Origin of the sequence: Pseudonocardia phyllosphaerae, assembly GCF_046546475.1 — a bacterium.
Taxonomy (GTDB): domain Bacteria; phylum Actinomycetota; class Actinomycetes; order Mycobacteriales; family Pseudonocardiaceae; genus Pseudonocardia; species Pseudonocardia phyllosphaerae.
Genome location: NZ_JBKGXS010000008.1, coordinates 1 through 114,065, shown reverse-complemented (window position 1 = coordinate 114,065; position 114,065 = coordinate 1). Strand labels below are relative to the sequence as shown.

General features: G+C 72.9%; 106 protein-coding genes, 3 tRNA genes and 2 pseudogenes (1 of these 111 running past the window's edge). 56 read left to right on the top strand and 55 right to left on the bottom strand.

Annotation, left to right across the window (positions count from 1 at the left end):
* The 7 genes from ACLE50_RS17130 to ACLE50_RS17100 all read right to left on the bottom strand — a co-directional run.
* Positions 1–359, bottom strand: the 5' portion of a protein-coding gene (locus ACLE50_RS17130) for a hypothetical protein (protein ID WP_410944568.1). It extends 1,147 nt beyond the left edge of the window; 359 of the gene's 1,506 nt are visible here — the first part of the coding sequence; the start codon lies at positions 357–359; its stop codon lies beyond the left edge, outside the window.
* Positions 360–942: 583 nt separating this feature from the next.
* On the bottom strand, positions 943–1,536 hold the full coding sequence (locus ACLE50_RS17125) for a mycothiol transferase (protein ID WP_410944567.1): 594 nt from the start codon (positions 1,534–1,536) through the stop codon (positions 943–945).
* 100 nt (positions 1,537–1,636) lie between these two features.
* Positions 1,637–2,848, bottom strand: coding sequence for a Fic family protein (locus ACLE50_RS17120; RefSeq protein ID WP_410944566.1), 1,212 nt, complete (start codon positions 2,846–2,848; stop codon positions 1,637–1,639).
* Between the two features lie 177 nt (positions 2,849–3,025).
* Positions 3,026–4,141 (bottom strand): tetratricopeptide repeat protein, encoded by a 1,116-nt coding sequence (locus tag ACLE50_RS17115; protein WP_410944565.1) that lies wholly within the window; start codon positions 4,139–4,141, stop codon positions 3,026–3,028.
* Positions 4,142–4,357: 216 nt separating this feature from the next.
* Positions 4,358–4,729, bottom strand: coding sequence for a hypothetical protein (locus ACLE50_RS17110; protein ID WP_410944564.1), 372 nt, complete (start codon positions 4,727–4,729; stop codon positions 4,358–4,360).
* A 164-nt stretch (positions 4,730–4,893) separates the two neighbouring features.
* Entirely contained in the window at positions 4,894–5,988 is a 1,095-nt protein-coding gene (locus ACLE50_RS17105; protein WP_410944563.1) for an SDR family oxidoreductase, read from the bottom strand.
* Positions 5,989–6,098: 110 nt separating this feature from the next.
* Positions 6,099–6,785: an SGNH/GDSL hydrolase family protein gene (locus ACLE50_RS17100; RefSeq protein ID WP_410944562.1), complete on the bottom strand. Its 687-nt coding sequence runs from the start codon at positions 6,783–6,785 to the stop codon at positions 6,099–6,101.
* Positions 6,786–6,918: 133 nt separating this feature from the next.
* Here ACLE50_RS17100 and ACLE50_RS17095 point away from each other — a divergent pair, with 133 nt between their 5' ends.
* The 4 genes from ACLE50_RS17095 (at position 6,919) to ACLE50_RS17080 (ending at position 11,225) form a co-directional block, all read left to right on the top strand.
* A complete protein-coding gene (locus ACLE50_RS17095) occupies positions 6,919–7,617 on the top strand; it encodes a response regulator transcription factor (protein ID WP_410944561.1) in 699 nt (232 codons plus the stop codon).
* Positions 7,614–9,071 carry a sensor histidine kinase gene (locus ACLE50_RS17090; RefSeq protein ID WP_410944560.1) on the top strand — a complete coding sequence of 486 codons (1,458 nt, stop codon included), beginning with the start codon at positions 7,614–7,616 and terminating at the stop codon, positions 9,069–9,071. Before ACLE50_RS17095 ends, ACLE50_RS17090 begins: the two co-directional genes overlap by 4 nt.
* Before the next feature lie 61 nt (positions 9,072–9,132).
* Positions 9,133–10,521: a S1C family serine protease gene (locus ACLE50_RS17085; RefSeq protein ID WP_410944559.1), complete on the top strand. Its 1,389-nt coding sequence runs from the start codon at positions 9,133–9,135 to the stop codon at positions 10,519–10,521.
* A gap of 212 nt (positions 10,522–10,733) precedes the next feature.
* Complete coding sequence (locus ACLE50_RS17080; protein WP_410944729.1) at positions 10,734–11,225, top strand: MogA/MoaB family molybdenum cofactor biosynthesis protein; 492 nt, start codon at positions 10,734–10,736, stop codon at positions 11,223–11,225.
* A gap of 75 nt (positions 11,226–11,300) precedes the next feature.
* On the opposite strand, the gene ACLE50_RS17075 is transcribed toward ACLE50_RS17080, so the two are convergent.
* Positions 11,301–11,717 carry an antitoxin gene (locus ACLE50_RS17075; protein WP_410944558.1) on the bottom strand — a complete coding sequence of 139 codons (417 nt, stop codon included), beginning with the start codon at positions 11,715–11,717 and terminating at the stop codon, positions 11,301–11,303.
* 158 nt (positions 11,718–11,875) lie between these two features.
* On the opposite strand from ACLE50_RS17075, the gene ACLE50_RS17070 reads away from it, so the two are divergent.
* Positions 11,876–12,067 (top strand): hypothetical protein, encoded by a 192-nt coding sequence (locus ACLE50_RS17070; RefSeq protein WP_410944557.1) that lies wholly within the window; start codon positions 11,876–11,878, stop codon positions 12,065–12,067.
* 28 nt (positions 12,068–12,095) lie between these two features.
* Here the strand turns inward: ACLE50_RS17070 and cpaB are convergent, their stop codons facing one another.
* From cpaB to ACLE50_RS17055, 3 genes are all read right to left on the bottom strand, one after another.
* Positions 12,096–12,788 carry a Flp pilus assembly protein CpaB gene (cpaB, locus tag ACLE50_RS17065; RefSeq protein WP_410944556.1) on the bottom strand — a complete coding sequence of 231 codons (693 nt, stop codon included), beginning with the start codon at positions 12,786–12,788 and terminating at the stop codon, positions 12,096–12,098.
* A gap of 125 nt (positions 12,789–12,913) precedes the next feature.
* On the bottom strand, positions 12,914–13,288 hold the full coding sequence (locus ACLE50_RS17060) for an FmdB family zinc ribbon protein (protein WP_410944555.1): 375 nt from the start codon (positions 13,286–13,288) through the stop codon (positions 12,914–12,916).
* An 87-nt stretch (positions 13,289–13,375) separates the two neighbouring features.
* Complete coding sequence (locus tag ACLE50_RS17055) at positions 13,376–14,035, bottom strand: 5-formyltetrahydrofolate cyclo-ligase (RefSeq protein ID WP_410944554.1); 660 nt, start codon at positions 14,033–14,035, stop codon at positions 13,376–13,378.
* Between the two features lie 36 nt (positions 14,036–14,071).
* Between ACLE50_RS17055 and ACLE50_RS17050 the strand changes: the two genes are divergently transcribed.
* From ACLE50_RS17050 to ACLE50_RS17030, 5 genes are all read left to right on the top strand, one after another.
* Positions 14,072–14,974, top strand: coding sequence for a UTP--glucose-1-phosphate uridylyltransferase (locus ACLE50_RS17050; RefSeq protein ID WP_410944553.1), 903 nt, complete (start codon positions 14,072–14,074; stop codon positions 14,972–14,974).
* Between the two features lie 3 nt (positions 14,975–14,977).
* Positions 14,978–16,198, top strand: a complete 1,221-nt coding sequence (glp, locus tag ACLE50_RS17045; protein ID WP_410944552.1) for a molybdotransferase-like divisome protein Glp — start codon at positions 14,978–14,980, stop codon at positions 16,196–16,198.
* A 19-nt stretch (positions 16,199–16,217) separates the two neighbouring features.
* Complete coding sequence (locus ACLE50_RS17040; RefSeq protein ID WP_410944551.1) at positions 16,218–16,883, top strand: GNAT family N-acetyltransferase; 666 nt, start codon at positions 16,218–16,220, stop codon at positions 16,881–16,883.
* Between the two features lie 160 nt (positions 16,884–17,043).
* The gene (sepX, locus tag ACLE50_RS17035; RefSeq protein WP_410944550.1) at positions 17,044–18,654 is read left to right on the top strand and encodes a divisome protein SepX/GlpR; all 1,611 of its coding nucleotides are present in this window, start codon (positions 17,044–17,046) and stop codon (positions 18,652–18,654) included.
* Positions 18,655–18,700: 46 nt separating this feature from the next.
* A tRNA-Ala gene (locus tag ACLE50_RS17030) sits at positions 18,701–18,773 on the top strand.
* Between the two features lie 105 nt (positions 18,774–18,878).
* On the opposite strand, the gene ACLE50_RS17025 is transcribed toward ACLE50_RS17030, so the two are convergent.
* Genes ACLE50_RS17025 through ACLE50_RS17000 form a run of 6 tightly spaced genes read right to left on the bottom strand, consistent with a single transcriptional unit; the run spans position 18,879 to position 26,463 of the window.
* Positions 18,879–20,669 carry an ABC transporter ATP-binding protein gene (locus ACLE50_RS17025; RefSeq protein WP_410944728.1) on the bottom strand — a complete coding sequence of 597 codons (1,791 nt, stop codon included), beginning with the start codon at positions 20,667–20,669 and terminating at the stop codon, positions 18,879–18,881.
* Between the two features lie 2 nt (positions 20,670–20,671).
* On the bottom strand, positions 20,672–22,408 hold the full coding sequence (locus ACLE50_RS17020) for an ABC transporter transmembrane domain-containing protein (RefSeq protein WP_410944549.1): 1,737 nt from the start codon (positions 22,406–22,408) through the stop codon (positions 20,672–20,674).
* 53 nt (positions 22,409–22,461) lie between these two features.
* Positions 22,462–23,319, bottom strand: a complete 858-nt coding sequence (locus tag ACLE50_RS17015) for an ABC transporter ATP-binding protein (RefSeq protein WP_410944548.1) — start codon at positions 23,317–23,319, stop codon at positions 22,462–22,464.
* 50 nt (positions 23,320–23,369) lie between these two features.
* Positions 23,370–24,458 carry a FecCD family ABC transporter permease gene (locus tag ACLE50_RS17010; RefSeq protein WP_410944547.1) on the bottom strand — a complete coding sequence of 363 codons (1,089 nt, stop codon included), beginning with the start codon at positions 24,456–24,458 and terminating at the stop codon, positions 23,370–23,372.
* Positions 24,455–25,462, bottom strand: a complete 1,008-nt coding sequence (locus ACLE50_RS17005; protein ID WP_410944546.1) for a FecCD family ABC transporter permease — start codon at positions 25,460–25,462, stop codon at positions 24,455–24,457. Before ACLE50_RS17005 ends, ACLE50_RS17010 begins: the two co-directional genes overlap by 4 nt.
* A 35-nt stretch (positions 25,463–25,497) precedes the next feature.
* On the bottom strand, positions 25,498–26,463 hold the full coding sequence (locus ACLE50_RS17000; RefSeq protein WP_410944545.1) for an ABC transporter substrate-binding protein: 966 nt from the start codon (positions 26,461–26,463) through the stop codon (positions 25,498–25,500).
* Between the two features lie 116 nt (positions 26,464–26,579).
* On the opposite strand from ACLE50_RS17000, the gene ACLE50_RS16995 reads away from it, so the two are divergent.
* The gene (locus tag ACLE50_RS16995; RefSeq protein WP_410944544.1) at positions 26,580–28,181 is read left to right on the top strand and encodes a helix-turn-helix transcriptional regulator; all 1,602 of its coding nucleotides are present in this window, start codon (positions 26,580–26,582) and stop codon (positions 28,179–28,181) included.
* Between the two features lie 115 nt (positions 28,182–28,296).
* Here the strand turns inward: ACLE50_RS16995 and ACLE50_RS16990 are convergent, their stop codons facing one another.
* The 4 genes from ACLE50_RS16990 to ACLE50_RS16975 are packed head-to-tail and all read right to left on the bottom strand — an operon-like array spanning position 28,297 to position 33,329.
* On the bottom strand, positions 28,297–29,373 hold the full coding sequence (locus ACLE50_RS16990; RefSeq protein WP_410944543.1) for a FecCD family ABC transporter permease: 1,077 nt from the start codon (positions 29,371–29,373) through the stop codon (positions 28,297–28,299).
* Positions 29,370–30,413, bottom strand: a complete 1,044-nt coding sequence (locus tag ACLE50_RS16985; RefSeq protein ID WP_410944542.1) for a FecCD family ABC transporter permease — start codon at positions 30,411–30,413, stop codon at positions 29,370–29,372. The genes ACLE50_RS16990 and ACLE50_RS16985 overlap by 4 nt, the downstream gene beginning before the upstream one ends.
* Positions 30,410–31,426 carry an ABC transporter substrate-binding protein gene (locus tag ACLE50_RS16980; RefSeq protein ID WP_410944541.1) on the bottom strand — a complete coding sequence of 339 codons (1,017 nt, stop codon included), beginning with the start codon at positions 31,424–31,426 and terminating at the stop codon, positions 30,410–30,412. The genes ACLE50_RS16985 and ACLE50_RS16980 overlap by 4 nt, the downstream gene beginning before the upstream one ends.
* 37 nt (positions 31,427–31,463) lie before the next feature.
* Positions 31,464–33,329 (bottom strand): SIP domain-containing protein, encoded by a 1,866-nt coding sequence (locus ACLE50_RS16975; RefSeq protein ID WP_410944540.1) that lies wholly within the window; start codon positions 33,327–33,329, stop codon positions 31,464–31,466.
* A gap of 209 nt (positions 33,330–33,538) precedes the next feature.
* Here ACLE50_RS16975 and ACLE50_RS16970 point away from each other — a divergent pair, with 209 nt between their 5' ends.
* Positions 33,539–35,050: a helix-turn-helix domain-containing protein gene (locus ACLE50_RS16970; protein WP_410944539.1), complete on the top strand. Its 1,512-nt coding sequence runs from the start codon at positions 33,539–33,541 to the stop codon at positions 35,048–35,050.
* 65 nt (positions 35,051–35,115) lie between these two features.
* Here ACLE50_RS16970 and ACLE50_RS16965 read toward each other — a convergent pair whose 3' ends face one another.
* A complete protein-coding gene (locus ACLE50_RS16965; protein ID WP_410944538.1) occupies positions 35,116–35,529 on the bottom strand; it encodes a PIN domain-containing protein in 414 nt (137 codons plus the stop codon).
* Positions 35,526–35,744: a type II toxin-antitoxin system VapB family antitoxin gene (locus tag ACLE50_RS16960; protein ID WP_410944537.1), complete on the bottom strand. Its 219-nt coding sequence runs from the start codon at positions 35,742–35,744 to the stop codon at positions 35,526–35,528. The genes ACLE50_RS16965 and ACLE50_RS16960 overlap by 4 nt, the downstream gene beginning before the upstream one ends.
* A 147-nt stretch (positions 35,745–35,891) precedes the next feature.
* Between ACLE50_RS16960 and ACLE50_RS16955 the strand changes: the two genes are divergently transcribed.
* From ACLE50_RS16955 to ACLE50_RS16945, 3 genes are all read left to right on the top strand, one after another.
* Entirely contained in the window at positions 35,892–36,941 is a 1,050-nt protein-coding gene (locus ACLE50_RS16955; protein ID WP_410944536.1) for a C40 family peptidase, read from the top strand.
* Positions 36,938–37,534 carry a GNAT family N-acetyltransferase gene (locus tag ACLE50_RS16950; protein ID WP_410944535.1) on the top strand — a complete coding sequence of 199 codons (597 nt, stop codon included), beginning with the start codon at positions 36,938–36,940 and terminating at the stop codon, positions 37,532–37,534. The genes ACLE50_RS16955 and ACLE50_RS16950 overlap by 4 nt, the downstream gene beginning before the upstream one ends.
* Positions 37,535–37,666: 132 nt before the next feature.
* On the top strand, positions 37,667–39,097 hold the full coding sequence (locus ACLE50_RS16945) for an acid phosphatase (RefSeq protein ID WP_410944534.1): 1,431 nt from the start codon (positions 37,667–37,669) through the stop codon (positions 39,095–39,097).
* A 116-nt stretch (positions 39,098–39,213) separates the two neighbouring features.
* Here ACLE50_RS16945 and ACLE50_RS16940 read toward each other — a convergent pair whose 3' ends face one another.
* Positions 39,214–40,809, bottom strand: a complete 1,596-nt coding sequence (locus ACLE50_RS16940) for a dolichyl-phosphate-mannose--protein mannosyltransferase (RefSeq protein ID WP_410944533.1) — start codon at positions 40,807–40,809, stop codon at positions 39,214–39,216.
* A gap of 24 nt (positions 40,810–40,833) precedes the next feature.
* Between ACLE50_RS16940 and rsmI the strand changes: the two genes are divergently transcribed.
* Positions 40,834–41,700, top strand: a complete 867-nt coding sequence (rsmI, locus tag ACLE50_RS16935; protein ID WP_410944532.1) for a 16S rRNA (cytidine(1402)-2'-O)-methyltransferase — start codon at positions 40,834–40,836, stop codon at positions 41,698–41,700.
* A 16-nt stretch (positions 41,701–41,716) separates the two neighbouring features.
* Here rsmI and ACLE50_RS16930 read toward each other — a convergent pair whose 3' ends face one another.
* From ACLE50_RS16930 to ACLE50_RS16920, 3 genes are read right to left on the bottom strand one after another with little or no spacing between them, the layout of a single operon-like run.
* Positions 41,717–42,901 carry a cation:proton antiporter gene (locus ACLE50_RS16930; protein WP_410944531.1) on the bottom strand — a complete coding sequence of 395 codons (1,185 nt, stop codon included), beginning with the start codon at positions 42,899–42,901 and terminating at the stop codon, positions 41,717–41,719.
* A 17-nt stretch (positions 42,902–42,918) separates the two neighbouring features.
* Positions 42,919–43,401 carry a cation:proton antiporter regulatory subunit gene (locus ACLE50_RS16925; protein WP_410944530.1) on the bottom strand — a complete coding sequence of 161 codons (483 nt, stop codon included), beginning with the start codon at positions 43,399–43,401 and terminating at the stop codon, positions 42,919–42,921.
* A 31-nt stretch (positions 43,402–43,432) separates the two neighbouring features.
* Positions 43,433–43,999, bottom strand: a complete 567-nt coding sequence (locus ACLE50_RS16920; protein ID WP_410944529.1) for a hypothetical protein — start codon at positions 43,997–43,999, stop codon at positions 43,433–43,435.
* A gap of 123 nt (positions 44,000–44,122) precedes the next feature.
* Here ACLE50_RS16920 and metG point away from each other — a divergent pair, with 123 nt between their 5' ends.
* The 9 genes and pseudogenes from metG to ACLE50_RS16875 all read left to right on the top strand — a co-directional run bounded on the left by metG (position 44,123) and on the right by ACLE50_RS16875 (position 54,223).
* Positions 44,123–45,913 (top strand): methionine--tRNA ligase, encoded by a 1,791-nt coding sequence (metG, locus tag ACLE50_RS16915; RefSeq protein ID WP_410944528.1) that lies wholly within the window; start codon positions 44,123–44,125, stop codon positions 45,911–45,913.
* Entirely contained in the window at positions 45,910–46,776 is an 867-nt protein-coding gene (locus ACLE50_RS16910) for a TatD family hydrolase (protein ID WP_410944527.1), read from the top strand. Before metG ends, ACLE50_RS16910 begins: the two co-directional genes overlap by 4 nt.
* A gap of 267 nt (positions 46,777–47,043) precedes the next feature.
* Positions 47,044–47,616: pseudogene (locus ACLE50_RS16905) on the top strand (G5 domain-containing protein); the annotation flags it as partial.
* A 156-nt stretch (positions 47,617–47,772) separates the two neighbouring features.
* Positions 47,773–48,036: pseudogene (locus ACLE50_RS16900) on the top strand (transglycosylase family protein); the annotation flags it as partial.
* A gap of 43 nt (positions 48,037–48,079) precedes the next feature.
* The gene (gene rsmA, locus ACLE50_RS16895; RefSeq protein WP_410944526.1) at positions 48,080–48,958 is read left to right on the top strand and encodes a 16S rRNA (adenine(1518)-N(6)/adenine(1519)-N(6))-dimethyltransferase RsmA; all 879 of its coding nucleotides are present in this window, start codon (positions 48,080–48,082) and stop codon (positions 48,956–48,958) included.
* A 231-nt stretch (positions 48,959–49,189) separates the two neighbouring features.
* Complete coding sequence (locus ACLE50_RS16890) at positions 49,190–50,167, top strand: 4-(cytidine 5'-diphospho)-2-C-methyl-D-erythritol kinase (RefSeq protein ID WP_410944525.1); 978 nt, start codon at positions 49,190–49,192, stop codon at positions 50,165–50,167.
* Between the two features lie 26 nt (positions 50,168–50,193).
* Positions 50,194–51,996: an ABC-F family ATP-binding cassette domain-containing protein gene (locus tag ACLE50_RS16885; protein WP_410944524.1), complete on the top strand. Its 1,803-nt coding sequence runs from the start codon at positions 50,194–50,196 to the stop codon at positions 51,994–51,996.
* A 398-nt stretch (positions 51,997–52,394) separates the two neighbouring features.
* Positions 52,395–53,393 (top strand): ATP-binding cassette domain-containing protein, encoded by a 999-nt coding sequence (locus ACLE50_RS16880; RefSeq protein WP_410944523.1) that lies wholly within the window; start codon positions 52,395–52,397, stop codon positions 53,391–53,393.
* On the top strand, positions 53,393–54,223 hold the full coding sequence (locus ACLE50_RS16875; protein ID WP_410944522.1) for an ABC transporter permease: 831 nt from the start codon (positions 53,393–53,395) through the stop codon (positions 54,221–54,223). The genes ACLE50_RS16880 and ACLE50_RS16875 overlap by 1 nt, the downstream gene beginning before the upstream one ends.
* Before the next feature lie 13 nt (positions 54,224–54,236).
* Here the strand turns inward: ACLE50_RS16875 and ACLE50_RS16870 are convergent, their stop codons facing one another.
* Together ACLE50_RS16870 and ACLE50_RS16865 are read right to left on the bottom strand one after the other, a co-directional pair.
* The gene (locus tag ACLE50_RS16870) at positions 54,237–57,338 is read right to left on the bottom strand and encodes a BTAD domain-containing putative transcriptional regulator (protein WP_410944521.1); all 3,102 of its coding nucleotides are present in this window, start codon (positions 57,336–57,338) and stop codon (positions 54,237–54,239) included.
* A gap of 58 nt (positions 57,339–57,396) precedes the next feature.
* Positions 57,397–58,230: an LLM class F420-dependent oxidoreductase gene (locus ACLE50_RS16865; protein WP_410944520.1), complete on the bottom strand. Its 834-nt coding sequence runs from the start codon at positions 58,228–58,230 to the stop codon at positions 57,397–57,399.
* 226 nt (positions 58,231–58,456) lie between these two features.
* Here ACLE50_RS16865 and ACLE50_RS16860 point away from each other — a divergent pair, with 226 nt between their 5' ends.
* A complete protein-coding gene (locus ACLE50_RS16860) occupies positions 58,457–59,155 on the top strand; it encodes a L,D-transpeptidase (RefSeq protein WP_410944519.1) in 699 nt (232 codons plus the stop codon).
* A gap of 92 nt (positions 59,156–59,247) precedes the next feature.
* Here the strand turns inward: ACLE50_RS16860 and ACLE50_RS16855 are convergent, their stop codons facing one another.
* Positions 59,248–60,600, bottom strand: coding sequence for a dipeptidase (locus ACLE50_RS16855; RefSeq protein WP_410944518.1), 1,353 nt, complete (start codon positions 60,598–60,600; stop codon positions 59,248–59,250).
* A gap of 90 nt (positions 60,601–60,690) precedes the next feature.
* Here ACLE50_RS16855 and ACLE50_RS16850 point away from each other — a divergent pair, with 90 nt between their 5' ends.
* Positions 60,691–62,367: a fatty acyl-AMP ligase gene (locus ACLE50_RS16850; RefSeq protein WP_410944517.1), complete on the top strand. Its 1,677-nt coding sequence runs from the start codon at positions 60,691–60,693 to the stop codon at positions 62,365–62,367.
* Positions 62,368–62,395: 28 nt separating this feature from the next.
* Here the strand turns inward: ACLE50_RS16850 and pth are convergent, their stop codons facing one another.
* The 4 genes from pth to glmU form a co-directional block, all read right to left on the bottom strand.
* Positions 62,396–63,016, bottom strand: a complete 621-nt coding sequence (gene pth / locus ACLE50_RS16845) for an aminoacyl-tRNA hydrolase (protein ID WP_410944516.1) — start codon at positions 63,014–63,016, stop codon at positions 62,396–62,398.
* A complete protein-coding gene (locus ACLE50_RS16840; protein WP_410944515.1) occupies positions 63,013–63,702 on the bottom strand; it encodes a 50S ribosomal protein L25/general stress protein Ctc in 690 nt (229 codons plus the stop codon). Before ACLE50_RS16840 ends, pth begins: the two co-directional genes overlap by 4 nt.
* Positions 63,703–63,921: 219 nt before the next feature.
* A complete protein-coding gene (locus ACLE50_RS16835; protein WP_410944514.1) occupies positions 63,922–64,902 on the bottom strand; it encodes a ribose-phosphate diphosphokinase in 981 nt (326 codons plus the stop codon).
* On the bottom strand, positions 64,899–66,536 hold the full coding sequence (gene glmU, locus ACLE50_RS16830; protein WP_410944513.1) for a bifunctional UDP-N-acetylglucosamine diphosphorylase/glucosamine-1-phosphate N-acetyltransferase GlmU: 1,638 nt from the start codon (positions 66,534–66,536) through the stop codon (positions 64,899–64,901). The genes ACLE50_RS16835 and glmU overlap by 4 nt, the downstream gene beginning before the upstream one ends.
* Positions 66,537–66,866: 330 nt before the next feature.
* On the opposite strand from glmU, the gene ACLE50_RS16825 reads away from it, so the two are divergent.
* Positions 66,867–67,310 carry an OsmC family peroxiredoxin gene (locus ACLE50_RS16825; RefSeq protein ID WP_410944512.1) on the top strand — a complete coding sequence of 148 codons (444 nt, stop codon included), beginning with the start codon at positions 66,867–66,869 and terminating at the stop codon, positions 67,308–67,310.
* A gap of 151 nt (positions 67,311–67,461) precedes the next feature.
* Here ACLE50_RS16825 and ACLE50_RS16820 read toward each other — a convergent pair whose 3' ends face one another.
* On the bottom strand, positions 67,462–68,433 hold the full coding sequence (locus ACLE50_RS16820) for a Dyp-type peroxidase (RefSeq protein ID WP_410944511.1): 972 nt from the start codon (positions 68,431–68,433) through the stop codon (positions 67,462–67,464).
* Between the two features lie 73 nt (positions 68,434–68,506).
* Here ACLE50_RS16820 and ACLE50_RS16815 point away from each other — a divergent pair, with 73 nt between their 5' ends.
* From ACLE50_RS16815 to ACLE50_RS16805, 3 genes are read left to right on the top strand one after another with little or no spacing between them, the layout of a single operon-like run.
* Complete coding sequence (locus ACLE50_RS16815; RefSeq protein WP_410944510.1) at positions 68,507–69,097, top strand: GNAT family N-acetyltransferase; 591 nt, start codon at positions 68,507–68,509, stop codon at positions 69,095–69,097.
* The gene (locus ACLE50_RS16810; RefSeq protein ID WP_410944509.1) at positions 69,091–69,498 is read left to right on the top strand and encodes a hypothetical protein; all 408 of its coding nucleotides are present in this window, start codon (positions 69,091–69,093) and stop codon (positions 69,496–69,498) included. Before ACLE50_RS16815 ends, ACLE50_RS16810 begins: the two co-directional genes overlap by 7 nt.
* Positions 69,495–69,884 (top strand): hypothetical protein, encoded by a 390-nt coding sequence (locus tag ACLE50_RS16805; protein WP_410944508.1) that lies wholly within the window; start codon positions 69,495–69,497, stop codon positions 69,882–69,884. Before ACLE50_RS16810 ends, ACLE50_RS16805 begins: the two co-directional genes overlap by 4 nt.
* A 187-nt stretch (positions 69,885–70,071) precedes the next feature.
* Here ACLE50_RS16805 and ACLE50_RS16800 read toward each other — a convergent pair whose 3' ends face one another.
* Positions 70,072–70,383, bottom strand: a complete 312-nt coding sequence (locus ACLE50_RS16800) for an ArsR/SmtB family transcription factor (protein WP_410944507.1) — start codon at positions 70,381–70,383, stop codon at positions 70,072–70,074.
* Between the two features lie 49 nt (positions 70,384–70,432).
* On the opposite strand from ACLE50_RS16800, the gene ACLE50_RS16795 reads away from it, so the two are divergent.
* Both ACLE50_RS16795 and ACLE50_RS16790 read left to right on the top strand, forming a co-directional pair.
* Positions 70,433–71,860 carry an MFS transporter gene (locus tag ACLE50_RS16795; protein WP_410944506.1) on the top strand — a complete coding sequence of 476 codons (1,428 nt, stop codon included), beginning with the start codon at positions 70,433–70,435 and terminating at the stop codon, positions 71,858–71,860.
* Positions 71,861–72,464: 604 nt separating this feature from the next.
* Entirely contained in the window at positions 72,465–73,304 is an 840-nt protein-coding gene (locus ACLE50_RS16790; protein WP_410944727.1) for a putative RNA methyltransferase, read from the top strand.
* Between the two features lie 79 nt (positions 73,305–73,383).
* Here the strand turns inward: ACLE50_RS16790 and ACLE50_RS16785 are convergent.
* Positions 73,384–73,454, bottom strand: a tRNA-Gln gene (locus ACLE50_RS16785).
* A gap of 257 nt (positions 73,455–73,711) precedes the next feature.
* On the opposite strand from ACLE50_RS16785, the gene ACLE50_RS16780 reads away from it, so the two are divergent.
* The 5 genes from ACLE50_RS16780 (at position 73,712) to ACLE50_RS16760 (ending at position 78,042) form a co-directional block, all read left to right on the top strand.
* Positions 73,712–74,932, top strand: coding sequence for a methyltransferase domain-containing protein (locus tag ACLE50_RS16780; RefSeq protein ID WP_410944726.1), 1,221 nt, complete (start codon positions 73,712–73,714; stop codon positions 74,930–74,932).
* A 2-nt stretch (positions 74,933–74,934) separates the two neighbouring features.
* Positions 74,935–75,771, top strand: coding sequence for a sugar phosphate nucleotidyltransferase (locus tag ACLE50_RS16775; protein WP_410944505.1), 837 nt, complete (start codon positions 74,935–74,937; stop codon positions 75,769–75,771).
* 66 nt (positions 75,772–75,837) lie between these two features.
* On the top strand, positions 75,838–76,530 hold the full coding sequence (locus ACLE50_RS16770) for a PIG-L deacetylase family protein (protein WP_410944504.1): 693 nt from the start codon (positions 75,838–75,840) through the stop codon (positions 76,528–76,530).
* A 79-nt stretch (positions 76,531–76,609) separates the two neighbouring features.
* The gene (locus ACLE50_RS16765) at positions 76,610–77,638 is read left to right on the top strand and encodes an NAD-dependent epimerase/dehydratase family protein (RefSeq protein WP_410944503.1); all 1,029 of its coding nucleotides are present in this window, start codon (positions 76,610–76,612) and stop codon (positions 77,636–77,638) included.
* A 134-nt stretch (positions 77,639–77,772) separates the two neighbouring features.
* Positions 77,773–78,042, top strand: a complete 270-nt coding sequence (locus ACLE50_RS16760) for a DUF2277 domain-containing protein (RefSeq protein ID WP_410944502.1) — start codon at positions 77,773–77,775, stop codon at positions 78,040–78,042.
* Between the two features lie 280 nt (positions 78,043–78,322).
* Here ACLE50_RS16760 and ACLE50_RS16755 read toward each other — a convergent pair whose 3' ends face one another.
* The 3 genes from ACLE50_RS16755 to ACLE50_RS16745 form a co-directional block, all read right to left on the bottom strand.
* Entirely contained in the window at positions 78,323–80,041 is a 1,719-nt protein-coding gene (locus tag ACLE50_RS16755) for an HNH endonuclease (protein WP_410944501.1), read from the bottom strand.
* A gap of 483 nt (positions 80,042–80,524) precedes the next feature.
* Entirely contained in the window at positions 80,525–81,082 is a 558-nt protein-coding gene (locus tag ACLE50_RS16750) for a DUF6578 domain-containing protein (protein WP_410944500.1), read from the bottom strand.
* Between the two features lie 77 nt (positions 81,083–81,159).
* The gene (locus ACLE50_RS16745; RefSeq protein ID WP_410944499.1) at positions 81,160–82,041 is read right to left on the bottom strand and encodes a phytanoyl-CoA dioxygenase family protein; all 882 of its coding nucleotides are present in this window, start codon (positions 82,039–82,041) and stop codon (positions 81,160–81,162) included.
* 230 nt (positions 82,042–82,271) lie between these two features.
* On the opposite strand from ACLE50_RS16745, the gene ACLE50_RS16740 reads away from it, so the two are divergent.
* From ACLE50_RS16740 to ACLE50_RS16720, 5 genes are all read left to right on the top strand, one after another.
* Positions 82,272–83,078 carry a siderophore-interacting protein gene (locus ACLE50_RS16740; RefSeq protein WP_410944498.1) on the top strand — a complete coding sequence of 269 codons (807 nt, stop codon included), beginning with the start codon at positions 82,272–82,274 and terminating at the stop codon, positions 83,076–83,078.
* Positions 83,079–83,231: 153 nt separating this feature from the next.
* On the top strand, positions 83,232–86,870 hold the full coding sequence (gene mfd, locus ACLE50_RS16735; protein ID WP_410944725.1) for a transcription-repair coupling factor: 3,639 nt from the start codon (positions 83,232–83,234) through the stop codon (positions 86,868–86,870).
* 84 nt (positions 86,871–86,954) lie between these two features.
* Positions 86,955–87,875: a peptidyl-prolyl cis-trans isomerase gene (locus tag ACLE50_RS16730; RefSeq protein ID WP_410944497.1), complete on the top strand. Its 921-nt coding sequence runs from the start codon at positions 86,955–86,957 to the stop codon at positions 87,873–87,875.
* A gap of 3 nt (positions 87,876–87,878) precedes the next feature.
* Positions 87,879–88,865: a MazG family protein gene (locus ACLE50_RS16725; protein ID WP_410944496.1), complete on the top strand. Its 987-nt coding sequence runs from the start codon at positions 87,879–87,881 to the stop codon at positions 88,863–88,865.
* Positions 88,866–88,910: 45 nt separating this feature from the next.
* Positions 88,911–89,654, top strand: a complete 744-nt coding sequence (locus ACLE50_RS16720) for a lytic transglycosylase domain-containing protein (protein WP_410944495.1) — start codon at positions 88,911–88,913, stop codon at positions 89,652–89,654.
* 48 nt (positions 89,655–89,702) lie between these two features.
* Here the strand turns inward: ACLE50_RS16720 and ACLE50_RS16715 are convergent, their stop codons facing one another.
* The 4 genes from ACLE50_RS16715 to ACLE50_RS16700 form a co-directional block, all read right to left on the bottom strand.
* Positions 89,703–90,995 carry a Dyp-type peroxidase gene (locus tag ACLE50_RS16715; protein WP_410944494.1) on the bottom strand — a complete coding sequence of 431 codons (1,293 nt, stop codon included), beginning with the start codon at positions 90,993–90,995 and terminating at the stop codon, positions 89,703–89,705.
* Between the two features lie 9 nt (positions 90,996–91,004).
* Positions 91,005–92,237 carry an iron uptake system protein EfeO gene (gene efeO, locus ACLE50_RS16710; protein ID WP_410944493.1) on the bottom strand — a complete coding sequence of 411 codons (1,233 nt, stop codon included), beginning with the start codon at positions 92,235–92,237 and terminating at the stop codon, positions 91,005–91,007.
* Positions 92,228–93,796, bottom strand: coding sequence for an iron uptake transporter permease EfeU (gene efeU / locus ACLE50_RS16705; protein WP_410944492.1), 1,569 nt, complete (start codon positions 93,794–93,796; stop codon positions 92,228–92,230). Before efeU ends, efeO begins: the two co-directional genes overlap by 10 nt.
* Positions 93,797–94,057: 261 nt before the next feature.
* Entirely contained in the window at positions 94,058–94,459 is a 402-nt protein-coding gene (locus tag ACLE50_RS16700; RefSeq protein WP_410944491.1) for a tetratricopeptide repeat protein, read from the bottom strand.
* A 122-nt stretch (positions 94,460–94,581) separates the two neighbouring features.
* Here ACLE50_RS16700 and eno point away from each other — a divergent pair, with 122 nt between their 5' ends.
* From eno to ACLE50_RS16675, 5 genes are all read left to right on the top strand, one after another.
* The gene (gene eno / locus ACLE50_RS16695) at positions 94,582–95,877 is read left to right on the top strand and encodes a phosphopyruvate hydratase (RefSeq protein ID WP_410944490.1); all 1,296 of its coding nucleotides are present in this window, start codon (positions 94,582–94,584) and stop codon (positions 95,875–95,877) included.
* A 182-nt stretch (positions 95,878–96,059) separates the two neighbouring features.
* Entirely contained in the window at positions 96,060–96,647 is a 588-nt protein-coding gene (locus ACLE50_RS16690; protein ID WP_410944489.1) for an FtsB family cell division protein, read from the top strand.
* Positions 96,648–96,651: 4 nt separating this feature from the next.
* The gene (locus ACLE50_RS16685; RefSeq protein ID WP_410944488.1) at positions 96,652–97,206 is read left to right on the top strand and encodes a DUF501 domain-containing protein; all 555 of its coding nucleotides are present in this window, start codon (positions 96,652–96,654) and stop codon (positions 97,204–97,206) included.
* Positions 97,207–97,324: 118 nt separating this feature from the next.
* Positions 97,325–98,278: a Ppx/GppA phosphatase family protein gene (locus ACLE50_RS16680; RefSeq protein ID WP_410944487.1), complete on the top strand. Its 954-nt coding sequence runs from the start codon at positions 97,325–97,327 to the stop codon at positions 98,276–98,278.
* A complete protein-coding gene (locus tag ACLE50_RS16675; protein ID WP_410944486.1) occupies positions 98,275–99,033 on the top strand; it encodes a uracil-DNA glycosylase in 759 nt (252 codons plus the stop codon). The genes ACLE50_RS16680 and ACLE50_RS16675 overlap by 4 nt, the downstream gene beginning before the upstream one ends.
* A 101-nt stretch (positions 99,034–99,134) precedes the next feature.
* On the opposite strand, the gene ACLE50_RS16670 is transcribed toward ACLE50_RS16675, so the two are convergent.
* Positions 99,135–99,953 carry a class I SAM-dependent methyltransferase gene (locus tag ACLE50_RS16670; RefSeq protein ID WP_410944485.1) on the bottom strand — a complete coding sequence of 273 codons (819 nt, stop codon included), beginning with the start codon at positions 99,951–99,953 and terminating at the stop codon, positions 99,135–99,137.
* Positions 99,954–99,988: 35 nt separating this feature from the next.
* Here ACLE50_RS16670 and ACLE50_RS16665 point away from each other — a divergent pair.
* Positions 99,989–100,062, top strand: a tRNA-Leu gene (locus ACLE50_RS16665).
* 93 nt (positions 100,063–100,155) lie between these two features.
* On the opposite strand, the gene arsB is transcribed toward ACLE50_RS16665, so the two are convergent.
* Together arsB and ACLE50_RS16655 are read right to left on the bottom strand one after the other, a co-directional pair.
* Complete coding sequence (gene arsB, locus ACLE50_RS16660; protein ID WP_410944484.1) at positions 100,156–101,220, bottom strand: ACR3 family arsenite efflux transporter; 1,065 nt, start codon at positions 101,218–101,220, stop codon at positions 100,156–100,158.
* Positions 101,217–101,582, bottom strand: coding sequence for an ArsR/SmtB family transcription factor (locus ACLE50_RS16655; protein ID WP_410944483.1), 366 nt, complete (start codon positions 101,580–101,582; stop codon positions 101,217–101,219). Before ACLE50_RS16655 ends, arsB begins: the two co-directional genes overlap by 4 nt.
* Positions 101,583–101,656: 74 nt before the next feature.
* Between ACLE50_RS16655 and ACLE50_RS16650 the strand changes: the two genes are divergently transcribed.
* From ACLE50_RS16650 to ACLE50_RS16635, 4 genes are all read left to right on the top strand, one after another.
* Positions 101,657–102,127, top strand: a complete 471-nt coding sequence (locus ACLE50_RS16650; protein WP_410944482.1) for an ArsI/CadI family heavy metal resistance metalloenzyme — start codon at positions 101,657–101,659, stop codon at positions 102,125–102,127.
* 56 nt (positions 102,128–102,183) lie between these two features.
* Entirely contained in the window at positions 102,184–102,789 is a 606-nt protein-coding gene (locus ACLE50_RS16645) for a YdcF family protein (RefSeq protein WP_410944481.1), read from the top strand.
* Positions 102,790–102,957: 168 nt separating this feature from the next.
* A complete protein-coding gene (locus ACLE50_RS16640) occupies positions 102,958–103,488 on the top strand; it encodes an AAA family ATPase (RefSeq protein ID WP_410944480.1) in 531 nt (176 codons plus the stop codon).
* A 74-nt stretch (positions 103,489–103,562) separates the two neighbouring features.
* Positions 103,563–103,979: a pyridoxamine 5'-phosphate oxidase family protein gene (locus tag ACLE50_RS16635; RefSeq protein ID WP_410944479.1), complete on the top strand. Its 417-nt coding sequence runs from the start codon at positions 103,563–103,565 to the stop codon at positions 103,977–103,979.
* A gap of 8 nt (positions 103,980–103,987) precedes the next feature.
* Here the strand turns inward: ACLE50_RS16635 and ACLE50_RS16630 are convergent, their stop codons facing one another.
* Positions 103,988–104,896, bottom strand: a complete 909-nt coding sequence (locus ACLE50_RS16630; protein WP_410944478.1) for an aminoglycoside phosphotransferase/kinase family protein — start codon at positions 104,894–104,896, stop codon at positions 103,988–103,990.
* On the opposite strand from ACLE50_RS16630, the gene ACLE50_RS16625 reads away from it, so the two are divergent.
* Positions 104,895–105,461, top strand: a complete 567-nt coding sequence (locus tag ACLE50_RS16625; protein WP_410944477.1) for an orotate phosphoribosyltransferase — start codon at positions 104,895–104,897, stop codon at positions 105,459–105,461. The two genes, ACLE50_RS16630 and ACLE50_RS16625, sit on opposite strands and share 2 nt — an antisense overlap.
* Here the strand turns inward: ACLE50_RS16625 and bioD are convergent.
* The 4 genes from bioD to bioB are packed head-to-tail and all read right to left on the bottom strand — an operon-like array spanning position 105,448 to position 109,731.
* Positions 105,448–106,134 (bottom strand): dethiobiotin synthase, encoded by a 687-nt coding sequence (gene bioD, locus ACLE50_RS16620; protein ID WP_410944476.1) that lies wholly within the window; start codon positions 106,132–106,134, stop codon positions 105,448–105,450. The two genes, ACLE50_RS16625 and bioD, sit on opposite strands and share 14 nt — an antisense overlap.
* Positions 106,131–107,270: an aminotransferase class I/II-fold pyridoxal phosphate-dependent enzyme gene (locus tag ACLE50_RS16615; RefSeq protein ID WP_410944724.1), complete on the bottom strand. Its 1,140-nt coding sequence runs from the start codon at positions 107,268–107,270 to the stop codon at positions 106,131–106,133. The genes bioD and ACLE50_RS16615 overlap by 4 nt, the downstream gene beginning before the upstream one ends.
* 23 nt (positions 107,271–107,293) lie before the next feature.
* A complete protein-coding gene (gene bioA / locus ACLE50_RS16610) occupies positions 107,294–108,676 on the bottom strand; it encodes an adenosylmethionine--8-amino-7-oxononanoate transaminase (RefSeq protein WP_410944475.1) in 1,383 nt (460 codons plus the stop codon).
* Positions 108,673–109,731 (bottom strand): biotin synthase BioB, encoded by a 1,059-nt coding sequence (gene bioB / locus ACLE50_RS16605; RefSeq protein WP_410944474.1) that lies wholly within the window; start codon positions 109,729–109,731, stop codon positions 108,673–108,675. Before bioB ends, bioA begins: the two co-directional genes overlap by 4 nt.
* A gap of 100 nt (positions 109,732–109,831) precedes the next feature.
* On the opposite strand from bioB, the gene ACLE50_RS16600 reads away from it, so the two are divergent.
* Positions 109,832–110,371, top strand: a complete 540-nt coding sequence (locus tag ACLE50_RS16600; RefSeq protein WP_410944473.1) for a TetR/AcrR family transcriptional regulator — start codon at positions 109,832–109,834, stop codon at positions 110,369–110,371.
* A gap of 4 nt (positions 110,372–110,375) precedes the next feature.
* Here ACLE50_RS16600 and rox read toward each other — a convergent pair whose 3' ends face one another.
* Together rox and ACLE50_RS16590 are read right to left on the bottom strand one after the other, a co-directional pair.
* Positions 110,376–111,803, bottom strand: coding sequence for a rifampin monooxygenase (gene rox / locus ACLE50_RS16595; protein WP_410944472.1), 1,428 nt, complete (start codon positions 111,801–111,803; stop codon positions 110,376–110,378).
* Between the two features lie 153 nt (positions 111,804–111,956).
* Positions 111,957–113,039, bottom strand: coding sequence for a permease (locus ACLE50_RS16590; protein WP_410944471.1), 1,083 nt, complete (start codon positions 113,037–113,039; stop codon positions 111,957–111,959).
* A 172-nt stretch (positions 113,040–113,211) separates the two neighbouring features.
* Between ACLE50_RS16590 and ACLE50_RS16585 the strand changes: the two genes are divergently transcribed.
* Positions 113,212–113,826: a GyrI-like domain-containing protein gene (locus ACLE50_RS16585; RefSeq protein ID WP_410944470.1), complete on the top strand. Its 615-nt coding sequence runs from the start codon at positions 113,212–113,214 to the stop codon at positions 113,824–113,826.
* 8 nt (positions 113,827–113,834) lie between these two features.
* On the opposite strand, the gene ACLE50_RS16580 is transcribed toward ACLE50_RS16585, so the two are convergent.
* On the bottom strand, positions 113,835–114,065 hold a 231-nt coding region (locus ACLE50_RS16580), incomplete at its 5' end, for an HNH endonuclease signature motif containing protein (RefSeq protein ID WP_410944469.1).

Genomic DNA, 114,065 nt, shown 5'->3' with positions numbered 1-114,065 from the left:
GCTTCGGCCGGCTCGACTGATTTATCAATTCCGGTTCGGATTCGACTCATGGCAGTGAACTCCGCAATGGCTACGGACAGACGTTCTTTTCCGTCCCGAAAATAGTAGTCAACTACATCAGGAAACTCTGAGGCTAGACTGTCAAGAAAATCCTGTCCCAGCCAGGAGCATGAAAACACGCCTTGGTCGGTTAGTTCACGAAACCACTTGAGTGAGGGTGGGGTTGGGTCGACTGGCATGACCAGATTCCACGCCTTTAGTGTGACATTCTCCCTGGATGTATAAGCCAAAGCTCGCTCGTAAGATTTCTTGATCTTGTCTTTTTGGTCACTGCTTGGTTGGGCGCTGTACTTCTTCACTTGCCAGATAGTCCAGCCGTCGGGCTCGCGAAGGATGACATCCAATCCGCTATCGCCCTGGCTTGGCTTGACTCGTTCCACTCTGAGGAAGCGTCGGCATAGCAAGATGCCGACAACCGTCTCAACCTCGTCGCCGGTGCGTCTACCCCAGTCGATTCGCGACACCTTGAGAAGTATGCGCCCTCGCCGGGCGGGCAGATCTCCGGGATGGTGGGCGTGCCATCCCGCCGACCTCCCTCCGGTCTACCACACGGACAACCGTGGGCGGAGCTTGACGGGATCGGCCAGTGGTTACGTCGAGGGCCGCCCACGGCCGCACGCGCGGTCGGCTTACAGCAGGTCGACGGGATGGCACTCAGCAAGCGAGGTGCGGACCGCGCTGGGGCACATCTGGGGCACATCCGGACCGGGACGGCCCGGCACCCGCTGACACGGCATAGCAGCGGGCGGCCTGGTCAGCGTCGGTGCCGGAGTGAGCGCGCAGGCCGTCGACGTGCCTGACTCGCGTTAGGAGAGCGGTGCTCTATCCCCTGAGCTACGAGGGCGCGGGGCCAGCCTACCCGGGACCTCCGCCCGGCTCGCGTCACGTCAGCAGCGTGCCCGGCACCGGCTCGTAGGGCTGGAAGAACGGGTTCGCGGGCGCCCCGGCGAGGGTCAGGACCAGCGTCGGCACCGCGACGCCGTCGATCTGCTCGCGGATGATGTCGGCGTGGCCGGCGTGCCGGGCGAACTCCTCGACCAGGTGCACGAGGTAGTAGCGGGCGAGGATCGGGCGGGCGTCGGTGATGCCGTGCCATGGCGCGGGCGGCGCGACGGTCTCGGCCGCGGGGTCGGTCGCGGTGACGGCGGTGCGCAGGTCGGCCCAGGCGTCGTCGAAGTGCTTGATCGTCTCGGCGGTGGACTCGTCGTCGCGCACGGCGAAGCTGTCGGTGAAGGCGGCGACCGCGGCGGCGTCGAGGGGCTGCTCGGTCACCTCGGTGTGCAGCCGGACCAGGGCGCCGCGCATGCAGTAGGTGGCGTGCTTGATCAGGCCGCCGATGGAGAGCGCGCTGCGGCACGGGGTCTCGCGGGCCTGCTGCTCGGTGAGGCCGAGCGCGGCGGAGCGCAGGGCGGTGAGCTGCTCGTCGATGTAGGCGACGAGGCCGGTGATCTCGTCGTGGCGGGCCGGTGCGTACATGGTGCGTCCTCCGGGAGTCGGGGCGGTGCGCCACCGACTGTCCCGGGGTACGCGGTCAGGTCCTGTCCGCGACGGCGGTTTGTTTGATGCGGCCTCCGGGTCACGTTTCCTCGGCCAGCAGGACGTCGTAGACCTGCGGTGCGTAGAACCGCCGGGCCGGCCCGCGGGCGTCGTCGAGCGGGGCGAGGAGGCCGAGCTGAACGAGCTGGTTGACGAGCGTATTGGCCCGGCCGTACGTCACCCCCAGCCCGCCCTCGACGGCGCGGACGGTGAAGGAGATGTTCGCGACGGCGAAGTCCACCAGCGCGTGCGCGGTGTCGGCGCGGAGGGGCGAACGCCGCACCGCCTCCTTCATGTCGGTCTGCACGTCGACGAGGGCCAGCATGCGGGCACGCGTCCGCTTCGCCGACTCCTCGAGGCCCCGGGCGAAGAAGCCGACGTAGGAGTCCCAGTCGGCTTCGGTGCTGACCCGCAGCAGGGAGTCGTAGTACTCGGTCCTACGTGCCTCGAACCACGGCGAGACAGTCAGGGTCGGCTCGAACAGGACGCGTTGCTGGAGGAGATGCACGACGATGAGCAGGCGTCCGATGCGACCGTTGCCGTCGTGGAACGGATGCAGTGACTCGAACTGGTAGTGCGCCATTGCCGCGGCGACGACCGGGTCGATCTTCTCGTTCGCCACCCCTCTGCTCATCCAGTCGAGCAGCTCCTGCAGGTTCGCGTGCAGGTCGATGCCCGGGGGCGGGGGAATGAAGCGTGCTGCCCGAACGGGTAGCTCAGCAGGCTCCGCATCGGCCCGCTGTCCGACGACGACCCGGTGACCACGAACTCTGCCTGATGACGGGTGTTCGTTGCTGGTTCCCGTCACGAGGACGGCCTGCAGCTCGCCCAGGAAGCCAACCGTGAGCGGGTGCCCGGCCGTCGTCCGGTCGAACGCCGCGTCGGCCGCCTCCACATAGTTGAAGATCTCTCGGAGGTCGACGTTCGGCGGTCGTTCGGTGTCCGCGGTCAGGACTTCCGCCAGCGGGGCGTATGTCCCCTCCAGCGCCGATGTGCTCTGGGCTTCCGCCTGCAGGGAGGGGCGTCGGAACAGACGCGGGTTCGGCAGTTGACGGGACGTGCTGTCCAGGGCGGCGAGTGCGGCGCGGGCATTGGCCACGATCCGGTATGTCGCGCCGGTCAGGGCAGGGGACTCGGAGCTCAGCGGGTCGGGCACGAATGCGGCGTGCCTCCACTGCCCGTGGTGGGCGTCCGTCCCGCTGATCGCGACGAGTGCACCGGGCGAGTCCTCGGTGAAAGCCTGCAGGTCCACGGCATGAGCATAGCGGCAGATGACTCACAACAGCTAGATGTCAGCAATTCTGCCTTTGTGTGACATCGAAGCGATGTCACACACGACCGACCTGCTTGCTGTCGATGTCAGTCATCGTGCCGTTCACTGACATCCGACCGGCTCGCATGTCGGTGAACGGCATCGGCCCGGCCCGGGTCACTCCCGGGTCTGCTGCGCGAGCGCGCCGAGCGTCTCCCGGGCGGCCCCGGTGACCGGGTGCTCCGGGCCGAGCTCCTTCTCGCTGTCGGCGACGACGGCCTCGGCGACCGGGAACGCCTCGTCTGTGCGGCCCGCGGCACCGAGCGCGCGGGCGAGGTCGTTGCGCGCGATCAGGGTGTTCGGGTGGCCCGGCTCCAGGATCCGCTCGCACCCGGCGACGGTGGCCTCGTAGGCGGTGACGGCGTCGTCGAACCGGCCGGCCGCGGCGTAGGCCGAAGCCAGGGCGTAGCGGAAGGCGAGGGTGTCCGGGTGGTCGGCGCCGAACACGCGCTCGGCGCCGGCGACGGTGCCCTCGTGCAGCGGGATGGCGTCGTCGAGCCGGTCGGCGGCCTCGTAGGCGGCCGCCAGGTTGTTGCGCGAGCTCAGCGTGTTCGGGTGGTCGTTGCCCAGCACCCGCTCGCACCCGGCGAGCACCGCCTCGTAGAGCGGGATCGCGTCCTCGGCGCGGCCGGCCGAGCGGTAGGCGTAGGCGAGGTTGTTGCGCGAGGTCAGGACGTCGAGGTGGTCCTCGGGGTGCACCTTCTCGCGCTCGGCGACGACGGCCTCGAGCAGCGGGATCGCGTCGTCCGGGCGCCCGGTCTGCTGGTAGGCGCCTGCGAGGTTGCCGCGCAGGATCTGGGTGTCGGCGTGGTCGGCGCCGAGCACACGCTCGTAGTCGGCCAGGGCGGCCTCGTAGAGCGGGACCGCGGCCTCGGGGTCTCCGGCGGCCTCGTGCGCACCGGCGACGTTGTTGCGCGCGGTCAGCGTGGCGACGTGGTCCGGGCCCAGGACGCGCTCGGACAGCGTCAGGGCCCGTCCGACCAGGTCGATCGACTCCTGCGCGTCGCCGGCGCGGCTGAGCCGCATGGCTGTCCGGCTGAGCAGGTCGAGGACGCCCTCGCAGACCCCGGCATCGGCGTCGTCGCCGAGCCGGTCGGGCAGCGCCGCGACCTCGGTGGCCAGCTCGGTGAGCCGGCCGTCGCCGTCCGCGGCGTCCGGCAGGGCCGTGAGCCGCTCGGTCAGGGCGGTCGTGGTGTCACCGATCTCGGCGTCGTGCTGCGCGCTGTTCGACATCGGCCCCGAGCCTACGGGCACCGCGTCAGCGGCGAGACGAACGGTTGCCCGCCACGGATTCGAATTCGAGTCCCGGCGACGAGTGAATTCCACTCATGGGATTCACCCGCATTTCGCCGACCGGCGACCTCGAATTGACCCGGAAACGGGAGAACGACGGCGGCGCCACCCCCCGTGGTCGGCGCCGCCGTCGTCCTCAGTGGTTCGTCAGTCCTGTCAGCAGGGCTTGACGAACCGGACCGGGGCGTTGACGTCCGAGCGGGCGTCGACGGCCTTGGAGCTGTACTGCGGGACGTTCTGGTCGTTCGCGAAGGTCGCGACGGCCTCGCCGCTCTGGTTGTTCACGAACGAGCGGACGCCCGCCAGGCCGGCGGCGTTGACGTCGTAGTTCTTGCACTCGAACATGTCGAGCCGGTGTCCGGTGAACTGCGGGCCGTCGAAGACGCAGAGCTTCCCGACCTCACAGGCGGGACCGGCCATCGGTCCCGGCTGCGGCGCCGGGTCCGCGGCCGCGATGCCGGCGACCGACACCATCGCGGTGGCCGCGGTCGCGACACCCAGACCCAGACGCATCATCGTGGACTTCATGGTTCCCCCATTGCTCGAAATCCCCGGCCCCGTGTGAGCCGGACACAGGAGTAGACGCTCCGAATGGGAACCCGTTCACCCGTAGTGATCTGTATCACGACAACGCAACGCCGATCACATGCATGCGTCGCGATTCGAATTCACACGATCGGCGGTACACGAATTCAGACCATCGCTGCGCTGCCGACGTCCGGGTGGTCGAGATAGAACTTGACCATCGCGTCGACGTGGTCGGCGAACGCCGGGCACGTCACCCCGACCTCGGCGAGCAGTGCCGTCGTCGCCTCGGTGTCGTAGTCCGTCGGGTGCGTCATGTAGTCCAGCGTGCTCGAGGGCAGCTTGAACAGCCGCCCCACGCCGGGCAGGTGGTCGATCGCGAACGCGGCCAGCTTCGGGCTGGTCGGCACGATGCGCACGGTCTTGCCGAGCCGCTGGGCGAACGCCTCGCAGAGCTCGGGGATCGTCGGCGGGTCCGGCTGGGCGAGCGCGACGGTGCGCCCGACCGCGTTCTCGTGGCCGGCCAGGGCGGCGATCGCGTCGACCACGAAGTCCGACGGCACGACGTTGAGCGAGGTCCGCGCGGCACGGCGGGGGAGCGGCACGAACGCGGTGTCGCCCTGCCGGGCGATGAGCTGGAGCATGTAGTACGGCCCGTCGTACTTCTGCGTCGCGCCGGTCACCGAGTCCCCGACGACGACCGCGGGCCGGTAGATCGTCACCGGCATCCCCGCATCACGGGCCTTCGCGACGAGCCGCTCGGCCTCGTGCTTGGTGTGGTCGTAGTGGTTGGCGAACGGCTGGCCGAGCTCCAGGTCGGACTCGCCGAAGATCCCGTCGTAGCGGCCCGAGACGTAGCAGGTCGACACGTACTGCAGCCGGACGAGGTCACGGGCGTCGCGGGCGAACCGCAGCACGTTGCGGGTGCCCTCGACGTTCACCCGCCAGGCGATCCCGGCCGGCACCGACAGGTCGTAGACCGCAGCCAGGTGGAAGATCTCCAGCGGGCCGTCGAGCAGCCGGGTGCGGTCGGCGTCGTCCAGTCCCAGGCCCGGCTCGGTGATGTCACCGACGACGATCTCGGTCCGCCCGGCGATCTCCGGCGTCTCGGTCTCGATGCGGCGCAGCGCCTCCCGCGCCTGGTCCAGGAACTTGGCCTGCACCAGCGCGGTCGCCCGCAGGTCCGGGTCGCGCCGCAGTGTCCGGGGCAGCAGCGCCGATCCGAGGAAACCGGGGAACCCGGTGAACAGCACGTCGCCCATGTCCGCCACCACCTCTCGGCGCGGCTCCCGCCGCCGCGCCCTCGCGTGGGCCGGACGCTATGCCGTACCGCCGGTAACGCCATGGCTCTGTGGCTCACAACACCGGATGTTCACCTCCCGGCGCGGTCCAGCGCCTCGGCGAACACCGCGGCGATCGCGGCGTAGCCGGCGTCGTTGGGGTGGAAGTGGTCCGAGGCGAGCTTGTGCCGCCAGTGCCGGGTGCGGGGGTCGCGCAGCTCGGCCAGGACCAGGCCGCGCCGGCGGACCGCCTCGTCGATCAGGCCGTTGACCTGCAACGCCGCCGCGAACGTGCCGGGCTGGTTGCCGACGACGGTCCCCGGCGGCAGGCGGTCGAGCAGCGCCGCGTACCGCTCGGCGACGCCGCCCTGGTGCTTGGGCTGCATCAGGTCGTTGGACCCGATCAGGCACACCAGCAGGTCCGGCTCCAGTCGCAGCGCGGCCGGGAGCTGGGTGTCGACGACGTCGTCGACCCGGGCGCCGTACTGCGACAGGTTCACCAGCCGCCACTGCGGACGCGACGCCATCAGCTGCCCGGCCCAGCCGCCCTCGGGGCGCGCCGCGCCGACGCCCTGGGCCATCGAGTCGCCCAGCGCCACGCACAACGGCCCGGTCCGTGCGAGCTCGGCGCGGTTGCGCTGCTCCCAGTGCTGCGCGTACGGCTCGATCTGATGCTGCACCCGCCGGATGGCCGGGACGAACCGGGACACCGCGGTGATCACGCGGCCCGGCGGGCGGCCGGTCCGGTTGGAGAACCCCGGCTCACCTGCGTCGCTCACGCCGCCAGTGAACCAGGCGCGGGCACGGCGGCGACGATCCGGCCGCGGTCCACGAGGCGTCCTGAGCAGGGCCGTGCCCCGGTGCGGGACCCGCACTCAGATCGTTCTCAGGACGGCGGTACAGACTGTCGGCATGCGCATTCTGGTCGTCGACGACGACAAGGCGGTCCGTGACTCGCTGCGCCGCTCGCTGGCCTTCAACGGTTACCAGGTCGATCTCGCCGAGGACGGCCAGGCGGCGCTGGACGCGATGCTCACCGACCGGCCGGACGCGCTCGTCCTCGACGTGATGATGCCCCGGCTCGACGGCCTGGAGGTGTGCCGGCGGCTGCGCAGTGCCGGTGACGACCTGCCGATCCTGGTGCTGACCGCGCGCGACGCCGTCTCCGACCGGGTCGCCGGTCTCGACGCGGGCGCCGACGACTACCTGCCGAAGCCGTTCGCGCTGGAGGAGCTGCTGGCCCGGCTGCGTGCGCTGCTGCGCCGCCGGACCGTCGAGCCCGAGGAGCGCGACGCGATCGGCAGCGCGGCACTGACCTTCGCCGACCTGTCGCTGGATCCCGACACCCGCGAGGTCGCCCGCGGCGGCCGCCCGATCAGCCTGACCCGCACCGAGTTCTCGCTGCTGGAGCTGCTGCTCGCGCACCCGCGCCGGGTGCTGACCCGCGGCCAGATCCTCGAGCAGGTCTGGGGCTACGACTTCCCGACCAGCGGCAACGCGCTCGAGGTCTACGTCGGCTACCTGCGCCGCAAGACCGAGGCCGACGGCGAGCCGCGACTGATCCACACCGTGCGCGGCGTCGGGTACGTGCTGCGGGAGTCGCCGCCGTGAGCCTGCTCCGCAAGGCCCACCGGGTCGGTGCGACGACCGCGCAGTGGCGCCGCGCCGAGCTGCCCCCCGACCGGGAGCGGTTCACCCTGCGCGCCCGGATCGGGGTGCTCGCCGCGCTCGTCGCCGCCGCCATGGTCTGCCTGGTGTCGGCGGCGGCGTTCCTGGTCGTGCAGCAGAACCTGACCAGCTCGCTCGACGAGACGCTGCTGCAGCGCGCCGAGGCCGCCGCGCAGACCGACCTGGGCAACCCCGAGCTGCTCGCGACGATCTCCCCGGCCGTGCTCGGCGCCGCCGACCTGCGGATCGCGCTGCTGTACCAGACCGGGCTCGCGGTCTCCTCCGACGACTCGTCGATGCCGCCCTACGGCGACCCGGAGATCGCCGTCGCCCGCGGGAAGGGCTCCCAGACGGGCCGCACCGAGGTGCTCAACGGCGTGCCCTACCGCGTCGTCGCGGTGCAGGCCGGGCCCGGGCGCGCGCTGGTGATCGCTCAGCAGCTCGACACCGTGCGACGCGTCGTGACCCGGATGGGCACCGCGTTGCCGCTGGTCGGACTGGGCGGGGTGATCCTCGCGGCGCTCGCCGGGGTCGCCGTCGCCCGGACCGGGCTGCGGCCGGTGCAGCGGCTCAACGCCGCCACCGAGCGGGTCGCGACCACCGGTGACCTGCGCCCGATCCCGGTGTCCGGGTCCGACGAGCTGGCCCGGCTGACCGTCAGCTTCAACGCGATGCTCGGCGGGCTGGCCGCGTCGAGGGAACAGCAGCGCCGCCTGGTCGCCGACGCGGGACACGAGCTGCGCACCCCGCTGACCTCGTTGCGCACCAACCTGGAGCTGCTCGCCGCCGCCGACCGGCCGGACGCCCCGGACCTGCCGCCGGAGGACCGCACCGAGCTGCTCGCCGACGTCCGTGCGCAGGTCGAGGAGCTGACCCACCTGGTCGGTGACCTCGTCGAGCTGGCCCGCGACGACGCCCCGACCATGACCACCGAGGCCCTGGAGCTGGGGGAGGTCGTCGAGCGCGCGCTGGCCCGGGTGAAGCGCCGGGCCGGGGACGTCACGTTCGACGTCCACCTCACCCGCTGGATCCTCGACGGCGACGCCAGCGCGCTGGAACGCGCGGTGCTGAACCTCCTGGACAACGCGGTGAAGTGGAGCCCGCCGGGCGGCACCGTGCGGCTGTCGATGATCCCGATCTCGCCGGAGTGGGTGGTCGTCGAGGTCGCCGACTCCGGTGCGGGGATCGCGGCCGAGGACCTGCCGCACGTGTTCGACCGCTTCTACCGGGCCGACACCTCGCGGACGATGCCCGGCTCCGGGCTCGGGCTGTCGATCGTCGCGCAGGCCGCGGCGCGGCACGGCGGCGAGGTCCGCGCGGGCCGGGCGCCCGAGGGCGGGGCCCTGCTGTCGCTGGCGCTGCCGGGCCGTCACGTGGACGCCACGGGCAGCCCATAGCCTGTGGACGCGGGCCGCCGCGACGGCGCCTCGTGCTCGCGCGACGACGGACGGTGGATGCATGGCCCAGGACAACCCGCCCGACGAGGGGACCGGCACCGGTTCGGACCCCGCGGCGGGAACGCCGGGCCCGGAGACGGGGCAGGTCAACCCCTGGGCGCGCCCGGGGTCCACGTCGGCGGAGCTGCCGCCCTACCCGCAGCAGACCCCTGGGGATCCGCAGCAGGCCCCCGGCGCGCAGCCGGGCTCCCCGGACCCGCACGGTTCCGGCGGCGCCCCGCACGACGCCGATCCCGGAGCCATGGCGCCCACCGCCGCGCACGGCGCGGCCGGTGCGCCCCCGCCGTGGGCCGGCCCGCCCACGACACCGGCTGCGGCCGACGCCCCGCGCTCCGGAGGTCGCAGGCTCGGCCCGCTGCTCGCCGGGGCGCTCGCGCTCGCCCTGGTTGCCGGCGCGATCGGCGGTGTCGTCGGCGCCGCCGTCGCGCGGTCGTCCTACTCCACCTCCGGCGGCTCGCTGGCCGAGCCGATCCCGGCCGCCGGACAGGGCGAGCCGACGACGCCGGTCGAGGCCGTCGCGACCCGGGTGCTGCCCAGCGTCGTGCAGCTGCGCGTGGAGGGCGGCTCGCTCCGCGGCGGTGAGCAGGGCGAGGGCTCCGGCATGGTGATCAGCTCCGACGGGCTGGTCCTCACCAACAACCACGTCGTCGCCCCGGCCGCGACCGGCGGGACGCTGCGCGTGGTGCTGACCGACGGCCGCAGCGCCGTCGGCAAGGTCATCGGCCGGGACCCGCAGTCCGACATCGCGCTCGCCCGCGTCGACCTCACCGGGCTGACCCCCGTCGAGCTCGGCAACTCCGACGCCATGCGCCCCGGCCAGCAGGTCACCGCGATCGGCGCACCGCTGGGGCTCGGTGGATCGGTGACCACCGGGATCATCTCCGCGCTGGACCGCGCGGTCAGCGTCGGCGGCGAGGCCGGGAACCCGTCGACGGTGCTCAACGCGCTGCAGACCGACGCCGCGATCAACCCCGGCAACTCCGGCGGACCGCTGGTGGACATGCAGGGCCGCGTCGTCGGGATCAACTCCGCGATCGCCACGGCCGGGCCCGGCGGTGGCTCGATCGGCGTCGGCTTCTCGATCCCGATCAACCAGGCCCGCCGGATCGCCGACCAGCTGCGGGCCGGGCAGAAGGCGACCCACGCCGTGCTCGGCGTCGAGGTGACCGACGACCCGCAGCAGGGCGGCGCCGTGGTGCGCACGGTGACCCCGGGCGGGGCGGCCGAACGCGCCGGGCTCAAGCCACAGGACCTGGTGACGAAGCTGGGGGAGCAGCAGATCGCCACCGGCCAGGACCTGCAGGCCGCGGTGCGCTCGCAGCCACCGGGGTCGACCGTCCGGCTCCAGCTGCGCGACCGGACCGCCGACGTCACGCTCGGCGAGGACTGACGCGCAACCGGGCGAAACCGGTGCGCCGCACCGCCGGTTGCGGGCAACTCGTTGACGGGTGAACAAGGTCGTGATGAGCTGACGCCGACCGGCCCGCTGATGCCTCATCGGGCCCGTCAGGAGCGCCGTGCCGGCGTGGGTCCCCCTCCCCGCGCCGGCACGGCCTCCCCCGGGGAGTCCCGCGGGCCCGGCGCTAGGGTGACGGCATGGAGATGGCGGGAGCGCAGATCGGCCGGGCCCTCGTGGTGATCGTCGACGATCGCGTCAGCACCGGTGAGCGCAACGACTCCACCGGTCCGCTGGTGACCGAGCTGCTCGAGGAGGCCCAGCTCGTCGTCGACGGCGTGGTCTCCGCGCCGGGTGACGTCGTCGCCATCCGCAGCGCGCTGAACACCGCCGTCATCGGTGGTGTGGACCTCGTGGTGACCGTCGGCGGGACCGGGGTCTCACCGCGCGACGTCACCCCGGACGCGACGACCGGTGTGCTCGACCGCCCGGTGCCCGGCATCGCCGAGGCGATCCGGGCGTCCGGGCTGGCCGCAGGCGCGGTCGACGCGGGGGTGTCCCGCGGCGTCGTCGGCGTCTCGGGCAGCACCCTGGTGGTCAACCTGGCCGCGTCGCGCGCGGCCGTGCGTGACGGCATGGCGACGCTGACGCCGCTGGTCCCGCACGTCATCTCGGAGCTCTCCGGCCTCGACGGCTGACAGCCCCACGAGCAACACCGGCCGCCGTTCCCCGGGAGGAACGGCGGCCGGTGTCGTGCGGTAACGGGTGCCGGGTCAGGACGCGGTGTCGCCCGGGCTCGCGTGCTTGCCCTGCGACCCGGTCGACGGGTTGCCCTTCGGCTTGAGCGCGTCGCCACCGGGCGGGGCCGGCGGCACCGGCGGGACGTCCGAGCCGGAGCGCGGGTCCCCGGCCTGCGTGCCGGTCGCCGAGTGGGTGCCCGAGCCGGGCGCGGCCGGGCCGTCCTTCTTCAGGGCGCCCTCGACCTTGGACTTCACACCGTCGATCTGGTCGCTGTACTTGCCACCGGTGGCCTTGTCGGCCTGCGCGGCGGCCTTCTCCACCAGCGGCCCGGCCTTCTCCTTGGCGGTCTCCAGGTGGGGACCGGCCTTCTCCATGGCCTTCTCGATCGTCGGGCCGGCCTTCTTCAGAGCGTTCTCCGCGGCCTCGCGGGCCTTGTCCACGAACCCCATCAGGCGGTCCTCCCTCGTCGTGTCGCCCGCAGCATCTGCGTGCGGCCGTTCCCCATGGTGGCACCGCGAGCACGTCCTGTGTGGTCACGCACCACGGACGGGCCACAGCCGTTACCGCCGGGTGATCTGCACCGGCGCCCACCGGGCACCATGGAGCGGTGAGCGACTCCGCCGAGACCCCCGGCCCCCGCGAGGACGCCGAGCGCCGCCGTCGTATCGCCGAGATCTTCGGCGACGACCCGGCCACCACCTCCGACGAACGTTCCGACGGCGGCTCGGCCGACGAACGCGAGCGGTCCTCGGCCGAGAGCTGGTACCGGGAGAACCGGCCGCCGCACCACGGCGGCTGAGCAGGCCCTCGCCCGGTCCGCACCCGCTTCACCGCAGGGTCACCGTCACCTCGCCGGCCAGGGTCGCGGCCGCGACGGCGGTCGCCTCCGCCTCCGGCAGCGCGACGAGCACCAGCGGGCCCGAGCCGTCGGCCCGGGCCGCGGCACCCCCGGCCGCCGCGACGACGGCCAGCACCCGGGCCCGTGTGGCCAGCACCCGCGGCCCGGCACGGTCGCCGGTCACGACGTCGACGGCCGACCCCGGGGACAGCAGCGCCGCGACCCCGGGGTCGGCAGGCCGCAGCGGTACCGCCGACGCACCGGGCCCGGCCGTGCGCACCGCCAGCTCCGGGCCGATCAGCCGCAGGTCGGTGACGGGTTCGCCCGGCCGCATCGGCCCGGCCGGGACGCGGCCCAGCGCGTCGGGCGGCCGGCGCAGCGCCCCAGCCGGGACGAGCGACGGCGGCCACTGCGCCACGGTGAGGTCGGCGGCGGCGATCGGGCCGCCGGGGGACAGGTCACGCGCCGCGACCAGGACGGGGACACGGTCGTCGGCGGGATCGGGCAGCAGCGCGACGACCGCCGCCGCGAGGACCAGCAGGGCCGCCGCGACCCGGCGCAGCAGCAGCCCGCGCGCCCAGCCGGGCCCGCGCAGAGCGCGGGGAAGGGGTACGGCGGCGAACCCACGGGATCCCCGTGGTGCCGCGGCTGAGTCCGCGTCCGAGCTCGTCCGTGCGCGCACCGCAACCGCCTCCCGTTAGTGACCTGTCGTCACGACGAGCATGGCGGGGCCGGAGCGCCCCGGGCCCGCGGATCAGCGGACTGTGGACAACTTCCGGAGGTGTGGACGGACGGCCTGCGGGCCGGTCAGGAGTTCGCGGCGGCTTTCGAGCCCGACGAGGAGCCGGACTTCGCCGAGCCCGACGACTCGGACTTCTTCTCCGACGACCCCGACTTCTCCGACGACCCGGACGACGACTTCTCCGAGGACGTGTCCGACGAGGACGACGAGTCCGAGGACGAGCCCGAGTCGGACTTCGACTCCGAGGACCCGGCGACCGGCCCGGACCGGGAGTCGTTGCGGTAGAAGCCGCTGCCCTTGAACACGATCCCGACCGAGGAGAAGACCTTGCGCAGCTTGCCGCCGCACTCCGGGCAGGTGGTCAGCGCGTCGTCCGAGAACGACTGCACCGCATCGAAGTGGTGGTCGCACTCGGTGCAGGCGTACTGGTAGGTGGGCACGGCATCTCCCCGGGGAACGGCTGGCACTCGTCAGCTTCGAGTGCCAGCATACCCGCTCACGATTGCGTCGCGTAGCCGTCCGCAGGGTCAGGGGGAGACCTGCACCACGCCGCGCCCGGGCAGGACGACCTGCGGCACCGGCGTGTCGTGGGGCTCGGCGGGGACCTCGTCGAGCAGCTCGTCGTCGTACAGCAGCACCGCGACCAGGGCGTCCGGGCCGATCAGCGGCAGCGTGCGGTCGTAGTAGCCGCCGCCGCGGCCCAGCCGCATGCCGCGCCGGTCCACCGCCAGCGCGGGCACCAGTACCAGCGCGGCCGTCCCGACCGCCTCGACGCCGAGTCGCGGACCAGCCGGTTCGCGCACACCGAGTGGCCCCGTCGTCATCCCGTCGGGGCCGGTGTAGGTCGTCCAGTCCAGTGCGCCCGGCTCGGCCGGGACCACGGGCGCGAGCACCGTGTGCCCGTCGGCGAGCAGCGCGTCGGCGACGGTCCCGGTGCCCGACCCGCGAGCGCCGGGCTCACCGCCGACCGGTAGGTAGCAGGCCACGGGCCCGGTCAGGCCGGTCGCGAGGTCGCGCACGTGGGCGGAGAGCGCGGCCGTCGCCGCGGCCCGGTCGTCGGCGGACCGGGCCGCGCGGGCGTCGAGCAGGCGCCGGCGCAGGACACGCTTGGCGTCACGCTGCGTCGCCGCGCCCTCCCCGGACGCGTCCGGGGACATCAGGTCGGGTGCCTCCCTGCGAGCCGTCACCGCCTCAGGCTAGTGCGATGGCTAGGCTCGCGAACCATGAGCGTCCAGACGTCCGACGCGGCCGGAGCCTTCCGCACGGCCGTCGTTCCCGCCGCCGGCCTCGGGACACGATTCCTGCCGACCACCAAGGCGGTTCCCAAGGAACTTCTCCCCGTCGTGGACACCCCGGGGATCGAGCTCGTCGCCGCCGAGGCGGCCGAGGCCGGCGCCGACCGGCTACTCGTCGTGACCTCGCCCGGCAAGGAAGCGGTCGCCGAGTACTTCCGCCGCGACGAGGACCTCGAGCTGACCCTGGCCGAGCGCGGCAAGGGAGCGCTGCTGGAGAAGGTGAAGCGGGCGCCCGAGCTGCTCGACGTCGCCACCGTCTACCAGTACGAGCCGAAGGGCCTCGGCCACGCCGTCGCCCAGGCCGGCCCGGAGCTGGCCGACGACGAGGGCGCCGTCGCCGTCCTGCTGCCCGACGACCTGGTCCTCCCGACCGGCGTGCTGAGCCGGATGGCCGAGGTGCGTGCACAGTTCGGCGGATCCGTGCTGTGCGCGATCGACGTCCCGCGCGAGCAGATCTCGGCCTACGGCGTCTTCGACGTGACCGACACCGACGCCGACGACGTCAAGCAGGTCCACGGCATGGTCGAGAAGCCCTCGGCCGACGACGCGCCGTCGACCTTCGCCGCGGCCGGGCGCTACCTGCTCGACCGCGCGATCTTCGACGCGCTGGACCGGATCACCCCGGGCGCCGGTGGCGAGCTGCAGCTGACCGACGCGGTCGCCCTGCTGATCTCCGAGGGGCACCCGGTGCACGTCGTCGTGCACGACGGCGGGCGGCACGACCTGGGCAACCCCGGTGGCTACGCCCGCGCGTTCGTGGACTTCGCGCTGCAGGACCCCGACTACGGCGACGGCCTGCGTGACTGGCTGACCGAGCGACTGAAGGACTGATACGTGCGCACGGTCTCCGAGCACCTCGCCCGGATCCTGGACGTGGCCGTGCGGCCCGCCCCGGTCCGGGTCGCCATCGCGGACGCCCACGGGCTGCGCAGCGCCGAGGAGGTCGTCGCCGCGCGCCCGCTGCCGGTCTTCGACCAGGCCGCGATCGACGGCTACGCCGTGCGCAGCGTCGACGTCGCCGGGGCAGGCGACACCCACCCGATCACCGTCCCGGTGGTCGGGGAGATCGCTGCGGGCTCGCGCCAGCCGCTCCGGCTGCAGCCCGGCCAGGCCGTGCGGGTCGCGGCCGGGGCGCCGCTGCCCACGCTGGCCGACGCCGTCGCACCCCTCGGCTGGACCGACGGCGGCAACGCCCGCCTGGCGGTGTACCGGGGTGTGCCCTCGGCCGGGTTCGTCCGCCGGGTCGGCGAGGACGTGCAGTCCGGTGACGTGGCCGTGCGCGAGGGCGACATCGTCGGGTCCGCGCAGGTCGCGATGCTCGCCGCCGCCGGACGCGACAAGCTGCTGGTGCACCCGCGCCCGCGGGTCTCGGTGATCTCGGTCGGCGACGAGCTGGTCGAGGTGAGCCGGTCGGCGTCGTCGGGGCAGGTCGCGGACGTGTGCTCGCACGCCGTCGTCGCCGCCGCCCGCGAGGCCGGCGCGGAGACCAACCGGTCGCGCACCGTCGGCAGCAGCGCCGCGGAGATCCGCAGCGCGGTCGAGGACCTGCTGCCCGCCAGCGAGATCGTCGTCATCTGCGGGGCCGGTGGCGGTGCCGTCGCGGCCGAGGCCAAGAGCGGTCTGGCCGACCTCGGCGGCATCGACGACACCCGCATCGCGATGCGGCCCGGCTCTGCGCAGGGCTACGGCCGGCTCGGCGCCGAGGCGGTGCCGGCGTTCCTGTTCCCCTCGCACCCGGCGACCGCGCTGGTGCTGTTCGAGGTGTTCGTCCGGCCGCTGATCCGGCTCGCGCTCGGCCAGGAGCCGCAGCGCCGCACCTGGACGGCGCGGCTGACCTCGCCGGTCGTCTCCCCGCCAGGGCGCCGCTCGTTCATCCCGTCCCGGCTCCTGCGTTCCGACGACGACGGCGAGCTCCTCGCCCAGCCGCTCGGCATGTCCGGCACCCACCTGCTGGCGGTGCTGGCCGAGGTGAACGCGCTGGCCGTCGTGCCCGAGGACGTCACCGAGCTGACCGTCGGTGAGCAGATCGACCTCGTGCCGCGCGGGCGCGGCTGAGGCGCCGCGCCCTCCTGCCGTGCCGCCCCCGTATCCCCCCGACTCCGCAGGCAGCCACCCGGGCTGGCCGGCCCGCCTCGGCACGCTGCGCGTCGGCGGCCGGACCGTGCGGCTGCGCCCGGTGCGGCTGCGCGACGGCCCCGACTGGGCCCGGATCCGGATCCGCGACGAGGAGTACCTGCGGCCCTGGGAGCCCACGACACCGGGCGTCTGGTCGCGCCGGAACTCCAGCATCGAGTGGCCGGGCCGCTGGTACCTGTTGCGCGCCGCGGCCCGGCGCGGGCTGACCCTGCCGTTCGCGCTCGTCGTCGACGGGAACTTCGCCGGGCACGTCACGATCGGCAACGTCGTCCGCGAGCCCGTGCTGTCTGCCTACGTCGGCTACTGGGTGGACGCCACCCTCACCGGCAACGGCCTGGCCGGCGCCGCCGTCGCCCTCGTGCTGGACCACTGCTTCGGCCCGGTCGGGCTGCACCGGGTGGAGGCGACCGTCCGCCCGGAGAACGTGCGGAGCATCGCGCTGCTGGACCGGCTCGGCTTCCGCCGCGAGGGTCTGCTGCGCCGCTACCTCGACATCGACGGCGCCTGGCGCGACCACTACTGCTACGCGCTGACCGCCGAGGAGATCCCGTCCGGTGGCTTCACCGGGCGGCTGATCCGTGAGGGCCGCGCCGAGCGGGCGTGACTCGCTGCGTCCGTCCGGGGGACATCCGCAGGACCGGGCACGGCCCCCGGCGCGTCGCGACCCGGAACCCCGCCACCCGCCGTTTACCGTGAGTCGCGGGTGAGCGGGGTCGGGGCCGTCTCACCGGGTGGACTGCGCCGGTCGGGGAGGAGGCAGCCCGTTGCCCAGCTCTGTGTTCTTCGTCGGTCTGGTCGTGCTGTGGCTGCTGTTCCTGGTGCCGACGGTGGCCCGCCGCCAGCAGGAGGTGGCCCGGCTGAGCCCGGCGCTGCTGTCCGGGCGCGTGCTGGAGCGTCCGATGCGGCACAGATACCCGGAGGTGGGTGTGATGGATCGATCCGGTCCGACAACGGTGGGTGAGCTGGTCGAGGCCCGGGACGACGTCCCCGGCGACGACCGCTTCGAGGCGGAGGCCGCGCACGGCGCCGTCCCGGCCGAGCGTGAGCCCGGTGGCTCCGCGGGCGGGGACCGGCTCGCGCGTGAGCACCGTGAGCACGCAGACCTCGACGCGGAGCTGGACGCCGAGCTCGACGCGTCCCACCACGACGAGCACGACGAGTACGAGCACGAGTACGCGCGCCCGGTGCGCATCGCCCGGGACGGCTCGGCGTCCTCCGGGATCGCCTCGTCCGGCGCCGTGCCGCTCACCCGTGACCACGGGGACGCCGCGACGGGCTCCGAACCGGCTGATCACGAGCCGGTCGAGCACGAGCGCGCCGGCCACGACATGCACGAGCCGGACCACGACACGTTCGAGCCGGCCGAGGCCCACGAGCCCCACCGCGAGCTCGACGACGCCTCGGGCAGCGCGGACGACGCGGACGACGGGGACCGCGCTCCGGTGGCGCACGACGAGTTCGGCGACGTCCCCGAGACCGACCTCCACGACGAGGATCTTCACGGAGACGGTCTCGGCCGCGAGACCGCCGACCACGGAGACCTCGACGACGTGGACCGTGAAGACGTGGACCACGAGGACCTGGACCACGAGAGTCCGGACCACGAGGCCCTGGACCACGACGCCGAGCACGGCGCCGTCCCCGTCGACCCGGCCGAGCCCCCGGCGGCCCGCTACCGCCCCGGCCGCGGCGGTTTCGACCCGCAGGCCGCGGCCGAGACGGCGCACGCCAAGTACGCGTTCCGCCAGCGCGTCGTCCTCGCCCTGCTGGTCCTGCTGCTCGCCGGTGTCCTGACCGCGCTGCTGGTCTCGACGGTGTTCTGGTGGGTCGCGGCCGCCGTCGGCCTCGGCCTCGCCGGGTACCTCACCTACCTGCGCCGCCAGGTGCGGATCGAGGAGACGATCCGGGCCCGACGCACCGCGCGGCTGGCCGGCCCGCCCCGCGACCACGACGCCGACGACACCGCCGCCGTGCGTGCAGACCTCGCCGAGCACGACGCGCACCACGACCTCGCCGACGACGAGATCGACGCCGAGCACGACGAGCCCGCCGGCGACCGGATGGACAAGGCGGACGCGCACGACCCGCACGACCCGCACGACACAGCCGCCGACGACGACTGGACCGCCGACGACGCCGACGGCCGCGTCCGGGGGACGGGGGAGCCCCTCGGCGTCCTCCCGGCCCGCCGCCGCACCGTCGACGGCCCGGCCTCCACCGAGCACGAGTCGTCGCTCCCGCGCCTCGCCGCGGCCCCGCCGCCCCCGGTCCCGGCCGGGACCTCGATGGTCGACCTCGAGTCCGAGGAGAGCGTCGAGGAGGGCATGGACCAGCTCGAACCGGTTCACGCCCACCGCCCCGCAGTGGGCGAGTAGCGGTCTGTTAGTGTTCTCCAGGTCGGCCTCGCAAGAGGCCGGTCGCGGGGCTGTAGCGCAGTTGGTAGCGCGTCTCGTTCGCATCGAGAAGGTCAGGGGTTCGATTCCCCTCAGCTCCACACTCCAGCTCTGACAGCGCCCCCGGGACTCGGCCGAGTCCCGGGGGCGCTGTTCGTTTCAGGGGCGCTGTCCGCCTCGGCCTGCTCGACGACCTCGGGCGGCTCTCATACGTGATCACCATGAGCCCCCGGTGACGACCCGGCGGAGCCCTGCGCGTGGCACCAGGCCGACCAGAGCCGCCCGTACACGCCGTCGGCGGCCGCGAGCTCGGCGTGGGTCCCCGCCTCGATGATCCTTCCGTGTTCCATCACCACGATCCGGTCGCACCGCGCGGCCTGCGCGAGCCGGTGCGCGATGACCAGCCCTGCGCGGTCGGCGAGGACCGCGTCGGCGGCCAGGTCCAGCTGCCCGGCCTGCGCGGAGCCGGCCTCGGCGGTGGCTTCGTCGAGGATCACCAGCTCCGCGTCGGTGAGCAGCAGCCGGGCGAGCGCGAGCTGCTGCGCCTGTGCATCGGTGACCGGGTGTCCGCCGGCGCCCACCACGGTGTCCAGCCCCTCGGGAGCGAGATCGAGGATCCGGGCGGCCCCGGTCGCCCGCAGCGCGGCCCGGATGTCGTCGTCGGTGGCCTCCGGCGCGGCGAGCGTGAGGTTGTCCCGCAACGTGCCGGCGAACACGTGGAACTGCTGGGTGATCATCGAGGTGCGCGCAGGACGGGTGACGGTTCCGGAGCCGGCGGGGTGGACGCCCGCGATCACTGCGGCCAGCGTGGACTTGCCCGCCCCGGACGCTCCGACGACGGCGACGCAACGGCCGGCCGGCACGTCCAGCGCGACGTCGTCCAGCACGAGCGGCCCGTCGCCGTAGCGGAAGCCGACGCCCCGGAGACGCACGGCGACCCCGGCCGCAGCCGGGACGTCCTCCACCTGCTCCGCGGCGGCGACCGGCATCGTCGCGACGCCGACCATGCGGTTGAGCGAGGCGGTGGCCGACTGGAGGGTGTCGATGACGAACATCAGCTGGTTCACCGGACCCAGCAGGCGCAGCACGAGAAGCATCGCGGTGATGGCGCCGCCGACACTCGAATGTCCGTTGTCGATGAGGACGAAGCCCACGACGAGCACGGCGGCGAGACTCACGCACTCGCCACAGTTCAGGCGGGCGCTGAACATGCTCTGCACCGTGCGGGCCCGCAGCATCTGCACGGCGACACCCCACGAGGCCGCCAGCACCGTGCGGTGGCGCTGCTCGCCGAGCCCGAAACCCAGCACGGTGGCGTAGCCGCGCTGGGACTCGACGATCTGCTGGGCTCGCCCGCTCATCGCGGCGCGTTGATCGCGATAGACGGCGGGTCCGGTGGACAGGAACCAGCGCAGAGCCAGCGCATGGACGGGCAGCACGACGACCAACGCGACGGCGTACGGCCATTCCAGCGCCGCGAGGCCGCTCAGCGACATGACGATGCTGAACGCGGTCACCGTCAGCACCGGGATCACTGCCGGCGCGGCATCGGCCACGGCCGTCACGTCGTCGCTGGACCGTGAGATCAGGTCGCCGGTGCCGGCGCGTTCCACCCGGTGCTGCGGCAGCGTCAGAGCCCGGGTGACGAGCTTCTCGCGTAGTTCGGCGAGGATCGCGTGGTAGGCCCGGGTCGCGAGAACGATCGTCGCCGCCGTACCGGCGGAGCCGAGGACCGCGGAGACGACCATGATCGCCCCGACCGTGAGAACGGTGCCCGGGCCCGCGGTTCCGGCCTGCACACGATCGACCAGGAATCCGGTCGCCACCGGCACGACGAGGTCGGCAGCGGTTCCGGCCGTCCCCAGGGCCACGACGACGGCGATCCGCAGCCGATGCCCACGGCTGAGCCGCCACACCTCCCGGGCGGTCCGGCGGCCGGTCGCGACCGGCAACGCATCGTCGGCCGCCGCGGGCGTCCTGGTCGCCGCGGACGTCATGGTCACGGTGCCACCGGCTCGTCGAACAGGTCACCGTCGGCCGCCCGACCCTGTTCGAGGAGGTCGACGACACGGTCGCAGTGCTGGAGCAGGGTGGGGGAGGAGGCGATCACCAGGTTCGACCGTCCGGCCCGGATACCCGCGAGTCGCTCGGCGACGGCCTGTTCGGTCACCGGGTCGACCGCCGTGGTCGGATCGTGCAGCACCAGCACCGGCGCATCGGTGGACAGGGCCCGCGCCAGCGCGACGCGTTGCCGCTGCCCGCCGGAGAGACGGTTCCCGTCCTCACCGACCGGGAGGTCGAGATCGCCGGCGAAGTCCGTGCACGCGGCCGCCTCCACCGCGGCGTCCACGAGCTCCGGTCCGCGGCCGTCGGCACGCGCAGGCGGACCGAGGTTGTCGCGGATCGTGCCGGTGAACAGGGTGGTCCGGTGCGGGGCGACGGTCACCCACGACCGGTAGTCGGCCGGGCTCAGCCCCTGCGCCGGTCGTCCGCCGAGCCGGACCTCGATCCCGTTGTCGCTGTCGCTCCCGGCATGTGGGTCGAGCAGTGCCTCGGCGAGGCGCGCGGCGGTCCGGTCGTCGGCTCGCACCCCGACCAGCTCGCCGGGTTCCACCCGCACCGTCGAGCCGAGCAGCTCGATGTCCAGCGCGGGCACCTGCGTCGCGTCGATCCTGGTGCGGCCGGCCGGGGCGCCCCGGAGCCCGGCTGTCCCGGGGTCGTCGCCGCGGAGCACGCCGAGCACGCGGGCCGAGGAGGCGCGTGCGGCGGCGAGCGATGGCGCAGCGCCCTGCGCGAGGGCCTGGATCTGGGGCAGCAGCGCCTGGGTGAGCCCGACGACGGCGATCAGCTGCCCGATGCTGAGCCGTCCGTCCACCGCGAACCAGCCCGCGAGCCCGGTCACCGTCGCGACGAAGACGCCGGTGAGTGCACCGGTGCCGAACAGGAACCCGCCCAGCAACCCGGCGTTGCGCCGGGCGCCGACGAGCGCCTCCTGGCTCGCCAGCCGGTACCGCCTGGCCGCCTCGGCCTCGGCGCGGATGCCCTTGACCACCCGGTAGCCCGCGACGATGTCCGAGGCCCGCGCGACGGTGGAGGCGAGCAGCCCCTGGTACCCGCGGGTGTCCCGCGAGAACCGCGTGCCGAGCACTCCCATCAGCCACACCACGACCGAGGCCCCCACGAGGACGACGAGCCCGACGAGCCAGTGGATCAGCAGCAACGAGACCGCGATGAAGCCGATCGCGGCGACCTGGGCGACCGGCTGGACGACCAGTCCCGCCGCGCCCAGACGGGCGGTATCGCTGGTCATCACCGAGACGACGGCTCCGTCCGGCGTCCGGGCGGCCCCCTCCCGACCGGCACGGTCGCCGGGATGCAGCACGCGGGCCGAGAGAGTCGCCCGCAACCGGTGCTGCACCAGCTGCTCCGCGTACACGGTCAGCCGCCAGCCGAGCCGGGCCGCCGCAGTCAGCGCGACGTACACCGACACCAGCACGCCGAGCCACACGACCAGCTGTCCGGCGTCGCCGGTCGACAGGCTCCGGTCGATCGCGACCCCCATCACCAGCGGAACGGCCGACTCGCCGACCTGCCACACGACGGCCAGCAGCAGAGCCGGGACCGTGACCCGCGGCAGGGAGAAGAGCACCCGTCCCAGGAACCGGCCCGGGGTGTCCCCGGCCCCGACCGCGAACGGCTCGACATCGGGAGGTTCGGCGGGTGCCTGTCCCAGCACCGGCAGGCGCCTCGTCAGCGGTCCGCGCCCGAGACCGGCGGGATCGGTACGCCTCACCGGCTCGCCCGCGAGCGTCCGGCCCGGCGGTCGCGGCCGAGCGGCACGACCTGTGGCGTGCCGGCGACCGGGTCGGGCACGACGAGGCAGGGCAGGCCGAACACCTCCTCGACCAGCTCGGCGGTGACGATCCGGCCGGGGGGCCCTTCGGCGACGACCTGACCGTCCTTCATGGCGATCAGGTGGGTGCCGTAGCGGGCGGCGTGGTTGAGGTCGTGCAGGACGGCGACCAGGGTGTGGCCGGCGTGGTGCAGGTCGGTGAACAGCTCCAGGAGCTCGATCTGGTGGGTGATGTCGAGGAACGTGGTCGGTTCGTCGAGCAGCAGGATGTCGGTGTGCTGCGCGAGCACCATGGCCACCCACACCCGCTGGCGCTGGCCGCCCGAGAGCTCGTCCACCAGCCGGCCGGACAGGTCGGTGACCGACGCGGCGTCCATCGCGCTCAGCACGGCCCGTTCGTCGTCGTCGGTCCACTGCCGGAGGAGTCCCTGGTGCGGGTACCGGCCGCGGGCGACGAGGTCGGCGACCGTGATCCCGTCGGGGGCGATCGAGGCCTGGGGCAGCAGCCCGATCCGCCGTGCGACCTCCTTGGCCTTGTAGGAGTGGACGTCGGCACCGTCGAGGATCACCTCGCCCTCGGACGGCTTGAGCAGCCGGGACAGGCCGCGTAACAGGGTGGACTTGCCACAGGCGTTCGGTCCCACGATCACGGTGAACGACTCGTCCGGGATGGACACCGACAGGCGCTCGCTGATGATCCGCTTGTCGTAGCCGATGGTCGCGGTGTCCGCCCGCAGTCGGGACGACTCCCGCGCATCGGAGGCGGCTGCGGCCGGAGCCTGGCGATCGAGCATGGCTGACGGGCCTTCCGAGGTCGCGAACGGGACGGTGTCGGCACAGGAGCTCACAGTCGTCTCCTGGCCTCGAGGAACAGCAGGTAGCCGAGATAGCAACCGCCGATCATCACGGTGACGATGCCGACCGGTAGCGGGGTGGGCACGACGTGCTGGGCGGAGAAGTCCGCGACGCCGAGCAGGAGTGCGCCGACGAAGGCCGCGGGCGCGAGGGGGATCCCCGCGGCGCGGGCGAGCCGGCGGGCGATCTGCGGGGCCGCGAGGGCGACGAACGCGATCGGGCCGGACGCCGCAGTCACCGTCGCGGTCAGCGCCACACCCACCACGATCAGGCCGAGGCGCGCTGCCGTCACCTGCACGCCTTGAGCGGCGGCGGCATCGTCGCCGAGCTCCATCTGCCGCATCGGCCTGCCGAGCATCCCGGCCGGCACGAGCAGCACGGCGATGCCCGCGCCGCCGACGAGGACCTGGTCCCACGACACGCCGTTGAGCGAACCCGCGCCCCACGCCGCCGCCGACATCGCTGCGTCCAGGTCTGCCGTGAGCATGAGCCAGGTGTTCACCGAGCCGAGCATCGCCGTGACCCCGATACCGATGATGATCAGGCGAAATCCCCGCACGCCGCGCCGGTAGGCGAGCAGGTACACGAGCACGGCGGTGGCCATTCCGGACAGCAGCGCACCGGCTGCCACCTGCAGGTAGGAGCCGCGGACGGCGAGGATCACGATCAGTGCACCGGTGTACGAGCCGGAGGAGAAGCCGATCACGTCCGGGCTTGCGAGCGGGTTGCGCATCAGCGACTGGAACATCGCCCCGCTCACCCCGAGCGCGGCACCGAACACCACGGTCGCGGCGACGCGGGGCAGCCGCCACTCGACCACGATCTCGTGCACCAACCCGGTCTCTCCGCCGGTCAGCGCCGAGAGCACCTGCGTGACACCGAGACGGTAGGAGCCGGTCATCAACGCCAGCAGCGCGACGGCGGCGACCGCGGCGACGAGCGCCGCGCAGACGACGAGTGTGCGCCACTCCAGGCGTGCTGCGAGCCGGCCGCGGCGAAGGGTGAGTACCGGCCTGCCGAAGTCCACCTTCCGGGCCGGCGTCCTCTGGGGCGGCATCGTCTTGTGGGGCGTCGTCACAGTCCGCTCGCCCTCCTCCGGCGCACCAGAGCGATCAGGACCGGGGCGCCGACGAATGCAGTGACGATGCCGACCGGGACCTCGCTGGGCCGCATCAGGATCCGGCCGAGGACGTCCGAGACCAGCAGCAGGCTCGGCGCCAGCAGAATGCTGAAGGCGAGGATCCAGCGCTGGTGCGGGCCGACGAACCAGCGGGCCAGGTGCGGCACCATGAGCCCGACGAAACCGATCGGTCCGGCGATCGCGGTCGCTCCACCGGCGAGCAGGGTGAGCGCGATGATCGCCAGGATGCGCGTGCGTGCCAGGCGCACCCCCTGGGCCGCCGCCAGATCGTCGCCCAGGGACATGGCATCGAGAGGGCCCGACACCGCGAACGCCAGTACGAGCGCGACCGCGAAGAACGGCAGGATCGGCCATACGACGTCGAGCGGACGGCCCAGGATCGACCCGGCGTTCCAGGAGCGCATCGCATCGAATGCCTGCGGATCGGTCAGCTGGACAGCTGATCCGGCGCCGCCGAGCACCGCTCCGACGCACACTCCGGCCAACACCATGACAACCGGGGACCGACCCTGCCGCGTGGATCCGAGTGCGAGTACGACGAGCGTGACGATCAGTGCACCGGCGAACGCGAACCACATGTAGCCCCGGATGTCGCGGATTCCCAGCACGCCCACGGCGACCGCGACCGCGAAGGACGCGCCCGCGTTCACGCCGAGGATTCCCGGGTCTGCCAGCGGGTTGCGGGTGAGCGCCTGGATCAGCGCCCCCGCGGTCCCGAGTGCCATGCCCACGACCAAGCCGAGGACCGTGCGCGGCAGCCTGAAATCGCGGATCGCGAACCGGTCGAATGATCCCGACTGGCGGAACAGCGCATCCCAGACCACCATCGGTGACGAGGTCGCGGTCGCGCCCGTCATCATGCTGAGCATCAGCAGTGTCACGAGCAGCACGAGCGCCACGAGCACGCCGACGGTTCGCCGGCGAACCCGGGGTGCGGTCACCGCATCCCGGGTCCCGATCCCGCTGCCCGATGCCGTCACCGGCCCGTCGACAGCGTCGCCAGAGCCCGGTCGAGCTGATCCAGGAAGTGTGACAGGGACGCGTAGGAGCCGTGGCTGGTGCAGGTGACCCCCAGAGTGTGACCCGACCTGACGGCGGGAAGCGCTCGCCATGCGTTGGTCTGGGTCACGGGGACGAACGAGTCGAGCACGGCGCCGTTGAAGTCCACGGGGTAGAGGATCGCGTCGTAGCCGGCCAGCTCGCCGATCTGTTCGAACGAGCGCTTGTAGTCGGTGGTCGGTTTCGGTATGTCGAGCCCGATCTCATCTCGGGCGATCGTGGTGCAGAGGTCGCTGACCAGGCCGAACTTGTAGATTCCCGGGGCGTTCCAGGAACCACGGGTGGCGCCGACGAAGGAGGTTTCCTTGATGGTCTTCGAGTAGGTCTCCTTGATGTGGGTGATGCGCTTCTCGTAGTCCGACTTCTGTGCTTTCAGCTGGTCGGTCCGATTGGCGGCATCGGCGAGCACCTGCATGACCGAGAATCGGTCCCTGTCGAAGCCTACGAACACGGTCGGGGCGATCGACTGCAGCTCGTCACCGATCCGGTTCCAGTCGTCCTTGGGCATCCAGACCAGAATGACGTCCGGCTTCAGTCCGGCCACCTTCTCGAGGTCCGCTTCCCCACCCGACGGGCCGAGGTCCTCTGCGCGACCGAGGAGGTCGTGCTGGGCCTGCGTGATGGGATCGAACTTGTACTCCGTCGTGCCGACCGGTTCGCCGCCGAGTTCGGTGTACACCACACCCGCGTTGCCAAGGGTCACGATCCGTTTCGGGTCATCGGGAACGGTGACCGTGCCGTTGTCGGCCTCGACGGCGTGGGTCCTGCCCGTCGGGGGAGCCGGGGCGTCGCTCGTGCTGCTGCACCCGGTCAGGGCGAGGGTCGCGCTCAGGAGTGCGGTCGCGACAGCGACGCTGCGGCGTCTCAGCCGGGTCGTGGTCATGGTGTGCTTCCTTCCCTTCTCGGTCGACCGCACGCCGTCGTCGGCGGGACGGTCACCGGGCAGGTTAGGTAGCCCTCACTTCCCGAGGTGAAGAGAATTCGCCATATTATTAGGATGTGACGAGCCCGTTCCCCTGTGCTGCCGGAGACGGCGGCCCGCCGGCGATCCCGGGAGCGCGACTGGACTGGACCGGAGCCCAGATCCACCCATTGCTCATCTGGGTCCGTACCGGCACGGCGCACGCCTACGTCGACGGCGCTCCGGCATTCCGCATCACCGCAGGGCAGGGGGCCTTGCTCCCCACGGACGGGTGCGAGCACCGGGGAGTCGTCACCGAGCCCGGCACCGTCGCCTTCCCGCTCTGGCTCGATCCCGGTTCCGGAGCACCGCCCGAACCGACGCGATTCGAGGTCCCCGACAGCTGGCAGGACTGGCTGATCCAGGACTTCAACCTCAACGTCACCCCGTTCAGCGGTCGCGGATACTCCCGCGAGGCGATCACCGGCCTGCTGCGCCGGTCCCGCACGCAGCTGCCGGCACCGGCACGGAGCGGGGACGCCGTCCCCGCGGGAGCGCCCGCTGCGCCTGCGATGCCGAGTGCCCGCGGGGCCAGAGCGGTGGCCGAGGAGCTGATCCGCGATCCCGCGCTCGCCCTGACGATCCAGGAATGGGCGACCCGCGTGCTCGCCAGTCCACGGACCCTGCTGCGCGACTTCCTCGCCGATACCGGGGCGACGTTCGAGCAGTGGCGACTGGCGTGCCGGCTCGGCGCGGCCGTCGAGCTCCTGACCGCGGGGTACGAGGTCGACCAGGTCGCCGCCCGGGTCGGCTTCACCAGTCGCGGCGGTTTCACGCACGCCTTCAAACGGCAGTTCGGCTCGACTCCCCACCGGTTCCGCCGAGAACTCGCCGCCGGACCTCCTGACGCGGACCTCGCGGCGCGCACCACGGAGGCTCGTCGGAGGAGCGATCTGGTGCGTCTGGCGCGGGGGGACGACATCACCGCCGCCGCGCCCCAGATGCTGCCTCCGGCGCGTACGCCGTCGCACACCAACGACGTCCACGTGCTGAGCTGGATGTACCGCGGCAGCGGCTACCTGGACATCGGCGATCAGCGCTACGAACGGGAACGCGGCGTCGCGACCTGGATCCCCGCAGGCACCGAGCACGTCACCGGGCTGCGCGAGAACTCCATCTCGCTGCCGCTCGGGAATGCCGGCAATGCCGACCTGTCGCTGGCCGAGCCGCTCCAGGTCCATTTCTCGCCGTCCTGGGACGACTACCTGATGCACTGCTCGATCAGCGCCCGGTCCCGTCTCCGTCCGGACGGCTACGACCCACGCCGGATCCTCGATCTGTTCGCCGAGCAGCTCGCGGCGCGACGAGCCCTCTCGGTGCCGATGCCCACGGACCGGCGTGCGCACGCAGCGGCGATGGACTACCTGCGCGGACTCGGCGCAGCGGGTGGTTCCACGACGTCCGATGTTCCTGCCGAGGTCCACAGGTCCTTCCGTGAGCAGACCGGCATGTCGTTCGCCCGCTGGCGCTACGCCACCCGGATGCGTCTCGCCCGCGATCTGCTCGTCGGCGGGGCCAAGCCCAGCGCCGTGGCGCGCCGCGTCGGCTACGCCCACCTGCCGACGTTCAGTGCCGCCTTCTCCCGCTTCCACGGTGTCTCCCCACGCGACTACCAGCAGCGCGAGACCGACGGCGCCTGATCCGGCTTCCGAGGGTCGGCGAGCGGCCGTCCACCGCGCGAGGCAGGGCCGAGCTTCCCGCTCGTCGTCGCCGATCGTTGCCTTCTCGGCGCGCCGGGGCCTCGACCTGGTGGTGTCAGGCACGGCGGCGCACCTCCCGGACGATCAGCCACACCAGGTATCCGCCTCCCGCGACGACCGTGACCACACCGACGGGCACGGCGACCGGCAGCAGACGCTGCGCGGTCACGTCGGCGCCGGCGAGCAGGAGGGCTCCGGTGAGAGCGGCCGGCAGGATCGTGACTCCGGGCGCGCGGGTGAGGCGCCGGCCGATCTGCGGGGCCGCCAGCGCGACGAAGGCGATCGGCCCGGCGGCTGCCGTGACCGTCGCGGTCAGGGCCACGCCGAGCACGACGACAGCCAGCCGGACGGGTTCTGTCCGCACGCCGGTGGCCCGGGCGGCATCGTCACCGAGCTCGAGCTGCCGTGACGCGGGCATCAGCCCCAGCAGCCCCACCAGCAGCACGACGACGACGCCGCTGCCGACCGCGGCCTGCTCCCATGTGGTGCCGTTCAGCGAGCCGGCACCCCAGACGGCCGCCGACAGGGCGACCTCGAGCTTCGCGGTGAACATCAGCCAGGTGTTGAACGACCCCAGCACGGCACTGACCCCGATGCCGATGACGATGAGCCGGAATCCCTGGACCCCGCCGCGCCACGCCAGCACGTACACGGCCGCGGCCGTCGCGATCCCGCCGAGCAGGGCCCCGCCCGCGACCTGGAGGAAGGAGCCGCCGACGAGGATGATGACCACCAGCGCGCCGGTGAACGAGCCGGCGGAGAAGCCGATGATGTCCGGGCTGGCGAGCGGATTGCGGGTCAGCGACTGGAACACCGCACCCGATGCGCCCAGTGCCGCACCGAACACGGCGGCGGCGAGTACTCGTGGCAACCGCCACTCGACCACGACCTGGCGCGCGAAGCCGACCGCGGGGTCGTCGATCAGCGCACCCCACACCTCGGCCACGGTGACCGGGTACTTCCCGAGCGTCACCGCCCACACCGACACCGCCACCGTGAGCACGACGAGGACGGCGCAGACGATCATCGATCGCAGCGGCCACCGCAGCGCGAACCAGCGACGACGCCGTATCACCACGGTCCCGTGACCGAAGTCCACCCGACGCGGAGCCTGCTCGACCGTCCCGCTCACAGCCCGCTCGCCTTCTTCCTCCGCACGAGCAGGATCAGGACGGGGGCGCCGACGAACGCGGTGACGACCCCGACGGGGAACTCGCCGTCACCGGGACCGAGGACGCGACCGAGGACGTCGGCGGTGAGCACCAGCGACGGCGCCAGGACGAGCGCGTAGGCGAGGATCCACCGCTGGTCAGGGCCGACGATCCAGCGGGCGACGTGCGGAACCATCAGCCCGACGAACCCGATGGGCCCGGCGATCGCCGTCGCGCCGCCGGCGAGCAACGTCACCGCGAGGACGACGACGATCCGGGTACGGGTGATGTTCGCGCCGAGCGACCGGGCGAGGTCGTCGCCGAGGGCCACCGCGTTCAACGCGGAGGCCGCGACGACCGCCAGCAGCAGCCCGAGGACGAGGAAGGGCAGCACCGGCAGCAGCGCGTCCCAGCCCCGGCCGGCCACGCTGCCGGCGTTCCAGTTCCGCATCCGGTCGAACGCCCGCACGTCGATCAGCACCATCGCGGTGACGAGGCCGCCGAGCACCGCACCGAACGCGACACCGGCGAGGACGAGCTGCACGGGGTCGGCCCCGCCGCGCCCGGCCGAGCCGATCAGATACACCGCCACCGTCACCACGAGGGCGCCGGCGAAGGCGAACCACACGTATCCGCTGATGGAGGTGATCCCGAACACCGTGATGCCGACGGCCACGAAGAACGCCGCCCCGGCGTTCACGCCGAGAACGCCCGGGTCGGCAAGAGGGTTGCGGGTCAGGGCCTGGACCAGCACGCCCGCCACTCCGAGTGCGACACCGACCGCCGACGTGACGGCGGTACGGGGGATGCGCAGGTCCCAGATCACGTAGGCGTCCGCGCGCCCGGTGTCGTCGCCGAGGGCGTCGAGCACCGTGGCCGGCGGGATGTTCTTCGACCCGACCGCGATGCTCAGGAGCAGCAGGAGACCGAGACAGCCGAGGCAGGCGAGGACCCCGGTGAGCCGGCGGGGATGCGTCGCGGCGACCGGCGTGCGCGCGAACTGGTTCGGCAGACGTGTCATCTTCCGGTGTTCAGCGTGGACTTCTCCAGGTCCGGGACGACCTTGCCCAGCAGCCACGGAATGCTCGCCGGCCCGATCGCGGTCGTCGCCGAGGGCGAGATCCCCAGCGGTTCGAGGAAGAGCATCGTCCGGTTCCTGACCGCAGGCAGATCGGCGTAGCGCGGGTCGCTCTGGAGCTTCTTGTAGTCGCCGTCGACGCTGCCGGCGAGGACGACGTCGGCCCGGATCTTGTCGCGGTTCTCCGCGGAGATGGACTTCCCCCGGTCGGGAAGCACCGGCATGTTGGACGCGGGCTTCAGACCGAGCTTCGTGGCGAAGAGGCCCATCTCGGGGAAGGGTGCGACGCTGCCGTCGGGGCTGACGAATCCGGCGAAGAACGTCTTTCCCTGCAGTTTGGCGAGGCGCTTGCGGGCGTCGGCGAACTCGGCCTCGCCCTTGGCGATCAGCTGCTGCGCCTCCTGAGGCTTGCCCGTGATCGCGCCCATGTCGGTCACGGCCTTCGTCCACGTCTCGGGGTTGTCGTCCGCGTAGAGCGGGGCGATCTGCGAGAGCTGCTGGCGGGTGCCGTCCTTGAGGTCGCCGAGCGTCGAGAGGATGATCAGGTCCGGCTTGAGGGCGCCGATGGCCTCCACGTCGGGATCGGAGGAACCCTCGCCGGACGACGTCGCGAGGCCGGGCTCGAACTTCCCGTACTGCCCCTTGAGCCACGGGTAGTACTGGAGGCTCGTCTTCTCGTCCTGGTACGAGCCGAAGAACGCGGGTGGCTCGCCCAGGGAGGCCAGTACGTCGACGAAGCGCGCGTCTCCCATGACGACGACCTTCTCGGGCTTCTTCTGCAGCGTGATCTCACCGAGGTCACTGGTCACGGTGACGGGGAAGCCCGGTGCCGAGCCGCCCGGTGCGGCGGCGGAGTCACGGTCGCCGTTGCCACCGCAGCCGGCGAGGACGAGTGCGGCGCTCAGGAGCGCGGCGGTGAGGATCGCGGTGCGCCGTCTCGGGCGTGTCGTGAGCATGTGCGTTCGTTCTTCTCTCATCTGTCGTACGACGGGGTCAGCGGATGTCGGCCGGTGCGAGTTCGTGGACGCTGGTGTCCCAGCCGACGGTGTGTGCGGCCTTCCGGGTGAGGCCCGCGGCGGTGATGACGGCGTGGAGCTCGGCGTCGGTCCGGACGCCGGAGCCGTGGACGGTGAGGGCGAGCAGGTCCTCCTCGCCGTCGTGCTCGTCGAGGTCGTCGAGGTCGAAGGTCTCCTCGATCAGCAGCACCCGGCCGTGGGGGAGGAGGTTCTCGGTGGCTCGGCGCAGGGCGTGTGCGGCGTCGGCGTCGGGCAGGGACGCGAAGGCCCGGCTGATCAACACGGCGTCCGCGGCGGGACCGGGCTCGAAGACGGACTGTTCGGCCACCGACACCCGGGCACGCTGTGCCTCGTCGGGGATGGTGGCGGGCAGATCGCGGCGCAGCCAGTCCGCCTGCGCCGGCAGGGCGCAGATCGTGATCCGCAGGTCCGGACGGGTGCCGACGAACTCGCCGGCCAGCGCACCCGCACCGTCGGAGTGGATCACCAGGTGCTCGACGTCGTTGAGGATCCCGGATTCGGCGATCGGCACGGCCAGCGCGGGCGCGAACTCGGCCCGGCGCTCCAGGTTGCGGTCCTCGTAGTCCTGCTCGGCGCGCACCTCGCCGTACGTCCGGCCCGTGACGGCGGCGTAGGCGGCCCGGCCGGTGCGGATCGACGCGGTGAGCCCGTGGATGCCGAGCATCTCCCGTCCCACCACCCCGGCGGGGTGCAGGGAGTCGGCCATGTGATCGAGGGTCAGGACCTCGCCCACCGGCGCCAGGCGGTAGTGGCCCGGCTCGGTCATGGTCAGCACGTCCAGGCTGTGCAGGTAGCGCAGCAGCTTCCCCAGCGCCCGCTCGTCGGCACCCGCTCCGGCCGCGAGGTCGGCTACACCGGTGACGCCGCGGGAGATCAGTTCCGGGATGCCCAGCTCGACCGCGGTGCGGATCGCGGTCGGCGCGACCAGCTCGGTCAGTTCATGGAGCCTCTCGAACGGTGTGGTCGACCTCTCCGGGTCGGGCACCGCCCCGTCGGACTCCAGGGCCACGACCTCGCTGCGGCGCCAGTACCCGGTGAAATCGATGTCCTCCTTGGGCATCCCGCGGACCTCGACCAGGTGCCGGCGCAGGTCCCGGACGGCGGTGCGCTCGCCGGCGACCCAGGCGAACGGGCGACCGTCCCACCAGCGGGCGTCCCGGACCGCGTCGACCAGGTGGGTGGTCGTTCCCGCCTCGGCGCCGTCACGGATCAGCCAGGTCACCTCGACGCCGGGCAGTTCCCGCAGCGCCGGCCGGTGGGCGTCCTCGGCGATCTCGATGAACACCTGCGCCCGCGCCTCCTCGTGCAGCTCGTCGAGCAGGCGGCCGATCGCGGGGATCGTCGTGTCGTCGCCGGCCACGAGCAACCAGCCCGCGCCGGCCGGGAACGACTTCGAGCTGCCGGGGCCGGTGATGTGGATGCGGTCACCCGGCCGGGCCCGGTGAGCCCAGGTGGTGCCGACACCGATGCCGTGCTCGACGAAGTCGACGTCCAGCTCGCCGATCTCGGCGTTCCACCGGCGGACCGTGTACTCCCGCGACAGCGGGCGCGGATTCCTCGGCGTGCTCAGGCCCTTCTCCTGCTGCACCGGCAGCACCGGAGCGTCCTGGCCCGGGTAACAGAACAGCAGGCTGATGTCGTCGTCGAAGCCCGGCGAGTCGAACGCCGGCTGTGGGAAGCCGTTCGCCGAGGTGAACGCCTGCAGCTGCCTGCCGGACAGGGTGACGCGCCGCATCCCCGGCGTCAGATCCGTGACCCGGACGACCTCGACCTCGCGCAGGGTCAGCGGGTGCACGGTGAGCCGGCGCGAGGTCTTCGGCATGCAGGGGAGCCCTTCTCGGTCGTCTCGGGGATCGCGTCTCGGGGGTCGGCAGGGAGCCGACGCTAAGATTAGGCGGCCCTTACCCCGGGTGGGTACGTAGATCGTCATATGGTTAGGAGATGGACCGCGCGTCTCCGCTACCGGCGTCGACGGGCGGCCCGCCGCCGATCCCCGCGGCACACCGGGGACGACTGGGGTACCCCGGTCAGGTGCTCGTCTGGGTCCGCACCGGGCGGGCGCGAGTGCTCATCGACGACGCGGAGTTCCGGCTCGCCGCAGGGGAAGGTGTCTGGGTTCCGGAGGGGGACCCGTACCGCTACGAGATCTTCACCGATCCGGGCACCGTCGCGTTCCCGCTCTACCCGCACGCCGGCGTCGCCGCCGGGATCCTCGCCGAGCCGACCCGCTTCGAGGTTCCCGACGACTGGCAGGACTGGCTGATCCAGCACTTCAACCTGCAGTCCACTCCGTTCAGTGCTCGCGGGTACCCCGACGACGGGATCTCGGACCTGCTTCGCCGCTCCGGCCCACCGGCGCCCCGGATCGCAGCAGGCCGCGAGGCCGACCCGTCCGAACTACGGGGTCCGCCCAGGACCCCGAAGTCGTCCGGGGCGAGGGCGGTGGCCCAGGAGCTCCTCCGCAATCCCGCACTCGACTTCACCGTGCGGGACTGGGCAGCCCGGGTCTCCTCCAGCCCGAGCAGCCTGCTGCGCGACTTCGTCTCCGACACCGGGCTCACCTTCGAGCAGTGGAGGCTGCACTGCCGGCTGGCTGTGGCGGTGGAGCTGCTGGCCGCGGGACATGAGGTCGATCAGGCCGCCGCACGGGTCGGCTTCGGCAGCCGCGGTGGCTTCCGGCGCGCGTTCCAGCAGCAGTTCGGAGTGACTCCGTACCAACTCGCCAGGGAGCTCGCTGCCCGCTCGGCCTCCGGCGGCCCCGCCCGGTCCGCGAGCGCAGCACGCCAGACCAGCAGCTTCTCCCGCCTGGCACGGGGAGGCGGCGGCACGGGTGCCGCACCGGATCTTCTGCCCGCGACCCACACGCCGCCACATGCCAACGACTTCCATGTGCTCAGCTGGATCTGTCGCGGAAGCGGATACCTGGACATCGGCGACCGGCGCTACGAGCGACGACGCGGGGTCGCGACCTGGATCCCGGCCGGCGTCGAGCACGTCACCGGTCTGCGGGAGAACTCCGTCTCGTTGCCGCTGAGCGACGCCGGCGTCGTCGACCTCACCCTCACCGAGCCGTTGCAGGTGCAGTTCTCACCGGCCTGGGACGACTACCTGATGTTCTGCTCGGTCAGCGCCCGATCCCACCTCCGCCCGGACGGCTACGACTCCCGGCGCATCCTCGACCTGTTCGTCGAGCAGGTGGCGGCACGGCGTGCCCTGTCGGTGCCGATGCCCACCGACGCGGGGGCGCGGGAGGCGGCGATGGACTACCTGCGCCGCATCGGAACCGGCTCGGAGCCGACGACCTTCGACGTACCACCCGGTGTCCACCGGGCCTTCCGTGAGCAGACCGGCATGTCGTTCGCCCGGTGGCGCTATGCCACCCGGATGCGTATCGCCCGCGACCTGCTCGCCGGTGGGGCCAAGCCCAGCGCCGTGGCGCGCCGCGTCGGCTACGCCCACCTGCCGACGTTCAGCGCCGCCTTCTCCCGCTTCCACGGCCTCTCGCCCCGCGAGTACCAGGAACGCGAGACCGAGAGCGGTTGACCATCGACATGGAGCGTTGCCGTCCTGCCGCGACGCCGGCCGGGGGGCGCCCGCGCGCCCGGGCATCACGACGACGGCGCGACGTACTCGTGTCTCAGGTCCGTGACCCGCGCGATGTGGCCGAAGTCGTGATCCGCGGCGAGGACGGTGGCGTCGTTGACGATGGCGTAACCGGCGATCAGGATGTCGGTCGCTCCGGCAGCTCTCACCAGGCCGGCGTTCCACAGTGCGCTCTGGATGTCGAGCACGAGGGACTCGTCGGGAGCGCGCTCCAGCGGGAACCCGAGCGACATCTGCTCGTAGAGGTGCGCGTGTTCCTCAGGGGATCGCGCACTGTGACAGAACTCCAGCACCTGGGGCGGACACGTGACGAACAGATCGGCCGGCGCACGTTCGATGCGTCGCAGGCGTGCGCCGACGACCGGATCGCCGGACGCCAGCCGTGCCCACACCGAGTTGTCGACCAGGTAGTCGGTCACGCCTGAGGCGGCTCGTCCGGGGAGATGACGGGGGCGCCGAGCTCGGCCTCCAGGCCGCTCAGCCCGGCGATCCCGTCGATCATGGCCCCCTTCTGCTTCGCCGCGATGAGCCGGCGCAGTGCGAGATCGAGAACTGCTCGGTTCGACCGCTCGCCCGTGAGTTCTCGCGCCCGTTCGATCAGCTTCGGGTCCAGGTCGACGCTGGTGACCGCCACGCTTCCTCCTCGGATCCTTATATCGACAACTATATAGACGCCGGGGAGGCGTGGCCAGGCGCATCGTCGAGCGGGCAGCGAACAGTCTCGTACCGGACATCCGCGACATGCCCCCCGATGCGGGCCTTCCTCGCCTACTGTGATCCCGTGCTGCGCACCGTGATCCGTAGATCAGCTGTGTCCATCGGCGTCCTCGCACTCCTGGGAACGCTCAGCCCCGCGGCCTCGGCCGCCCCGACCGCACCCACGGCCGGACCGCCGACGGAGTACGTCTCCGTCGCGGTGGCCACCGTCTGGACCGAACCCACCAGCCCGCGCCCGGTCGACAAGCCGGCCCTGGAGAACCCCGTCCGGTCCGACGACTGGCTGCGGGACATGACCCTGGCCGACGAGGAGAACCTCACCAACGACGGCCTCACCCAGACCCAGGCCGTCTACGGCGCCCCCGTGCGGGTGCTGGAGAAGAAGGGTGACTGGAGCCGCGTCGCCGTCGAGAACCAGCCCAACGCCGACGAGCCGCTCGGCTACCCGGGCTGGATCCCCAGCCGCCAGCTCACCACCGACGCGCCGTTCCAGGCGAACCTGCACCGCGGGCCGCTCGCCGTGGTCACCGCCGCTCCCCGGGCCTGGCTCTACGCCGACCCCGACCTGACGAAGCGCAGGATCCAGATCCCCTACAACACGAAACTCCCGGTGCTCGGGCAGCGCGGCAAGACCGTGCAGGTCCTGACGCCGGGCGACCGGCCGGCCTGGCTGCGCGCCGCCGACGTCGACGTCCGCAAGCCGGACCAGAAGCTCCCGACCCCGACCGGGGCCCAGCTCGTCGCCGAGGGCAAGAAGTTCCTCGGCGTGGACTACGTCTGGGCCGGGCGGTCCGGATTCGCGTTCGACTGCTCCGGCTACACCGGCACCCTCTACGAGGCCGCGGGCATCCTGCTGCCGCGTGACTCCGGCCCGCAGGCGAACAGCCCGCTCGCCCGCCCGGTCGACAAGAAGGACCTGAAGCCCGGTGACCTGATCTTCTACGCCCACGACGGCGGCAAGGGGAAGATCCACCACGTCGGCATGTACGCCGGCGACGGCAAGATGCTCGAGGCCAAGAACGCGGGCATCCCGGTCCGCCTGACCCCGGCGCGGCTCGACCCCGCCCGCGACGGCTACTGGGGCGCCCGCCGCTACCTGCCCGGAAACGGATGACGGTCGAGATCCGCAGGTCGCGGGCTGCAGACGTCGGCGGCATCGCCGACGTCTGCACCCGCGGCTACCGGGCCACCTACCGCGGCCTGCTGCCCGACGAGCACATCGAGCGCACCATCCGTGACTTCTACGGCGAGGACCGCATCGCCGGGGAGATCGACCCGGCTCCGCCGCACTGGCTCGGCTACGTCGTCGCGGTGGAGCCCGGGGCCGGGGTGCCGGGGGAGCGGGTCGTCGGGGCGGCCGGTGGTGCCGTCACCGGGGACGCCACCGGCGAGCTGTACGTGCTCTACCTCGACCCCGACCGGCGCGGCGAGGGCATCGGCACCCGGCTGCTCGACCACGTCACCGGGCAGCTGCTGGAGCACGGCGCCACCGGGATGTGGGTCAGTGTGACCGAGGGCAACGAGCTGGGGCTGCCGTTCTACCGGGCCCGCGGGTTCATCGAGGCCGGCCGCCGTCCCGCCTACACCGAACCGGACACCGAACCGGACATGCAGTCGCACAACGGATCCGATGTTCCCCACTCCGTCCGCATGTATCGCCCGATCGGACGATCAAGATCGTCGATGATTCCGGAGTGCAACGACTGATGGCCGCACTCCGGTCGCGTCGACGTCATCTCGTGTTGGGTGCGCCGACGAACGACGTTCCTACGGTGATCGCGTTTCTCCCCGACCTCCAGAGAGGAGCGCCGTCCCCCTGACGGAGGACGGCGAGTACCCATGCGTCCTTCACGTTTCCGCACCGCGGGGCTCGCGGTTCTCGCAGGCACCCTGCTGCTCGGCACCCCCGCGGTGGGCATGGCCGCCACCGCCGACTACCCCTCCGACGAGGCCAAGCCCGACATCGTCCGCGTGGACGAGGGCTACGAGCGCTTCTGGGTCTCCGACGGCAAGAACGACCTGCACGGCACGGTCAAGGACCCGAAGACGCTCGCCCGGGACGACTCGCTGATCGTGTGGATCAACAACCACGCCACGCCGGAGCAGCAGCGCCGCGCGATGCAGGACTCGGAGTACCAGAACAAGACCAACACGAGCTACGACCAGTCGATCACCATCGGCGAGGCGCTCGGCTCGAAGCTCGGCCCGCTCTACGTCCAGGGCCGCCAGGACGGATCGCTCCCGCTCACCACCGCCCTGATCAACTCCTCGGACGGCACCACCGGCGCCTACGTCGACACCGGGGACGCCAAGAAGCGCTACTCCCACCCGCGTCCGTTCCTGCCGGCCGACCCGAAGGCCGCGCCGAAGCCGGGTGACGAGCCCGCGTGCGCGCCGGAGAAGGTCAACGCGTCGTCGCTGGCCTCCGAGCGGGCAGGCAAGCCCTACGCCGACGCGTCGGGCACCCTGAACATCAAGCGGGTGCCGGACTTCACCGACAGCTCGAAGAAGTACTCGCCGAACGACGTCGACCTCTCGGCCCAGTACGGCAAGAAGAGCCTGTGCACCGGCGGCTCGTACCCCAGCGGGCACACCACCACGGCGTACCAGGCCGGTATCACCCTGGCCACGCTCGTCCCGGAGCTCGCGCCGGAGCTGCTGACCCGCGCCTCCGAGGCCGGCAACAACCGGATCGTGCTCGGTGTGCACTACCCGCTCGACATCATGGGCGGCCGGATGAACGGTGAGGCCGCGCTGGCCGCGCGCTGGTCGGACGCGAAGTTCCGCGAGGAGAAGCTGGAGCCGGCCCGCAAGGAGCTCGTCGGCTACCTGGAGAAGAAGTGCGGCGGGAAGCTCGCCGCCTGCATCGCCCAGGGCAAGGGCTACAGCGACAACCCCTACGGCGGCAAGGCGCTGCCCGGCGGCTCCCCGCAGATCGTCACCGACCGCGCCAGCGCGGTGAAGGTCTACAAGGAGCGCATGACCTACGGCTTCGAGCAGGTCGAGAACGGCGGCCAGAAGCCGTCCGTCCCGGCCGGCGCGGAGAACCTGCTGCTCACCACGTTCCCGACGCTGAACGACGCGCAGCGCACCTCGGTGCTGGCCCAGACCGAGATCGACTCGGGCTACCCGCTCGACCAGACCGGCACCGCCGGTGGCTCCTGGCAGCGGCTGAACCTGGCCGCCGCCACCAGCGCCGTGGTCAAGGTGCAGCCGGACGGCTCGGTGAAGGTCGTCAAGACCGGCGGCAAGGCCTGCGTGATCAAGTAACCCGGTTCGCCGCGAGGGGCACGCCCCTCCGTCCGCCCCGAGGGGCACCCTCGTTCCCACCGATGGTGACGAGGGTGCCCCTCGGGGCATCGGTGTCTCGGGGGCCGGTAGCACCGTCAGCGCCAGGACGGCAGCCACAGCTCGGCCTGCCAGTGCGCCGGGGTGATCGAGTCCCCGACCAGGATCGGCCACAGCCACACGAAGTTGACCAGGATCAGCGCGATCCACGCCGACACCACCAGCAGCCCGGCCCGGCGCCACCGCTCGGAGCGGCCGGGCCGGCCGAGCAGGTGCCCCATGACCAGGACCGTCGCCAGCGCCAGGAACGGCGCCGTCGGCATCATGTAGAAGTAGTACATCTGCCGGTCGAGGTTGAGGAACCACGGCAGGAACCCGGCCGCGTAGCCGGTGAGCACCGCCGCCCAGCGCCAGTCCGCGCGGGTCACCGACCGCCAGATCCCCCAGCCCAGCACCGGGATCGACGGCCACCACAGCGCCGGCGTCCCGATCAGCATGACCGCCGAGACACACGACGGCTCGCCGCAGCCCGACGCCTTGTCCGACCAGCGGTAGAGCATGGGGCGCAGGCCCATCGGCCACGTCCACGGCTTGGACTCCCACGGGTGCTTCCCGGCGCTCTGCGTGGTCAGTCCTTCGTGGAAGTCCAGGACGCGTGCGTGGTAGTACCAGAGCGAGCGCAGGCTGTCCGGCACCCAGGAGAACAGGCCGCCGGTGCCGATCTCGCGTCCGACGACGTGCCGGTCGATGCCGGTCTCGCTACCGAACCAGGCCCACCAGCAGCCCAGGTAGGTCAGGACCGGGACCACGGCCAGCGCCCAGATCCCGGGCAGCACGTCGCGGGCGATCGTGCCCGTCCACGGCCGGGCCACCCCGGCCCGGCGCCGCACCGAGACGTCCCACAGCACGCAGAGCAGGCCGAAGGCGACGACGTAGTAGACGCCGTTCCACTTCACCCCGCCGGCCAGGCCGATGCACAGCCCCGCGACGAGCCGCCACCAGCGCACCCCCCAGCGGGGTCCGAACTCGTGGTCGGCGACCCGGCCCTCGGCGACGACCCGGGCCATCCGGGCCCGGATGTCGTCGCGGTCGCAGAGCAGGGCGGCGAAGGCGGCCATCACGAACAGCGAGCCGAACGCGTCGAGCATCCCCATCCGGGACTGCACGTGGGAGAGCCCGTCGGCGGTCAGCAGGATCCCGGCGAGCCCGCCGAGCGCGGTGGACCGGGTGAGCCGGCGTCCAGCCCGGACCAGCAGCAGCACGGTGAGGACCCCGGCCAGCGCGGCGGCGATCCGCCAGCCGAAGCCGTCGTAGCCGAAGACGTTCTCGCCGAGCGCGATGAGCTGCTTGCCCAGCGGCGGGTGGACGATCTTCTCGTAGCCCGGGTCGTTCTCGACACCGCCGTTGCGCACCATCTCCCACGCCTGCGGGACGTAGTGCTTCTCGTCGAACACCGGAGTGCCGCGGTCGGTCGGCTCACCCAGGTGCACCAGCCGCAGCACGGCCGCGACCAGGGTGACCGCGACGGTGACGGCCCAGCCGCGCAACCGGTCCGACGGCGGGGGAGCCCCGAGCCGGTCGGCGGGGCCGGGCCGGTCCGGGAGCAGCGGGGGCGGCGTGCCGACCGGGGTCAGTCCCGGTTCGCCGCCGCTGCCGGCCACCCGGCTGCCGGAGACAGCAGTGCCTGGGGCCATGCCCCCGATCGTAGGGTGGACCCCGTGGCTCCCGCTCCCGACTCCGGCGTTCTCGTGCTCGCGGCGACCCCGCTCGGCGACCCCCGCGACGCGTCGCCGCGGCTGCGCGACCTGATCGCGACCGCCGACGTCATCGCCGCCGAGGACACCCGCCGGTTCCGCACGCTCGCGCACGCCCTCGGTGTGACCTACACCGGCAAGGTGGTCAGCCACTACGACGCCGTCGAGACCGCGCGGCTGCCCGGCCTGCTCACCACGGTGCGCGAGGGAGGCACCGTCCTGGTCGTCTCCGACGCAGGCATGCCCGCGGTCTCCGACCCCGGCTACCGGCTCGTCGCCGCGGCGGCGGAGGAGGGGCTGCCGGTCACCTGCGCGCCCGGCCCGTCCGCGGTGACCACGGCGCTGGTGCTGTCCGGGCTGCCGTGCGAGCGGTTCTGCTTCGACGGGTTCGCCCCGCGCCGGTCCGCCGAACGCCGCCGCTGGCTGGAGTCGCTGCACGACGAGCGCCGCGCGGTGGTGTTCTTCGAGTCGCCCCGGCGGACCGCGGACCTGCTCACCGACGCCGTCGACGTGCTCGGCGCGGACCGGCCCGCCGCGGTGTGCCGGGAGCTGACCAAGACCCACGAGCAGGTCGTGCGCGGCACGCTCGGCGAGGTCACGCAGTGGGCGACGGGCACCGAGGTGCTCGGCGAGGTCACGGTGGTGCTGGCCGGGGCGGAGCCGGGCGCGGCGCCGCCGGTGGAGTCACTGGTCGACGCCGTCCGCGAGCGCACCGACGACGGCGAACGCCTCAAGGACGCCGTCGCCGCCGTCGCCGAGGCGACCGGTGTGGCGAAGCGCGAGCTCTACAACGCCGCCCTCGCCGCCCGGGACCGAGCCGCCCGGGACTGAGCCCTGCCGCGGCACCTCACACGTTGACCGGCTCCCGCGGCTTGCGTGCCGGCAGCAGCCGTACGGCAGGCTCGACGTAGCGTGCCGCGACCGGGCCGAGCACCGCCATGATCAGCACGTACGCCGTGGCCAGGGCGGACAGCTCCGCAGGCACCCCCGGGTGGCCGACCGCGAGCCCGGCGATGACGATCGAGAACTCGCCGCGCGCGACGAGCGCGGCGCCGGTGCGGGCCCGGCCCATCCGCCCGATCCCGGCCCGTTTCGCGGCCCACCAGCCGGTGGCGACCTTGGTGAGCGTCGTCGAGACGGCCAGGACCAGCGCCCAGCCGATCACCGGCGGGATGGCCTTCGGGTCGGTCGTCAGGCCGAAGACCAGGAAGAACACCGCCGCGAACAGGTCGCGCAGCGGCTCGAGGAGCTTGGTGGCGTTCTCCGCCGTCGACCCGGACACCGCGATGCCCAGCAGGAACGCGCCGATCGCCGCCGAGACCTGCATGGCCTGCGCGAACCCGGCGATCAGCAGCGCGGCGCCGAGGATCTTGAGCAGGAAGACCTCGCGGTCGTCGGAGTCGACGAGCGCGGAGACGTAGCGGCCGTAGCGCAGCGCCACGAGCAGCACGACGGCGATCACCGCGACCGAGATGCCGACCGCGCTCAGCCCGCCCAGCAGCGTCACGCCGAGCAGCAGCGCGGTGAGGATCGGCAGGTAGAGGGCCATCACCAGGTCCTCGAACACCAGCACCGAGAGGATCACCGGGGTCTCGCGGTTACCGAGGCGTCCGAGGTCGGACAGCACCTTCGCGACGATGCCCGACGACGAGATGTAGGTGACCCCGCCCAGCACCATCGCCCCGACCACGCCCCAGCCGAGGATCAGCGCGACGGCGACGCCGGGCGCGGAGTTGAGGACCGCGTCGACGATGCCCGCCGCCCACGAGCGTCTCAGCCCGGTGACGAGCTCGGCCGCGGAGTACTCCAGCCCGAGCAGCAGGAGCAGCAGGATGACGCCGACCTCACCGGCCAGCGAGGTGAAGTCGCCGATGTCGCCGAGCGGGATCAGTCCGCCGGAGCCGAAGGCGAGCCCGCCGAGCAGGTACAGCGGGATCGGGGACAGCCCGATCCGCTGGGCGAGCCGCCCGAGCAGGCCGAGGCCGAAGAAGACGGCGCCCAGCTCGAGCAGTTCGAGTGCGACGTGGTCCACCGGTACGGTTCCCGGGCTCAGCCGCGGGCGAGGACGTCGGCGGCCTGCTCCAGCTTCTCGGCGACGCCGACGGCGATCACGATGTCCCCGCCGGCCAGCACGAAGTCCGGGGTGGGGGAGGGGTGCACCTGCCCGGCGCGCATCACCGCGACGACCGAGACCTGGGTCCGGGTGCGCAGCGCGGTGTCGCCGAGCGGGCGGCCGTCGAACGGGCTGTTGTGCTTGATCGGGAGCTTGCGGGTGGTGATGCCCGGCAGCTCCGCCTGCTCGTCGTTGAGCTGGTTGACCAGCTGTGGTGCGCCGAGGAGGTTCGCGAGCGCCCCGGCCTCCTCGGTGGTCAGCGGCAGCTCGGCGACGCAGGCGTCCGGGTCGTCGCTCCGGGAGAGGATCAGCTCGATCTTGCCGTCCCGGTGGGTGATGACCCCGATCCTGCGGCCGGCGCGCAGCTCGATCTCCTTGCGCACCCCGATCCCGGGGAGCGGCGTCACGTCGACGTTCACGGCTCGACGGTACGCCTCGCGGGCGCCCGCATCAGCGCGCGGTCACGCACGCCTCCATCAGCCGGGCACCCTGCTCGATCACCTGCTCGCGGGTGACCGGGCTCTGCGGATCGAGCCAGGCCAGGACCATCTCCGCCAGCCCACCGGTGACGAAGTGCCCGGCCACGCGCAGCTCGTCGGGCCCGATCTCCGGGTCCAGCGGGCGGGCCGCGACGACATCGGCGAAACCGCGGTTCGCGCTGCGGCGGCGGGCGACGAGCTCGGGGCAGCCGACGGCGTCGGACACCACCACGGCGCGGCGCGGGTCCTGGCCGATGTTGTCGACCATTGCGGTGGTCATCGCCCGGAAGCGGACCATCGGCGGGGCGTCGGCGGTCTCGGCGGCGGCCGCCAGCATGGCCGCGGCGCGCTCGTCGACCACGGTGTCGAAGACCTCGCAGGCCAGGTCGGCGGCGGTGGGGAACTCCTCGGCGGCGGAGGCGGGCAGTCCCGCGGCCGCCGCGGCGGCGCGGGGGTCGACGGCGACCCAGCCGCCGTCGGCCCACTGCTGGAGAGCCGCGTCCAGGAGTGCCTCGCGGTCCCGTTCGGCACGGTCCATGCGCGCATCATGGCAGTACCCGGCCCGGAATCGGCCCGGCTCACCCGAGATCCACACCGGATCCACACCGTCGGTGACGTGCCGCCGACGAACTCACTGGCTGCGACGAATAGGCTGGTGGGCATGAGCAATGCCGTGCTGACCGCCGTGGCGTGGCCCTACGCCAACGGTCCCCGGCACATCGGCCACGTCTCCGGCTTCGGTGTGCCCTCCGACGTGTTCGCCCGTTTCCGTCGGATGTCCGGGGACCGGGTGCTGATGGTCAGCGGCACCGACGAGCACGGCACGCCGATCCAGGTGCAGGCCGACGCCGAGGGCCTGACCCCGCGTCAGCTGGCGGACAAGTACAACGACGTGATCGTCGACGACCTGCAGGGTCTCGGCCTGAGCTACGACCTGTTCACCCGCACCACGACGACCAACCACTACGACGTCGTGCAGCAGATGTTCACGTCGCTGTACAAGAACGGCTACGTCGTCCCGAAGGTGCAGCTCGGCGCGATCAGCCCGTCGACCGGGCGCACCCTGCCCGACCGCTACATCGAGGGCACCTGCCCGATCTGCGGTTACGACGGCGCCCGCGGCGACCAGTGCGACAACTGCGGCAACCAGCTGGACCCGGCCGACCTGAAGAACCCGGTCTCCCGGATCAACGGGGAGACGCCGAAGTTCGTCGAGACCGAGCACTTCTTCCTCGACCTGCCCGCGTTCTCCGAGGCGCTCGGGTCGTGGCTGTCCACGCGTACCGACTGGCGCCCCAACGTGCTGAAGTTCTCCGCGAACCTGGTGGAGAACCTGAAGCCGCGGGCGATCACGCGTGACCTGGAGTGGGGTGTGCCGGTCCCGCTCGACAGCTGGTCGGCCAACCCGCTCAAGAAGATCTACGTCTGGTTCGACGCCGTCATCGGCTACCTCTCGGCGTCGGTCGAGTGGGCGCGCCGCGGCCCGGACCCGGACGCCTGGAAGCAGTGGTGGACCGACCCGTCCGCCCAGGCGTACTACTTCATGGGCAAGGACAACATCACCTTCCACTCGGTGATGTGGCCGGCGATCCTGCTGGGGCAGAACGGCCAGGGCGACCGCGGTGGTGAGCCAGGGCCCTACGGCCTGCTCGACCTGCCCAGCGAGGTCGTGTCCTCGGAGTACCTGAAGATGAGCGGCTCGAAGTTCTCCAGCAGCCGCGGCAACGTCATCTACGTCGGGGACTTCCTGCGCGAGTTCGGCGCGGACGCGCTGCGCTACCACGTGGCCGTCGCCGGGCCGGAGAACACCGACGTCGACTTCACCTGGGACGAGTTCACCCGCCGGGTCAACTTCGAGCTGGCCAACGAGTGGGGCAACCTGGTCAACCGCTCGATCTCGATGGCGCACAAGAACGTCGGGGCGATCCCGACGCCGTCCGCGCCGGTCCAGGCCGACCACGACCTGCTCGCGTACTCGAAGGCCGGGTTCGACACCGTCGGCGAGCTGCTGGGCCGCAACCGGATCAAGCAGGCCGCCACCGAGGCGATGCGGGTGGTCACCGCGGCCAACCGCTACCTGTCCGACCAGGAGCCGTGGAAGCGCAAGGACGACCCGGAGCGCCGGGACACGATCCTGCACACCGCGCTGCAGGTCGTCCAGGACGCGAACACGCTGCTCACACCGTTCCTGCCGCACTCGGCGCAGAAGGTGCACGAGGCGCTGGGCGGCACCGGCGTGTGGGCGGCGCAGCCGGAGCGCAAGGAGGTCGCCGACCTCGGCGACGGGCCCGCGTACCCGGTCCTGACCGGGGACTACGACGCCGAGCAGGCGCACTGGGGCTCCACACCGATCGAGGTGGGCCGTCCGCTGGCCAAGCCGTCGCCGATCTTCTCCAAGCTCCCGCCGGAGCTCGCGGAGACGGGCCCGGAGTGGGCCCCGGTCCAGTCGTGAGCACCGGCTCGGAGACCACCGAGCAGGGCTCGGGCGCGCACGGCCGGCGTCCCCGGCCGGAGCCGCCCGAGCCGCTCGCGGCACCGACGGTCGACAGCCACACCCACCTCGACGCGTGCGGCTGCGAGACCGGCGCCGACGTCACCGCGGCGATGGACCGGGCGCAGGCAGTCGGCGTCGTCGGGGCGGTCACGATCGCCGACGACCTCACCGCGGCCCGCTGGGCGGTCGGTGCGGCGCACGCCGACCCGCGGGTGTGGGCGGCCGTCGCGCTGCACCCGACCCGTACGGCGTCGGTGAGCGATGCCGACCTGGCCGAGATCGAGCGCCTGGCCGCCGACGACCGGGTCGTCGCGGTCGGCGAGACCGGCCTGGACTACTACTGGGACGCCTCGCCGCCCGCGGCGCAGCAGGACGCGTTCCGCTGGCACATCGGGCTCGCCAAGCGCACCGGCAAACCGCTGATGATCCACGACCGGGACGCCCACGACGACGTCCTGCGGATCCTGCGCGAGGAGGGCCCGCCGGAGCAGGTCGTGTTCCACTGCTTCTCCGGCGACGCGGCCATGGCCCGCGAGTGCGTCGACGCCGGCTACGTGCTGTCCTTCGCCGGGCCGGTCACGTTCAAGCGCAACGACGAGCTGCGCGCGGCCGCGGAGCTGGTGCCCGCCGACCAGTTCCTCGTCGAGACCGACGCCCCGTTCCTCACCCCGCACCCGCACCGCGGGCGGGCCAACGAGCCCTACGTCCTGCCCTGGACCGTCCGTGGCATCGCGGCGACACGCGGGCAGGACGAGGGAATCGTCGCCGAGGCGGCCCGTCGGAACGCCGAGCGGGTATTCGGGTTGAGCACGACCGGCTGAGGCCGTCGACCCGACCGTCCGTCTCGTGACCGGTCACTCACCGTTGCGGTGATGCCGTTCGCCGCCAGGGGTGGGTCAGGTGGTTTTCGCCGCATCACGGTCCGCTAACGTCCGTGCCCGTACCGCCGGGATGGGGACGCTCCCCCGGCCCGCGGTGACGACGACCGGTCCGCTCCCCAGCAAGGTTCCGCTCCCCGGTACCGCGCCGGTCGTCGTCACCGCCGGACCTGTTCCCCTGGCCCGGAATGACGAGTTCCCCGGGAAGTCATGTTCGAGCGCACTGTCCGTGTGTCGCGGGACGACGTGTCCGCCGCCTCCGCCCCGCCCGCCGGCCTCGGGCAGGGCATCGAGCGGGACGGTCGGCACCGCGCCCCGAAGGGCCGGGCCGGCGCCCGGACCGCCGCGGCCGCCGCGCTGTTCTCGCTGCCGACCGGCGCCGTCGCCGCCGCCGTGCTGACCCCGGCGGCCGAGGGGCCGGCCGAGGACCTGCGTGCCGACCTGGCGTCGAACGCCACGGACCTCGGTGCCGCCTCGATGACGCTGAGCCACGCCACTCCGGCGCTGGCCCCGGTCTCGTCCGCCCCCGCGACCGGTGCCGCGATCGCCGACGCGCAGGCCACGCACGCCGCGCAGATCGTCGAGACGAAGAAGCAGCCGGTCGCCGAGCGCGTCGTGCAGGACCCGACGGCCGAGCAGGGCTCGCGCACCGTCGTCTCCCCGGGCAAGGCGGGGGAGCGCAGCAGCATCTGGCGCGTCACCTACGACAAGGCAGGCAAGGAGCTCTCCCGCGAGCGCATCGCCGGCGGCCAGAGCACCGCCGGCAGCCCGCGCGTGGTCAAGGTCGGCACCAAGAAGGCCGAGACCGCCGAGAAGCAGGCCGCCCGCGACGACGAGCAGGTCTCGCAGGCCGGTGACGACAACTCGTCCTCGGAGTCCTCGTCGCAGTCCTCGTCGAAGTCCGCGGACTCCGGGTCCTCGAAGGCGAAGAAGTCGGCTCCGGCCGTCTCGAACGGCGCCACCTGGGACAAGCTCGCCGAGTGCGAGGCGGGCGGTGACTGGTCGACCAACTCCGGCAACGGCTACTACGGCGGTCTGCAGTTCGACAAGCAGACCTGGAACGCCTACGGCGGCGACCAGTTCGCGCCGCGCCCGGACCAGGCCTCGCGCGAGGAGCAGATCTCCGTCGCGAACAAGATCAAGGACGACCGTGGCGGCTACGGCGCGTGGCCCTCGTGCTCGTCCAAGGCCGGCCTGAGCTGATCCCGCCGGTACGCCCGCCGCGGGCGCTGCGGACAATGGTCGCGTGAGCGACCACGCGACCGCCCGGCTGCTGGGCGCGGCCGACGTCCGGGCACTGGCCGAACGACTCGGCCTGCGCCCCACGAAGAAACTCGGCCAGAACTTCGTGCACGACGCCAACACGGTCCGCCGGATCGTGAAGGCCGCCGGGGTCGGGCCGGACGACGTCGTCGTCGAGGTCGGGCCCGGGCTGGGCTCGCTCACCCTGGCGCTGCTGCCCGCCGCGGCGCGGGTGCACGCGGTGGAGATCGACCCGGCGCTGGCCGGGCTGCTGCCCGCGACCGTCGCCGAGCGCGCACCGGACCTGGCCGACCGGCTCACGGTCACCGGCGCCGACGCGCTGCGGGTCACCGCCGGCCGGCTCGCCGCCGACGCGGGCGAGGGGGCGGCCGAGCCGACCGCGATCGTCGCGAACCTGCCCTACAACGTCGGGGTCCCGGTGCTGCTGCACCTGCTCGCCGAGCTGCCCGGACTGGAGCGCGGCCTGGTGATGGTGCAGGCCGAGGTCGCCGACCGGCTCGCCGCCCGGCCGGGCACCAAGGAGTACGGCGCCCCCAGCGCCAAACTCGCCTGGTACGCCGACGCCCGCCGCGCCGGGCCGGTGCCGCGCGGGGTCTTCTGGCCGGTCCCCGGCGTCGACTCCGGGCTGCTCGCCTTCACCCGTCAGGACCCGCCTGCCGGGGCCGACCGGGCCGCGACGTTCGCCGTCGTCGAGGCGGCCTTCGCCCAGCGGCGCAAGGCGATGCGCGGTGCGCTGGCCGGCTGGGCCGGGTCCGCCGCGGCCGCGGAGACCGCGCTGCGGGCGGCCGGGATCGACCCGATGACCCGCGCCGAACGGCTCTCGATCGCGGAGTTCGCCGCGGTCGCGGCCGCCCGTCCCTGAGCCCGGTCCCGAGCCGGTCCGCGGGTGGTCGTGCGGCCGTGCAGACGGGCACCGGCCGGACCGGCGGTGTTGCTCCGTTCGCCAAGTACCTCAGCAGGTGAAGCATCCCGGCCCCCGGGAGCGTCTCCGGTGGCCGGTCCCGGGGCCAGGACCTGGGGCAACCGGGTGAGCCCGCCCACCGGACCCGGCGGGCGGCGGCGGAGCCGGGTCCGCGGCCCGTAGGGTTGAACGGTGCTGTCCGCCGTGCCGCGACCGGTCACCGTCCGGGTCCCCGCGAAGATCAACCTGCACCTCGCCGTCGGCGGGGTGCGGCCGGACGGCTTCCACGACCTGGTCACCGTCTTCCACGCGGTCAGCCTGTTCGACGAGGTGTCGGTCGAGCCTGCCGACGCCCCGGCGCTGGACGTGCACGGCGACGGCGTCGCCGAGGTGCCGATCGACGCGACGAACCTGGCCTGGCGTGCCGTCGAGCTGCTCGCCCGGCGCGCCGACCGCGAGCCCGACGTCCGGGTCACCCTGCGCAAGGGGATCCCGGTCGCCGGGGGCATGGCCGGCGGATCCGCCGACGCGGCGGGCGCACTGGTCGCGCTGTCGACGTTGTGGCGGATGGAGCTGGGGCGCGAGGAGCTGTCGGAGCTGGCCGCCGAGCTCGGCTCGGACGTCACGTTCGCGCTGCACGGCGGCACCGCGCTCGGCACCGGCCGCGGCGAGCAGATCGTCCCGGTGCTGGCCCGCAACCGGCTGCACTGGGTGATCGCGCTGGCCCGCGGTGGGCTGTCCACGCCCGCGGTGTTCGGCGAGCTCGACCGGCTGCGCGGCGACGCCGAACCGGAGCCGCGCCCCGTCGAGCCCGTCCTGGAGGCGCTCGCCTCCGGCGACCCGCGCCGGCTCGCGCTGAACCTGGGCAACGACATGCAGGCCGCGGCCGTGTCGATGGCCCCCGACCTGCGCCGTACCCTGCGCGCCGGGGTGAACGCCGGTGCCCTCGCCGGGCTCGTCTCCGGCTCCGGCCCCACCTGCGCGTTCCTCTGCGGCGGCCCGGACGAGGCCGTCGAGGTCGCCACCGAGCTGGCCGGCATGGGCGTCTGCCGCACCGTGCGCGTCGCGCAGGGCCCGGTCGGCGGCGCCCGCGTGGTCGACGACCACGAACCCCCGCCCGAACGAGGTGGCCCGTCGCCGTCCGGCTCGTGGCCACCGGCCCGCGCCTGACCCCCCCGGAAGTTGGAACCGAACCCGTGCCCGAGAACCTGCTGAACCTGGAGAACGTCACCGCGCACGTGCCCGGCGACGCCTCCCGCGTCCTGCTCGACGGCGTCTCGCTCGGCGTCGAGCGCGGCGACCGGATCGGCGTCGTCGGCCTGAACGGCGGCGGCAAGACCACCCTGCTCGACGTGATCACCGGCGAGCGCCCCGTCGACGGCGGACGGGTCAGCCGCGTCGGCGGCCTGCGGATGGCGCACCTGGCCCAGCGCGACCGCTTCCCGGCCGGCTCGACGATCCGCGACGTCGTCCTCGCCGACTACGACGCCGACCACGAGTGGGCCGCGGACCCGCGGGTCCGGGACATCCTGGACGGCCTCGGCATCACCGACGTCGAGCGTCCCACCGACGGGCTCTCCGGTGGCGAGAAGCGCCGGATCGCACTCGCCGCGACGCTGGTCGGGGACCTGGACCTCGTGGTCCTCGACGAGCCGACCAACCACCTGGACGTCGAGGGCATCGGCTGGCTGGCCGACCACCTGATCCGCCGCCGGGTCGCGCTGGTGGTCGTCACGCACGACCGCTGGTTCCTCGACACCGTGTGCTCGCGGACCTGGGAGGTCGCGAACGGCCGCGTCGAGTCCTACCTCGGTGGGTACGCCGACTGGGTCTACGCCCGCGCCGAGCGCTCCCGCCAGGCCGACGCCGCCGAGCAGCGCCGCCGCAACCTCGCCCGCAAGGAGCTGGCCTGGCTGCGTCGCGGCCCGCCCGCGCGGACGTCGAAGCCGCGCTACCGGATCGAGGCGGCCGAGGAGCTGATCGCCGACGTACCGGCGCCGCGCAACACCGTCGAGCTGATGCAGTTCGCGACCAACCGGCTCGGCCGCACCGTGCTGGAGCTGGAGGACGTGACGCTGCGCGTCGGCGACCGCACCCTGGTCGACGACGTGACCTGGCGGCTCGGCCCGGGGGACCGGGTCGGCATCGTCGGCGTCAACGGCTCGGGCAAGACGACGCTGCTCCGGGCGCTGTCCGGCGACCGCGAGCCCGACTCCGGGACCCGGATCCAGGGCTCCACGGTCAAGCTCGCCCAGCTTACCCAGGAGCTCGCCGACCTGCCCGCGGACATGCGCGTGCTGGAGGCGACCGAGGCCGTCGCCAAGTACGTGCGGTTCGGCAAGCAGGAGATGACCGCGTCGCAGGTGCTGGAGCGCCTCGGGTTCCCCGCGGCACGGCAGTGGACCCCGGTCGGGCGGCTGTCCGGCGGCGAGCGGCGGCGGTTGCAGCTGACCCGGCTGCTCATGTCCGAGCCGAACGTCCTGCTGCTCGACGAGCCGACGAACGACCTCGACGTCGACACCCTCACCGGCCTGGAGGACCTGCTCGACGGCTGGCCGGGCACCCTCGTGGTGATCAGCCACGACCGGTACCTCACCGAACGCGTCTGCGACCAGGTCTACGCCCTGTTCGGTGACGGGAACCTGACGCATCTGCCCGGGGGGATCGGCGAGTACCTGCAGCGCCGCGCCGCCGGCGGGACCGGACCGTCCGGTGCCGCGCCGACCGCGCCCCCGTCGGCCGCGGACTCGGCACCGGCCGCCTCGGCGCCGAAGCTCAGCGCCGCCGAGCAGCGGACCGCCCGCAAGGACGCCCAGCGTCTGGAACGGCGGATGGAGCAGCTGACCAAGCAGGAGGAGAAGCTCCACGCCCAGCTGGCCGAGGCCGCGACCGAACCGTCGCGGCTGGCGGATCTGGACAGGGAGCTCAAGGGCGTCGTCGCCGAGCGCGAGGCCGTCGAGGCCGAGTGGCTGGAGGCTGCTGAACGCGCCGAGGGATAACTCTCGGTTGCTGTTCGATTACGGTACGAAGTGATCTCCACCCTGGGGAGGAGACACCTCATCCGGATCTCGGTAGTTCGGCTGATCCGCTCGGCCTTGCGCCGCCGTAGCGTGGTCACTGCACGGCGGCCCGGGGGAGCGAGCGCCGTGCGGGGGGAAATCAGGCAGGGGCTGCCACCGGTCGGGGGGCCGGTGGCAGCCCCTGTTCCTCTGTGTCGACTTCCCTGTGCCGCGCTGACTCTCGGTGCCGGCCGGCTTCTCCACGCTGACCGGCTTCTCCGTGCCGGCCGATCCAGACGCAGAGTCCGACGCAGGCGGTGCGCCGCTGTCAGGCTCGTGCCAGCGCGGTGCCAGCGCGGTGCCCGCGCCGTGCCAGCGGCCGCGTCCACCGTTGCGGCATGCACACCACCGCACCCGCCATCGAGGTGGAGGGGCTCGTCCGTTCGTTCGGCGACGTCCACGCCGTCGACGGCATCTCCTTCACCGCCGACCGCGGACAGGTGCTCGGCCTGCTCGGCCCGAACGGCTCGGGCAAGACCACCACCGTCCGCATGCTCTCGACCCTGCTTCCGCCGACCGGCGGCCGCGCGAGCGTGCTCGGCGACGACGTCGTCGCCGACGCCGCCGGGGTCCGCCGCCGGATCGGGCTCACCGGCCAGTACGCCTCGGTCGACGAGGCGCTGACCGGCCGGGACAACCTCGTCCTCATCGGCCGCCTGCTCGACCTGCCCCGCCGCGAGGCCCGGGCCCGCGCGACCGAGCTGATCGACCGGTTCGGTCTCACCGAGGCCGCAGGTCGTCGTGCCGGCACCTACTCCGGCGGCATGCGCCGCCGCCTCGACCTCGCCGCCAGCCTCGTCGGGCGCCCCGAGGTGCTCTTCCTCGACGAGCCGACGACCGGGCTGGACCCGTTGCACCGCAACGAGGTCTGGGACTCCGTACGCCGGCTGGCCGAGGACGGCGTCACCGTTCTGCTCACCACCCAGTACCTGGAGGAGGCCGACCAGCTCGCGCACGACCTCGTCGTCCTGGACCGGGGGCGGATCATCGCCTCCGGCACCGCGGCCGAACTGAAGTCCCGCGCCGGTGGCCGCCGGCTGCACGTGCGGCCCGAGGTGGCCGCCGAGTCCGGGAACGTCGCCGCCGTCGTCGCGCGGGAGACAGGGGTCGAGCCGACCGTCGAGCCCTCCGGTGAGGTCACCGCACCGACGACCGGCACCACGGCGCTGCGCCGCGTCGAAGACCGGCTCGACGCCGACGGCGTCGTGATCGCCGAGATCGGCCTGCGGCTGCCCAGCCTCGACGACGTCTTCCTCTCCCTGACCGGCGCGACCGCGGAGAAGACCGCGACCGCCGACAGCACCGCGCCCGCCGCTCCCGCCGGAGGTTCCCGCTGATGACCACCACCCTCGACTCCCGCCCGCCGCGCACCGGCACACCGGCACCGTCGGCGTCGCCGGGCGTGCGGCTGCCCTCGGTGATCCGGCACAGCGCCGCACTGGCCCGCCGCGGCATCGTCAAGACCATCCACTCGTCGGAGGCGCTGATCGACATCACGCTGCAGCCGGTGATCTTCCTGCTGCTGTTCGTCTACGTGTTCGGCGGCGCGATCTCCGGCAACAGCGGCGACTACCTGAACTACGCGCTGCCCGGCGTACTGCTCCAGACGGTCGTGTTCGCCTCCGCGGGCACCGGCGTCGGGCTCGCCGAGGACCTGCAGACCGGGATCTTCGACCGGTTCCGCAGCCTGCCGATCTCCCGCGCCGCACCGCTGGTCGGCGCGATCGGCGCCGACCTGGTCCGCTACGTCACCTCCGGTGTGATCATGCTGGTGCTCGGGTTCGCCCTCGGCTACCGCACACCGGCCGGGCTGCTCGGGATCCTGGCCGCGTTCGGCCTGGTCGTGGCGTTCGCCTTCGCCCTGTGCTGGGTGTTCACCGCGCTGGCGATGGTCGTGAAGCAGCCCCGTTCGGTGCAGGGCCTGTCCGCGCTGATCATGCTGCCGCTGACGTTCGCCAGCTCGGTGTTCGTCCCGACGGCGACGATGCCCGGCTGGCTGCAGGCCTTCGCCGCGGTCAACCCGGTCTCCCGCAGCGCCGACGCCGTCCGCGCCCTGCTCGACGGCTCCCCGGCCGGGGCCGCCGCGTCGGTGTCCCTGCTGACCTCTGCTGTCGTCGTGGTGATCTTCGCGCCGCTGGCCGTGGCGCTGTACCGGCGCCGCACCTGAGCACCGCCACCGGTCAGGGGACCGGCGGGGTGCTCCGCGGAGTGGCCCGGCCGCGCTCGTACGCCGCCTCGGTGGCGTCCGGGCCGAGCCGGGCCAGCACACCGTCGCGGGTCGAGACGACGTCCGGCCGGCCCAAGTGCAGCATCCCGCGCCGGTCGAGGGCCAGGCCGAGCAGCTCACCGGCCCGTTCGGCGTCGCCGGTGAGCAGGGCCCAGCGGGCGACGGACTCGGCGACCTGGGCCAGCACGGGGCCGTCCTCGCTGGCGGCGGCCGTCTTGGCCGCGGCCTCGAGCCGGTCGCGGGCCTCGTCGTAGCGGCCGAGGTCGGTGAGCGCGGCCCCGGCCACCTGGTGCACGACCGCCTGCCGCTGGGTCCGGCCGGGACCGTCGGTGACGGCGCCCTCGGTGGCCGCGATCAGCTCAAGTGCCAGACCGGGGTTGCCCAGCACGCGTTCGATGTCGGCACGGAACCAGGTCAGCCAGGTCCCGGCACCGGGTGCGGTGACGTCGTGCAGGTTCTCCTCCGCCAGCCGCAGCTGCTCGCGGGCACCGGCCTCGTCGCCCTCGCGGGCGGCGAGCGATGCCAGCTGCAGCCGGTACTGCGGGACGTCGTCGACGTTGCGCAGCGCGTCGGCCAGCGCGACCGCCTCGGTGTAGGCGGCGCGGGCCGCGGTCCGGTCCCCGGCCTGGTCCTCCAGCTCACCGAGGGCGAACGTCGTCATCCCCAGTCCGAACCGGTCGCCGGCCAGGGTGAACAGCTCGTGTGCGCTCCGCAGGCAGCGGCGCTGTGCCTGGAGGTCGCCGACGTTCTCGGCGTGCACCGCGGCCACCTGCCCGGCAGCGGCGCGCAGCCACGGGTCGCGGGCCGGGTCGTCGAGCAGGGCCAGCAGCTCGCCCCGGTCACCGGTGGTGAACGCGTGCGCGGTGGGCCCGACGAGCTCCACCACCGGATGCCACGGCCGTGCCAGCTCCGTGCGCATCGCGGTGACCGCGGCGACCTCGGTGTCCGAGGCCATGCGGTCGTCGTAGGAGGCGGTCGTCACCGCGTGCATCGCGCGGTTGAGCGCGCCCGCCGGGCTCACCGGTGGCGGGAGCCGGGCGATGACGCGTTCGATCCAGCCGACCATCGTCGTCATGTCGCCGCGCATCACCCAGCTCCACAGCAGTGCGGCGAGCAGCCGGTGCGCGTGGTCGGTGGCGCCGTCGGCGACGGCGCGTTCCAGCGCGCGCACCGCCTCGCCCTCGATCCGCCGCACGACGACGAGCTGGTCGAGCTGCTCGGGGCCGCGCAGCCGCGGTTCGCCGGGCTCCAGCACGGCGAGTACGTGCACGGCGTGCGCGCCGACGACGGCGTCCCGGTCGTCGGCGGTCTCCAGCCGGGCCGCGGCGTACTCGCGGATCGTCTCCAGCATCCGGTAGCGGGTCGGCCCGTCGGCGTCCGGGACCGTCACGACCAGCGACTTCTCCACCAGCGCGCCGAGCACGTCGAACGCGTCCGGCAGGCCGGGGCCCGCGCAGACGGCCTCGACGGTCCGGGCGTCGACCGCGCCGGCGAACACCCCGAACCGGGTCGCGAGGGTGTCCTCGGCGGGGGAGAGCAGCTCCCAGCTCCAGTCGACGACCGCGCGCAGCGTCTGGTGCCGCGGCAGGACGGTCCGCGCCCCGCCGACGAGCAGCCGGAACCGGTCGGCCAGACGCTCGGCGATCTCCTCGGGCTCCATGCTGCGCACCCGGGCCGCGGCCAGCTCGATCGGCAGCGGCTGCCCGTCGAGACGCCGGCAGATGTCCCGCACGACGGCGGTGTGCCGGTCGAGCGCGAACCCGGGCCGGACGGCGGCGGCGCGCTCGGCGAACAGCCGGGTGGCGTGGGCGTCGTCGAGCGCGCCGAGCGGGTGCAGCACCTCGCCCGGCACCCCGAGCGGCTCCCGGCTGGTGGCCAGGACGACCAGGCCCGGCACGGTCGTCAGCAGCTCGTGCACCAGCTCGGCGGCGGCGTCGATCAGGTGCTCGCAGTTGTCGAGGACCAGCACCAGCTCGCGGCCGGACAGTGTCGCGCGCAGCCGGGCCAGGAGGTCCGGGCCGCCGAGCTCGCCCAGTGCCAGCTCGGCGCCGCCGACGGCGTGCAGCACCGTCGCGACGACCTGGTCGGCGCCGGTCAGCGCGGCCAGCTCGGCGACCGCCACCGGCCGCTCCAGGTCCCGGAGGGCCTCGGCGGAGAGCCGGGTCTTGCCCGCGCCGCCCGGCCCGGTGACCGTGACCAGCCGGGACGTGGCGACGAGGTCGCGGAGCCGGGCCAGGTCGTCGTCGCGGCCGACGAACGAGGTGAGCGCGAGCGTCCGGGGCCGGGACGGGGTACGCGCCGGCGCCGCGGGTGCAGGCGCGGGGGACGCAGGCGCGGTGGAGTCGTGCAGCAGCTCGGTCCGTGCCCGCCGCAGCTCCGGCCCGGGGTCGACGCCGAGCTCGTCGGCCAGCGCGGCACGGGTCCGGTCGAGGACGGCGAGCGCGTCGGCGCGGCGCCCGCCCGCGTGCAGTCCGCGGGCCAGTGCGACCGCGGTGGTCTCGCGCAGCGGCTGCTCGTCGAGGATCCCGGTCAGCGTGTCTCGGCCGGCGTCCGGGACACCGGAGGCGAGCCCGCGCGCGGCCAGCTCCTCGGCGACGGCGGCCCGGGTGTCGGCGAGCCGGGCGGCGGCCGCGTCGGCGAACGGCAGCTCCCGCAGCCCGCCCAGCGCGGGGCCCTGCCACAGCCCGAGGGCCTCGGTGAGCAGAGCCCGGGCACGGTCGTCGCCGGGCTCGGCGGCCGCGGCCCGGCGCAGTGCGGCGAACCGCAGCGCGTCGACCTCGTCGGTGCCGACGTCGAGCAGATATCCGCCCGACGACGATCGCACCCGGTCCGCACCGAGTGCACGCCGCAGCCGCGAGGCCAGTGACTGGAGCGCGTTCGCCGTCGACGGTGGGGTGGCGCCCCACAGCGCGTCGACCAGGGTGGCCGCGTCGACCACCCGTCCGGCGTCGAGCGCGAGGCGGGCCAGCAGCCCCTGCACCCGCGGCCCGGCGGGCAGCAGCTCGCGCCCGTCCGCGTCGCGGACGGAGACGGGGCCGAGCAGCCGGATCGACATCGCGGCCATTCTGCCCGGGGCACGTCCCCGGCGCGGCGCCGTGACCCCCCGGGGACTCTCAGCCGCCTGCCTGCTCCTTGACCTTGGCCAGCTCGTCGAGCTTTGCGAGCGTTTCCGACTCCGGCAGCGTCGGGAGCATGAAGGTCACCCGCTCGACGCCGGCATCGGCGTACCCGGCGACCGCGTCCGGGTCGGCGGGGGCGGCGAACACCGTGGTGGGCACGTCGGGCTTGCCGCGCTCGGCCAGGTCGGCGCGGACCCGGCGGATCTCGTCGAAGGTGGTCTGGCCGCGTGGCAGCCAGCCGTCGCCGACCTCGACGAGCCGGTTCAGCGCGGCCTCGCTCTCCCCGCCGAGATAGATCGGCGGGTGCGGGTCGCGGGCCGGCTTCGGCCACGCGTAGGACCGCTCGATGTCCACGTGGTCGCCGTGGAACTCGGCCTCGTCCTCGGTCCACAGCGCCTTGAGCGCCTTGAGCTGCTCGGTCATCTTCTTGCCGCGGGTGCGCGGATCGGCGCCGTGGTTGCGCATCTCCTCGCGGTTCCAGCCCGCGCCGACGCCGAAGAGCAGCCGGCCGCCGGAGATCAGGTCGAGGCTGGCCGACTCGTTCGCCGTGTGGATCACGTCCCGCTGCGGCATCAGCACGATCCCGGTGCCCAGCAGCAGGTCCGTGGTCACGCTCGCCATCGCCGACAGCGTGACGAACGGGTCGAGCGTGCGGTAGTAGACCCGCGGCAGGTCCCCGCCGCCGGGGTAGGGCGACTCCCGGCTCGTCGGGATGTGCGAGTGCTCCGCGAGGAAGACCGAGTCGAACCCGCGCTCCTCGAGCGCGCGGCCCAGCGGCGCGGGGCGGATGCCCTCGTCGGTCACGAAGGTGGCGATTCCGAACCTCATGAAGGTGCGGTACCCGCCCCGGCGCCCGGGCATGCCGGACAGGCGTTCCGCCCGGGGACCGCTCGGCGACAGCTGATTGCAGAGCGATCACGATCCGCGACTTGAGACCCTGGCGGGGCATACGATCCGGTGATCCGGGACGGGCCCTTCGGGGCGGCCCCCGGCCCGGCGCGAGGGGCTGATCGCGCAATCCCGTCGTGCCTGTGCTCAGTCCCGGAGTGTATTCGTGTCCTCCTCGTCAACGTCCCGTCGCCCGGCCACGCTGGTCGCCGCCGTCCTGATCCCGATCATCCTGGTCTGCGGGCTGATCACCGCGGGTGTCGCCTCGGGCTCCTCGACACCGACGAGTGCCCCGATGGTGCGAGGCGCCCTGCCCGGCGTCGCCGTCGCCCAGAGCCGCATCCCGGCCATGACCGTCTCCGGCGACGGCGTCGACCCGTCCGCCGCCGACTACACCGCCGCCGCGTCCCGTGCCGTGACTCGCGAGGTCGCACGCGCCGAGGCCGAGCGGAAGGCCGAGGAGGCCCGGAAGAAGGCCGAGGAGGCCCGCCGGGCGGCGGCGAAGAAGGCGTCCGCGGCGCCGTGCGAGCCGACGGTGAAGGCCTGCGTGAGCCTGTCCCGGGGCAAGGCGTGGATCACCGACGGCGCCGGGACGACCGTCTTCGGCCCGTTCTCGGTGCTCGGCGGCCGCTCCGACGAGCCCACGCCGGTCGGCACGTTCTCGGTGTCGATGAAGGACGCGAACTATCACTCCCGCGAGTTCGACGCGCCGATGCCGAACTCGGTGTTCTTCTTCCCGGGCGTCGCGTTCCACCAGGGAAGCCTGTCGCGGGCCTCGGCCGGGTGCCTGCACCTGTCCCGCGGTGCGTCGGCGACGGTGTTCTCGATGCTCAACCCGGGCGACAGCGTCCAGGTCCTGCCCTGACCCTGCGCTGACTGGACTGACTGCACTGACTGCGCGGACCGCGCTGACTGGGCTGGGGCCGCCGCCCGGGACGCCCCGGGCGGCGGGCCTGCTCAGCCGGCGAGGCGCTGCAGCAGCAGGGCCTCGGCGAGCACGCCCTTGCCGAACATGCCCAGGTGCAGGCTCTCGTCGATCCCGTGCCAGCGGCTGGCCGGGTCGCCGACGCCGGTCACCAGCACCGCCGCGCCGGGGAAGGTCCGCGCGAACTCGGCGATGAACGGGATCGAGCCGCCGATGCCGGTCTCGACGGCGGTCTCGCCGTAGGCGGAGGAGAACGCGGTGCGGGCGTGGTCGTAGACCTCGCCGGTCGAGGACAGCGAGAACGGTTCGGCGACGCCGGAGCCGGACTCGACCTCGACGTGGGCGCCCCACGGCACGTTCGCCGTCAGGTGCTCCGCCAGCGCGGCCTGCGCCTCCTTCGCGTCCTGGCCGGGGGCCAGGCGCATGCTCACCATCGCCCGCGCCCGCGGCAGCAGGATGTTCGCGGCCTCGGAGACCTTCGGCGCGTCGATGCCCAGTACGGCGACGGCCGGCTTGTGCGTGACCCGCTCCGGCACCGAGCCGGTCCCGATCAGCTCGACGCCGTCGAGCAGCCCGGCGTCGGCGCGGTAGGTGTCCTCGTCGACGTCCGGGGCGTCCGACGAGCCGGTGACCAGGCCGGGGACGGCCACGTCGCCCTTGTCGTCGTGCAGCGTCGCGAGGCCGCGGCACAGCGCGGTCAGCGCGTCGCCGATCGGGCCGCCGTAGACCCCGGAGTGCACCGGGCGCTCCAGCATCCGCACGTCGACGACGACGTCGACCAGCCCGCGCAGGCTGGTGGTCAGCGCCGGGACGTCGACGGAGGGGTTGGCCGCGTCGGCGATGACGATGACGTCCGCGGCGAGCTTCTCGTGGTGCTCGGCCAGCAGAGCGCTCAGAGTGGGGGAGCCGGACTCCTCCTCGCCCTCGATGAACAGCGTGACCCCGACCGGCGGCCGGCCGCCGTAGGAGCGCAGCACCGCCAGGTGGGTCATGACGCCGGCCTTGTCGTCGGCGGCGCCGCGGCCGTAGAGCCGGCCGTCGCGCTCGGTCGGCTCGAACGGCGGGCTGGTCCACTCGTCGTCCCCGCCGGTGGGCTGGACGTCGTGGTGGGCGTAGAGCATCACCGTCGGTGTGCCCTGCGGGCCCGGCCAGTGCGCGACGACGGCCGGTGCCCCGCCGTCGGCGGAGAGGATCTCGACCGACGCGGCGCCGGCGTCGCGGGCCAGGGCGGCGACGGCGTCGGCGGAGCGCCGGGTGTCCTCGGCGTGGTCCGGGTCGGCCCAGATGCTGGGGATGCGGACCAGCGCCTCCAGGTCGGTGCGTGCGCCGGGCAGCACCCCGGTGACGGCGTCGGCGATCTCGGCGGGAACCTGCTGCTCGGACATGGTGCGCGATGCTACGCCGGGCCGGGACCGCCGGAATCGTGTGCCGCTTCCCGCCCGCACGAGGCGGCCTCCGCCCGTACGCTGCGGGGCATGTCCCGCTTCCTGGCGACGCTGCTGGAGTCCGCGACCGGTCCCGACCGCGACGCCCGGGGGATGACGACCGGTGAACCGCACGAGCCGGTCCGCCGGACCTGGGCGGAGATCCACCGCGCGGCGCTGGGCGCGGCCGACGCGCTGCGCCGCCCCGGCCCGTCGGGGGAGCCTGTGCTGCCGGACGGTGCCGCCGTCGGTGTCCTCGCCGGGGAGCCCGCGCAGATCGCCCCGGTGGTGCAGGCGGTGTGGCTGTGCGGTGGCAGCGTGACGATGCTGCACCAGCCGACGCCGCGCACCGACCTCGCGGTGTGGGCCGAGGACACCGTCGCCACTCTCGACATGATCGGTGCGGCGACGGTCCTGCTCGGACCGCCGTTCGACGCGCTGGCCCCGGTGCTGACCGAACGCGGCGTGCCGTTCCGGATGCTCGCCGACCTCGACGGCGACCCCGCCGCGGTGACCGCGTCCGCGGACGTCGCCGGCGAGGACGACACCGCGTTGCTGCAACTCACGAGCGGGTCGACCGGCAACCCGAAGGCCGTGCGGATCACCCACGCCAACCTCGACGCGAACATCGCCGCGATGGTCGCCGCGTCCGAACTGGACGTCGCGCGGGACCGGATGGTGTCGTGGCTGCCGCTGTTCCACGACATGGGGATGGTCGGGTTCCTGACCGTGCCGATGACCGTCGGCCTGGAGCTGGTGTCGGTCACCCCCGCGGACTTCCTGACCCGGCCCCGGCTGTGGGCCGAGCTGATCTCGAAGTACGGGGGCACGGTCACCGCCGCCCCCAACTTCGCCTACGCCGTGCTGGCCCGCCAGCTCGTCCGGGTCGACGACGGCGCGCTGGACCTGTCGACGCTGCGGATCGCGCTCAACGGCGCCGAGCCGATCGACCCGGCCGCGGTCGCCGCGTTCACCGACGCCGGTGCCCGGTTCGGGCTGCGGCCGGGTGCGGTGCTGTGCGCCTACGGGATGGCCGAGACCGCGCTCGGGGTGTCGTTCGCGCCGGTCGGGGCGGGGCTCGTCGTGGACCGGGTGGAGGCCGACGCGCTGGAGGAACACCACCGCGCCGAACCCGCGGCGGAGCGCCCGGCGCGGGAGTTCCCGGAGCTCGGCCCGCCGCTGCCCGGGATCGAGGTGCGGGTGACCGGCTCCGACGGCGCACCGCGCGGGCCCCGCGAGGTCGGCGCGCTGCAGCTGCGCGGGCGCGCGGTGACCCCCGGCTACCTCACCGTCGACGGGCCGGTCGCCACGCAGGACGCCGACGGCTGGTTCGACACCGGCGACGAGGGCTACCTGACCGAGGCCGGTGCGGTCGTCGTCTGCGGGCGCACCAAGGACGTGATCATCATGGGTGGCCGCAACATCTACCCGACCGACATCGAGCGGGCCGCCGGCGCCGCCGACGGGGTGCGGGCGGGCAACGTCGTCGCGGTCCGGGTCGCGGCGGGGGAGGGCCGCGGGCGGGAGTCGTTCGCGATCGCCGTGGAGGCCAAGGGCGCGGACACCGAGGAGGCGGTGAAGGCGATCCGCGACGACGTCGTGCGCCGCGTCGTCTCGGCGGTGGGGGTGCGACCGGCGGAGGTCGCGGTGCTCGCGCCGGGCAGCCTGCCCAAGACCCCGTCCGGGAAGCTGCGCCGCGCGGCGACGGCGGAGCTGATCACGCCGTAGCGGGGGACGGAGAGCCCGCCGGTGGGCGTCAGCCCGAGAGCGGGTGGAAGCGGTTCTGCGCGGTCTCGAGGTCGCCGGACAGCAGCGCCTCGGCGGCGTCCGCGGCGAGGTCGAGGCCGAAGTCGAGTTCCTTGTTCTCCGCGCCGGAGAACCGCTTGAGCACGTAGTCCGCGGGGTCCTGACGGCCGGGCGGGCGGCCGATCCCGAACCGGACCCGCAGGTAGTCCTTGGTTCCCAGTGCCTTGCTGATCGAGCGCAGGCCGTTGTGCCCTCCCTCGCCGCCACCGCGCTTGAGCCGGACGACACCGAAGTCGAGGTCCAGCTCGTCGTGGATCACGATCAGCTCGGTCGGCGGGATCGAGAAGTACTTCAGGAGCCCGGCGACCGGGCCGCCCGAGACGTTCATGTACGTCCGCGGGACGGCCACGGTCACCGGCCTGCCGGCGAGGCGGCCCTGCGCCACGTCGGCGTTGGTGCGCTTCTGCACCGAGAACCGGCCCGCGCCGGCCCGCGCCGCCAGCAGTTCGGCGACGCGGGTTCCGACGTTGTGCCGGGTCCCGGCGTACTCCGGGCCCGGGTTGCCCAGGCCCACGACCAGGGCGGGGCCCGGTGCGGGAACGGCCCCTGCGGGGCCCGGAGCGGGACTCACTTGTCCGAGTCGTCCTCGGAGGAGTCCTTCGCCTCGTCGGAGGACCCGGCGGAGTCGGCCTCGGCGGCCTCCTCGTCGTCCGAGGGCTCCTCGACGACGCCGGCACCCTCGGTGTCGACCTCGGCCTCGAGGTCCTCCTCGGTCGGCGCCGCGACGACCTGGACGACCAGGTACTCGGGGTCGGTGCGCAGCTCGACGCCCTTGGGCAGGACCAGGTCCGAGGCGTGCAGCTGGGTGCCGATCTCGGCGTCCTCGACGGAGACCTCGATCTGCTCCGGGATGTTCAGCGCGTCGGCCTCGACCGTCACGGTGTTCATGTCCTGGGTGACCAGGGAGCCCGGGGCGGCGTCGCCGGTGACGACGACGTCCAGCTCGACCTCGACCTTCTCGCCACGCTTGATGACGAGCAGGTCGACGTGCTCGACGTAGGGCAGCAGCGGGTGGATGACCACGGTCTTGGTCAGCGCGAGCTGCGGCTTGGAGCCGGCGACGTCGAGCTCGAGGATCGCGTTACGGCCCTGCTCACGCACGACCGCGGCGAACTCCAGCGACGGCAGCGACAGGTGGACCGGGTCGGTGCCGTGGCCGTAGAGAACGGCGGGGATCTTGCCGGCGCGGCGGGTGCGGCGGGCGGCGCCCTTGCCGAACTCGGTCCGGGTCTCGGCGGGGATGCGGGTCTGGGCCACGGGAGTTGCTCCTCGAAGATCTGCGGTGTTCAGGCGCGCGGCGAGGAGCCGACCGGGATCGGCCCACGTCGATCACGGCGGGTCAGTGGTGCACCCGCCCTCGCCGCGGAATGGTCCGAGTCTACGGGACCGCCCCACTACACCCCCGGGCCGGGCCCTGCAACGACGAACGGCGCCCCACCGGGTGGTGGGACGCCGTCCGTGGTCGTGCGCGGGCGCTCAGGCGTTTCCGTCGAACAGGCTGGTGACCGAGCCGTCCTCGAAGACCTGGTGGATCGCCTCGGCGAGCAGCGGGGCGATCGGGAGCACGGTCATCCCGTCGAAGCGCTTCTCCTCCGGGATCGGCAGCGAGTCGGTGAAGATGACCTCCTCGGCGCCGCAGGTGGACAGGCGCTCGATGGCCGGGCCGGACAGCACGCCGTGCGTGGCGGCGACGAGCACCTTGGCCGCGCCCTGCTCGCGCAGGACCTTGACCGCCTTCGCGACGGTGCCACCGGTGTCGATCATGTCGTCGATGACCACGCAGCAGCGGCCCTCGATGTCACCGACCACACGGTTCGCGACGGCCTCGTTCGGCTTCAGCGGGTCGCGGGTCTTGTGGATGAACGCCAGCGGGGTGCCGCCGAGGGTGTCCGCCCAGCGCTCGGCCAGCCGCACACGGCCCGAGTCGGGGGAGACGACGGCGAAGTTCTCGTCCGGGCGGGTGTCCTTGATGTACTGGGCCAGGACCGGCAGGGCGAACAGGTGGTCCACCGGGCCGTCGAAGAAGCCCTGGATCTGCGCGGTGTGCAGGTCGAGGGTCAGGATCCGGTCGGCGCCTGCGGTCTTGAACATGTCCGCGACCAGGCGGGCCGAGATGGGCTCGCGGCCGCGGTGCTTCTTGTCCTGGCGCGCGTAGCCCCAGAACGGCATGACGGCGGTGATCCGCTTGGCCGAGCCGCGCTTGAGCGCGTCGACCATGATCAGCTGCTCCATGATCGCGTCGTTGATCGGCGCGGAGTGCGACTGGATCACGAACGCGTCGCTGCCCCGGACCGACTCCTCGAAGCGGCAGAAGATCTCGCCGTTCGCGAAGGAGTACGACGCCTGCGGGGTCACCGTGACGTCCAGCTCCTTGGCGACCTGGTCGGCCAGCTCGGGATTGGCCCTCCCCGAGAAGAGCATCATGTTCTTCTTCGGCGTGCCTGCGATCGCGCTCACCGTGCGGTGCCTCCTCGGCTGAGGTCCTTGTTGTCCCCGGTGTTCTTCCCGGGGGCGGACCGGTGCGGGTGCGGGCCGCCGTTGCCGGCGGGGTCCGTCGTCTGGGATTCGGTTGTTCCGGCCGGGGTCGCCCCCGCCCGTCCGGCCGCCTCGGCGGCCGCGGTGCCCGGTCGCTTGCGCGGCACCCAGTTCTCGATGGTGCGCTGTGGCCCACCCGACACCGCGAGCGCCCCCGGCGGGACGTCGTCGCGGAGCACCGTGCCGGCGCCGGTGTAGGCGCCGTCCCCCACCGTGACGGGGGCGATGAACATGGTGTCGGAGCCGGTCCGGACGTGCGAACCGACGGTCGTGCGCTGCTTGCGGACGCCGTCGTAGTTCACGAACACCGACGAGGCGCCGATGTTGCTCATCTCGCCGATCGTGGCGTCCCCGACATAGGTCAGGTGCGGCACCTTCGTGCCTGCCCCGATGTCGGAGTTCTTCACCTCGACGAACGTGCCGATCTTGCCGCGCTCGCCGAGCGTCGCGCCCGGGCGCAGGTAGGCGAACGGGCCGACCGAGGCGTTCGCGCCGATCTCGGAGTCCGAGCCGTGCGTGCGGACCACCGTGGCCCCGGCGCCGATCACGCACGAGGTCAGCGTGGTGTCCGGTCCGACCTCGGCGCCCTCGCCGACGGTGCAGGTGCCGTGCAGCTGGGTGCCCGGGTGCAGGACGACGTCGGACCCGAGCTCGACCTGCACGTCCACCCAGGTGGTGGCCGGGTCGACGACGGTGACGCCCGCGAGCATCCAGCGGCGCAGCACCCGGCGGTTGAGCTCGGCGCGCAGCTCGGCGAGCTGGACGCGGTCGTTGACGCCGCGCAGCAGCCACTCGTCGGGGCACTGCACGGCGTGCACGCCGCGGTCCGCGGCGGCCGCGGACTCGACGAGGTCGGTGAGGTAGAGCTCCTGCTGCTCGTTGTGCGCGGCCAGGCCCCGCAGGCCCTCGCGCAGGAACGCGGCGTCGAAGGCGTAGACCCCGGAGTTCACCTCGGTGATCGCGCGCTGCTCGGGCGTCGCGTCGGCGTGCTCGACGATCGCGGTGACCGCGCCCGAGGCGTCCCGAACGATGCGGCCGTAGCCGGCGGGGTCGTCGGGGGAGCAGGTGACCAGGCTGACCGCGGCACCGGCGGCCTCGTGCTCGGTGACCAGCGCGGACAGGGTCGCGGTGTCGAGCAGCGGGACGTCGCCGTAGGTGACCAGGACGGTGCCGGTCAGGTCCTCGGGCAGTGCGGTGAGCCCGCAGCGGACGGCGTCGCCCGTGCCGAGGCGCTGCTCCTGCACCGCGGTGGCGACCGGGCGGTCCAGCTCTGCGGCCAGGTCGGTGACGGCCTGCTCGACGGTCTCGCGCTGGTGGCCGACGACGGCGACCAGGTGCTCGGCACCCAGCCCGCCCGCGGCGTGCAGGGCGTGGCCGAGCATGCTGCGCCCGCCCAGGGAGTGCAGGACCTTCGGGGTCGCCGAGCGCATCCGCGATCCGGCGCCGGCCGCGAGTACGACCGCGGCGGCGACGCGCGGCGATGCCGGGCCGGGGTGGGACGCCGAGGGGCCGGTTCCGGCTCCGTCGCCGCCGGGCCCCTGCGGGGCTTCGGGCATGTTCGCTTCCTCCTGCTGCCGTTCGCCGCGGGAAGTTCCGGGCCGGTGCCCGGTGCCGGTGTCCGCGGACGGGGCACGCGGCGGACCGGCGTCCGCGCCGGTACGGGATCGTACGGGCCCCGGTGCGGACCTCTGCGCGCACCGCGCGGGCGTTTCGTGTGGCGCGCGCGGTACCGCGGCCGGCCGGCCGGTCGTCCGGGGGCGGTTTCGCCCGCGCGGGGATCGGGAACTGCTTGGGCGGCAACGCTGCCGCCCCGATCGGTCGTGCGCGATCGATCGGCGGTGCGCACGTCATGGACACTGCGCAGATCATGGATACGAGGAGGAACGATGCCCACCCGTAACGCCCGCACCGCCTGGAACGGCTCCCTGGAGCAGGGCTCCGGCCAGGTCGAGCTGTCGAGCTCCAAGGTCGGCACCTACGAGGTCAGCTTCCCGAAGCGCGCCGCGGACGACGCCGGCGGCACCACCTCGCCGGAGGAGCTGATCGCCGCGGCCCACTCGGCCTGCTACGCGATGCAGCTCTCGGCCAACATCGCCGAGGCCGGCGGCACCCCCGAGGCGCTCGAGGTGAACGCCGCGGTCTCGCTCGGCCCGGACGAGGCCAAGGGCGGCTTCAAGCTCACCGGCATCACCCTCACCGTCCGCGGCGAGGTCTCCGGCCTCGACGAGGCGGGCTTCGAGAAGGCCGCGCAGGCGGCCAAGGACGGCTGCCCGGTCTCCAAGGCGCTCACCGGCGTCGAGATCAGCCTGGACGCCAAGCTCGAGGGCTGAGAGACGCCCCGGGCCGAGACGCCCCGGGCCACGGTCCCGCGGGCACGTCCCGCAGAACGGCGGACGGCCGGGTCGCACCCCCGTCGGGGGGAGGTGCGGCCCGGCCGTTCGTGTGTGCGGGACCGGTGTCCTGCGGCGGAGGTACGGCGGGTCAGTCGCCCAGGCCGTCGAGCACCGCCTTGGCCGGCACGAAGTAGGTCGAGCCGGTGACCGCCGTCGAGTAGTCGAGGATGCGGTCGTGCAGCGGCGGCGGGTCGCCGATGAACATGCGCTCCAGCATCTTCTCGGTGACCCACAGGTGGCGGCTGTAGCCGACGAAGTAGGTGCCGTACTCGCCCTTGCCGGGCGAGGCGAACGGCATGTTGTCGCGCAGGATGTCGTGCTCACCGGCGTCGTCGGTGATGGTGCAGAGGGTCTTGTGCGACTTCTGGCCCTCGGTGGCGTCGGGCAGCTCGACGTTGTCGAACTTGGTCCGCCCGATGATGTCCTCCTGCGTCTCGGTCTTCTCGCCGCGCCACTTCGCCATGTCGTGCAGGTACTTCTGCACGACGACGTAGCTGCCGCCCGCGTGCTCGGCGTCCTCGGAGCCGACCAGCGTCGCCTCCGGGCGGTCGCCGCCGTCGGGGTTGGCGGTGCCGTCGAGGAACTCGAGCAGGTCGCGGCCGTGGAAGTACCGGAAGCCGGTGACCTCGTCGGCGGTGCTCACCGAGTCGCCGAACGCCTCGAAGAGGATCTTCTCGAACTCGACGATCAGGTCGGCCGACTCGGCGCGCAGGTGGTAGAGCAGGTCACCGGGGGTGGAGACCGCGGTGTGGGTCTCCCCGGCGATCTCCTTGAACGGGGCCAGCTCGGCCGGCGGCTTGGTGCCGACGAGCTGCTCCCAGACGCGGTGGCCGATGCCGACGTTGCAGCTGAACGGGCGGCCGTCGGCCCGGATGCGGACGTTCTTGATCAGATCGCCGGTGCTCGCGACGACGGAGCGGGCGGTGTCCATCGCGGCGTCGCCGTCGTTGATCGTGAGGACCAGGAAGGCGGCGGCCGCGGTCAGCGGACCGTCGACGTCCTGCGGCTCGGGGGCAGGATCGGACGTGGTGGGCGTGGTGGTGTCAGTGGAGTGGGACACGCGGCCGGAGAATAGTCGTGTCCGGCGGGTTCGCCCACCTCAAGCGATCGGCGGCCGTGCCATGGTCTCGGGCATGGTCGAGAGGCGCCTCCGTACCGAACGGCTCCTGCTGGTGCCGCTGGCCGACCGCCACCTGGATCTCGAAGTCGGGCTCGACGCGGATCCCGAGGTCCACCGGTACCTCACCGGCCGGGCGCAGACCGCGGCCGAGACCGCGGCCGCGCACGCCCACCGGCTCGCCCGCGCCACGCAGCTGCCGGGCCTCGGCTTCTGGACGGCGTTCACCGGCGGTTGCGGTCCGCCGGCCGACGAGGGCGCCGGCGAGTTCGTCGGGCTGATGATGCTTCCACCGGTCGCGACGCCGGAGCGCTTCCCCGGTGAGGCGGTCGCCGAGCTGGGCTATCGGCTGCTCCGGCGGTTCTGGCGACAGGGGCTGGCCGGCGAGGCGTCCCGTGCGCTGCTGGACCACGCGTTCGGTACGGCCGGGCAGGACCGCGTGGTCGCCGACACCATGGCGGTCAACACGGCGTCCCGGGCGACGATGCGCAGCCTCGGGATGCGGCACGTCCGGACCTTCTGGCCGGACGTCGACGAGCCGCTCCCCGGAGCGGAGTTCGGCGACGTCGAGTACGAGATCACTGCGCGAGAATGGCGGACATGGTGACCGGGCCCGGGCGTCGCGGGGGAGTGGCCGACTGGCGCCTGTACGTCGCGGTCGCGCTCACCGGGGTGCTGCTGGTCGTGGTCTGGATCAGCACCTGGACGCCCTACCTGCGGGTGTGCGAGCAGGCCCCGGACGGTGCCGGTGAGGTCTGCCGCCCGCTCGGAATCGGCGACGCGGCGGTGTGGCTGACCCTGCTGGTGGCGCTCGCGTTCGCGGCGCCCTACGTCCAGAAGTACGTCAAGCGGATCGGCATCCCGGGCGTCGGCGAGGTCGAGACGCAGGAGACGCTGCCGCCCGACGAGGACGTCGCCGAGGAATTCAAGGCCGTCGACGCCAAGGCGGCGGAGTATCGTCGATGGCTGCAGGACCAGGCACGACAGCGCGAGGAGGACCAGTCGTGACCGAGCTTCCGCCGGACCTGCCGGACGAGTCCGCAGGCGCCTCCCCGGACAAGTTCAGCTACATGAGCCACCTGCTGCGCATCGGGCCGGAGCTGGACCGCGTCGTGCAGGCCGCCAAGGGCAATCTGACCTCGCACCAGATTCCCGACGGCTGGTTGAAGTCCCTCGCCCGGAAGGGCCGGGACTCGCTGCCGTCGGAGGCGCTGCAGCGCTGGTACGCATTGTTCGCCGACGAGATCTCGACGGTGTTCCGGGCGATCAACACCGTGCGCAGCGACGCCTACATCAGCGCGAGCAATGCCGCGGCGGCGGTGGAGATGGCGCGGAAACTGCTGGACCTCGCGCGTGAGGCGGCGGTCGTCCATCAGGGGTCACGCGGTCGCTGACCTGCCGCACGCCGAGCGGTCGCGTGTCTTGGGGTCACGTCCTTGTGCCGCCGACGGCCAGGCCGCTTGAAGTCGTGCCTGAGGGTTGTGGCGTTGTTCGCGTCGGACCGGCCTCTGAACTTTCACGACTGCAGTGCCCAGGGGGCAGCTCCGCTCCCGCTGACACCGGCCGGCTGCCCCCAGCGGGTCATCCGGCCGGTCGGATCGCGACGCCGTCGCGGAGTTCACCGATGACGGCAGTGACTGCGACGAGCGCGTCCGGTGCGACCGAGTAGCAGATCTGGGTTCCGCGACGGCGGGTCGTGACGAGGCCCGCCTCACGGAGCACCTTGAGGTGCCCGCTCACTGTGGGCTGCCGGATGCCGAAGACGTCGGCGAAGTCGCAGGCGCACGTCTCGGGTTCGGCGGCAAGTCGTCGCATGATCCCCAGGCGGACTGGATGGCCCAGGGCTCGCAGGCGACCGGCCAGCTCCGCGTCCTCGTTCGGCACGGTTGACATCCTATCGGCAACCCGCTCTATAGTCACCTTCCTAAATAGGGAATCGACGATGAAGGGTCTGGTGATGAGCGAGTTGGTCGATGGCGAACCGGGCAGTTGGCGTCAGTTGCTCTCCGGCTCGAACCTGCCTGTGATCGTGGTGCTCGCCGGCGGCGTGGCGTTGTACGCGATCAACGTCTATCTAGCGTCGAGCCTCTTGCCCTCGGCCATCGTCGAGATCGGGGGCGAGCGCTTCTACGCCTGGAACACCACGGTCTTCCTCCTTGCCTCGGTTGCATCGTCGGTTCTGGTCACACGGGCGATCGAGGTGCTGGGTGGGCGTCATGCGTACTTGATCGCTCTCGGTTTGTTCGGGCTCGGCAGCGTGGTCTGTTCCCTGGCGCCTTCGATGGCCGTCCTGCTCGTCGGCAGGGGAGTGCAAGGCGTCGGCGGGGGACTACTCGCAGGTCTTGCCTACGGGATGATCCAGTCTTCACTGCCCGAGCCGGTGTGGTCACGTGCAGTCGCGATGACCTCTGCGATGTGGGGCGTCGGCACGCTCATAGGCCCCGCGCTCGGTGGAGCGCTGGCCGAGTTCGCGTCGTGGCGGATCGCTTTCGGCACTCTCGTCGTCGCATGTTCGACCCTCGCCGTGATCGTCCCTCGGGCACTGAGCAGAGGACGCCCGCAGGCCGGTGCCGAACCGGTCCCGATGGTCTCGGTGGTCATCGTGATGCTCGCGGCGCTGGTGGTCAGCGTGGTCAGCGTGGTCGGCACGCCATGGCTGAGTGCGATCGGCGTCGTCATCGGGGTCGTACTCCTCGGTGCGTTCCTACGCCACGAACGCCGAACTCGGTCCGGCCGTGTGCTCCCCGCCAGCATGTTTCGTGCTCGCTCTCCACTGGGATGGATCTACTTGACCCTCGCCCTGCTGGCGATGGGATCCCAGATCGAGGGCTTCGTCCCGCTCTTCGGGCAGCGTCTGGCCGGGCTGGCGCCGCTCGCCGCAGCGTTTCTCGGGGCTGTCTCCGCAGCGGGCTGGGCTCTCGCGCAGATCGTCAGCTCGAACGCTGACGCTCCTCGCTCGGCCGACCGGCTGAGCATCGCCGGCCCTGCCGCGCTGACCGCCGGACTGCTTGCCTGCACGTTCCTCGTCCACGACAACATCAGTGGCATCGGGCTCATCGTGTGGATCGTCGCCCTGCTCATTGCCGGAGCCGGCATCGGACTGGCCTGGCCGCACCTGTCGACCGCCGTCTTGCGAGTCGGTGGACAGTACGGCGATGGAGCAAAGGCTGCAGCCGCCATCAACAGCATCCAGCTCCTGGCCAACGCGTTCGGCGCAGCTTTCACCGGAGTCCTGGTCAATCTGGCTTCAACCGATGCCGGATCGGCACGATTGCTGTTCCTGGGAGTGGCCGTGCTGACCGCGCTCGGCATCGTGACCGCTTTCCGGGCCACGAGTGCCGACACCACCACGTCCGCTGACGGTGGTTGACGTTTGGACCGTCGCAGTGATGGTGGTGACCTCGGTCCGTGACGCTCCTTTGCCGAGCGGGTGGTTGAGGGTCGGCCAGGCCGAGGCCCGTCGACCGGGTCCTGCTCCGCCGCCAGGATTCGAGCCCGGACCATCGGAACCGAATCCTGGCAGTGGTCGGCTCCGACGCATGTCGCGGCGGGTCAGCGCGCGGGGTTTGTCTAGGACTGCCCGCGATGGACCGCCTCAGGGCCCGCCGACTGATGTCGGTTAGTGATGTCAGGCTGCGCCTGCCCACTTGCCAGAGCCATCCCGGAGACCAGCCTGCCAGCGCACCACTGCCCGGCACGTCGAGAGACAACCATTGCTATGGTTGTGACCATGTGGCTCCTCCTCGTCAAGCGCCCGCGGACCGCCTGAAGCGGCGCACTCCGCCGGTCGGCCTCTGTGCGCCGATCGGCCTCTCACGCGTGTCGACGTGGGCCCGGTGTAGAAGTGTCGCCGCGTTCCCTCCTGCAAGATCAGGGACGGCGCCACCGTGCAATCGAACTGTTCCGGCCACACGGCCGGTTCTTCATCCTCATCCTCGGACGAGCGGACGGCTCTGCGCGTAGCTGCGGAATCGTTGCGCTGCCCGCATTGCGCTGCGGAGCCGCTGTATGTGGCCGTGGGCGGCGTGACGTGCCCGGGCGGGCACACGTTCGACGTCGCTCGCCAGGGCTACGTCTCGCTGTTGACCGGGAACCAGCGACGTCATCGCGGGGACACCGCGGCCATGGTGGCGGCGCGCATGGCCTTTCTCGAACACGGGCACTATCGGCCGTTGCTCTCCACGCTCACTGCCTTGACCGTTGAACACGCGCCGGCTGATGGGCATCTTGCCGTCGATCTCGCAGGAGGAACCGGTTACTACCTCGGCGGGGTCCTCGACGGGCTGCCCGATCGCTGGGGCGGCGTCGTCACCGATCTCTCGACGGCGGCGCTGCGTCGTGCGGCTCGCGCGCATCCACGAGCCGCAGCGGTCGGCGTCGACGTCTGGCAGCCACTTCCGCTGAGATCGCGATCGGCCGGAGTAGTGCTGAACGTCTTCGGTCCACGCAACGTCGGTGAGATCGAGCGTGTGCTTGCCTCGGACGGGATCCTCGTCGTCGCCGGCGCTGCTCCCGACCACCTCCGCGAGCTGCGAAGGTTGGCCGGGACGATCGGCGTCGATCCGCGTAAGCGGGAGCGTCTCGACGCCGTGCTCAAGGCGTTCGAGCCGGTGGACCGGCAGCCGGTCACCTGGCGGCTTGCGCTGGAGCCCGCGGAGGTCGAGAAGCTCGTTCTCATGGGGCCGAACGCCCACCACGTCGATCCGGTGCAGCTCCGGGCTGCTCTCGATGTCCCGTGGGGACTGGTCGTGGCGACGGCGTCGATCGACGTAGCGGTGTACCGGCTGAGGCGACCACCTGGCGCCGACCGCTGATGTCGGAACCGGATGTCGGATGCCGCACGCGGCCCGGCTGGGGACGCCCCGGCCGGGCCGGGTGCATGTCAGAGTCTTGCTCCGCCGCCAGGATTCGAACCTGGACCATCGGAACCAAAATCCGAGGTGCTGCCGTTACACCACGGCGGATCGTGCCCTCATCGTGGCACGCCGCCCCGCGCGACCCGCGGCCGCATGTCCCGCCGAGGTTGCCTCGGGATGACCGGTCTCACGAGAATGCGAGAGGCAATTCGGGCGGAATCGCCCACTATCGGGCGGCCCACACCCCGGGCGCGGTTACCGCGCGTCGAGTTGACAGACTGCAGCACGTGCTGAACACGGATGCTTCAGATCAGGTGTCGGACCAGGTCGGCGAGGTTGCCGACAGTAACGGTCCGGGTACTGCAATCTCCTGCAGGCTGTGCGGTTCGACGAGCCTGCGGAGCTTCTGCGACCTCGGCGCCACGCCCCCGTGCGAGCTGTTCCTGACCGCGGAGACGGCGGAGCGCCCCGAGTCGACCTACCCGCTGCACGTCCGGGTCTGCAACACGTGCCTGCTCGCCCAGCTGCCTCCGGAGATCACTCCGGAGGAGACGTTCGAGGAGTACGCCTACTTCTCCTCGTTCAGCACGTCGTGGGTCGAGCACGCCCGCCGGTTCGTCGCCGACGCCGTCGAGCGCGCGGGCCTGGACGAGGACTCCTTCGTCGTCGAGGTCGCTTCCAACGACGGCTACCTGCTCCAGCACGTCGTCGAGCGCGGGATCCGCTGCCTGGGCGTCGAGCCCAGCCGCAACGTCGGTGAGGCCGCGCGGGAGAAGGGCGTCCCGACGCTCACCGCGTTCCTCACCCCGGAGACCGGCGCCCGGGTGCGCGCCGAGCACGGGCCGGCGAACCTGGTGTGCGGCAACAACGTCTTTGCCCACATCCCAGACGTCGTCGGCTTCGCGCAGGGCCTGCGCAACATGGTCGCCGACGACGGCTGGGTCTCGATCGAGGTCCAGCACCTGCTCACGCTCGTCGAGCGCAAGCAGTTCGACACGATCTACCACGAGCACTTCCAGTACTACACGCTGCTCACCGGGGAGCGGGCGCTCGCCGCGGGCGGGCTGACCGTCGTCGACGTCGAGCTGCTCGACACCCACGGCGGCTCGATCCGCATGTGGGCGCGCCCGTCGGAGATCGCCGGCGAGCCGTCGGCGAAGGTACGCGAGGTGCTCGCCGCCGAGGCCGAGGCCGGGCTGCACACCCCCGAGGGCCACGACGGGTTCGCCGAGGCCGTCTCCACGATCCGCGACGACCTCGTCGCCTTCCTGATCGACGCCCGCCGTGCCGGCAAGCGCGTCGTCGGCTACGGCGCCCCGGGCAAGGGCAACACCCTGCTCAACTACTGCGGGATCCGCCCCGACCTGCTCGAGTACACCGTCGACCGGAACCCCTACAAGCACGGTCGGCTGACACCGGGCACCCGGATCCCGATCCACGAACCGGAGCGCATCGCGCAGGACCGGCCCGACTACGTGCTGATCCTGCCGTGGAACCTGCGCACCGAGCTCATCGAACAGCTGTCCTACGTCCACGAGTGGGGCGGCAAGCTGGTCTTCCCCATCCCGTCGCTCGAGGTGGTCTGAACGTGAAGGTCGTCCTGTTCTGCGGTGGTTACGGCATGCGGATGCGCGACGGCGCGTCCGACCTGCCCAAGCCGATGCACCCGGTGGGCCCGCGCCCGCTGATCTGGCACGTCATGCGCTACTACGCGCACTTCGGCCACAAGGACTTCGTCCTGTGCCTGGGCTACGGCGCGCACCACATCAAGAACTACTTCCTGAACTACGACGAGACCGAGTCCAACGACTTCGTGCTGCACCAGGGCGAGGTCGAGCTCATGGGCAGCGACATCCAGGACTGGAACATCACCTTCGTCCACACCGGGCTGGACTCGCCGATCGGTGAGCGTCTGCGCCGGGTGAAGGCCCTGGTGGCCGACGAGGAGATGTTCCACGCGAACTACGCCGACGTCCTCACCGACGCCCCGCTCGACGTCATGGTCGACAAGTTCCGCAACACCGACGCGATCGGCCAGCTGATGGCCGTCCCGCCGCAGTCGGCGTTCCACTGCGTCGACGTCGACGACGACGGCAAGCTCGACTCGATCACCACGCTGCAGGAGATGCCGATCTGGGAGAACGGCGGCTATCTCATGTTCCGGCCGGAGATCTTCGACTACCTCGAGAAGGACTGCGACCTGATCGGCGACGTCTGCGCCCCGCTCGCCCGCAAGGGCCGGATGGCGGCCTACCGGCACCGCGGCTTCTGGCAGCCTGCCGACACGGTCAAGGAGCGCAACGCCCTCGAGGCCGCCTACCAGAGCGGCGCCCGGCCGTGGATGCTGTGGGAGTCGCACGGCACCGACCGCGACCCGTTGCAGGCCGCGATCGAGGAGCTGCAGCGGAGCAGCCGGCAGCGCTAGACGGCCCGGCAGGGCCACAGAACGCAGCCGGGCACCCGCCCGGCCACGTGGGGGGAACGACAGAACGTGCTGAACCTGCTGCCCGAGCGGCTCGACCGGATGCTGCTCCTGGGTGCGCACTGCGACGACATCCCGATCGGAGCCGGGGGCACGCTCCTGGAGCTGTGCCGTGCGCACCCGGGGGTCAAGGTGAGCGCCCTGGTGCTCACCGGCGCCGGGTCGCTGCGCGAGGAGGAGGAACGGGCCGCGCTGGCCGCGTTCTGCCCCGGCGCGGACCTCGAGATCACCGTGCTCGACCTGCCCGACGGGCGGGTGCCGCTGCACTGGGAGCGTGCCAAGCTCGCCCTGGAGGACCTGCGCAGCCGCGGCGAGCCGGACCTGGTGATCGGGCCGTCGCCGCACGACGCGCACCAGGACCACCGGACGCTGTCGCAGATGATCCCGACTGCGTACCGCGACCACCTGACGCTGGGCTACGAGATCCTCAAGTGGGAGGGTGACCTCGCCCAGCCCAACGTCTACCTCCCGATGGCCGAGCCGGTCCTGCGGGAGAAGATCGCGAAGCTGAACGAGCACTACGGCTCGCAGCGCGACCGCACCTGGTTCGACGACGAGACCTTCCGCGGGTTGGCCCGGGTGCGCGGCGTGCAGTGCCACGCCCGCTACGCCGAGGCGTTCCACGTGCAGAAGATGACGCTCTCCGTCGCACCGATGGCCGGGTCCGACCCGGCCGGGTTCGGCGCCGGGAACCCGGCCTGAGCCGCACGCCGTACGACGCCGGGCCCACGGGGGCCGCGGCACCGACAGCGCAACACCGAACCCGAGCGAAGGGAACACCATGCGGGTACTGCTCACCGGACACCAGGGCTACCTCGGGACCGTGATGGCCCCGATCCTGACCGCCGCCGGCCACGAGGTCGTCGGCCTGGACACGGGACTGTTCGCGAACTGCATCCTGGGCCACCTGGACGTCCCGGACGTCGAGGGCTACTCGACCGACCTGCGTGACGTGACCGTCGACCAGCTCAAGGGATTCGACGCCGTCGTGCACATGGCCGCGCTGTCGAACGACCCGCTGGGCTCGCTCGCGCCGGAGATCACCTACGACATCAACCACTTCGCCTCCACCCGGCTGGCCAAGCTGGCGAAGGAGGCCGGTGTCGGCCGGTTCGTCTACGCCTCCACCTGCTCGGTCTACGGCGCCCAGTCCGGCGACGACCTCGTCGACGAGGACGCCCCGCTCAAGCCGGTCACCCCGTACGCGATCTCCAAGGTCCGCGTCGAGGACGACCTGGCCGAGCTGGCCGACGCCGACTTCGTGCCGGTCTCGATGCGCAACGCGACCGCCTTCGGCTTCTCGCCGCGGCTGCGCGCCGACATCGTGCTGAACAACCTGGTCGGCCGCGCCGTGCTGACCAACGAGGTCACCGTGCTCTCCGACGGCAGCCCGTGGCGCCCGCTCGCGCACGCCGAGGACATCGCCGGTGCCGTCGCCGCCGCGCTGACCGCGCCCGCCGACGTCGTCCGGGCCCGCGCGTACAACGTGGGCACGGAGAAGAACAACCGGACCGTCGCCGAGATCGCGCAGGCGGTCATCGACGCCGTCCCCGGCTCGACGCTGAACATCACCGGCGAGGCCGGCAACGACCCGCGCTCCTACCGCGTGGACTTCGCCCGTGCCCGCAAGGAGCTCGGCTTCGAGGCCGGCTGGAGCATCCCGGCCGGTGCCGAGCAGCTCGCCACCGAGTACAAGGCGCGCGGCCTGACCCAGGAGGCGTTCGACAACTCCTTCACCCGCCTCGCCGTGCTCAACGCGCGCCAGGCCGCGGGTGAGCTCGACGAGTCGATGCACGTCCTCAAGAAGTAGGCATCCGGGCTTCTCGCCCTTCTTGCACTCGGCCCACGGCCCGTCCCGCGCTACCGTCGCGGGGCGGGCCGTCGCCGTTGCGGGCCGCGTCGACGGAGCATCCCGGGTCGACGGGGCGTTCCAGAGGGGGAGCCATGTGCCGCAACATCCGGACGTTGCACAACTTCGAGCCGCCTGCCACCAGCGACGAGGTGCAGGCCGCGGCGCTGCAGTACGTCCGCAAGATCTCCGGGACGGCGAAGCCGTCGCAGGCCAACGCCGAGGCCTTCGACCGGGCCGTCGCCGCCGTCGCCGAGGCGACCCGGGAGCTGCTCGACGAGCTCACGACCAGCGCGCCGCCGAAGGACCGTGAGGTGGAGGCGGCCAAGGCCAAAGCGCGTGCGGAGCTGCGGTACGCGCGCTGACCGCGCCGGGTAGCGGCACTCCGTCCGCGCCGAGCGACCGCTTCCGGTCCCGCCCTCGCCAGGGAACGGGCGAGCGCTGCGCAGCGGCGTTGACCGCAGCCGGACCGGTGGGGTGGCTCGTCGTCGAACGTCCGGGCCGCGAGATCCGGACCTCCACAGCCGCAGCATTGCCTCCGCGCCGCAGCATCGAGGTGTGGTCGTCGGGGGCCGGAGGAGGCCAGGCCGGATCTTCAGTACTCGGCGAGACCCTCGAGTCGCTCCCACCGTCTCCGGAGCGGACTCAGAACGGGGCCGGCATCTCGTCCCTGCCGTCTCCGTTGTCCCTGCCGTCTCCGTTGTCCCGGCCGTCTCCATTGTCCTCGCCGTCCTCCCTGTCGCGGGGGCGAGGGATCGCGATCTCGCGTTCCGCGGCGCGGCGCGTGAACGCCGCCTGCTGGCTGTCGCCGGGCCCCTCGGCGTCGGGGCCGGTGCTGGGTTTGATCACCCGCCGGTCTGCGACACCCTCGGTGACCACGGTGTCTTCGGTGAAGACGCGGTAGTCCTTCGGGTACGTGGTCGACTGGTAGCCGTCGGGGCTGATCCAGGTCAGTCCACCGTCGGGGCGCACCACTGCGTGCCAGCCGGTGACGTCTTTGAGCTTGTGGTGCCGTTGGCAGAGCCCGAACAGGTTGTCGTCGACGGTGTGGCCGTCCTTGCCCCAGTCCTGGTGATGGTCAAGGTCGCGGATGCGGCGTTCGCAGTTCGGACCGCGGCAGGTGCCGTCGCGGCCGTGGACGTGGTCGTGCAGGTTCGCCGGTGGCCGGTAGGTGTTGCGTCCGTAGTCGAGTAGTTGCCCGGTGACGGGGTCGGTGACCAGCCGTTTCCAGTCACCACCGGCAGCCAGGGCGCGGGCGGTGGTCGCGGAGATGGGGCCGTGGCCGGTGATCTCCCCGGGCCGGTCGGCGCCGAGCAGGGTGTCGAGGCTGACCACGACCTGGATCAGCGGTTTGCGGCCGATCGTGGCGTTGGGGTCGGGCTTGCGGGCGAGGACTTCGGCGACGGCGGTGGCGATGACGTCGGGGTCGACATCGTTCGGGCAGTTATCGGTGGCTGCGCCGGTCTCTGTGCCTGTCGTCGACTCCGTGACCTGCGCGGTCTCAGTATCTGCTGCGGTGCCGGTCGATCGACGCTCGGTGATCACGCTGGTGACCGCGGAGGCCACTGCGGAGAGGTTGGTGATCGTCACCGTGCCCTGCAGCAACTCGTGGGCGAGGTCGCAGCGCCGTTGCGCCAGCGTTCGCGGGTCCTCGGTGCCCAGTGAGCGGGCGAGGCGGTCCAGGGAGTTCCAGGACGCTTCGGTCTGCGCCGCCGAGCCGGACAGCCAGAGTGATCCCATGCCGTTGTCGTTGCGGCTGATCGAGACCTCGCGGTCGTCGAACGCCCGCTGATGACGCTTGGACGCACCCTCGGGATCGGCCCGGTGGATCGCGGTCCGCAGCCGGGCGCGCAACCGGGTCTGGGTGATCGTCGACGCGCCGGGCAGGATCGCGGCCTGCACCGCCCGGGCGGCATCGTCGTCGAGGACCTGGGTGGACTCGGCGATGGCTTCGGCGGCACGTTCCCCGATCCGCCCGGCCTCCCATTCGGCGAGAGTCTCCGGTAGCACTCGATACAAGCGTTCGGCCATGCCGAGTTCGCCGCGGGCCTGGTCCTCGGTCAGGTGCGTCGCCATCGCGACCTGCGACGGCAGCCAGCGGGCCACCGGGACCGGGGTCTTGCCGGTGGCGTCGGGGACGGGTGCGGTGCTGCCGGGTGGGTGTCGTTCGACCAGGGCTCCGAGCAGACGGGTCCGGACCGCACCGGCCCACCGTTCCAGCTGCACCGCGGCCTCGACGGTCTTCAGCAGCTCACGATCCGACAGCTCGCCGGGTACGGCGGCGGTGGTCTCGCAGAGCGCGGCGAGGGTCCCGCCGGGCGGCATCTGCCCGGCGAGTGCCTCTTCGACCGTTGCATCGACCACGTGTTCGATTATACCCGAGCATGCAGCCAGTTCTCCAGTAAAAGTTGCGGTCGTTCGGCGCAGGGAGGTGACCGTTGGTCGGCGCACGACACGCTGTTCCGACGGCTGCAGGTCACGCGTGCCGGGCCGGTGCCTACCGGCGCGGAGCTCGGTCCGGCCTGCTGCGTAGACGGGTCCCTGTCGGTGCACTGATCAGCACCTCGGTGGGGATCGATCGCGTTGTCGAGGCGGGAGGCGGGAGGCGGGAGGCGGGAGGCGGGGCGTCGTCCGGGGACCTGGAGGTCGACGACGCGGCCGGTGTCGGACCTCGACGGGCCACCGAAGGGCCCACTGCGCGGACCGGCGCCCACCTGCAGCGCGGTACCGGGGCGGTGGGGTGGTGCCGGGAAACCCGCTCGGGCCCGTCGTGGACCTGCGGCGAGGCGGGTACGGCGGCGTCACTCGATCTCGACGAGCGCGGACCGGACCCGCGACGACCGGGCCTCAGTCCGGTACGTCGACGTCGACGAGGACGCCGGTCTCGTGACGGCCCGCTCCGGGAAGGGCGGGCACGAACTGCAGCTCGCTGCCCGGCGGAGGCGGAGTGAACTCGTGCTCCGGTACGCCGAACCACTCCGGATACTCGGTCACGTCTCGGGCCCGCTGGGTGCCGGCGACGGGATGGAGGGCCCGGCCGAGGAGCTCGTACTCCACGGACGACACCCGCAACCGCGCCACCCGGCCGATGACGGGGGATAGACCCGGTGGGGGGAAGTGCATTTCACCGGTGAGGCAGCCGCGCAGCAGGTGTTCCCCCGGCTGCGGCAACGGGGCCGGCCGCCGCCACCCCGCGACCACTCCGGGGCGGCTGAGTCGTACCTCGACGCCTGCCGGGCAGCCGGACGCGATGTGCTCGACGGTCCACCGGTGCTCCTCGGCGAACCGGTCGTCGGGGAGGTGCTGGAACATCACCGGCCACGAGGTCTCCTCGCCGATGACCGGCCGGGGAGCGCAGCACCCGATCTCCCAGTCGGCGATCGAGAAGGTGATCCGATGTGGCATCGCTGCCCAGTGTGCGCTGCACCGCCGCCCGGCGGAACCCGGCAGCCGGGAACCCGCCGGCGGCGTGCGCGGGGCGGTCAGGCGCTGGTCAGCGCGTCGTTGAACTCGTCGGCCTGCAGCGGTGCGAGGTCCGAGACGCGCAGGAAGTCGCCCAGCGTGGTGCCGGTGGCTCCGGAGTCCACGTTCTTCGGCCCGCGACCGGCCCGGACGTCGTCCAGGTTGATCGTGCGCAGGTCGTAGGAGAACCGGGTGACGTCGGAGGTGTTCGGCGCCGAGGCGTGCAGGTGGTTCGACGAGAACATGAAGACGTCCCCGGACTGCCCGGCGATCCGGATCTCGCTGCGGGAGTCGAAGTCCTCCAGCGGCAGCGGGTGCGGACGCGTGTCCGCGGTCTTCTCCCCGGCCGCGGCGGTGCGGTGCTTGGTGACCCACTCGTCGTAGTCGTACTGGTTGGAGCCGTTCTTCACCGGCTTGTCGAAGAAGTCGGTGTACATGCTCATGACGTTGTCGCCCTGCACGTCGAACACCGGCGTCCAGTAGTTCACGAGCTGCTGCGGGTGGCCGTACCACATGTCGCGGTGCGCCTTGTAGTTGTAGGAGACGCCCGCGGTGAGGAACTGGTCGGCCGGGATCACGCGCAGCCGGGGGATGTCGAAGTAGGTGCGCTCGGGGTCCGCGCCGAAGTCGATCGCGAACTGCCGGCACAGCTCCTTGGTCCGCTGCCCGTTGGTGAACTCGCGCTTGAGCGGCTCGACGCGGCGGATGAACTCGTCGACGTCCATCTCGTACTGGGCCCGCTCGGGGTCGAGACCGGCGAAGGCCTCGGCGATCAGGTCCTTGGCGTGGTCGGCGAGCGCGTTCGCGCCCCCGATGCCGCTGTAGAGGTAGAAGTCGCCGCGGAACAGGGACTCGCGACGCTCGTCGTCGGTGACGGCGCGGTTCAGGTAGACCGTGATCAACGTTCGCTCCAGGTGCAGGATCCGGTGGCCCGGCTGGTCCCGCGACCGTACCGCAACCCCCCTTGCGGCCCACAGGGTCCGCGGTCCCGGATCGCCTGCTGCGCTGGACGGATGCAGTTGCGGGGGATTCGCGCCCGGATGTCCGGATGTTCCGTGCGGCATACGTCGTGGACCCGGGCGGGTGACCCGTGGTTAGCTGACCCTCAGTACGAGCAAGGGGAGGCTCACTCATGACGCAGGCGGTGCGCGTCGTCGGACTGCGGACGCTGTCGGACACGTTCGTCCGGGCCGAGGTCGAGGGCGACGCGCTGGCCGGCGTCGGGCTGCCCGGCGCCCCGGACGAGGCCTGCGTCTTCCACTTCCCGCAGCCCGACGGCACCCGCGACGAGTTCGGCCGCTGGTACACCCTGCGCACGGTCAGCCCGTGCGGGCGCAAGGCCTCGATCGACCTCGTCTGTCATGCCGGCGGCATCGGCGCGAGCTGGGCGCGGCGTGCCTGCGTCGGCGACGAGATCGGCGTCTCCCGGGCGCACAGCTGGTTCCGGCGTCCTGCCGACGCCCGCTGGCAGATCCTCGTCGGCGACGCCGCGGCGGTGCCCGCGCTGGCCCGGATCGTCGACGAGACCCCGGCCGGGATCGACACCCGGGTCCTGCTGGAGGTCGACGAGATGCCCGCCGAGTTCCCGGCCGGTGCGGACGTCCGTTGCGTCGCACCGGTTCCGGACGGCAGCAGGCTCGCCGAGCTCGTCGAGACCCTCCACCTGCCCGGGGGGCCCGGTTACGTCTACGTCGGCGGCGAGGCCGCGGCCACCCGCGCCGCGCGCAAGAACCTGCGCCACGTGCGGAAGCTGCCGTCCTCGTCCTACGGGGTGCTCGGCTACTGGCGCCGCGACGCGGAGAAGGCGCGGAAGACCTGGGAGGCGAACCAGGAGCGGTACGCCACCGCCTACTCCGACGCCGCGGCCGCCGCCGGGGACGACGAGGAGCGGATGATGGACCTCTACGAGGCGAACCTGGAGCGCGACGGGCTGCTCTGAGCGGTCAGGCGTACCCTCGGACACCGGTACTCCGGCTCGGGCGGGGGCCACTTCCGCGGCCCGGGCAGGGGTCTGTCCTGCGCGCCGGCGGAGCCGCCCGGCGCGCCACCGAAGCCCCACCTCGAACGAGGAGCCAGCGCCGCCGTGGCCATCCTGTCCGGTCTGCTCACCTCCGCCCTGTCCGACGGCGGCCTGCGCGCCGCCGTCGACGCGACCCGGGACGCCGACACCCGCGTCGCGGAGACCCCCGCGGTCCGCGTCGAGGGGCCGTCCGCGCTGCGCCCGCTGCTCACCGGCGGCATCGCCGAGACCCTCGAGCACGGCACCGTGCTCGCCGTGACCGCCACCGACCGCGAGGCCGAGGACCTGGCCGCGGCGGTGTCGGACCTGCTCGGGCACGGGACCGGGCCGGACGCGGCGTCGGACACCGTGCACGACGCGGCGGGCGCCCCGGTCGTCGTGCTGCCGTCCTGGGAGACGCTGCCGCACGAGAAGCTCTCGCCGCGCCCGGACACCGTCGCCCGCCGGCTGACGATCTTCCACCGGCTGTCCGCGGCCGGCACCGCGCCGCGGGTCGTCGTCACCGCCGCCCGGTCGCTGATCCAGCCGGTCGCGCCAGGGCTGGGCGCGCTGGCCCCGGTCTCGCTGGCCGTCGGCGACGAGCACGACTTCGAGCAGCTGCTGGAGCGGCTGGTCGAGCTGGCCTACACCCGTGCCGAGATGGTCACCACCCGCGGCGAGTTCGCCGTGCGCGGCGGGCTGCTCGACATCTTCCCGCCGACCGCCGAGCACCCGGTGCGCGTCGAGTTCTGGGGCGACGAGGTCTCCGAGCTGCGCTCGTTCTCCGTCGCCGACCAGCGCTCGGTCGGCGAGGTCGAGCGGGTCGTCGCACCGCCCTGCCGGGAGCTGCTGCTCACCGCCCCGGTCCGCGAGCGCGCCGCCGAGCTGGCCCGCGAGCAGCCGGAGACCGCGGGGCTCAACGCGAACCCGCTGCGCGAGCTGCTGGAGAAGCTGGCCGAGGGCATCCCCGGGGAGGGCATGGAGTCCCTCATCCCGGCCCTCGTGGGCGAGGACGAGGAGATGGAGCAGCTCACCGACCTGCTGCCCGCCGGGTCGCGGGTGCTGCTCGCCGACCCGCAGCGCATCCGCACCCGCTGCGCCGACCTCGTCCGCACCGGGCAGGAGTTCCTCGAGGCCTCCTGGCTGGCCACCGGCTCCGGCGGCGAGGCCCCGATCGACGTCTCCGGCGCGGCCTACCGCGGCCTGCGCTCGACCCTGGAGCACGCGACGACCACCGGGCGTGCCGTCGTCTCGCTGTCCCCGCTGATCTCCGGCGACGACGAGGTGTTCGTCCCCGGCGTGCAGGAGATCGAGTCCTACCGCGGCGACGTCGAGCGTGCGCTGACCGACCTGCGCGCGCACGTCGCGACCGGGGGAGCGGCGGTGCTGGTGCTCGCAGGCGAGGGCACCGCGGACCGTTCGCTCGAGCAGCTGCGCGAGGCCGAGGTCCCGGCCACCCGGATCGACGAGCTGACCGAGGTGCCGGAGAAGGGCCTGGTCACCGTCACCTGCGGCCGGATGGCCGACGGGTTCACCGCCCCCGCCGTCGACGGCTCCGGCCTGGTCCTGCTCTCCGAGTCCGACCTCACCGGGTCGCGCGCCGGGCTCGACGCGGCCCCGCGCAAGACCACCCCGCGCCGGCGCAACGCCGTCGACCTGGCGGTACTGCAGCCCGGTGACTACGTCGTCCACAACCAGCACGGCATCGGGCGCTTCGTCGAGATGAAGGAGCGCACGATCCAGGGCGCCACCCGCGAGTACCTGGTGCTGGAGTACGCGAGCTCCAAGCGCGGCCAGCCCGCGGACCGGCTGTTCGTCCCGACCGACGCCCTCGACGAGATCAGCCGCTACGTCGGCGGCGAGCAGCCGGCGGTCAACAAGCTCGGCGGCGCCGACTGGGCCAAGACCAAGGGCCGCGCCCGCAAGGCGGTCAAGGACATCGCCGCCGGGCTGGTGCAGCTCTACGCGGCGCGGCAGTCCTCGCCCGGGCACGCGTTCGGCGCGGACACCCCGTGGCAGCGCGAGCTCGAGGACGCCTTCCCCTACACCGAGACCCCCGACCAGCTCTCGGCGATCGACGAGGTCAAGAAGGACATGGAGCGCGCGGTCCCGATGGACCGGGTGATCTCCGGCGACGTCGGGTTCGGCAAGACCGAGATCGCGGTGCGCGCGGCGTTCAAGGCGGTGCAGGACGGCAAGCAGGTCGCCGTCCTGGTCCCGACGACGCTGCTGGCCACCCAGCACCTCAACACCTTCGCCGAGCGGATGCGCCAGTTCCCGGTGACCGTGCGCGGGCTGTCCCGGTTCACCGACCCGGCCGAGGCGAAGGAGACGATCGAGAAGCTGGCCGAGGGCACCGTCGACGTCGTCGTCGGCACGCACCGGCTGCTGCAGTCCGGCGTCCGCTGGAAGGACCTCGGGCTGGTCATCGTCGACGAGGAGCAGCGCTTCGGCGTCGAGCACAAGGAGCACATCACCGCGCTGCGTGCGCACGTCGACGTGCTCACCCTGTCGGCGACGCCGATCCCGCGGACCCTGGAGATGAGCCTCGCCGGGATCCGTGAGATGTCGGCGATCACCACGCCGCCGGAGGACCGGCACCCGACCCTGACCTACGTCGGCGCCTACGACGACAAGCAGGTCGCCGCAGCGATCCGCCGCGAGCTGCTGCGCGACGGCCAGGTCTTCTTCGTGCACAACCGGGTCAGCACGATCGACAAGACGGCCAAGCGGATCCAGGAGATCGTGCCGGAGGCGCGGGTCGCCGTCGCGCACGGCCAGATGCACGAGGAGCTGCTGGAGCGCACCGTCAACGCGTTCTGGCACCGCGAGTTCGACGTGCTGGTCTGCACCACGATCGTCGAGAACGGCCTGGACATCTCCAACGCCAACACTCTGATCGTCGAGCGCAGCGACACCCTGGGCCTGTCCCAGCTGCACCAGCTGCGCGGCCGGGTGGGGCGCGGCCGGGAGCGGGGCTACGCCTACTTCCTGTTCCCGCCCGAGCACCCGCTCACCGAGACCGCGCACGACCGGCTCGCGACGATCGCCCAGCACTCCGACCTGGGATCCGGCGCGGCGGTGGCGATGAAGGACCTGGAGATCCGCGGCGCGGGCAACATCCTGGGCGCCGAGCAGTCCGGGCACATCGCAGGCGTCGGGTTCGACCTCTACATCCGCCTGGTGGGCGAGGCCGTCGCCGCGTTCCGCAAGCAGGCGGGCGGGGACACCGACGCCTCGGTCGAGGACGAGCAGCTCGCCGAGGTCCGGGTGGACCTGCCGATCGACGCGCACGTCCCGCACGACTACGTCGACGGCGAGCGGCTGCGCCTCGAGGTCTACCGCAAGATCGCCGAGGCCCCGGACGACGCGGCGCTGGCCGCGATCGTCGAGGAGCTCACCGACCGCTACGGCGAGCCGCCGACCCCGGTCCGCAACCTGCTCGAGGTCGCCCGGTTCCGGCAGCTGTGCCGCAGGCTGGGCATCGGCGAGGTCGCCGTCGCCGGGTCGCAGATCCGGGTCGGGCCGGTCACGCTGCCGGACTCCGCGCAGATGCGGCTGCGCCGGCTGTACCCGAAGGCGCAGTACAAGCCGGCCGCCCAGCTGGTCACGGTGCCCAAGCCGGTGCAGAACGGCCGGATCGGCGGGGCGCCGCTGCGGGACACCGAGCTGCTCGGCTGGTGCGCGGAGCTGCTGCTCCAGCTGGTCCCCAGCCCGGCTCCGGCCGGCTGAGCGCGGGTTCGGCCACCCGCCGGCCGGGGATCCCGGGCCGGGTGGCGAGACGGGCGCCACACCCACCGTGAGAAGGTGACCGGCGTGCGCACACGTACGGGCAGGCTCCTCGCGGCGGTGACCGTCGCCGGGGCGCTGCTGGCCGGTTGCGGAACCGGGCCGAACCGCGTCGACGCGGCCGCGATCGTCGGGCAGGACACCATCCCGCTGTCCGAGGCCCAGCCGGCGATCACCGCGGTGCTGACCCGGCCGGGTCTCGTCGACGGCCTGCGGGCCCGCGGCGGGTCCAGCGCCGACGTCGGCCGGGCCGTGGTGTCCCAGCTCGTCGTGCGCGACCTGCTGGCCAGGGCCGCGGCCGAGCAGAACATCGTCGTCGGCGACGACCAGGTCGACGCCGCGGTCGCGCAGGCCGGCGGCCCGCAGGCCGTCGAGTCCACCTCGGTGGCCGCCGGGGGGGCCCGCGCCGCGATCCGCGACCGGCTGATCGCCACCCAGCTCGCCGCCCGCGAGCTGGACCGGCTCTCGGTCACCGCCGACGTCGCCGTCGCCCGGTCCCGCGACGAGGCCGTCACCCTGGCCCGCTCGCTCGCCGCGGGCGGTGCCGCGGCCGAGAAGGCGCTGTCCGGGGCGAGCACCGCGCAGAAGGACCTGAACATCCGGCCCGCGGAGACCCCGCAGGCCGCGCTGACTCCGCTGATCGGGGTGCCGGCCGGGCAGGTCGCGGCGTTCCCGCTCGGCTCCGGTCAGGGCTGGGTGGTCGTGCGGGTGACCAAGCGGCAGCTCGATGCGAAGCCGGCAGGCCCTGCCGTCGGGAGCCGGCTGGACCCGCAGACCCTCGGCGAGGCCGGGATCCTGCTGCTCACCCCGACCGCGCTGCGCACCGGGGTCCAGCTCAACCCGCGCTACGGCGTGTGGGACCCGGTGTCGCTCACCGCCGCCCCGGACGCCGAGCAGGCCGCGCAGATCTTCCCGGCCGCCGGCGTCCCGGCCGGACAGGCGGGCTGAACCGTGGCCGCCACCGTCGTCGTCTGCCCGCGCCGGGCCGCCGCGCTGCCCGCCGCCGCGGTGCCCGCGCTGCGCACCGCGACCGCCGTGCTCGCCGCCGCCGAGCTGGAGCCGGGTGTGCGCACCGCGGCAGGCGCCGGGACCTGGGACGGCGACGACCCCGCCGCACTGCCCGACGGCACCGTGCTGCTCGTCCCGGCCGGGCACCCCGCCGCCGACGACGCCGCGATCGCCGGGCCGGACGGGGCCGCGCTGCTCGACGCCGTCGCCGTGATGGACCGTCTGCGCTCGCCCGGCGGCTGCCCGTGGGACGCCGAGCAGACCCACGCGTCGCTGCTGCGCTACCTGGTCGAGGAGTGCTACGAGCTCTACCAGGCCATCGAGGACGAGGACCGCACGGAGCTGCGCGAGGAGCTCGGCGACGTCCTGCTGCAGGTGCTCTTCCACGCCCGGGTCGCCGCCGAGGACCCGGGCTCGCCGTTCGGGATCGACGACGTCGCGACCGGGCTGGTCGACAAGCTCGTCGGCAGGCACCCGCACGTGTTCGCCGCCGGTGAGCAGGTGCACACCGCCGCCGACCAGGACCGCCGCTGGGACGAGCTGAAGCAGGCCGAGAAGCGCCGCGAGTCCTGCGTCGACGGCATCGCGACCGCCCAGCCGGCCGTCGCGCTCGCCGCGAAGCTGGCCTCGCGCACGGCGAAGGCCGGGTTCCCCGCCGACCTGCTGCCCGGCGGCGGCAGTGAGGACCACGGCGTGGACGACGGTGTGGCAGACGGCCTGGACGACGGCGTGGGGGAGCGGCTGTTCGGTCTCGCCGCGGCCGCGCAGCTCGACGGCGGCGACCCGGAGGCCGCGCTGCGCACCGTCGCCCGCGAGTTCGACGCCCGGGTGCGGGCCACCGAGAAGGCCGCCGCGGCCGACGGAGCCGACCCGCACGCCCTGTCCGCGGACCAGTGGCGCCGCTACTGGGCCGCTACGACATGCGTGTGACCCCCTGCTCACCCATTGGGACCAACTGACGGTAGCGTGCGCCACGTGCGCAACCAGTCGCTCCTGCTCGCGATCGGCGGCATCGTCTTCCTGATGCTGGTCGGGGCGTTGATCGGCAGCGGTACCGAGCACGGCCTGTCGACCCCGCACACCTCCCGGTCCAGCGGCTCGGCCCCGGGCGGTGCACCGCAGCTGCCCGCGGGCACCGACGTCGCGGCCTGGGCGCGGTCGGCCGCCCCGGACGTCGACATCCCCGAGCGGGTCCTGCGCGCCTACGCCAACGCCGAGGTACTGCAGCACAAGAAGACCCCGAGCTGCCGGCTGAGCTGGACGACGATCGCCGGCATCGGCAGCGTCGAGTCCCGGCACGCGAGCTCGCGCGGCGCCGAGCTCGGCGACGACGGCAAGGTCAGCCCGCCGATCATCGGGATCGCACTCAACGGCTCGACCGGCGGCACCCGCGCGGTCTCCGACACCGACGGCGGGAAGCTCGACGGCGACGCGCGGCACGACCGCGCCGTCGGGCCGATGCAGTTCCTGCCCTCCACCTGGAAGCGCTACGGCGCCGACGGCAACGGCGACGGCGTCGCCGACCCGCAGCAGATCGACGACGCCGCCCTCGCCGCGGCCGGCTACCTGTGCGCACACGGCCGCGACGTCGGCGGCAGCGGCTGGTGGAGCGGGGTGAAGGCCTACAACGCCTCGATGTCCTACGCCCGCGACGTCTGGGACGCCGCCGACGAGTACGCGAGCCTGGCCGCAGGCGCGGTCAGCGCGTCCGGCCGGTAGCCGCGCACGGGCCGGGCCCGCTCATGTGAACGCACGGGCCGGGCCCGCTCATGTGAACAGGGCCTCGCCGACGTAGTGCCCCTCGGCCGGTGCCGGCGGGACCAGGAAGATCGCCGAGCCGATGTGCCGGATGTACTCGTTGAGCAGGTCGTTCGCGCCGAGACGGTTCTGCAGCGTCACGAAGTTCCGCGGGTCGTTGACGTAGGCGACGAACAGCAGCCCGGCGTCCAGCGACCCGTCCGCGGTGAGGCCGTCGGTGTAGTTGTAGCCGCGGCGGTGCAGCATCAGCCCGCCGTTGTGCTCCGGTGCGGCCAGCGCGACGTGCGACTTCGGGTCGATCGCGGTCTCCCCGGACGCGGTGCGGGCCGCGAAGTCCGGCGTGTCGAACTCCGTCGTGCCCGACAGCGGCGCCCCCTCGGCCTTGCTCCGGCCGATGATCTGCTGCTGGTCGCCGACCCGGTCGGTGTCCCAGGTCTCGAGCAGCATCCGGATCTTGCGGACGACCTGGTAGGTGCCGCCCTCGGCCCACGGCTGGTCCTCGCGGCCGAGCCAGACGAACCGCGAGTACTGCTCGTCGGTGGTGACGTTGCGGGTGCCGTCCTTGAACCCCAGCAGGTTGCGCGGCGTCTGCTGGCCGGGCCCGGCCGAGGCCCGCCCGAACCCGAGCACGCTCCAGTACGGGACGACGGCGTCGCGGCCGATCCGGGCCAGGTTGCGGATCGCGTGGTAGGCGACCTGCGGGTCGTCGGCGCAGGCCTGCAGGCTCAGGTCGCCACCGGTCAGCGCCGGGTCCAGGGTGTCGCCGTTGAGCTTCGGCAGCGCGGTGAACCTCGCCGGCCGGAACCGGGCCAGCCCGAACCGGTCACCGAACACCGCGGGCCCCAGCCCGAGCGTCACGGTCAGCCCGGCCGGGCTGAGCCCGGACGCCTCGCCGGTGTCGCGCGGCGGCTGCACCGGCGACGACGGCTGCACCGCGCCGACCGTGCGCCCGTCCTGCAGCACCGCGATCGACGCCGACCACCTGGCCAGCAGCACCTGCAGGTCCCGCGGACCGGCCGAGTCGGCGAGCCGGAACGAGGCGAAGACCGTGTGCTGCTGCGGCGGCGTCGCGATCCCGCCCTGGTGCGGCTCGCCGTAGAACGGGTACTTGCGGCCCAGGTCGATCGTGTCCGGCTCCGGCTCGGAGCCGACCGCCCAGCCCGTCGCACCGCCCGCGGCGGCACCGGCGACGAGGCCGCCGGTGCCGATCAGCGCGCCGCGCAACAGACCCCGGCGGCTGGTGGACGGCCCGCCGCGGGGCGTGTCCTCCGATCCCCCTCTGCTCTGCTCACCTCCGCGCATCAGCGCTGGTCACACCACCTTCTGCGCGATAGCGGCGAGCGAGTCGTGCAGCGGCTGGATCGCCGCGGTCAGCTTCTTCGCGTCGCTCGCGCGCAGCTGAGGGGTGTAGACCTTGAACCCGCCGGGCGCCGACGGGTCGCGGTAGGTGTCGAGCATCGACAGCACCGACTCGAACTGCTTGTCGATCGTCTGCACCAGGTTGGCGTCGATCTTGACCAGGCCCGGGCGCAGCGACGCGTAGGCCTGCTGGGCGCCCTCGACGTTGCCGGCGAAGTCGACGAGGTCGATGTGGCTGAACTCCTCCTCCTCGCCGGTGATCTTGGAGTTCTGGACCTCCTCGAGCAGGTCGGCCGCACCGTTGGCGAGGTCCTCGGGCTTGTAGGACAGCGACCCGACGACCGACTTCAGCTTGCCGACATTGGTGACCAGGTCCGCCGCGTACTTCTTGGTCTGCGGGGTGATCTTCTTGGCCTTCCAGAGGTCGCGCTCGATCGCGTGGAAGCCCGACCAGCCGACCTTGTCGTCGACCGGGGTGGAGGAGCGCATGTCGATCAGGTAGTCGAGGTTGCCCGCGTTGTCCTCGGCGGAGAAGCCGGGCAGTACGAAGCCCTCGACGCTGGACTCGGCGTGCTCGTAGTAGGTCCGGGCCTTGGCGTAGGCGGTCCTGGACTGCTCGACGTTGCCGGACTGCACGGCGGTGTTGAGCGCGGCGGCGCCGGTCGCGAGCTGGTCGATCTGGCCGCTGACGTAGCCGGCGTACTCCTTGGAGCCCTGCGCGAGGATCTGCTGGGTCGACCCGCTCGGCGGCGCCGCGGCCTGCCCGGTGACGGTGAACGGCACGTGGTCGGTGCCCGCGCCGGGGCAGTAGAGCTGGTAGGCGCCGCCGTCGAGGGTGGCGGTGAACGACACCGGCGCCAGGCCCGGCGCGAGGTTCTCCTTCTCGCCGACGATCCGCTGGTCCTTGAGCAGCTCGACCTCGGTGATTCCGGCGGCGCTGGTGTTGGTGACGGTGAACGTCACCGGACCGGCGGGGACGGAGTCCTTGTCGGGCTTGCACGAGTCGGTGCCGCCCTCGTTGGCCAGGGTCACGGTGACCGCGGCGGGGCCGCCCTGCTGCGCGTCACCGGCCGGCGGTGCGGCACCGGAGTCGGAGCCGCCGCAGGCGCTCAGGACCATCGCCGAGGCGGCCAGCAACCCGGTGACGGTGAGCAGGCGGCGCGGGGGAGTGCTGCTTACGGACATGCGGGGGCCCGTTCCTTTCGTTCCCGGTGGACCCGCCGGCCGCTGCGGAACGCGAGCGCGGCGGAGGCTGCTGCGGCGACGAGCAGGACGGCGGGCAGCCACGCCCGCCAGAGCATCCGCTCGGCACGGTCGGTGCCTGCGGCCTGGACCGCGGCGGTGGTGGCGTCGGCGTCGGCCTGCGGGACGGCCCAGTCGGCGCCCAGCGATCCGACGCTGACGGTCTTCGACGAGCGCAGGCCGCCCCCGGAGAGCGTGACGACCCGCGTCGTCGACGAGGCGGCGGAGACCAGCGCGTCGCCGCCGGACGCGGTCGGCAGGGTGTGCGCGTCGTAGACGGTGTTCGCGCTCCAGCGCGCGGTGAACGGGCCCGGCGTGGTCGCGGCGGACAGCCCGACCGGCAGCCGCCCGCCGGCCAGCTCGGCGAGGCGGCCCAGCGTCACCTCCGGAGCGGTCTCGCCCGGGTCGCCGGACACCTTGGTCTCCCAGGTCCGGCCGTCGCCGGTGTCCTGCAGCGCGACGACCTCGCTGCGCCCGCCGGACTCGACGGTCAGCGGCCGGGTGCCGTCCGCGGCGACCGGCCCGATCGTCGCGGTCACGGGGCGGCCCGCCTCGTCGGTGAGCGTGCGGGTGGGGCCCACGGCGGTGTCGTCGCCGCCGGCCGGGACGGCCAGGACCAGGGCGAGCGCGACGACGGCGAGCCCACCGGCCAGTCCGAGCAGCAGCGGGCGCCGGCGCTCCGGCGCGGGGATCCGCGACGCCGGCCACAGGAAGACCAGCAGGACCGGGACGGCGTAGAGCACCCAGCCCAGCACCTCGACCAGGCGCGGGTCGACCGGGATCCCGAACAGGCCGGTGACCAGGGCGCCGAGCACCGAGGTCCGCGGCATCCAGCCCGAGAGGTCGGCGACCTGCTGCTGGCCGATGACGACCCAGCCCGCTTCGTGCGCGGTGCGCAGCGTGGTCAGCACCAGCCCGGCCGCGATCAGCACCAGGAACACCCCGGTGATCCGGAAGAAGCGGCCGAGGTCGAGCCGGACGGCCCCGCGGTAGAGCGCCGTGCCGATCACGATCGAGGCGCCGATGCCGACGGCCGCGCCGACGAGCGCCGACCAGCCGCTCCCACCGGCGGCCTGGACCGCGGCGAGCAGGAAGACCGCGGTCTCGAAGCCCTCCTTGAGCACCGCGAGGAACGCCATCGCGACGAGCGCGGCCGACCCGCCGCTGCGCAGCGCGGCCTGCGCCTCGGCCTCCAGCTCGCCCTTGAGCCTGTGGGCGTTGCGGTTCATCCAGATGATCATCGTGGTCACGAAGACGACGGCGACCGCACCGATGACCGTCTCGAGCATCTCCTGCCTGCGCTGCGGCAGCGCCGCGGAGACCAGGTCCAGGCCGACCCCGACGGCCAGGCTGATCAGCACCGCGAGCGCGACGCCGAGGAACATCGGGCGCAACGAGTGGCCGTTGCGGCGCAGGAACGCGGCCACGATGCTGACGATCAGCGTCGCCTCGAGGCCCTCGCGCAGGCCGATCAGGAACGTTGCGAGGAAGGCTCCTCCCATGCCCGCCCCCTCCGCCCGGTCCGTCAGGCCAGCCTGCACGGAATCCAGCGAAGGCTAGCCTTCACCCACTGCGGCGGGAAGACGTCCGTCGACGCAGCGTCCTGGCTGGTCAGCCGGTTTGTGGCCCCATATCGGGCAATCAGTGCATATGTCCGCACTCTTGTGGCGGAGCGTGGTCAGCCGATCACGCTGTGACGGATTCCCGGTCCCGGCCGACGGCGTCGGGAATCCCACGTCCGGACCCCGTAACGCGGCCGGCGCTCAGTCCCGCTGGTTCGCCATCCGCGCCCGGACCTCGCCGAGCGCCTCCTGGTACTCCGGGCGCGGGTCCATCGCGGCGGCGATCTTCAGCTGCGTCTCGGCCTCGGGCAGGCGCCCCTGGCGCTGGTAGGTCTTGCCCAGCGCGAAGTGCGCGTAGTGGTCGGCGGGGTCGAGCTCCAGCACCCGGACGAACGACGCCTCGGCCTGCTGCAGCTGCGCCGAGTCGATGTAGGCCCGCCCGGCCAGCAGGTGCACCGACGCGTCGTTCGGGCACTCCTCGACGATCTCCGAGAGCTCCGACAGCGCCTCGAGCGGGCGCCGGTTCGACAGCAGCCCCTCGGCGCGTCGGTACGCGGCCACCGGGTCCGTGCCCTCTCCGGGATTCGCTCGCCGAGTGCTCATGGTTCACCCCACGTTAGGTGTGATCGGAGCGATGCGCGAGGGGTTGACACCACCCCCTGAACGAGCCTTCCGGCGGCTACGCTGACGCACCGATACGACCCGCGATGTGAACAGGAGTGACGGTGGCTGTCATCGAGCAGGTCGGGGCGCGCGAGATCCTCGATTCCCGGGGCAACCCGACGGTCGAGGTGGAGGTCGCGCTGGACGACGGGACGCTGGCCCGCGCCGCGGTGCCGTCGGGTGCGTCGACCGGGGAGCACGAGGCCGTCGAGCTGCGCGACGGCGACAAGAACCGCTACGGCGGCAAGGGCGTCGAGAAGGCCGTCGCGGCCGTCCTGGACGAGATCGGCCCCGAGCTGGTCGGCGTCGAGGCCGTGGACCAGCGGCTCGTCGACCAGCGGCTGGTGGACCTGGACGGGACCCCGGACAAGTCCCGCTTCGGCGCGAACGCCCTGCTGGGTGTGTCGCTGGCCGTCGCGAAGGCCGGCGCCGAGTCCTCCGGGCTGGAGCTGTTCCGCTACATCGGCGGGTCCAACGCGCACGTCCTGCCGGTGCCGATGATGAACATCCTCAACGGTGGTGCGCACGCCGACACCTCCGTCGACGTGCAGGAGTTCATGATCGCCCCGATCGGCGCGGAGTCGTTCCGCGAGGCCCTGCGCTGGGGTGCGGAGGTCTACCACGCGCTCAAGTCCGAGCTGAAGGACAAGGGCCTGTCGACCGGCCTCGGCGACGAGGGCGGCTTCGCCCCGGACGTCAAGGGCGGCACCCGTGGTGCACTCGACCTGATCGCCGCCGCCGTGCAGCGCGCCGGCTACACGCTGGGCACCGACATCGTCCTGGCCCTCGACGTCGCCGCGACCGAGTTCCACGAGGGCGGCAAGTACTCCTTCGAGGGCAAGAAGCTCACCGCCGAGGCGATGGCCGAGGTGTGGCGCGACCTGGTGTCGGAGTACCCGCTGGTCTCGATCGAGGACCCGCTGGACGAGAACGACTGGGACGGCTGGACGGCGCTGACCCAGGCCATCGGCGACAAGGTCCAGCTCGTCGGCGACGACCTGTTCGTCACCAACCCGGAGCGACTGGAGGAGGGCATCTCCCGCGGCGCCGCGAACGCGCTGCTGGTCAAGGTCAACCAGATCGGCACGCTGTCGGAGACCCTCGACGCGGTCACCATGGCCCAGAGCGCCGGCTACCGCTGCATGATGAGCCACCGTTCCGGCGAGACCGAGGACGTGACCATCGCCGACCTGGCCGTCGCCACCAGCTGCGGGCAGATCAAGACCGGTGCCCCGGCCCGCTCCGAGCGCGTCGCGAAGTACAACCAGCTGCTGCGCATCGAGGAGATCCTCGGTGACGCCGCCCGCTACAACGGCGAGCTGGCCTTCCCGCGCTACCAGGCGCCCGCCCAGGGCTGAACCACCCGGCCGGTCCGGACCACACGGCCGAACGGCTGATCTCCGTGCCGCGCCGGGAGCCCCCGGCGCGGCACCGGGACAGCACCCCGATCGGGGGGCATCCTGGGACCCGGCCGATCACGCAGGTGATCCGGCGGCGTTCCGCGACGAGCCGGATCGCCCGGACGGGGACGGGAGGACGCATGGCGGACACGCGTGGCCGCGGAGGCAGCACCCGGGCCCGCCCGTCGTCGTCGCGTGCACGATCCCGCTCCGGCAAGCCGCGTACCTCCCCGACCCGGGGGTCGACCACGTCGGCCGGGGAGCCGCGCAAGCGCCCGTCCCGCTCGGTGCAGGGCCGCCCGCGGCTGACGCGGGCCCGATCGCGCGCCGGTGAGGTCGTCGCGAAGACCACCGGGCTGATCGGGCTGTCGTCGACCAAGCGCGCCGCGATCCTGGCGATCGTGGTGTGCGCACTGGCGCTGACCGTCGCCGTCCCGCTGCACAACTACGTCGCCCAGCGCCAGGAGCTCGCCTCGGTCAGCGAGCAGCAGCAGGCACTCGAGGCCGATGTCGCCCGGCTGTCGGCGGACCGCGCCCGGCTGTCCGACCCGGCCGAGGTCGCCGCCCAGGCCCGGAGCCGGCTGCACTACGTCGCGCCCGGCGAGATCCCCTACGTCGTCCAGTACCCGCAGCCGCCGAAGCCCGCCGTCACCGACGGCCAGGCCGAGCCCGGCGTCCCCTGGTTCCGGACCCTCTGGGGCGACGTCACCGGCGACCCGCGACGATGAAGGGGTGAACACCCCGCACCACCCCGGCCGGACCCGGCCGCCCGGACTCGAACCGGGACCCGTCGCGCAGGCCGACCTCGACGCCGTCGCCCACCAGCTCGGGCGTGCCCCGCGCGGCATCCTCGCCGTCGGCTACCGCTGCCCGTCCGGGCACCCGACGGTCGTGCAGACCGCGCCGAAGCTGCCCGACGGCACCCCGTTCCCGACGCTGTACTACCTGACCTGCCCGCGGCTGTCGTCGCGCATCGGGACCCTCGAGGCCGAGGGCCGGATGAAGGAGATGCAGGACCGGCTGGCCACCGACCCGGAGCTGGCGCAGCGCTACCGGGCCGCGCACGAGGCCTACCTCGCCGCCCGCGACGCGATCGAGCCGCTGGACACCCACCCCGACGTCACCGCGGGTGGCATGCCGGACCGGGTGAAGTGCCTGCACGTGCACGTCGCGCACGCGCTGGCCGCCGGGTCCGGGGTGAACCCGTTCGGCGACGAGGCCCTGGCCGAGATCGGCGAGTGGTGGCTGCCCGAGGGCGACTGCATGCCGCCCGGGACACAGCAGTAGCGACACAGCGCTAGCAGGAGCGACACAGCGGTAGCAGGGCCGGTCCGCGTACGGTGACCGTCGACGGGCCCGCCCCGTGCCCCGTCCGAACGCCCCACCACCACGAGGAGAGCTGCCGATGTCGCGGGTGGCCGCCATCGACTGCGGGACCAACTCGACCCGTCTGCTCGTCGCCGACGTCACGGAGTCCTTCGACGGGCTCAAGGACCTGCGTGACCTGCACCGGGAGATGCGCGTCGTCCGCCTCGGCAAGGGGGTGGACGCGACCGGCCGGCTCGACCCGGAGGCGCTGGAGCGCACCCGCGCCGCACTCGTCGACTACGCCGCGGCGGCCCGCCGCAAGGGCGCCGAGCGGATCCGGATGGTCGCCACCTCGGCGACCCGGGACGCGTCGAACCGCGAGGAGTTCTTCGCGATGGTGCGCGACACCCTCGGTGTCGACGCCGAGGTGATCACCGGGGACGAGGAGGCGCGGCTGTCGTTCGTCGGCGCCGTCGGCGACCTGGACCCCGACGACGGACCGTTCGTGGTCACCGACGTCGGCGGCGGGTCCACCGAGGTCGTCGTCGGGGAGCTGCGCGACGGCGTCGCCGAGGTGACCGCGGCCAAGTCCGTGGACATCGGGTCGGTGCGCCTGACCGAGCGCTGCCTGCCCGACGACCCGGCCACCCCGGAGCAGGTCGACGAGGCCCGCCTGGTCGCGTCCGCGGTGCTCGACGAGGCGTTCGCCGCGGTACCGGTCGAGGGTGTGACGACCTGGGTCGGCGTCGCCGGGACGATCACGTCGCTGTCGGCGATCGCGCAGGAGCTGCCCGCCTACGACCGCGACGCCGTGCACAACTCGACCCTGTCCCGCGAGCAGCTGCACCGGCTGGCCGACGAGCTGGTGCACGCGCCGCGCGCGGAGAAGGAGAAGCACGGGTCGCTGCATCCGGGCCGGGTCGACGTCATCGGCGCCGGTGCGCTGGTCGTGCAGGCACTGGCCGACGAGCTGCACGCCCGCGCCGGGATCGGGAAGGTCGTGGTGTCCGAGCACGACATCCTGGACGGCATCGCGCGCTCCATCGCATGAGCGTCGACGCGGCCGTTCCCGCGTCGCTGGCCGAGCTCGACCGCGCGGTCGCGGAGTGCCGGGCCTGCCCGCGGCTGGTTGAGTGGCGCGAGCAGGTTGCCGTGGAGAAGCGCGCGTCGTTCCGCGACCAGACCTACTGGGGGCGCCCGGTGCCCGGCTTCGGCCCGGCCGACGCGTCGATGCTGATCGTCGGGCTCGCCCCGGCCGCGCACGGCGCCAACCGGACCGGCCGCATGTTCACCGGTGACCGCTCCGGCGACGTGCTCTACGCGGCGATGCACGCCGTCGGGCTCGCGTCCCAGCCGACCGCCACCCATCTCGGCGACGGGCTGGAGCTGTACGGCGTGCGGATCACCGCACCGGTGCACTGCGCGCCGCCGGCGAACAAGCCGACCCCTGCCGAACGCGACACCTGCCGGGTGTGGCTGGAACGCGAGCTGGACCTGCTCGCCCCGACGCTGCGCTCGGTCATGGTGCTCGGCGGGTTCGGCTGGCAGGCGCTGCTTCCGGTGCTCGCCGGAGCCGGGTGGACGGTGCCGCGCCCGGCGCCGAAGTTCGGGCACGGGGCATCGGTGACGCTGCAGCCCGCGGAGCCTGCGGGGGCGTCCGCGGGCCCCGCGCGGGAGCCGCTGGAGCTGTTCGGCTGCTACCACGTGAGCCAGCAGAACACCTTCACCGGACGGCTGACCCCGGCGATGCTGGAGGACGTCCTGGCGGCGACGGCGCGGGCGGCGGGGTTGCCGGTCACGGGGTGAGCCGGGGCTGCTCGGCCCGCGCTTTGCTCTGCTCACCTGTACGCATCACCGCAGGTCAGCCGGTGCGCTCTGCTCTGCTCACCGATACGCAGCACCGCAGGTCAGAAGCGGAAGCGGTGCAGCCGCATCATGTCCGCGAACCCGGGGAGCACACCGAGTGCCGCGAGCCACGCCCGCCGCCAGGGGTTCGGGGTGCGCAGCATCGCCTCGTCGTAGACGGAGACGTCGTCGCGCTCGCGCAGCGCGGGGTGGCGGTGTGCGAACTCCGTGCCGTCCCACGACCACTGGAACCGGGTGTCGACGCCGGTGACCAGCTTGGTCAGCCGCGACAGCTGCTGCGTCCAGGGGGAGACGGCGTCGAAGGCGAGGACGCCGCGCGACAGCCGGGTCGTGACCCGGTGGACGATCGTGTCGACGGCCGTCGGCGGCAGGTACATCAGCAGCCCCTCGGCGAGGACCAGGGTCGGCCGGAGGGTGTCGACCTCGTCCCACCAGTCGTCGTCGGCGACCGACGCGGCGACCTGCTCGACGTGCGCGGGGACGTCGTAGAGCCGGGCGCGGATGTCCATGACCTCCGGCTGATCGACGTCGATCCACCGGCAGGTCGCCGGGACGTCGAGTCGCAGCGGGCGGCTGTCGAGGCCGCATCCGAGGTGCAGGACCTGGCCGTCCGGGTGCTCGGCGAGGAACTCGCGGGTCCAGCCGTCGAGGATCGCGGCGCGGCTGACGACGGTGGCTGAGTCGCCGGACAGCGTGCCGATCCGGCTGACGTCGTGCTCGATCCGGTCCCAGGTCGCGACGGCGTACGGGTCGCCGAGGATCGGGCGGTCGGTCAGCGCGTCGAGCCGGCGCAGGTAGAGCGTGAACAGCAGTGTCGCCGCTGCTCCGCGGAGCTGGACCTTCTCGGTGCCGGTGGTCATCCGGTGTGCCTCCCCGATGGCTAGGCTGACGCGGCGCCCCCGTAGCCCAACGGCAGAGGCAAGCCCCTTAAAAGGGTTACCGGTGTGGGTTCGAATCCCACCGGGGGCACTCGCTCACTCCGCAGATTACGCCGGTGACCAGCAGGAAGAGCGTCATCCGGCACGACGGCGGTGACCGGTCGTTCCCGGCGGTGACCGCCGGTCACGCGGGCTGGGGCCAGCGGCGCCGGACGGCCAGGGAGACGTGCACCAGCGCGACGAGGACCGGGACCTCGATCAGCGGCCCGACGACTCCGGCGAGCGCCTGCCCGGACGTGACGCCGAACGTGGCGACGGCGACGGCGATGGCGAGCTCGAAGTTGTTGCCCGCCGCGGTGAACGCGAGCGTGGTGGCCCGGGGGTAGCCGAGGCCGATCCCACGGCCGAGCAGCAGGGCCCCGGCCCACATCACGGCGAAGTACACGAGCAGCGGCACCGCGATCCGGGCGACGTCGAGCGGGCGGGCGGTGATCGCGTCGCCCTGCAACGCGAACAGGACCACGATCGTGAACAGCAGCCCGTAGAGGGCGAGCGGTCCGACGCGGGGCAGGAACCGCGACTCGTACCAGGCACGGCCCCGGGCGCGTTCACCGACGCGTCGGGAGAGATAGCCGGCCACCAGCGGAACGCCGAGGAACACCAGTACCGAGCCGGCGATCTGCCACGGGGAGACGTCCAGGTCCGCGGTCGGCAGGCCCAGCCATCCGGGCAGGACGGAGAGGTAGAACCAGCCCAGCGCGGCGAACGCGATCACCTGGAACACCGAGTTCAGCGCCACCAGCACGGCCGCGGCCTCCCGGTCGCCGCAGGCGAGGTCGTTCCAGATGACGACCATGGCGATGCAGCGCGCGAGCCCGACCACGATCAGGCCGGTGCGGTACTCGGGCAGGTCCGGCAGCAGCAGCCACGCCAGCACGAACATCAGCGCCGGGCCCGCGACCCAGTTCAGCGCGAGCGAGGCGATCAGGAGTGGCCGGTCGGCGGTGACGGTGTCCAGGCGGTCGTAGCGGACCTTGGCCAGCACCGGATACATCATGACCAGCAGGCCGAGCGCGATCGGGAGGGACACCCCGGCCACGGACAGGCCGTCGAGGGCGGCGCCCGCTCCCGGGATCAGCCGGCCCCCGAGCAGCCCGATCCCCATGGCCGCCAGGATCCAGACGGGCAGGAACCGGTCGAGAGTGGACAGCTTCTCCACGACCGGCGCGGGACCGGTCCGCGCGCTCACGACGCCCCCGCCGGGGCGTCGGCGGCGAGGAGCCCGGACAGCCGCTCCAGGACCTCCGGGCGGACCCGGTAGTAGATCCACGTTCCCCGGCGCTCGCCCGAGACGAGGCCGGCCTCCCGCAGCACCTTCAGGTGGTGGCTGATCGTCGGGCCCGACAGCGCGAACACGCCGGTCAGGTCGCAGACACACGCCTCGCCGCCCGCGTGCGATGCGATCAGGGACAGCAGCCGGAGCCGTACCGGGTCGCCCATCGCCTTGAACGAGCGGGCGAGTTCTGCCGCCTGCGCGGCGGTCAGTGGCTCGCGGACCAGCGGGGAGCAGCACTCGGCCGGGTCGGTCCCGTCAGGACCTTGGTTCGACACTCGTCTATCTTGACTGTTGTCGAAGTTCGGCGCAATCTCGGTACCGATCGTCGTCGATGCCGGGAGCGTCACTCATGTCTCGTGTCCAGCTCGCACTGCGGGTGTCCGACCTCGAAGCGTCGGTCAGCTTCTACGCGTCGTTGTTCGGCGTGCGGCCGGCCAAACGGCGCCCCGGGTACGCGAACTTCGCCGTCGCGGAGCCGCCGCTGAAGCTGGTCCTGATCGAGGGGCCGCCCGGCGTGGACACGGTCATCGACCACCTCGGCGTCGAGGTCGGGACCAGCGACAAGGTCGGCCGGGCCGCGGCACGCCTCGCGGAGCTGGGGTTGTCCGCGCGCGTCGAGGACGACACCGAGTGCTGTTATGCCCTGCAGGACAAGGTCTGGGTGCACGCTCCCGGCGCCGAGCCGTGGGAGGTGTACACCGTCAAGGCCGACGCCCCGCACGCGACGTCGATTTATCCGGCCGGGGCCTCACCGGAGACGGCATGCACGTGCGGGGGACCGCGGGGTGGCGATGACGCGAACCGGGGAGCGACGCTCTGAAGGGGATTCCGGCCGAACGCCGGGCCGACGTCGAGACGCTGTGGGACTTCAGCCGGATGCACCACCGGCTCCGGCCCGTCGATCTCGCGGTCGGCCTCGGCAGCCACGACCTCGGCGTCGCCACCTGCACCGCGCAGCTGTACCGGCGCGGGCTGTTCCCGACGATCGTGTTCACCGGCGCCAACGCCCCGACCACCGTCGAGCGCTTCCCGCGCGGCGAGGCTGTGCACTACCGGGAGCACGCGCTGGAGCTCGGCGTCCCGGACGCGGCGATCCTCGTCGAGCCCTCCGCCACCAACACCGGCGAGAACATCGACCGCACCCGCGACCTCGTCCGCGCCCGCGGGCTCGACGTGTCGTCGGTCCTGCTCGTGACCCGGCCCTACCAGCAGCGACGCGCCTACGCCCAGTGCCGCATGCGCTGGCCGGAGGTCGACGTCGTGTGTGCGTCGCAGGAGGTGTCGCTCGACGACTACGTCGCCGGGATCGGCGACCCGGACCGCGTCGTCGACATGCTCGTCGGCGACACCCAGCGGGTGTGGCTGCACGCCGAGCGGGGCTGGGCGGTGCCGCAGGACGTGCCCGCAGCGGTCACGGCTGCCTACGACCGGCTCGTCGCGGCGGGGTACACGCGGCGGGTGGTCGAGGAGGGACGTGAGTAGAGCTTCCGGGTCCGGGTCCCGCACCCCTGTCTACCGGCTGGGGAGCATCGCCGGAGGTTTCCCGCGCCACCATCCGACGCGGCCGGAACGAAGCTGTCCCGCGTCCCGATCGGCTCGGCGGTGACCGTCGTGGAGCGGTGACCGGGTGATGGGTCCATCATCGCGGGTGTGAGCAGCACCCGCGCCGTTCTGGTCGTCCTCGGCGGCCTGCCCGGGACGGGCAAGACCACGGTCGCGAACGAGTTCGTCCGCGCGTCCGGTGCGGCGTACCTGCGGATCGACACCATCGAGCAGACCGTCGTCGAGCACACCGCACTGGAGCAGCCGCTGGGCCCGGTCGGCTACGAGATCGGGTACGCGCTCGCGGCGGAGCAGCTGGGGGCGGGGACGCCTGTCGTCGTGGCCGAGTGCGTCAACCCGCTGCAGATCACCCGCGACGCATGGCGGGACGCGGCGTCGGCGGCCGGCGCGGCGCTGGTCGAGGTCGAGATCGTCTGCTCGGACGCGGTGGAGCACCGGCGGCGGGTGGAGCAGCGGACCGTCGACGTGCCGGGGTTGCGCCTGCCGACCTGGGCGGACGTGCAGCGGCGGGAGTACGAGCCGTGGGACCAGGAGCACCTGGTGCTGGACACGGCGCACCTCGATGCGGCTGGGTGCGCCCGTGCGGTCGAGGAGCGGGTTGCTCACGCGGCCGGGTGAGGCAGGGTCAGGACGACGTCGTCGATCGGTCGGTCACGCTCGGGCGAGGGGCACGGCCGCGGGGGTCCTGTCGAGTGCTGAGCAGCGATACTCGATACATGGATCCGGCCGAACCGGTGATCGCGAACAGACTCCGGCACGAGGACATCGTCTGGCTCGCCACCGTGCGGCCGGACGGGTCTCCGCACGTCACACCGGTGTGGTTCGTTTTCGACGACGGCACCTGGTGGATCGGATGCAATGCGGGCTCGGTGAAGGTCCGGAACTGTCGTGATCAGCCGATGGTGTCGCTGGCGTTGGACGACGGCCGCCGCCCGGTCGTCGCAGAAGGCGCCGTGCGAGTCCACACGGCGGAGTTCCCCGACGCCGCGGTCGCGTTGCTCGCCCGGAAGTACGACGGGTGGGACATCACGGCTGACGACGGTTCCGGGCCACGAGCGCTCATCGAGGTGCGGACGACCCGTTGGCTCCTGCGTGGGGACGCGCAGTAGCCGCAGGATCAGCAACCGGCCCGCCGCAGCCGCTCCGCGGCTTGGTCCCGCAGCGCGCGCTCGGCGATCGGGGCGGTGCCGTGCAACGCCTCCCATCGCGCGTTGTGGGCGGCCGGCCACAGGCTCGCGGCCCAGGCGATCTCGGTCTCCTCGGCGGTGAACAACCGGCCGCGACGGTGCTGGTAGGTCTCGAGGAAGGCCTTCGAGCTCGCGACCGGGGCGAGGGTCGGTGGCCGGGCGCTGGGGAACGTGCCACTCGCGGCACCCACCAACGCGGCCTCCGGCTGCCAGGCGAGCGAGTCCCAGTCGTGCACCGCCCGGATCTCGCCGTCGCGCCATCGCAGGTTCTGGGCCTCGTAGTCGGCGTGGCCGAGCACGCACCGAAGGGCCGTGGCCGACAGGCGGGCGTGAGCCCGCTCCGCGGTCGTGACGACGTGTCCGGGCACCGCGCTCTGGTCCCGGCTGTCCAGTTCGCCGATCTCCGGCCACAGCCCGGGGCCGGTGTGGTCCCACGCGATCCAGCGCGGGTTCGGCAACGGAGGTGGCACGACCACGTTCTCGAGTACGGCCGCCAGGTCGGCGAACACCTCGGCGTAGCGCGCGGCGACCTCGGGGCAGTCACCGGCCAGAATCTCGCCGCCGGGGCGGTACTCCTCGGCGTGCACGACCGACGATCCGACCCGGATCGCCGGTGTCAGCGGCCGCGCGCAGGGCAGACCGGCATCGGCCAGCCGGGCCTGTGCGGTGATGCAGGCATCGGCGCGGTCGTCGTCGTAGCGGGACTTCAGGACCACCTCGCTCCCGTCGGCGAGCCGGAGCCCCAGGACCGTCGACATCTGGTCGAGGCGGAACAGCTCGTCGACCGGTTCTGCTCCGAGGTGGTCACGACACCACTCCCGGACCCACACTGCGGGCATGGCCGTCAGTGTCCTGGACCGCATGCGGTCCGAGCGTGGGCACTTCGTGTTCGAGTCCGGGCTGCACGGAGACCTCTGGCTCGACCTCGACGACTTCTTCGCCCGCCCGGACCGGGTCACCCCGCTGCTCGACGACCTCGCGGAGCGGCTGCGGCCGATCGGCGCCGACGTGGTCGTCGGGCCGTGCACCGGTGGTGCGTTGGTGGCGTACGGCGTGGCCGAGCGGCTCGGTCTCCGGTTCGTCGGCGCCGAACGCGTCGAGACACCGGCGGACGGCGTCGGTTACCGGCTCGCGGCCTCGCGCGATCTGCGCGGCCGTGGCGCCGTCGTCGTCGACGACGCGATCAACGCGGGCTCGGCCACCGGAGCCACCCTGCGGGCGCTCGCCGAACACGGTGTCCGCCCGGTGGGGATCGCCGCGTTCCTCGTCCTCGGCGGCGGCGCCGCGCGGATGGCCGAGCGGGTCGGCGTCCCGTTGGTCGCGCTGGCCGAGGAGACGATCTCGACGTGGCCACCACAGGACTGTCCACTGTGTGCGGACCGGTGCCCGGTCACGCGGCAGTGACCGGCGAGCGGGCGACCCACGTCGGCGCCCGCTCCCGGAACACCGCCGGTGCCGATCGTCCCGCTCCGGCCGGCACCGCGCCGAGCAACCCCGGGCCGATCGCACCGAGACACCGCCGGTTGTCGCTCTCGATCTCCGACGGCCGCTCCGGCCACGACCCGATCACCACACCGGCGACCGCGACACCCCTGCGCTGCAACGCCTCCACCGTGAGTGCGGTGTGGTTCAGCGTCCCCAGCCCGCTGCGGCAGACCACGACCGTCGCCGACCCCTCGACGGCGGCGGCCAGGTCGGCGAGGGTCGCGCCGTCGTCGGTCAGTTCCACCAGCAGCCCACCGGCGCCCTCGACGAGCACGTGGTCGTGCCGCTCGGCGAGCGCCGCGATCGTCGCCAGGTGCGTCGTGACCGGCGGCAGCGGCACCCCGGCCCGGGCGGCCGACGCGCGCGGCGCCATCGGGTCGGGCAGTCGGATGCCCTCGTGCACCGAGGTCACTCCGGTGAGCCGGGTGATCGTGTCCATGTCACCGGCGCCGTCCTCCAGTCCGGACTGCACCGGCTTGTAGACCGCCACCGAACGCCCGTCAGCGACGAGCGCGGCGGCCAGCGCGGCCGTCGTCACCGTCTTGCCGACCTCGGTGTCGGTACCGGTCACGAACCGCACGTGCGCGGTCACACCGCACCTCCCACCGGCGTACGGACCGATCGTCCGGCCAGGTCGGCGGCCTGCGCCGCACGGTCGACGTCGACCCCGGCGCGGGCGACGAGCCGCAGTCGCGAAATCCCGTCGGGGACGCTCGGCGGGCGGAAGCACCCGACCAGCACCCCGGCGTCGAGCAGGGTCTCGGCGGCGGCGACCGCCTGCCCGGGACCGTCGGCGGGCACCGACTGCACCGCGCCCGGTGCGCGCTCGACCCCGGCGGCCGCGGCGACGACGTCGGCGACGGCGTGCAGGGCCGCGGGCAGACCCGGGTCGGCGTCGACGATCCGCGCGGCCTGCGCAGCGGCTGCCGCGGCCGCGGGCGCGAGGCCGGTGTCGAACACGAAGCTGCGCGCGGAGTTGACCAGGTGTTCGCGCAGCGCCGGAGCGCCCAACACCGCACCACCCTGTGCACCGAGCGCCTTCGACAGCGTCGCGGTCACCGCGACGTGCGGCGCCCCGGCGAGCCCGGCCGCGTGCACCGCGCCCCGCCCCTCACCCAGGACGCCGATGCCGTGCGCCTCGTCGACGACCAGCAGCGCGTCGTGCTCGCGGCACAGCGCGGCAGTGCGCACCAGGTCCGCGGCGTCGCCGAGCACCGAGTACACCGACTCGACGACCACCACGACGCGGGGCTCGTTCCGGTTGCGCAGCAACGACTCCAGCGCGCCCAGGTCGGCGTGCGGGCACACCACGACCGGCGACCGGGACAGCCGTGCGCCGTCGATCAGCGAGGCGTGCACGTGCGCGTCGCTGATGATCAGCGTGTCCGGGTCGCCGAGCGCGGTGAGCAGTCCGGTGTTGGCCGCGTAGCCACTGGAGAACACCAGCGCCGAGCGCTGCCCGGTCAACGTGACCAGCGCGTCCTCCAGGTCGTCGTGCGCCCCGGTCGTGCCGGTGACCACCCGCGACGCGCCCGCGCCGGTGCCGTAGCGCTCGGTCGCGACGATCGCCGCGGCGCGCAGCCGCGCGTCCGTCGCGAGGCCCAGGTAGTCGTTCGAGGCCAGGTCGAGCACGCCGTCGCGGGCCCGCGGATGCCGGCGGGCGTCGGTCCGGCGGACCAGCCCGTCGTCGCGCCTGCGGTCCGCGGCGGCCGCCAGCCAGCCGTCCATCGCCGTCCGGTCGTTGGTCGCCGTCACCGGCCGTGCACCTCCTCGACCGCGCCGGTGACGGCCGCGCCGATGGTATCGATGTCCTCGTCGGAGCAGACGTACGGCGGCATCGTGTAGACCAGGTTGCGGAACGGGCGCACCCAGACGCCGCGTTCCAGCGCCGCCCGGGTCACCGCGCCGACGTCGACCGGCCCGTCCAGCGCGACGACGCCGACCCCGCCGAGCACCCGTACGTCACGCACCGCGTCCAGATCCGCAGCCGGGGCGAGCGCGGCGGCGAGCCGTGATCCGAGGGTGCCGACCCGGCGTTCCAGCTCGAGGGTGAGCAGAGCAACCGACGCCGACGCCACTGCGCAGGCCAGCGGGTTCGCCATGAACGTCGGCCCGTGCAGCAGCGCCCGCTGCGGGGACCGGGTGATCGCCTCGGCGACCCGGTCGCTCACCAGCACCGCCGCCATCGTGAGGTAACCGCCGGTGAGCGCCTTGCCCACGCACATCACGTCCGGGACGACGCCTGCGTGGTCGCAGGCGAACCGGGCGCCGGTCCGCCCGAACCCGGTCGCGATCTCGTCGGCGACCAGCAGGACGCCGTGCTCGTCGGCGATCCGGCGCAGCGCCATCAGGCACTCGGGCGGGTAGACGTGCATCCCACCGGCCCCCTGCAGCACCGGCTCGACGACGACCGCCGCGATCTCGCCGGCGTGCTCGGCCACGATCCGCTCGGCCTCGGCGACCCACGTCGCGACGGCGGCCGCGTCGGGGGCGGCGAGCCGGCCGTCCGCGGTCGGTGCCGCGGGCGGGCGGGGGAGGAACAGCTGGTCGGCGACCAGGCCGGGGAACAGCGAGTGCATGCCGTCAACCGGGTCGCAGACGCTCATCGCCCCGGTGGTGTCACCGTGGTAGCCGCCGCGCAGCGCGACGAACCGCCGCCGCTCCGGACGCCCGGCCGCGGCCTGGAACTGCACCGCCAGCTTGAGCGCGACCTCCACCGACACCGAACCGGAGTCGGCGAGGAACACGTGCCGCAGCGGGTCCGGTGCGAACGCGACGAGGTCCTCGGCGAGCCGGACGGCGGGCTCGTGGGTGAGCCCGCCGAACATGACGTGGCTGAACCGGTCGGCCTGCTCGTGCACCGCCGCGTCGAGCGCCGGGTGCCGGTAGCCGTGGATCATGCACCACCACGAGCTCATCGCGTCGACGACGTCGTGGCGTCGCCCGTCGTCGTCGGCCAGCTCCAGCCGGCTGCCCGACGCGGCCAGTACCGCGTACGGTGCAGGACCGTCGAGCGCGGCGTAGGGATGCCAGAGCAGCCCACGGTCGCGCCCGATCAGGTCGGTGCTGCTCGGTGTGCTGCCGGTGGGTGCTGTGCTGCTCGGTGTGGTGCCGGTCGGTGCGGTGGCGGTCATGCGTTCGGGACGGCGTCCGTGCCCGCGCCGCGCCGGCGCGTGATCGGCACCTGCACCGTCGACGGCAGCTTCTCCTGCTTGCCCAGCACCCGGAACCCGGCGTCGGCGATCATGTCCAGGTCGGCCTGTGCCTCCTGGCCCTCGCTGGTCAGGTAGTCGCCGAGGAACAGCGAGTTCGCGACGTGCAGCGCGAGGCCCTGCATCGAGCGCAGGTGCATCTCCCGGCCACCGGCCATCCGGATCTCCGCCTGCGGGCAGGCGAACCGGGCGAGCGCGAGGATCCGCAGGCAGCGCTGCGGGTCGAGCTGCCAGGTGCCCTTCAGCGGGGTGCCCTCGAACGGCATCAGGAAGTTGATCGGGATCGAGTCCGCGCCGAGGTCGCGCAGCGCGAAGATCGTGTCGATGACCTCGTCGTCGGTCTCGCCCATGCCCACGATCAGCCCGGAGCAGGGGGACAGGCCCGCGTCGCGGGACTTCTCGACGGTGTCGACGCGATCGTCGTAGGTGTGGGTGGAGCAGATCGAGGCGTACTTGGACTCGGCGGTGTTGAGGTTGTGGTTGTAGGCGTCGACACCGGACTCCTTGAGCCGGTCGGCCTGGCCGTCCTTGAGGAAGCCCAGGCAGGCGCACACCTCGACGCCGGGGTGGGTGTTCTTGAGCTCCCCGACGACGTCGGCGACCCGCTCGACGTCGCGGTTGCCCGGCCCGCGGCCGCTGGCGACCAGGCAGACCCGCGACGCGCCACCGGAGATCCCGGCGCCTGCCTGGCGGATGGCCTCTTCGGTGGAGAGCCACGAGTACTTCTCGATGTCGGCGGTGGAGCCGAGCCGCTGCGAGCAGTAGCCGCAGTCCTCGGGGCACAGGCCCGACTTCAGGTTGACCAGGTAGTTGACCTTCACCAGGTCGTCGAAGTAGGCACGGCGCAGGCGGCTAGCCGCGGCGATCAGAGTGAGCACCTCGGTGTCGGGTGCCTCGAGGACGGTCCGGGCCTCGTCGGCCTCCAGGCGGCCACCGGCGAGCTGGCGGGAGGCGAGGTCGTCGAAGGTTTTGAACACCGTTCAAACGCTAGCCGGTGGGTGCGGGAGCGACAAGCCCTGCCGGTTCCCGTGGCGTCGCGGCACCGGGTCAGACTGGTGTGGACGGAGGGGGACACCGGTGGCGCTGAACCGTGAGCGGATCGTCGAGCAGGCGACCGCACTGCTGGGCGAGCAGGGCCTCGGCGGGCTGTCGATGCGCCGCCTGGCCGACGGTCTCGGCGTCCGACCGGGCGCGCTCTATTACCACGTCCCGAGCAAGCAGGATCTGCTGGTCGCCGTGGCCGAACACCTCCTCGCGACGACCCCGGCGCCGATCCCCGACGACGACCCGCGCGCCGCCGCGACGGCGCTGCGCGCGGCCCTGCTGCGGGTCCGCGACGGCGCCGAGCTGGTTTCGTTCGCGCACGCCTTCCGGCCCGAGGCGCTGGCCCCGCTGCACGGGCTGCACCGCGCGTTCGACCTCGCCCCGGCGCGGGCCCACTGGGCGGCGCGGACACTGGTGCACTACGTCCTGGGCTTCGTCGCCGAGGAGCAGAACTACGCCGAGTTGCACCGCACCGGGATCGTCGAACAGGAGGCGGCCCGGGAGGCGCCGGACGAGGCGTTCGCGTTCGGGGTGGAGGCGATCGTGCGGGGCGTGGCGGCGGTGCCGGAGTGAGCGATCAGCGGGCCGATCCGAACCATCGGGGGAGAGCCTCCCGCAGGCCCTCCTGGTCGTCGCCGACCCACACGACGTAGCCGTCCGGGCGCACCAGCACTGCCTGCTGCCCGCTCTCGTCCGGGTCCGCGACGACCCGGTCCACCCGGTCCGCCCAGGCCGCGACGGACAGTCCGCCGGTGCGGTCCAGCAGGACGCCGCGGCCGTCGTGCATCCGGTCGTAGAGCGTGCCCTCCTTCAGCGGGACGTCGCGCATCCGCCTGCCGAGCAGGTCGGAGCCGGTGCCGACGTCGTAGCGCACGTCGAGCCCGACGATCTTCTCCATGAGGTGCCGGTTCACCTCCTCGAAGCCGATCAGCTCGGTCACCAGCCGCCGCACGGCCTGCGCGCCGGGTGTGGTCGACATCAGCTCCATCTGCGCGCGGGTGTTGTCGACGACGCTCGCGGCGACCGGTTTCCGCTCGCTGCTGTAGGTGTCGAGCAGACCGTCCGGGGCCCAGCCGCCGACCTCGGCGGCGAGCTTCCAGCCCAGGTTGACCGCGTCCTGGATGCCCAGGTTGAGCCCCTGCCCGCCGGTCGGCGGGTGGATGTGCGCGGCGTCGCCGGCCAGCAGCACCCGGCCGCGGCGCCACTCGTCGGCGACCCGGGTGGCGTCGCCGAAACGGGACAGCCAGCGCGGGGAGTGCACGCCGAAGTCGGTGCCCGCGGTGGCGACGAGCTGCGCGCGGAACTCCTCCAGCGTCGGCGGGACGGAGCGGTCGTCGGACAGCCCGTCGGCCGGGACGACGACGCGGTACAGCCCGTCGCCGCCCATCGGGCCGAGCCCGAAGCGCACCTGCGTCCGCCGGACCCGCGTGACGACCTCGGTGATCTCCTCGGCCGGCGCGGTCACCCGCATCTCGCCGAGCAGCGTCTCGCTGGTCGCGGGCTCGCCGGGGAACCCGATGCCGAGCAGCTTGCGCACGGTGCTGCGGCCGCCGTCGCAGCCGGCCAGGAACCGGCCGCGCACCTCGGTGCCGTCGGCGAGGACGGCGGTCACTCCCGCGTCGTCCTGGGTGACGCCGGTGAGCTCGGCGCCGCGCCGGATCTCGGTGCCGAGCTCGACGGCGCGCTCGGCGAGCAGCCGGTCGGTCACCGGCTGCGGGATCCCGAGGATGTACGGGTGCGGGGTGTCGATCCCGGACGGCCACGGGGCCGGGATGCCGGCGTAGAACCCGCCGCGCTCGTGGACGACGCCGTGCTCGAGGAACCGGTCCAGCAGGCCGCGCTGGTCCAGGATCTCGATGCTGCGCACGTGCATCCCGAGCGAGCGGACGTGCGGGAGTGGTTCGGGCTCGCGTTCGAGCACGAGGGTATGGACGCCGTGCAGCCGCAGCTCGCAGGCCAGCATGAGGCCCGTGGGGCCACCGCCGGCAATGATCACGTCGTACATGGACCGCCCGTTCACCGAGGTCAGAAGGGGTACGAGCGGAGAGTGTGCGCCGGTGGCGGGGTCTTGCGGCAAGCCCCGCCCCGCGCTATACGTTGAGTACGGCGGGACAGGTCGTCGTCACAGCACCGCTTGCCGTCACAGCACCGCTCGTCATCACAGCACCGCCAGCATCCCGGCCCCGAGCAGCCCGCCGACGACGGCGAGTGCGCCGGTCGCCGCCGTCGCCCGCGGACCGAGCGCCCGAGCGACCATCACGATCCCCGGCAGGCTCACGATCGGCAGCGTGATCAGCAGCGCCCCGAGCGGTCCTGCCGCGACGCCGGCCAGCGCGAGGCCCTGCAGGACCGGGATCTCCCCGGCCGTCGGGATCACGACCAGCGTGCCCAGCACCGCCGCGACCAGCACGAACAGCAGCCCGGACGCGGTGGCCGCGTCGAGCGGGAGCAGCCAGCCGCGGAACGCGCCGACCAGCAGCACGATCACCAGGTACTCCGGCACGATGATCAGCGCGGTGCGGGCGAGGGCGCGGAGGAACCGCGTCGCCGCGTTCCCCGGCCGGGGCTCCGTGGCGGTGGCCGGGGTGCCCTCCCCGGTGATCTCGGCAGGCAGGGTGCGCCCCTCGGTGAAGCGCGCAACCAGCGCGGCACCGCCGACGACCACGACGATCCCGACCACGAGCCGGGTCACCGTCCACTCCCACGGCGCGACGAACACCAGGAACACCAGCACAGCCGGGTTGAGCAGCGGGTTCCCCAGCCAGTACGCGACGGTCGCCGCCGTTGCGACACCGGAGCGGCGCATCGCGACGACGACCGGTGCGGTGCAGCAGGTGCACATCATCGACGGCGTCCCGGCGAGCCCGCCGGCGAGCGCACCGGTGACCGGGCTGCGGCGGTTGAGCACCCGGCGCAGCAGGTCCGGCGGCACGAGCGCCTGCAGCGCCGCGCTCAGCAGCAGCGCGACGACGAGCGCCTTCCAGATCGAGGTGCCGTAGGCGATCGCGAACGACGTCGCCGCGTGCCACGACGGCGGGTCGCCCGGCTGCACCCCGCCCGCGGTCAGGGTGTTCGAACCGCTCCACGTGCCGGACCCGGCCGCCTTCACCGCCTGCCCGACGTAGGGCACCCACTTGGCCCAGAGCAGGCCGACGACGAACACGAGTGCGGTCACCGCGAGCCCGATCGTCACCGTCCGTCGTGACAGGAGGCGCGGGGAGGACGGCGAATGCGCGGACATGTCACGAGAATAGACGCAGCTGCGGTCACTCTCGGATATCGGCGACCCCGGCGACCCCGGCGACCCCGGCGACCCCGGCGCCCCCGGCGCCCCCGGCGACCCCGGCGACACTGGCCGCGCGGGCCCGGTTCCGGGACGATCGTCGCCCCGGTGACCTGGTGGAGGAGCGACCGTGGCGGCGACGGATCTCAAGCGCGAGTTCGCCTGTTACTCCGCGCGCCGGAATCGCCCGGAGCTCGTCGAGGTCCCCGACCTGCGGTTCCTCATGATCGACGGGCACGGTGACCCGAACACCGAGGTCTACGCCGACGCCGTCGGCGCGCTCTACCCGCTCGCGTACACGATCAAGTTCGCGAGCCGGCGCGAACTCGGGCTCGACTACGTCGTCATGCCGCTCGAGGGGCTGTGGTGGGCCGAGGACATGGCGACGTTCACGACGGAGCGGGACAAGTCGCGCTGGTCCTGGACGATGATGATCCTGATCCCGGACCGGGTGCCCGACGACCTGGTCGCCGCGGCGGCCGAGCAGGTGGCGGCGAAGAAGGACCCGCCGGTCCGGCTCGGCGACGTCCGCGTCGGGACGCTGTCCGAGGGCTTGTGCGTGCAGGCGCTGCACGTCGGGCCGTACGACGACGAGGGCCCGCTCCTGCGGCGCATCCACGACGAGGTCGTGCCCGAGCACGGGCTGACCCTCGCCGGCCGGCACCACGAGATCTATCTCAGCGACCCGCGCCGGGCCGACCCGGCGAAGCTGCGGACGATCCTGCGCCAGCCGGTCCGGCGGTGAGCCGGCGTTCATGCCGACACCGGCGCCTGCTGCTCACCGGAGCGTTGCCCGGGCAGGTCGATGCGGCCCGTCCCGGGAATGAGCAGGCTCGGCTGTCGTTTCGGCCGGCGGGCAGGGTCGATCCACGCGGGCGGAATGAACTCGGGCAGCCCGCCGCGTATCCGGACCTCCCATCCTGGTTTGTGGATCAGCCGGTGATGGGATTTGCACAGCATCACCAGATTGTTCAGTTCGGTGGG

Excerpts from the sequence above, each read along its gene's own strand:
- efeO (WP_410944493.1), bottom strand. The coding sequence starts at position 92,237 with ATGTCCGTAAGCAGCACTCCCCCGCGCCGCCTGCTCACCGTCACCGGG.
- ACLE50_RS16700 (WP_410944491.1), bottom strand. The coding sequence starts at position 94,459 with ATGAGCACTCGGCGAGCGAATCCCGGAGAGGGCACGGACCCGGTGGCC.
- ACLE50_RS16810 (WP_410944509.1), top strand. The coding sequence starts at position 69,091 with ATGGTGACCGGGCCCGGGCGTCGCGGGGGAGTGGCCGACTGGCGCCTG.
- ACLE50_RS16945 (WP_410944534.1), top strand. The coding sequence starts at position 37,667 with ATGCGTCCTTCACGTTTCCGCACCGCGGGGCTCGCGGTTCTCGCAGGC.
- ACLE50_RS16815 (WP_410944510.1), top strand. The coding sequence starts at position 68,507 with ATGGTCGAGAGGCGCCTCCGTACCGAACGGCTCCTGCTGGTGCCGCTG.
- ACLE50_RS17085 (WP_410944559.1), top strand. The coding sequence starts at position 9,133 with ATGGCCCAGGACAACCCGCCCGACGAGGGGACCGGCACCGGTTCGGAC.
- ACLE50_RS17110 (WP_410944564.1), bottom strand. The coding sequence starts at position 4,729 with ATGAAGTCCACGATGATGCGTCTGGGTCTGGGTGTCGCGACCGCGGCC.
- ACLE50_RS16690 (WP_410944489.1), top strand. The coding sequence starts at position 96,060 with ATGGCGGACACGCGTGGCCGCGGAGGCAGCACCCGGGCCCGCCCGTCG.
- ACLE50_RS16980 (WP_410944541.1), bottom strand. The coding sequence starts at position 31,426 with ATGCTCACGACACGCCCGAGACGGCGCACCGCGATCCTCACCGCCGCG.
- ACLE50_RS16850 (WP_410944517.1), top strand. The coding sequence starts at position 60,691 with ATGTCCCGCTTCCTGGCGACGCTGCTGGAGTCCGCGACCGGTCCCGAC.
- ACLE50_RS16880 (WP_410944523.1), top strand. The coding sequence starts at position 52,395 with ATGCACACCACCGCACCCGCCATCGAGGTGGAGGGGCTCGTCCGTTCG.
- ACLE50_RS16670 (WP_410944485.1), bottom strand. The coding sequence starts at position 99,953 with ATGACCACCGGCACCGAGAAGGTCCAGCTCCGCGGAGCAGCGGCGACA.
- ACLE50_RS16985 (WP_410944542.1), bottom strand. The coding sequence starts at position 30,413 with ATGACACGTCTGCCGAACCAGTTCGCGCGCACGCCGGTCGCCGCGACG.
- ACLE50_RS16800 (WP_410944507.1), bottom strand. The coding sequence starts at position 70,383 with ATGTCAACCGTGCCGAACGAGGACGCGGAGCTGGCCGGTCGCCTGCGA.
- ACLE50_RS16630 (WP_410944478.1), bottom strand. The coding sequence starts at position 104,896 with ATGCCCGCAGTGTGGGTCCGGGAGTGGTGTCGTGACCACCTCGGAGCA.
- ACLE50_RS16625 (WP_410944477.1), top strand. The coding sequence starts at position 104,895 with ATGGCCGTCAGTGTCCTGGACCGCATGCGGTCCGAGCGTGGGCACTTC.
- ACLE50_RS16825 (WP_410944512.1), top strand. The coding sequence starts at position 66,867 with ATGCCCACCCGTAACGCCCGCACCGCCTGGAACGGCTCCCTGGAGCAG.
- ACLE50_RS16645 (WP_410944481.1), top strand. The coding sequence starts at position 102,184 with ATGCACCACCGGCTCCGGCCCGTCGATCTCGCGGTCGGCCTCGGCAGC.
- ACLE50_RS16855 (WP_410944518.1), bottom strand. The coding sequence starts at position 60,600 with ATGTCCGAGCAGCAGGTTCCCGCCGAGATCGCCGACGCCGTCACCGGG.
- ACLE50_RS17025 (WP_410944728.1), bottom strand. The coding sequence starts at position 20,669 with ATGACGTCCGCGGCGACCAGGACGCCCGCGGCGGCCGACGATGCGTTG.
- ACLE50_RS16940 (WP_410944533.1), bottom strand. The coding sequence starts at position 40,809 with ATGGCCCCAGGCACTGCTGTCTCCGGCAGCCGGGTGGCCGGCAGCGGC.
- ACLE50_RS16675 (WP_410944486.1), top strand. The coding sequence starts at position 98,275 with ATGAGCGTCGACGCGGCCGTTCCCGCGTCGCTGGCCGAGCTCGACCGC.
- ACLE50_RS16920 (WP_410944529.1), bottom strand. The coding sequence starts at position 43,999 with ATGGACCGTGCCGAACGGGACCGCGAGGCACTCCTGGACGCGGCTCTC.
- glmU (WP_410944513.1), bottom strand. The coding sequence starts at position 66,536 with ATGCCCGAAGCCCCGCAGGGGCCCGGCGGCGACGGAGCCGGAACCGGC.
- ACLE50_RS17115 (WP_410944565.1), bottom strand. The coding sequence starts at position 4,141 with ATGTCGAACAGCGCGCAGCACGACGCCGAGATCGGTGACACCACGACC.
- ACLE50_RS16865 (WP_410944520.1), bottom strand. The coding sequence starts at position 58,230 with ATGAGGTTCGGAATCGCCACCTTCGTGACCGACGAGGGCATCCGCCCC.
- ACLE50_RS16740 (WP_410944498.1), top strand. The coding sequence starts at position 82,272 with ATGACGCAGGCGGTGCGCGTCGTCGGACTGCGGACGCTGTCGGACACG.
- ACLE50_RS17105 (WP_410944563.1), bottom strand. The coding sequence starts at position 5,988 with ATGGGCGACGTGCTGTTCACCGGGTTCCCCGGTTTCCTCGGATCGGCG.
- ACLE50_RS17050 (WP_410944553.1), top strand. The coding sequence starts at position 14,072 with ATGAGCGTCCAGACGTCCGACGCGGCCGGAGCCTTCCGCACGGCCGTC.
- ACLE50_RS16615 (WP_410944724.1), bottom strand. The coding sequence starts at position 107,270 with ATGGACGGCTGGCTGGCGGCCGCCGCGGACCGCAGGCGCGACGACGGG.
- ACLE50_RS17080 (WP_410944729.1), top strand. The coding sequence starts at position 10,734 with ATGGCGGGAGCGCAGATCGGCCGGGCCCTCGTGGTGATCGTCGACGAT.
- ACLE50_RS17125 (WP_410944567.1), bottom strand. The coding sequence starts at position 1,536 with ATGTACGCACCGGCCCGCCACGACGAGATCACCGGCCTCGTCGCCTAC.
- bioA (WP_410944475.1), bottom strand. The coding sequence starts at position 108,676 with ATGACCGCCACCGCACCGACCGGCACCACACCGAGCAGCACAGCACCC.
- ACLE50_RS16875 (WP_410944522.1), top strand. The coding sequence starts at position 53,393 with ATGACCACCACCCTCGACTCCCGCCCGCCGCGCACCGGCACACCGGCA.
- ACLE50_RS16715 (WP_410944494.1), bottom strand. The coding sequence starts at position 90,995 with ATGCGCGGAGGTGAGCAGAGCAGAGGGGGATCGGAGGACACGCCCCGC.
- ACLE50_RS16750 (WP_410944500.1), bottom strand. The coding sequence starts at position 81,082 with ATGCCACATCGGATCACCTTCTCGATCGCCGACTGGGAGATCGGGTGC.
- ACLE50_RS16765 (WP_410944503.1), top strand. The coding sequence starts at position 76,610 with ATGCGGGTACTGCTCACCGGACACCAGGGCTACCTCGGGACCGTGATG.
- ACLE50_RS16870 (WP_410944521.1), bottom strand. The coding sequence starts at position 57,338 with ATGTCGATCCGGCTGCTCGGCCCCGTCTCCGTCCGCGACGCGGACGGG.
- ACLE50_RS16650 (WP_410944482.1), top strand. The coding sequence starts at position 101,657 with ATGTCTCGTGTCCAGCTCGCACTGCGGGTGTCCGACCTCGAAGCGTCG.
- ACLE50_RS16680 (WP_410944487.1), top strand. The coding sequence starts at position 97,325 with ATGTCGCGGGTGGCCGCCATCGACTGCGGGACCAACTCGACCCGTCTG.
- ACLE50_RS16975 (WP_410944540.1), bottom strand. The coding sequence starts at position 33,329 with ATGCCGAAGACCTCGCGCCGGCTCACCGTGCACCCGCTGACCCTGCGC.
- ACLE50_RS16760 (WP_410944502.1), top strand. The coding sequence starts at position 77,773 with ATGTGCCGCAACATCCGGACGTTGCACAACTTCGAGCCGCCTGCCACC.
- rox (WP_410944472.1), bottom strand. The coding sequence starts at position 111,803 with ATGTACGACGTGATCATTGCCGGCGGTGGCCCCACGGGCCTCATGCTG.
- metG (WP_410944528.1), top strand. The coding sequence starts at position 44,123 with ATGAGCAATGCCGTGCTGACCGCCGTGGCGTGGCCCTACGCCAACGGT.
- ACLE50_RS16950 (WP_410944535.1), top strand. The coding sequence starts at position 36,938 with ATGACGGTCGAGATCCGCAGGTCGCGGGCTGCAGACGTCGGCGGCATC.
- ACLE50_RS17075 (WP_410944558.1), bottom strand. The coding sequence starts at position 11,717 with ATGGGGTTCGTGGACAAGGCCCGCGAGGCCGCGGAGAACGCTCTGAAG.
- ACLE50_RS17015 (WP_410944548.1), bottom strand. The coding sequence starts at position 23,319 with ATGCTCGATCGCCAGGCTCCGGCCGCAGCCGCCTCCGATGCGCGGGAG.
- ACLE50_RS17095 (WP_410944561.1), top strand. The coding sequence starts at position 6,919 with ATGCGCATTCTGGTCGTCGACGACGACAAGGCGGTCCGTGACTCGCTG.
- ACLE50_RS16590 (WP_410944471.1), bottom strand. The coding sequence starts at position 113,039 with ATGTCCGCGCATTCGCCGTCCTCCCCGCGCCTCCTGTCACGACGGACG.
- ACLE50_RS16795 (WP_410944506.1), top strand. The coding sequence starts at position 70,433 with ATGAAGGGTCTGGTGATGAGCGAGTTGGTCGATGGCGAACCGGGCAGT.
- ACLE50_RS17000 (WP_410944545.1), bottom strand. The coding sequence starts at position 26,463 with ATGACCACGACCCGGCTGAGACGCCGCAGCGTCGCTGTCGCGACCGCA.
- efeU (WP_410944492.1), bottom strand. The coding sequence starts at position 93,796 with ATGGGAGGAGCCTTCCTCGCAACGTTCCTGATCGGCCTGCGCGAGGGC.